The organism is Mycobacterium sp. NS-7484, from assembly GCF_001953975.1.
Lineage (GTDB): Bacteria > Actinomycetota > Actinomycetes > Mycobacteriales > Mycobacteriaceae > Mycobacterium.
The window spans coordinates 1-80,795 of record NZ_MBEJ01000106.1 but is presented as its reverse complement, the minus strand read 5'-3'; the positions used below and the strand labels follow the sequence as shown (position 1 = coordinate 80,795).

83 protein-coding genes are annotated in these 80,795 nt (G+C 67.0%); 47 read left to right on the top strand and 36 right to left on the bottom strand.

All coding sequences use genetic code 11. The annotated features are described in order from the left end of the window. The first annotated feature begins 457 nt into the window (after positions 1-457). Complete coding sequence (locus A5733_RS20000) at positions 458-1,723, top strand: ATP-binding protein (protein ID WP_076241383.1); 1,266 nt, start codon at positions 458-460, stop codon at positions 1,721-1,723. Positions 1,724-1,740: 17 nt separating this feature from the next. Here A5733_RS20000 and A5733_RS19995 read toward each other — a convergent pair whose 3' ends face one another. From A5733_RS19995 to A5733_RS19970, 6 genes are all read right to left on the bottom strand, one after another. Continuing rightward, positions 1,741-2,106 carry a carboxymuconolactone decarboxylase family protein gene (locus tag A5733_RS19995; RefSeq protein ID WP_067769282.1) on the bottom strand — a complete coding sequence of 122 codons (366 nt, stop codon included), beginning with the start codon at positions 2,104-2,106 and terminating at the stop codon, positions 1,741-1,743. Between the two features lie 193 nt (positions 2,107-2,299). After that, positions 2,300-3,112: a hypothetical protein gene (locus A5733_RS27210; RefSeq protein WP_142254102.1), complete on the bottom strand. Its 813-nt coding sequence runs from the start codon at positions 3,110-3,112 to the stop codon at positions 2,300-2,302. Further along, complete coding sequence (locus A5733_RS27760) at positions 3,109-5,355, bottom strand: EspA/EspE family type VII secretion system effector (protein ID WP_142254101.1); 2,247 nt, start codon at positions 5,353-5,355, stop codon at positions 3,109-3,111. Before A5733_RS27760 ends, A5733_RS27210 begins: the two co-directional genes overlap by 4 nt. Before the next feature lie 92 nt (positions 5,356-5,447). Next, positions 5,448-5,888: a hypothetical protein gene (locus A5733_RS19980; protein WP_233152739.1), complete on the bottom strand. Its 441-nt coding sequence runs from the start codon at positions 5,886-5,888 to the stop codon at positions 5,448-5,450. A 3-nt stretch (positions 5,889-5,891) separates the two neighbouring features. Then, positions 5,892-6,380, bottom strand: coding sequence for a hypothetical protein (locus A5733_RS19975; RefSeq protein ID WP_076241394.1), 489 nt, complete (start codon positions 6,378-6,380; stop codon positions 5,892-5,894). A gap of 55 nt (positions 6,381-6,435) precedes the next feature. Continuing rightward, positions 6,436-8,187, bottom strand: coding sequence for a hypothetical protein (locus A5733_RS19970; protein ID WP_076241381.1), 1,752 nt, complete (start codon positions 8,185-8,187; stop codon positions 6,436-6,438). 56 nt (positions 8,188-8,243) lie between these two features. On the opposite strand from A5733_RS19970, the gene A5733_RS19965 reads away from it, so the two are divergent. Genes A5733_RS19965 through A5733_RS19955 form a run of 3 tightly spaced genes read left to right on the top strand, consistent with a single transcriptional unit; the run spans position 8,244 to position 11,634 of the window. Beyond that, positions 8,244-9,185, top strand: a complete 942-nt coding sequence (locus A5733_RS19965; RefSeq protein ID WP_076241380.1) for a GDP-mannose 4,6-dehydratase — start codon at positions 8,244-8,246, stop codon at positions 9,183-9,185. A 39-nt stretch (positions 9,186-9,224) separates the two neighbouring features. Then, positions 9,225-11,006 (top strand): amidohydrolase family protein, encoded by a 1,782-nt coding sequence (locus tag A5733_RS19960; RefSeq protein WP_076241379.1) that lies wholly within the window; start codon positions 9,225-9,227, stop codon positions 11,004-11,006. 1 nt (position 11,007) lies between these two features. After that, positions 11,008-11,634, top strand: a complete 627-nt coding sequence (locus tag A5733_RS19955) for a TetR/AcrR family transcriptional regulator (RefSeq protein WP_067766109.1) — start codon at positions 11,008-11,010, stop codon at positions 11,632-11,634. Here the strand turns inward: A5733_RS19955 and A5733_RS19950 are convergent. From A5733_RS19950 to A5733_RS19925, 6 genes are all read right to left on the bottom strand, one after another. Further along, positions 11,587-12,876, bottom strand: coding sequence for a tetratricopeptide repeat protein (locus A5733_RS19950; protein ID WP_076241378.1), 1,290 nt, complete (start codon positions 12,874-12,876; stop codon positions 11,587-11,589). The two genes, A5733_RS19955 and A5733_RS19950, sit on opposite strands and share 48 nt — an antisense overlap. Beyond that, positions 12,869-13,219, bottom strand: a complete 351-nt coding sequence (locus A5733_RS19945; protein WP_067766079.1) for a DUF2304 domain-containing protein — start codon at positions 13,217-13,219, stop codon at positions 12,869-12,871. The genes A5733_RS19950 and A5733_RS19945 overlap by 8 nt, the downstream gene beginning before the upstream one ends. After that, on the bottom strand, positions 13,216-13,914 hold the full coding sequence (locus tag A5733_RS19940; protein ID WP_076241377.1) for a glycosyltransferase family 2 protein: 699 nt from the start codon (positions 13,912-13,914) through the stop codon (positions 13,216-13,218). Before A5733_RS19940 ends, A5733_RS19945 begins: the two co-directional genes overlap by 4 nt. 57 nt (positions 13,915-13,971) lie before the next feature. Then, positions 13,972-15,186, bottom strand: a complete 1,215-nt coding sequence (locus A5733_RS19935) for a hypothetical protein (protein ID WP_076241393.1) — start codon at positions 15,184-15,186, stop codon at positions 13,972-13,974. Between the two features lie 95 nt (positions 15,187-15,281). Next, complete coding sequence (locus A5733_RS19930) at positions 15,282-16,619, bottom strand: M1 family metallopeptidase (protein ID WP_076241376.1); 1,338 nt, start codon at positions 16,617-16,619, stop codon at positions 15,282-15,284. Next, positions 16,616-20,551, bottom strand: a complete 3,936-nt coding sequence (locus A5733_RS19925) for a Pls/PosA family non-ribosomal peptide synthetase (RefSeq protein ID WP_076241375.1) — start codon at positions 20,549-20,551, stop codon at positions 16,616-16,618. The genes A5733_RS19930 and A5733_RS19925 overlap by 4 nt, the downstream gene beginning before the upstream one ends. Positions 20,552-20,790: 239 nt before the next feature. Here A5733_RS19925 and A5733_RS19920 point away from each other — a divergent pair, with 239 nt between their 5' ends. The 5 genes from A5733_RS19920 (at position 20,791) to A5733_RS19900 (ending at position 25,593) form a co-directional block, all read left to right on the top strand. After that, the gene (locus A5733_RS19920) at positions 20,791-21,768 is read left to right on the top strand and encodes a TerC family protein (RefSeq protein WP_076241392.1); all 978 of its coding nucleotides are present in this window, start codon (positions 20,791-20,793) and stop codon (positions 21,766-21,768) included. Between the two features lie 64 nt (positions 21,769-21,832). Beyond that, entirely contained in the window at positions 21,833-22,243 is a 411-nt protein-coding gene (locus A5733_RS19915; RefSeq protein WP_198938887.1) for a hypothetical protein, read from the top strand. Between the two features lie 115 nt (positions 22,244-22,358). Continuing rightward, a complete protein-coding gene (locus A5733_RS19910; RefSeq protein WP_067766374.1) occupies positions 22,359-23,579 on the top strand; it encodes a PP2C family protein-serine/threonine phosphatase in 1,221 nt (406 codons plus the stop codon). Next, positions 23,576-25,153 carry a CHASE3 domain-containing protein gene (locus A5733_RS19905; protein WP_076241373.1) on the top strand — a complete coding sequence of 526 codons (1,578 nt, stop codon included), beginning with the start codon at positions 23,576-23,578 and terminating at the stop codon, positions 25,151-25,153. The genes A5733_RS19910 and A5733_RS19905 overlap by 4 nt, the downstream gene beginning before the upstream one ends. Then, positions 25,150-25,593, top strand: a complete 444-nt coding sequence (locus A5733_RS19900) for a response regulator (RefSeq protein WP_067766379.1) — start codon at positions 25,150-25,152, stop codon at positions 25,591-25,593. The genes A5733_RS19905 and A5733_RS19900 overlap by 4 nt, the downstream gene beginning before the upstream one ends. Here A5733_RS19900 and A5733_RS19895 read toward each other — a convergent pair. Both A5733_RS19895 and A5733_RS19890 read right to left on the bottom strand, forming a co-directional pair. After that, complete coding sequence (locus A5733_RS19895) at positions 25,566-26,009, bottom strand: ATP-binding protein (RefSeq protein WP_076241372.1); 444 nt, start codon at positions 26,007-26,009, stop codon at positions 25,566-25,568. The genes A5733_RS19900 and A5733_RS19895 overlap by 28 nt on opposite strands. 33 nt (positions 26,010-26,042) lie before the next feature. Continuing rightward, entirely contained in the window at positions 26,043-26,405 is a 363-nt protein-coding gene (locus tag A5733_RS19890; protein ID WP_067766526.1) for an STAS domain-containing protein, read from the bottom strand. A gap of 182 nt (positions 26,406-26,587) precedes the next feature. On the opposite strand from A5733_RS19890, the gene A5733_RS19885 reads away from it, so the two are divergent. After that, entirely contained in the window at positions 26,588-27,001 is a 414-nt protein-coding gene (locus tag A5733_RS19885) for a DUF6632 domain-containing protein (RefSeq protein ID WP_076241391.1), read from the top strand. Positions 27,002-27,004: 3 nt separating this feature from the next. On the opposite strand, the gene A5733_RS19880 is transcribed toward A5733_RS19885, so the two are convergent. The 3 genes from A5733_RS19880 to A5733_RS19870 all read right to left on the bottom strand — a co-directional run bounded on the left by A5733_RS19880 (position 27,005) and on the right by A5733_RS19870 (position 28,931). Continuing rightward, positions 27,005-27,982 (bottom strand): 2-hydroxyacid dehydrogenase, encoded by a 978-nt coding sequence (locus A5733_RS19880; protein ID WP_076241371.1) that lies wholly within the window; start codon positions 27,980-27,982, stop codon positions 27,005-27,007. A 43-nt stretch (positions 27,983-28,025) separates the two neighbouring features. Continuing rightward, positions 28,026-28,361 (bottom strand): 2-oxo-4-hydroxy-4-carboxy-5-ureidoimidazoline decarboxylase, encoded by a 336-nt coding sequence (locus tag A5733_RS19875; RefSeq protein WP_076241390.1) that lies wholly within the window; start codon positions 28,359-28,361, stop codon positions 28,026-28,028. An 81-nt stretch (positions 28,362-28,442) separates the two neighbouring features. After that, positions 28,443-28,931 (bottom strand): inorganic diphosphatase, encoded by a 489-nt coding sequence (locus A5733_RS19870; protein WP_067766388.1) that lies wholly within the window; start codon positions 28,929-28,931, stop codon positions 28,443-28,445. Between the two features lie 127 nt (positions 28,932-29,058). Between A5733_RS19870 and dacB the strand changes: the two genes are divergently transcribed. The 5 genes from dacB to A5733_RS19845 are packed head-to-tail and all read left to right on the top strand — an operon-like array spanning position 29,059 to position 35,323. Next, positions 29,059-30,441 (top strand): D-alanyl-D-alanine carboxypeptidase/D-alanyl-D-alanine-endopeptidase, encoded by a 1,383-nt coding sequence (dacB, locus tag A5733_RS19865; protein WP_076241370.1) that lies wholly within the window; start codon positions 29,059-29,061, stop codon positions 30,439-30,441. Then, positions 30,438-31,487: a zinc-dependent metalloprotease gene (locus A5733_RS19860; RefSeq protein WP_076241389.1), complete on the top strand. Its 1,050-nt coding sequence runs from the start codon at positions 30,438-30,440 to the stop codon at positions 31,485-31,487. The genes dacB and A5733_RS19860 overlap by 4 nt, the downstream gene beginning before the upstream one ends. Continuing rightward, positions 31,466-32,437, top strand: a complete 972-nt coding sequence (gene tilS, locus A5733_RS19855; protein ID WP_076241369.1) for a tRNA lysidine(34) synthetase TilS — start codon at positions 31,466-31,468, stop codon at positions 32,435-32,437. The genes A5733_RS19860 and tilS overlap by 22 nt, the downstream gene beginning before the upstream one ends. Positions 32,438-32,482: 45 nt before the next feature. Then, positions 32,483-33,061: a hypoxanthine phosphoribosyltransferase gene (hpt, locus tag A5733_RS19850; protein ID WP_076241368.1), complete on the top strand. Its 579-nt coding sequence runs from the start codon at positions 32,483-32,485 to the stop codon at positions 33,059-33,061. Positions 33,062-33,106: 45 nt separating this feature from the next. Beyond that, positions 33,107-35,323 carry a molybdopterin oxidoreductase family protein gene (locus A5733_RS19845; RefSeq protein ID WP_076241367.1) on the top strand — a complete coding sequence of 739 codons (2,217 nt, stop codon included), beginning with the start codon at positions 33,107-33,109 and terminating at the stop codon, positions 35,321-35,323. Positions 35,324-35,729: 406 nt separating this feature from the next. On the opposite strand, the gene A5733_RS19840 is transcribed toward A5733_RS19845, so the two are convergent. The 4 genes from A5733_RS19840 to A5733_RS19825 are packed head-to-tail and all read right to left on the bottom strand — an operon-like array spanning position 35,730 to position 39,578. Further along, positions 35,730-36,425: an SIMPL domain-containing protein gene (locus A5733_RS19840; protein WP_076241366.1), complete on the bottom strand. Its 696-nt coding sequence runs from the start codon at positions 36,423-36,425 to the stop codon at positions 35,730-35,732. Between the two features lie 20 nt (positions 36,426-36,445). Next, positions 36,446-37,456, bottom strand: a complete 1,011-nt coding sequence (locus A5733_RS19835; RefSeq protein ID WP_076241365.1) for a zinc-binding dehydrogenase — start codon at positions 37,454-37,456, stop codon at positions 36,446-36,448. Beyond that, a complete protein-coding gene (locus A5733_RS19830) occupies positions 37,456-38,640 on the bottom strand; it encodes an LLM class flavin-dependent oxidoreductase (RefSeq protein ID WP_067766412.1) in 1,185 nt (394 codons plus the stop codon). The genes A5733_RS19835 and A5733_RS19830 overlap by 1 nt, the downstream gene beginning before the upstream one ends. After that, entirely contained in the window at positions 38,637-39,578 is a 942-nt protein-coding gene (locus tag A5733_RS19825; protein ID WP_198938885.1) for an alpha/beta fold hydrolase, read from the bottom strand. Before A5733_RS19825 ends, A5733_RS19830 begins: the two co-directional genes overlap by 4 nt. Positions 39,579-39,711: 133 nt before the next feature. On the opposite strand from A5733_RS19825, the gene ftsH reads away from it, so the two are divergent. From ftsH to A5733_RS19740, 17 genes are all read left to right on the top strand, one after another. Further along, a complete protein-coding gene (gene ftsH, locus A5733_RS19820; protein WP_076241364.1) occupies positions 39,712-42,057 on the top strand; it encodes an ATP-dependent zinc metalloprotease FtsH in 2,346 nt (781 codons plus the stop codon). 20 nt (positions 42,058-42,077) lie between these two features. Further along, positions 42,078-42,695 carry a GTP cyclohydrolase I FolE gene (folE, locus tag A5733_RS19815; RefSeq protein ID WP_076241363.1) on the top strand — a complete coding sequence of 206 codons (618 nt, stop codon included), beginning with the start codon at positions 42,078-42,080 and terminating at the stop codon, positions 42,693-42,695. Further along, positions 42,692-43,525 (top strand): dihydropteroate synthase, encoded by an 834-nt coding sequence (gene folP, locus A5733_RS19810; RefSeq protein ID WP_198938884.1) that lies wholly within the window; start codon positions 42,692-42,694, stop codon positions 43,523-43,525. The genes folE and folP overlap by 4 nt, the downstream gene beginning before the upstream one ends. Further along, on the top strand, positions 43,518-43,919 hold the full coding sequence (gene folB / locus A5733_RS19805) for a dihydroneopterin aldolase (protein ID WP_076241361.1): 402 nt from the start codon (positions 43,518-43,520) through the stop codon (positions 43,917-43,919). Before folP ends, folB begins: the two co-directional genes overlap by 8 nt. Next, positions 43,916-44,452: a 2-amino-4-hydroxy-6-hydroxymethyldihydropteridine diphosphokinase gene (gene folK, locus A5733_RS19800; protein WP_076241360.1), complete on the top strand. Its 537-nt coding sequence runs from the start codon at positions 43,916-43,918 to the stop codon at positions 44,450-44,452. Before folB ends, folK begins: the two co-directional genes overlap by 4 nt. Continuing rightward, positions 44,452-44,928 carry a DUF3180 domain-containing protein gene (locus tag A5733_RS19795; RefSeq protein WP_067766427.1) on the top strand — a complete coding sequence of 159 codons (477 nt, stop codon included), beginning with the start codon at positions 44,452-44,454 and terminating at the stop codon, positions 44,926-44,928. The genes folK and A5733_RS19795 overlap by 1 nt, the downstream gene beginning before the upstream one ends. 77 nt (positions 44,929-45,005) lie before the next feature. Further along, positions 45,006-46,469 carry a DUF6779 domain-containing protein gene (locus A5733_RS19790; RefSeq protein WP_198938883.1) on the top strand — a complete coding sequence of 488 codons (1,464 nt, stop codon included), beginning with the start codon at positions 45,006-45,008 and terminating at the stop codon, positions 46,467-46,469. A gap of 79 nt (positions 46,470-46,548) precedes the next feature. Further along, positions 46,549-47,508 carry a Rossmann-like and DUF2520 domain-containing protein gene (locus A5733_RS19785; protein ID WP_076241358.1) on the top strand — a complete coding sequence of 320 codons (960 nt, stop codon included), beginning with the start codon at positions 46,549-46,551 and terminating at the stop codon, positions 47,506-47,508. Then, positions 47,505-48,446 (top strand): pantoate--beta-alanine ligase, encoded by a 942-nt coding sequence (panC, locus tag A5733_RS19780; RefSeq protein ID WP_076241357.1) that lies wholly within the window; start codon positions 47,505-47,507, stop codon positions 48,444-48,446. Before A5733_RS19785 ends, panC begins: the two co-directional genes overlap by 4 nt. Then, positions 48,446-48,862, top strand: a complete 417-nt coding sequence (gene panD / locus A5733_RS19775; protein WP_067766441.1) for an aspartate 1-decarboxylase — start codon at positions 48,446-48,448, stop codon at positions 48,860-48,862. The genes panC and panD overlap by 1 nt, the downstream gene beginning before the upstream one ends. Next, the gene (locus A5733_RS19770) at positions 48,862-49,677 is read left to right on the top strand and encodes a type III pantothenate kinase (protein WP_067766444.1); all 816 of its coding nucleotides are present in this window, start codon (positions 48,862-48,864) and stop codon (positions 49,675-49,677) included. The genes panD and A5733_RS19770 overlap by 1 nt, the downstream gene beginning before the upstream one ends. A gap of 156 nt (positions 49,678-49,833) precedes the next feature. Then, positions 49,834-51,357 (top strand): lysine--tRNA ligase, encoded by a 1,524-nt coding sequence (gene lysS, locus A5733_RS19765; RefSeq protein WP_067766447.1) that lies wholly within the window; start codon positions 49,834-49,836, stop codon positions 51,355-51,357. Between the two features lie 131 nt (positions 51,358-51,488). Then, complete coding sequence (lsr2, locus tag A5733_RS19760) at positions 51,489-51,830, top strand: histone-like nucleoid-structuring protein Lsr2 (RefSeq protein ID WP_003882525.1); 342 nt, start codon at positions 51,489-51,491, stop codon at positions 51,828-51,830. Between the two features lie 303 nt (positions 51,831-52,133). Continuing rightward, the gene (gene clpC1, locus A5733_RS19755) at positions 52,134-54,662 is read left to right on the top strand and encodes an ATP-dependent protease ATP-binding subunit ClpC (protein ID WP_076241356.1); all 2,529 of its coding nucleotides are present in this window, start codon (positions 52,134-52,136) and stop codon (positions 54,660-54,662) included. A gap of 223 nt (positions 54,663-54,885) precedes the next feature. After that, entirely contained in the window at positions 54,886-55,101 is a 216-nt protein-coding gene (locus A5733_RS19750; RefSeq protein ID WP_067766452.1) for a CbtB-domain containing protein, read from the top strand. Between the two features lie 22 nt (positions 55,102-55,123). Next, a complete protein-coding gene (locus A5733_RS19745; protein ID WP_076241355.1) occupies positions 55,124-55,885 on the top strand; it encodes a CbtA family protein in 762 nt (253 codons plus the stop codon). A 9-nt stretch (positions 55,886-55,894) separates the two neighbouring features. Continuing rightward, the gene (locus A5733_RS19740) at positions 55,895-56,443 is read left to right on the top strand and encodes a histidine phosphatase family protein (protein ID WP_076241354.1); all 549 of its coding nucleotides are present in this window, start codon (positions 55,895-55,897) and stop codon (positions 56,441-56,443) included. Here A5733_RS19740 and A5733_RS19735 read toward each other — a convergent pair. Both A5733_RS19735 and mhuD read right to left on the bottom strand, forming a co-directional pair. Continuing rightward, a complete protein-coding gene (locus A5733_RS19735; RefSeq protein ID WP_369806663.1) occupies positions 56,440-57,765 on the bottom strand; it encodes a serine hydrolase in 1,326 nt (441 codons plus the stop codon). The two genes, A5733_RS19740 and A5733_RS19735, sit on opposite strands and share 4 nt — an antisense overlap. Positions 57,766-57,778: 13 nt before the next feature. Then, positions 57,779-58,096: a mycobilin-forming heme oxygenase MhuD gene (gene mhuD / locus A5733_RS19730; RefSeq protein WP_067766461.1), complete on the bottom strand. Its 318-nt coding sequence runs from the start codon at positions 58,094-58,096 to the stop codon at positions 57,779-57,781. Between the two features lie 39 nt (positions 58,097-58,135). On the opposite strand from mhuD, the gene A5733_RS19725 reads away from it, so the two are divergent. Beyond that, positions 58,136-58,897, top strand: coding sequence for an alpha/beta fold hydrolase (locus A5733_RS19725; protein WP_076241353.1), 762 nt, complete (start codon positions 58,136-58,138; stop codon positions 58,895-58,897). Here A5733_RS19725 and A5733_RS19720 read toward each other — a convergent pair. Beyond that, the gene (locus A5733_RS19720; RefSeq protein ID WP_076241352.1) at positions 58,880-59,110 is read right to left on the bottom strand and encodes a hypothetical protein; all 231 of its coding nucleotides are present in this window, start codon (positions 59,108-59,110) and stop codon (positions 58,880-58,882) included. The two genes, A5733_RS19725 and A5733_RS19720, sit on opposite strands and share 18 nt — an antisense overlap. A gap of 71 nt (positions 59,111-59,181) precedes the next feature. Between A5733_RS19720 and A5733_RS19715 the strand changes: the two genes are divergently transcribed. Beyond that, on the top strand, positions 59,182-60,162 hold the full coding sequence (locus tag A5733_RS19715; protein WP_076241351.1) for a helix-turn-helix domain-containing protein: 981 nt from the start codon (positions 59,182-59,184) through the stop codon (positions 60,160-60,162). Here the strand turns inward: A5733_RS19715 and A5733_RS19710 are convergent. Both A5733_RS19710 and A5733_RS19705 read right to left on the bottom strand, forming a co-directional pair. Next, positions 60,111-61,514 carry an NAD(P)/FAD-dependent oxidoreductase gene (locus tag A5733_RS19710; RefSeq protein ID WP_076241350.1) on the bottom strand — a complete coding sequence of 468 codons (1,404 nt, stop codon included), beginning with the start codon at positions 61,512-61,514 and terminating at the stop codon, positions 60,111-60,113. The genes A5733_RS19715 and A5733_RS19710 overlap by 52 nt on opposite strands. Before the next feature lie 46 nt (positions 61,515-61,560). Further along, on the bottom strand, positions 61,561-62,496 hold the full coding sequence (locus tag A5733_RS19705) for an A/G-specific adenine glycosylase (protein ID WP_082957586.1): 936 nt from the start codon (positions 62,494-62,496) through the stop codon (positions 61,561-61,563). Between the two features lie 25 nt (positions 62,497-62,521). On the opposite strand from A5733_RS19705, the gene A5733_RS19700 reads away from it, so the two are divergent. After that, a complete protein-coding gene (locus A5733_RS19700) occupies positions 62,522-63,142 on the top strand; it encodes a carbonic anhydrase (protein WP_067766476.1) in 621 nt (206 codons plus the stop codon). Between the two features lie 56 nt (positions 63,143-63,198). Beyond that, the gene (locus A5733_RS19695) at positions 63,199-63,969 is read left to right on the top strand and encodes a hypothetical protein (RefSeq protein WP_197508198.1); all 771 of its coding nucleotides are present in this window, start codon (positions 63,199-63,201) and stop codon (positions 63,967-63,969) included. 2 nt (positions 63,970-63,971) lie between these two features. Here the strand turns inward: A5733_RS19695 and disA are convergent, their stop codons facing one another. From disA to A5733_RS19680, 3 genes are all read right to left on the bottom strand, one after another. After that, entirely contained in the window at positions 63,972-65,051 is a 1,080-nt protein-coding gene (disA, locus tag A5733_RS19690) for a DNA integrity scanning diadenylate cyclase DisA (protein WP_198938896.1), read from the bottom strand. Between the two features lie 60 nt (positions 65,052-65,111). Beyond that, positions 65,112-66,518: a DNA repair protein RadA gene (gene radA, locus A5733_RS19685; protein WP_076241387.1), complete on the bottom strand. Its 1,407-nt coding sequence runs from the start codon at positions 66,516-66,518 to the stop codon at positions 65,112-65,114. Between the two features lie 160 nt (positions 66,519-66,678). Beyond that, the gene (locus tag A5733_RS19680) at positions 66,679-67,266 is read right to left on the bottom strand and encodes a hypothetical protein (protein WP_067766485.1); all 588 of its coding nucleotides are present in this window, start codon (positions 67,264-67,266) and stop codon (positions 66,679-66,681) included. 319 nt (positions 67,267-67,585) lie between these two features. Here A5733_RS19680 and carD point away from each other — a divergent pair, with 319 nt between their 5' ends. From carD to rlmB, 5 genes are read left to right on the top strand one after another with little or no spacing between them, the layout of a single operon-like run. Continuing rightward, positions 67,586-68,074 (top strand): RNA polymerase-binding transcription factor CarD, encoded by a 489-nt coding sequence (carD, locus tag A5733_RS19675; protein ID WP_003921720.1) that lies wholly within the window; start codon positions 67,586-67,588, stop codon positions 68,072-68,074. A gap of 6 nt (positions 68,075-68,080) precedes the next feature. After that, a complete protein-coding gene (gene ispD, locus A5733_RS19670) occupies positions 68,081-68,749 on the top strand; it encodes a 2-C-methyl-D-erythritol 4-phosphate cytidylyltransferase (RefSeq protein ID WP_076241348.1) in 669 nt (222 codons plus the stop codon). 18 nt (positions 68,750-68,767) lie between these two features. Next, the gene (gene ispF / locus A5733_RS19665; RefSeq protein ID WP_067766491.1) at positions 68,768-69,244 is read left to right on the top strand and encodes a 2-C-methyl-D-erythritol 2,4-cyclodiphosphate synthase; all 477 of its coding nucleotides are present in this window, start codon (positions 68,768-68,770) and stop codon (positions 69,242-69,244) included. 19 nt (positions 69,245-69,263) lie between these two features. After that, on the top strand, positions 69,264-70,700 hold the full coding sequence (cysS, locus tag A5733_RS19660; protein ID WP_142254099.1) for a cysteine--tRNA ligase: 1,437 nt from the start codon (positions 69,264-69,266) through the stop codon (positions 70,698-70,700). After that, positions 70,701-71,642 (top strand): 23S rRNA (guanosine(2251)-2'-O)-methyltransferase RlmB, encoded by a 942-nt coding sequence (gene rlmB / locus A5733_RS19655; protein WP_067766496.1) that lies wholly within the window; start codon positions 70,701-70,703, stop codon positions 71,640-71,642. A 37-nt stretch (positions 71,643-71,679) separates the two neighbouring features. On the opposite strand, the gene A5733_RS19650 is transcribed toward rlmB, so the two are convergent. Genes A5733_RS19650 through mrf form a run of 4 tightly spaced genes read right to left on the bottom strand, consistent with a single transcriptional unit; the run spans position 71,680 to position 75,288 of the window. After that, positions 71,680-72,915, bottom strand: a complete 1,236-nt coding sequence (locus A5733_RS19650) for an SLC13 family permease (RefSeq protein ID WP_076241385.1) — start codon at positions 72,913-72,915, stop codon at positions 71,680-71,682. Further along, the gene (locus A5733_RS19645) at positions 72,912-73,832 is read right to left on the bottom strand and encodes an MBL fold metallo-hydrolase (protein WP_076241347.1); all 921 of its coding nucleotides are present in this window, start codon (positions 73,830-73,832) and stop codon (positions 72,912-72,914) included. The genes A5733_RS19650 and A5733_RS19645 overlap by 4 nt, the downstream gene beginning before the upstream one ends. A gap of 32 nt (positions 73,833-73,864) precedes the next feature. Further along, entirely contained in the window at positions 73,865-74,113 is a 249-nt protein-coding gene (locus A5733_RS19640; protein ID WP_076241346.1) for a type B 50S ribosomal protein L31, read from the bottom strand. After that, the gene (gene mrf / locus A5733_RS19635; protein ID WP_076241345.1) at positions 74,110-75,288 is read right to left on the bottom strand and encodes a ribosome hibernation factor-recruiting GTPase MRF; all 1,179 of its coding nucleotides are present in this window, start codon (positions 75,286-75,288) and stop codon (positions 74,110-74,112) included. The genes A5733_RS19640 and mrf overlap by 4 nt, the downstream gene beginning before the upstream one ends. A gap of 70 nt (positions 75,289-75,358) precedes the next feature. On the opposite strand from mrf, the gene rpmB reads away from it, so the two are divergent. The 4 genes from rpmB to rpsR are packed head-to-tail and all read left to right on the top strand — an operon-like array spanning position 75,359 to position 76,327. Further along, positions 75,359-75,595 (top strand): 50S ribosomal protein L28, encoded by a 237-nt coding sequence (gene rpmB, locus A5733_RS19630; RefSeq protein WP_036442426.1) that lies wholly within the window; start codon positions 75,359-75,361, stop codon positions 75,593-75,595. Beyond that, positions 75,595-75,759 carry a 50S ribosomal protein L33 gene (gene rpmG / locus A5733_RS19625; RefSeq protein WP_003882496.1) on the top strand — a complete coding sequence of 55 codons (165 nt, stop codon included), beginning with the start codon at positions 75,595-75,597 and terminating at the stop codon, positions 75,757-75,759. The genes rpmB and rpmG overlap by 1 nt, the downstream gene beginning before the upstream one ends. Next, positions 75,759-76,064, top strand: a complete 306-nt coding sequence (gene rpsN, locus A5733_RS19620; RefSeq protein WP_067766511.1) for a 30S ribosomal protein S14 — start codon at positions 75,759-75,761, stop codon at positions 76,062-76,064. Before rpmG ends, rpsN begins: the two co-directional genes overlap by 1 nt. Further along, positions 76,064-76,327 carry a 30S ribosomal protein S18 gene (gene rpsR / locus A5733_RS19615; RefSeq protein WP_067766514.1) on the top strand — a complete coding sequence of 88 codons (264 nt, stop codon included), beginning with the start codon at positions 76,064-76,066 and terminating at the stop codon, positions 76,325-76,327. Before rpsN ends, rpsR begins: the two co-directional genes overlap by 1 nt. 5 nt (positions 76,328-76,332) lie before the next feature. Here the strand turns inward: rpsR and A5733_RS19610 are convergent, their stop codons facing one another. Together A5733_RS19610 and bluB are read right to left on the bottom strand one after the other, a co-directional pair. Beyond that, the gene (locus tag A5733_RS19610; protein WP_076241344.1) at positions 76,333-77,094 is read right to left on the bottom strand and encodes a LamB/YcsF family protein; all 762 of its coding nucleotides are present in this window, start codon (positions 77,092-77,094) and stop codon (positions 76,333-76,335) included. A 9-nt stretch (positions 77,095-77,103) separates the two neighbouring features. Continuing rightward, complete coding sequence (bluB, locus tag A5733_RS19605) at positions 77,104-77,763, bottom strand: 5,6-dimethylbenzimidazole synthase (RefSeq protein ID WP_076241343.1); 660 nt, start codon at positions 77,761-77,763, stop codon at positions 77,104-77,106. A 116-nt stretch (positions 77,764-77,879) separates the two neighbouring features. Between bluB and aztD the strand changes: the two genes are divergently transcribed. Next, entirely contained in the window at positions 77,880-79,046 is a 1,167-nt protein-coding gene (gene aztD, locus A5733_RS19600; RefSeq protein ID WP_142254098.1) for a zinc metallochaperone AztD, read from the top strand. 104 nt (positions 79,047-79,150) lie between these two features. Here aztD and A5733_RS19595 read toward each other — a convergent pair whose 3' ends face one another. Beyond that, complete coding sequence (locus tag A5733_RS19595) at positions 79,151-80,281, bottom strand: GTP-binding protein (RefSeq protein WP_076241342.1); 1,131 nt, start codon at positions 80,279-80,281, stop codon at positions 79,151-79,153. A 57-nt stretch (positions 80,282-80,338) separates the two neighbouring features. Between A5733_RS19595 and A5733_RS19590 the strand changes: the two genes are divergently transcribed. Continuing rightward, a partial coding sequence (locus A5733_RS19590; protein WP_198938894.1) for a metal ABC transporter solute-binding protein, Zn/Mn family occupies positions 80,339-80,795 on the top strand: 457 nt, incomplete at its 3' end.

The window sequence follows — 80,795 nt, the reverse complement described above, 5'->3', positions numbered from 1 at the left end:
CAGACATGCCGGGAAGGGCAGGACCGGGGATAGTTCGCCGGTAGAGCCGTTATCGGTTGACCAGTAATGAATAGGTCAGGGGTTCGATTCCCCTGGGTGGCTCCACCTTGTTGTCGACCGACCCGTTGACTTTGAATCCACGCACACCGCTACTCGCACAACTGCGGCGTCAGCTCAAAGTCAACGCGAAGGTCTGGCTGTTGGGGCGTGGCAGCCGCGCCTTCTACTCTTAGGGAATTCCGCGTAGGCGCGGGCCTTCCCGGCTCCACAGCCGGCCGAAGATATTGTCGACACCGATACTCATCAGCTCGTCGTCGAAGCTGCCGTTCGGCTCGACCACATCTGCCGACAGTTGCAATCTTTGAGTACCAGGTAGCTACGTCGACGTATGCGATCTGTTAGATAGAAATGCTGCGATCTGTTATATAGAAAGCCTGTAATTTGTTAGATTCGCGGCGTGGCATATCTACAGAGGGTCGTTGACCAGGTACTTGATGACCTGTTCCCGTACACTGCCGCCATCGCTCTCCAGGGCGCCAAAGGAGTGGGCAAGACGGCGACCGCGGCCCAGCGCGCCACTTCCACGTTGAGTCTGGACGACGGTGCGCAGCGATCGGCACTCGCGGCTGACCTCGGGCTGGTCGATCGGCTGACTCCGCCGGTTCTCATCGACGAATGGCAGTTACTCCCACCGATATGGGACCGAGTCCGCCGTGGTGTCGATCAGTCGGCGGAGGGCGGACGGTTTCTGTTGACCGGATCGGCGCAGGTAGCCGCAGGCGCGAGGCTCCATTCCGGCGCTGGTCGCATCCTCAGTGTGATCATGCGGCCGATGTCCCTCGCCGAGCGCGGGCTGACCAGTCCGACGGTGTCACTGCGTGCGCTTCTGGGCGGCAGCGAGTCGCGCATTGAAGGACAGACCGACGTCGCCTTGCCCGACTACGCCGAAGAAGTCGTCCGCTCCGGTTTCCCGGGGATTCGGGATCTACCTCTGCGCGTCCGGCGTGCACAGCTCAACGGATACTTGAGCCGAATCGTCGAGCGCCAGCTCCCCGAGAACGGGATGGCGGTGCGGCAGCCAGCTGCGCTGCGGGCCTGGCTCGCCGCGTACGGGGCGGCGACGTCGACGGATGCGGCATACAGCGTAATCCTCGGCTCCGCGACGCCGGGCGAGTCTGACAAGCCTGCCAGGCAAACCGTCGCGCAATACCGTGAACATCTGCAACGGCTGTTCATCCTTGACCCGATCAGTCCATGGATACCGTCCTTTACGCCGCTCAAGCGGCTGACGAAGACCCCCAAACATCACCTTGTGGACCCAGCACTTGCGGCAGCATTGTTCGGCGTTGACGTCGATGCACTGCTCGGCGGCACCACAGCGCCGGGTCCGGCCGGCATGTGGCTCGGAGCGTTGTTCGAATCCCTTGTTGCTCAGTCGGTTCGGGTATATGCCGAAGCTGCCGAGGCGACGGTGGGTCACCTTCGCACTCAGAACGGCGACCACGAGATCGATCTGATCGTCGAAGGCCCCGGGATGAGAGTGATCGCGATCGAAGTCAAGTTGGCGGCAGGCGTCGACGACAAGGACGTACGCCATCTCAACTGGCTCAAGGGCCAGATCGGCGATCGGCTGGTGGAACGGATCGTGGTGAACACCGGACAGTTCGCGTACCGGCGTCCAGATGGCGTGGCGGTGATTCCGCTGGCGCTGCTCGGACCGTGAAGCGGTGCCAGTCTCGCCTAAGCCTTTCTCAGCGCTTCACGCGCCACATTGCGGGCGGTGTTCGCAGCAGGGAATCCCGCGTAGCCGCTGGCGTGGTAGATGACCTCGGCGATCTCGTCCTCGGTCAGGCCGTTTCGCAGGCCGATCTTGACGTGGGACTCGAATTCGTCGGTGGCCCGCAGCGCGATGAGGATGCCCATGGTGACCAGGCTGCGGTCACGGCGGCTCAGGCCCTCCCGGCTCCACAGCCGGCCGAAGACATTGTCGACACCGATGCCCATCAGCTCGTCACCGAAGCTGCCATTCGGCTCGACCACATCTGCCGACAGGTGCGGCACCATCTCTTGAAGGACTCGGAGACCTTGTTCACGTACGTCAGTCATGCCTGTCAGCTTGGCATTACGGCTGAATCAACTGTCGACCGACTGCGTCACAAGATATCCGAGCAACTTGTCGACGAAGGTCAGCGATCGTCAGTTCAGTCGATGTTGCTTAGAGCCTTCTCCATCGCACTGTCGCTCAGCTATCTGATTGCCCGCCCGCGGTATGGATCATTCATATGACCGTTGAGCGCCATTAGTCCGTCGGCCAACCGGGATCCGGAGCTCGGGTTGGAAAGTCGGAACGACTGTTCGCGTCGTTTATGAGGAATGCGCGTCGGGCTGGCGGATCGGGGGCATGGTCGATGCATGTGCCTATATCGGCCTTCATTCTCGGCCACTCTGGTTCATCTGCGCTCGCATTTGAAGCGGAAAGGAACCGTTTGATCTGCCAGGGTCCAAAAACATCATTTTTAGGACCGGCGTTTGGCCCGCTTTGTGCGCCAGGCGATGAAGCATCATCATCATATTCGTGCAGCGTAATACGCATCGCCAGAATGCCTCGAGTATCTACGTTCGGCCCCGCGCTCACGATGCTTGTGAATAGCCCGTCTCCTTCGCGTTCCGCCAATGAATAAATGTACCGACACACAGTTACATCGGCGCTGTTGGGTCCGGTCGCATCGATCGAAAGGATGCGGAACCGAACGTTCCCGAACATCGGCTGCGATCCGGTAGCGTGCTCTATATTCGGGCGACGATTACTCGTGCCGGCGTCGTCATTTTCAGTGGGTGTATTAGGGGGTACAGCGCGAATGAAGCCGGAATACGCGAACTCCATGCTTCCGGAATATTGAACTAAAAATCGTGATTCAAAATAAGCCCTTACTGGCACAGAAATTCCGTTGAGAAGATCGACTCCAGGGTTAGCGCTCCACTGGCTGCGGACATCGGCAAATATTCCCGACCAAGGTTCCTGTGCGTTGCCGTTCGGCTCTCCCGCGGAACATCCGCAGAGCGTGGCCCCAATCAGGGCGATGCTGAGTAATCGTCTCGGCATCTGCATCATTTCGGTACCGGGTTACCCGTAATGCCGGTGTATTGAGTAATCATCGGCCCGGTGGGGCTATTGCGGGATCCGCCGACGATCTCCTCCAGGTGCCTGTTCAGGTCTCGGCTGATTGTGCTGTGAGCCTCTTCGTAGTTCTTGATGATATCTTCCGATGGCGCAATCTGCTTGACCGTGGGACCGTCCGGGTGGTCTGGATCAACTGGTACGTCGACTAGCCATTCGGAGGGAACGCCGGTCGGCGGCGTTCCAGTGGCGAGAAGTGCATTGAGTGCAAATCGGGCGGGGTCGTCAGAGAACATGGGTTTTACGGTCGCCGGAGCGTAGCCGTCAGACGGCTGACTCCCGATAATGGTTTCCTCCATGGCTGTGCCGAAGATGTCCAGCGACGGTGCAAGAGCCGGCCCTATGCCGGGTACTAAGCCTCCGCCTCCGCTGATTGCCTTTACGGCTATTTCGTATGATGCTTTATTCTGATTATACAGTTCCTCGGCATTGAGGTGGAGCCGATTTACGGCTTCGGTGCTGCCCACGGACTCGAGGGCCTGTAGCGTTGCGCAATCTACCATGCGGTTATCGAATTCTGAGGCCTGTCCGTTCCGTGCTTCGCTCGCCCAGCTGTGACTCAACGTCAATAGTTTCTCCTTCACCGCGCCATCGAACTCGGTATAGGCGGCACTGTCAGTTGCAAGAACGGAAAATACGCCCTTTGCCGTAGGCAGCTCTCGGTTATCGGCATCGGGGAATCTGAATTGATCACCCTTTATCTGGTCCGACAAACCTGCGAGTTCGCTCACATATGGTGATAATCCGTGAGCGTAGCCCTGCACCAACTCTGGATTGAGTTGGCCCAAGGTCTTCCCATGTATATCCATGAGCTCGCTATGGCTACCGATGTAAGTTGAGTATATCTCCGCTGTCGAGGCGGCTATCGATGACTCCGCGCCGATATGGGACTCGTTCGTCCACTGGAAAAGGTAACGCGCCGACTTACCATTATCTTCCCAGTTCGTTGTATTGATATCTTTCAAAAAGTCGTTCGGATCCATTCCATTTCTGCCCACCAGATGGTCGTTGATGATTTGATGGTCATCATCGACTGCCTCGAATAACGACTGTGTAGTCGAGACGAGATCATGCGGCGTGTACATCGTGCCTGCTTTGTCCATAAGTTTATCGGTCGCGACTATAATCTGTCGGTCCAGTTCCGTTCCGGTTTGGAAACTTGGGTTTCCATCCTTAACGATGTCGGCGATTGCTCTAAGAGAGTCGCCGTGAGCTAGTTCGGGATTACGGTCGCTTTCGCTGGCGGTGGCAGAATCGGCATGGCGTAGGGCGTGTTGAACGCTGTCGGGCAGTTCGGAGGCTGCGCCCTTAGGGGGCTCTCCCGCTCCTCCGGAATAGCGCACGTCATCGTTGCTCATTAACTGCCACGAATCAGCGATAACATTCTTATGTTCGCCCAATCGCTGCTCTGCTTGTTTTAGTTCGCTCACGCTCATCCCCTTTTGGTGATCATGCATCTTCGTGAGGTAAGCGTCTTGGGTGGGCGTCAAGTCCTCCCCTGGCTTAATCGAGCTGAGAACTTTGTCCACTCGTTCGGCTTGGCCGCCTTCGATTCCAGTTCCATTCAGGGTTGCTTCGACATCCCGCTCAGCCTGTTCCTCGGGGCTCAGGGCATGTGCCTCCTCGCGGCCAAGAGCTTGAGTGTCCTCCTTCTTTTCACTGCCCGGTCCAAACTGCTGATCTTGGAGCTCATCGAACGCGTTCTTGAGTACGGTGACGCGGAAGCCGATCTTGAGCATGTCGCCGTGGGCTGTGTTGACAGCGGTGTTGACCTGTTTGACGCCTTCGTTCGCAATGGGGATCAAACTTTTCTCGCGGGCTTGGGCGCTGAGTGAACTGGGCAGCGAGTTGACCGCGCTGTCGACCCAGGACTTTGTGGCATCGAGTTTGTTGCGACCGTTGGCGACGACATTGGCGGCGTTGGTGACTTCGGTAGCCATCTTTTGGTCGAGATCGGCGAGCTTTTGGTACACCTCGGAGTGCTTCTTATTGGCGGCGGCATACGCCTGTGATGCGGTGCCCTGCCAGCGATCATCAGGTGCAGCCGACTCGACCATTCCCTTCAGCTTCAGCAGCTGCGAGCTGCCGTCATGCTGAGAGCCGTCGGTAGGAACGCCGACACCGAAGGTTTCTCGCGCTTTGTTCCACGTCGAATAGAAGCCATCCAGCGCGCTCACGGACACGTCCCCCTCGACACGATTCCGACAGTTAACCGTCAGTATCTCAGCACGTGGCACACCACGGTGTCAGGAATCGGGTGGGCCCACGATCAGCCACCCAGCGCGCGGATCTCGTCGGGGATGTCGCCCACCGTGTCTGGAGAGATGTAGGTCTTGACCCACGTCCCATCGGATTGCCGGTCAACATGGGCGGTGCCGATATCACTCGACAGCAACCACAACTGGTCGCTGGACGATAGCCAGGTGATGCCGACGCCGTGGCGGGTGCTGTACGCGGTGGTGTCATGGAAGACCTCAGCACCGGTTGCCGTGTCCTTGATCGCGACGACCCAGGTGTCGACACGGTTTTGTGACGGCCCGGAAGCGACCGACACCGAATACTGCCCGGAAGGGGAGTGCTTCGGATGGTCGGGCCGCGCGAAGCGATCGCCCTCGCGGTTCGACGCGTCACCGAAAACCCCGCAGCCGCTGAGGAAGCCGGCGATCAATAACGCGATGGCGAGTATCCGAATCATGGCGGTTCTCAACACCGGTCAATCGTCGACAGATCGCAGCACGAGCGTGTCCGAACCGCTGTCGAGGTATGCGGTCGATCGCCAGTCGTCGGTGCTCAGCGCGGTATCCATCGCGATGCTGGTGAGAAATGGTCCGGCGGGCACGTGAGCCCGCAGGCCCTCGTTGAGGTCAGGAACCTCGCCCGTCGACGTGGGTGCGAATTTCTGTCGGAGTGCGTCTGCGGTGGTCGGGCGAAGTTTGATGACAGCTTCGATCCAGTAGACCGAGGGCCCGGGCGCCGTCGCCCGATTGTCTGACTGCGCGCCGAGGGTCCCGCTCATCCAGGTCGCGTCGACAGGATTGCCGATCGCAGGGAACCGTTTCGTCAAGGGCTCCAAGTCGTGTCGGACCTCGGTGGGAGGTGCCGTGACAACGCCGGACGGCTGCGCATCATCGCGGCTCGGATTGCAGGCCGCCACAACGAAAGCCAGACACACGAGAATCGCGACCGCTGCACGTCGTGCCACCCTGGCCACCTCCCTGCCGTGATGATGTCATCAATTGCCCTTAGCGACTGGACGACTACCGAGGCGCCAGGAATCCCACCGGCCCAGGAGAGATGCACACCGACAGCGCGGCGGTGTTGGCGCCCACAGAGATCGATTGCCCAGCCCCCGGCAGCCGCACGAACACCCGGTTGAGCCCGGGCCGCACCGGCACTTTCACGTCGGGACCTTCGGCCAAGGCCATGGTTAGGGAGCCGTCGCTGTTGGCCAGGTAGTTGATCTCGGCGGTCCAATCGGCCGGCAGCAGTGGCCCGTCCAGCGCCATGACGACGGGTTCATCCGGTTGCACCAGGAAACCGCATTGCGGCGCGGGGCCCTCGACAATGGTGCGCACCCACGTCACCTTCGCGTCGACCAATGTCCCGGTCCGGTCGAACATCCGCAGATCGGTTGTTGCAGAGGCGAACTCAGGCCGAGGCGATGCCAGCGCGAACATGTGGCTGGCCAGATTCTCGGGATAGGCCACGCGTTGCAGGATCAAGGGATCGACTTCTTGGTCGAGCAGCGGTGCGGCCGGTGAGGTCGACGCCAGCGAGGCCCGGGCGTTGTTCAGATAAGAAGGCACCGGGCTGTCGCGCCACACCTTCGAGAATGTCCACGTCGAGTACAGGCTGCTGGCCACGAAAAGTACTGCCACGGACACCAGTACGACAGTCCGGCCCAACGACGCGGAAAACAACGAACTCCGGTTGGGCGCACAGAACCCCACTGCCGCCAACAACGCCAGCACCACCACCAGATCCGGCAGGTAGCGCAGTGTCTGCGCCAACTCCAGCGCGGTGAACCGGGAGGAGCGCATGAGATAGATCGGAATCTGGCAGGCCACGGCATATCCCAGGGCCACCACCAGCACCGGCCAGATGCGGGTCTTGCGCACCAACACCACGGCCACCGAAACAACGAGCACCGCCCAGCCCAACACCATCACCGACACCGGCGGCGTGGCCCAGGGGGAAGCGGGTGCCCAGCGCTGCCAGGACCAGGGCCCGCCGACAAGCCCAGGCACGATGCCGTGGGTAAAGGAGCGGCTCAACAGGTCCCACGTCATCGCCACGTCGAAGCTCCACCGCTTCTGATCGACGACGACGAGATATACCCCGATCCAGGCCACCAAAACTGCCAGGCACGAGACCCACAACTGCAACCCGCGGCGCCACACCTCGGCCACCGAGAACGTCCCCGTCACATACCCGAGCAACGCCACCACCGCGAACGCGACGAACGGGATCACCGCGGCCTTCTCGAAGAACAACAGTCCGCCCAGAAAAACGAGCACACCAACAACTGCGTGCCGAGACGCTCCGGTGCGCACCAGCAGCACGGCCTCACCACAGACCCAGGCCAGCGCGGCCAGCATCGGCAGGGAGTTCAGAGCCGCCGCCCACCAGGCAAACCCGGGCACCGCCAGCGGGGTGAACAAGGCAAAGGTCAGCGGCACGAGCAGCACCGGCCGCCAACCCAGGATCACCCACAGCGCCCGCAGCAGCGCCAGTGAGGCCAGCAGCTGCATCACCACCAGGCTCACCGCGGCCAGCACCCACGAGAACGGCGCCACCCGGGTGATCGCGCCGGACACCAGGAACGCGGCGGGCATGACGTGGCCGTCGTGATCGTCGAACAAGAAGGACGGGGATAGCAGATTCTGGGTGCCGGCGCGGCCGATCAGGATCAGATCGTCCCAGTAGAAGTAGCCGCCGAAAGCCACCACGGCCCGGACCACCAGATGCAGCGCGATCAGCGCGGCGGCAGCACGGGCGACCTTGTTCACTCTTGCCGACTGTACGGACACAGCGAGGCCATAGTTGCCGTCGGTATGGTGATCCGGTGCGAACACTGGTGACAGGAGCGGCAGGTTTCATCGGATCGACGCTGGTCGATCGGCTGCTGGCAGACGGGCACAGCGTTGTCGGCCTCGACGACCTGAGCTCGGGGCGGGCAGAGAACCTCAGCAGCGCCGAGAACAACAAAGCCTTCGAGTTCGTCAAGGCCGACATCGTCGACGCGGACCTGCTGAGCCTGTTCAAGGACACCCAGCCCGAGGTGATCTTTCACCTGGCCGCCCAGATCTCGGTGAAGCGCTCGGTGGATGACCCGCAGCTGGACTCGACGGTGAACGTGGTGGGTGTCGTGCGGTTGGCGGAGGCGGCGCGGCAGTCCGGGGTGCGCAAGGTGGTGCACACGTCCTCGGGTGGCTCGGTCTATGGCACACCGCCGTCGTATCCGACCGGCGAAGACACCCCGACGAACCCGTCCTCCCCGTATGCGGCGAGCAAGGTCGCCGGCGAGGTGTACTTCAACATGTTCCGCAACCTCTACAACCTGGATTGTTCGCACATCGCCCCGGCCAACGTCTACGGCCCGCGCCAAGATCCGCACGGCGAGGCCGGCGTGGTGGCGATCTTCGCCCAAGCCCTGCTGGCCGGGCGGCCGACGAAGATCTTCGGCGACGGCACCGACACCCGCGACTACGTGTACGTCGACGACGTCGTGGACGCCTTCGTCAAGGCGTCGGGCACCGCCGGCGGCGGTCAGCGGTTCAACGTCGGCACCGGGGTGGAGACGTCGACGCGCGAGATGCACACCGCGATCACCCTGGCCGTCGGCGTCCCCGACGACCCGGAGATGCACCCGCCGCGGCTCGGTGACCTGCGCCGGTCGTGCCTCGATGTGACCCGGGCCCGCGACGTGCTGGGCTGGCGGCCGCAGGTGGATCTGGCCGCGGGCATCCCGAAGACGGTGGAGTTCTTCCAGACCAATTCCCGCTAAAAGATTGTGAGTACTCACTTTCTGCTCTAGCGTTGCGTCATGTCTTACGACGTCATCGTTCGCAACGGCCTGTGGTTCGACGGCACCGGCGCCCGTCCGCAGGTCCGCACGCTCGGAATCCGCGACGGGGTGGTGGCCGCGGTGTCGGCCACCGCGCTGGATGAGACGGGATGTCCCGATGTGATCGACGCCGGCGGCAAGTGGGTGCTGCCCGGCTTCATCGACGTGCACACCCATTACGACGCCGAGGTGTTGCTCGACCCGGGCCTGCGGGAATCGGTGCGGCACGGCGTGACGACGGTGCTGTTGGGCATGTGCTCGCTCTCGACGGTGTACGCCGACACCGAGGACGCTGCCGACCTGTTCAGCCGCGTCGAGGCGGTCCCACGCGAGTTCGTGCTCGGCGCGCTGCAGAAGCGCAAGACCTGGACCGGCCCGGCCGAATACGTGAAAGCCATCGACGATTTGCCGCTGGGCCCGAATATCGCGTCGCTGCTGGGACATTCGGATCTGCGTGCCTCGGTTCTCGGTCTGGACCGGGCCACCACCCGCGGCGTCATCCCCACCGATGCCGAATTGGAAACCATGGCGGCCAAACTCGACGAGGCGCTGGAAGCGGGCATGCTCGGCATGTCGGGAATGGATGCCGCGATCGACAAGCTCGACGGTGATCGGTTCCGGTCCCGTGCGCTCCCATCCACATTCGCCACCTGGCGGGAACGCCGGCGTCTGATCAAGGTGCTGCGCAAGCGTGGCCGGATGTTGCAGAGCGCGCCGAATGTGGCCAAAGCTCAAGAGGCGCTGAACTTCTTCCTGGAGAGCAGCGGCCTGTTCGGCCGCCGCCGCGGCGTCAAGATGAGCCTGCTGGTCTCCGCCGACGCCAAGTCCTCACCAGGCGCGGTGCATGTCATCGGGCCGGGCACCCGGCTACTCAACCGGATCCTCGGCGCCAAGGTGCGGTTCCAGCACCTGCCGGTGCCGTTCGAATTGTATTCCGACGGAATCGATCTGCCGGTCTTCGAGGAGTTCGGGGCCGGCACGGCCGCGCTGCACCTCAAGGATCAACTCGAGCGCAACACGCTGCTCGCCGACCCGGAGTATCGTCGCCGGTTCCGCAGGTCGTTCGATCGGCGCAAGCTCGGTCCGACGTTGTGGCACCGCGACTTCCACGACGCCACCATCGTCGAATGCCCGGATGAAACCTTGATCGGCAAGAGCTTCGGGCAGATCGCCGATGAGCGGGGAATCCACCCACTCGACGCCTTCCTCGACGTGTTGGTCGACAACGGTGAACGCAACGTGCGCTGGACGACGATCGTGGCGAACGACCGGCCCAAGTACCTGGACAAGCTGGCCAAGGATCCGTCGGTGCACATGGGCTTCTCGGATGCCGGTGCGCACCTGCGCAACATGGCGTTCTACAACTACCCGCTGCGGTTGCTCAAGCGGGTTCGTGACGCGCAGTTGGCCGGACGTCCGTTCCTGACCACTGAGCACGCCGTACACCGGCTGACCGCCGAGGTGGCCGACTGGTTCGGGGTCCCGGCGGGCACCTTGCGCGAAGGGGACCGGGCCGATTTCGTGGTGGTCGATCCGGCCGGCCTCAATGGCGATGTCGACGCCTATCACGAGGAAACGGTCCCCTTCTACGGCGGCCTGAGCCGCATGGTGAACCGCAACGACGACGCCGTCGTCGCCACCGCCGTCAACGGCGCCGTGGTGTTCCGCAACGGTGAATTCCGTGACGGTTACGGCGAGTCGGTGAAGTCGGGACGTTACCTGCGGGCTGGTGCCGAGCACCTGGACCACGCTGCGGTCTGAGATGGCCAGAACCCAGCAGCAGCGCCGCGAGGAGACCATGGCGCGCCTGATCGACGCCGGCATCGACACCATCATCGAGGTCGGCTACGCCAAGGCTTCAGCGGCGGTGATCGCCAAGCGGGCCAAGGTTTCCGACGGCGCGCTGTTCCGGCATTTCCCGACGATGAGCGACTTCATGGCGGCCACCGCGCGGGAGGTGGCGCGCCGGCAACTGGAGTTGGGCAGCAAGCTGGGTGCGAATATCTCTGCCGATCAGCCGGCGCTTCCGGCGGTGCTGGCGATCCTGCGCGACATCGCGGGCAGTGAAACCAACACCGTGTGGCACGAACTGTTGATGGCGGCGCGTACCGATGAAAAGCTGCGCGGCCCACTGCAGGCGGTGCTTACCGAGTACATCCACAACATCTACGAAACCGCCAAGCACGGGCCCGGCATGGACCAGATCCCCGAGGATGTTTTCGCCGTCCTGCTGACCGTCGTGCTCAACACGTTCGACGGCGCCGCCATGGTGCGCCGCGTGCTGCCGATGCCGGAACTCGAGGACGCCCGGATCGCGATGTTGGCGCAGTTTGCTCAGTCGCTAACTTCCGGTCAGTTCGGCGGCGTCGCTACCGTCCCAGAACGGTGAGAGTCCCGTCCATGCCTGGGTATCGCTGAAAGACAACAAGTTCCGCGCCGCCTCGGTCAACGGATGGTCTTCGCCGACGATGGTCGTGCTGTCTTTGACCAGCCGTCGGGCCCGCTGACCGGCCGAACCGAATTCGTGTCCGGCCCACAGGCACCATGCGAGGTAGTAGCGCCACAGCAACGTCTGGTGTGCATCGTTACCTGCGCTCCGGGCGCACTGAGACAACGCTTTTTTCGCGGTCAGAACGCATTCGAAGAAATGCGCTTGCTCGGACTCTTCCTCGTCTGCGGCATCAGCCGCCCTGCTCTCGGCTTCGGCGTCGGGGCAGTGTGGGTCGTCGCTCTGCTCTTGGAACTCCAGGCTGTAGGCGATATCGCGGGTCGCCTCCAGCCGGTCTTGCCACTCCGTGCGTGCTGCGGCCCGCTTGTCCAGAGCCGACAGGGTCAATGGATCTGCATCGCCTCGTCCACGGGCGAGATCCTCTGCGAGAACCTCCCATTCCGAAATACGCTCCATCGTGTTGTCAGCTGATTCCGGGGTCCACAGTGCTCGGGTGTACCGGGCCGTCAACGTGGTGGGATCGTCGTGACCGAGCACTTTCTCCAGCACCGGGATCAGGTCGTCGAGGTCGGTGAGGGTCTTCGCGGTAACCCCCATCGCCTCACCGTGCCAGCTCACTTGCGCCAGTCGCGCCGCCAACGTTTCGGGATGGAGCTCACCGAGGAGGCGGACTCGGTGCTGGTGCACTACCAACGCCTCCATACTCGCACCGTACGGATCGCCGAGATCGCGACGGGCCAACGCCGCCCCGTATGCTGCGGCGAGCGTCAGCGGGTGGCGTGCGCCGAAGGCGCGAGTGTCGGCACCGCACAGGTGAACCCATCGCAGCAGGCGATCGGCCGGATCTGTTGCGCTATCGTCGATTGCGGCCAGGGTGTGCTGCGCCCACAAGGTATCGCGGTGCTCGGGACCGAGGACGCGCCTCATTGTCGGGAGCAGGTCACGGATGGCTTCAACGGCCCCCGCTTCGCCGAGCTCGTATCGCCAACTGACGACGAGCCACGCCACCGCGAGCGTGTCCGGATGATCGTTGCCGAGGGTGGTGCGTCGGGCTTCGTGAACCTCGATGGCATTGCGCAGTGCCCCGCGCAGATCGCCTGCGTTTTGGCGGGCGGCCGCAACAGCCAGCAGCGCGTTCAGCGACGCCGGGTCGTCAGTAGTGCCGGATGGCTCGTCATTCATCTTCTGAGGCGGCCGGCACCCGGACGTTCTGCAGTGCCACCGCTCGGGCCAGCCGGGCGTAGCGCAACTCGAGATCTTTGATGCGCAGGTAGGTCGATATCGTGACGAACACGAACGCGATGATGAGCATGTACTCCATCAGGTCCGTACCCCGGTCCACGCCAAGCCAATTGGCCACCACAGTGGTGTCGTCGGGACGCAGGATCGCATAGATGCCCGTCGCGACGAACAGTACGAAGCCGACCTTCACCCACGCCTTGGACCGGGCGCTGCGCCGTGACCCCAGCAGGTACGCCAACAGCACCAGCACTGCGATGATCAGCAGCGCCTGAATCCAGTTCATCGGGACAGCCTCCTGCGCAACAACCCGTCGAAGACGATGTTCACGCCGTTGAGCAACGGCTGGCCTTTGGATTTCGAGTAGTCGGTGTAGAGGATCTCGACGGGCTCCTCGACAACGCGCCAACGCTTTTCGTATGCCACCGCGATGAACTCCCCGGCGTGGCTCATCCCGTTCATGGTCAGATCGAGCTCGTCGGCGACCACCTTGTCGAACACCCGCAGACCGTTGTGCGCGTCGGTGAGCCCGAGCGCACGACTGCGCGGGCTGAGGAAGGCGGCGGTACGCAGGATGATCCGCTTCACCAGTGGCGTGTGCGTCACGGCGTGGGCGTCGCGGTCGGCGAAGCGGGTGCCCACCACGAGGTTCGCGCCCTCGGCGTCGAGACGGTCGATCATCCGCACCACGTCTTTGACCTGGTGCTGTCCGTCGGCGTCGAAGGTGGCGAACACCCGGGCCCCGGGACGGCTCCGCGCATATTCGATACCGGTCTGGATGGCAGCGCCCTGGCCCAGATTCACCGGATGCGGGACGACGTGTGCGCCGGCGCGTAGCGCCAGGCGGGCGGTGTCGTCACGACTGCCGTCGTCGACACAGACGACGTTAGGGAAAACCGAGCGCACGTCGGTGATGACGTCGCCGATGATGCTCGCCTCGTTGAAGGCGGGAATGATGACCCAAACGTCGTGAAAGCGCATGTCGATGGGCACCAAACTACACTGCGGTCCCATGTCGCGGCCGGAGCCGCTCCGCGATCACCCAGCAGCCCTCCGCGCCAGCGCGCCCAGGTGAACCACGATTCCCACCAGCGGTCCGCACAGCAGCGCGATGATGGTCCGTTCCTCCAGCCCCACCGGCAACAGCAGCAGCGCCACCGCGGCCACGGTCGCGATGATCCAGCCCGTCGCATACGCGCGGTGCAAAGCGGCCGCGACGGTGGCGGCGCCGGTCAGCGTCAGCATCGCGATGGCCACGGCAGCCCCGGTCAGCCAGGCCAGCAGCGCACCGCCGGCCTGGTAATCGTCGCCGAACCCGACGCGCAGCAACCACGGGCCGAGCAGTCCGGCCGCCACGATCCCGATGGCGCCGAGCGCGGCCACCACGGCGGCGGGCGCCACCAGCGCGCGCAGCCGTTTGTCACGCTGGTCGACGAAGTGGGCGATGAGGTTGCCTTGCATCGCGGTCAATGGGACCAGCAGTGGGGCGCGGGTCAGCGTGACGGCCAGGATCACCACGCCGCCGGTGGCGCCGAGTTCGCCCGAGGTGGCCTTGAGCAGCACCGGGAATCCCATCACCAGGATCGCGCTGGCGCCGGCGGCGGCGATGGAATGCCCGGCCCCGCGCAGGAAGGTGCCGGGGCTGCCGGCGGTGAGCAGGCCGGCCGCGAGCCGCGCGGCCGGTGCCGCGATCAGCATGATCAGCCAGGCCACGGCTCCGGCGACGGTGGCCCACAGAAACCCGGCCAGTCCCCAGCCCAACACGAAAGTGGCCGCCGCGACCGCCACCCGGATCCCGGCGTCGGTGACCATCAGGGCCCCGTACTCGGTCCACCGGTTCACCCCGGCGAGCATGCCGAGCAGTGTGGCGTGCAGGCAGAACCCGGCCAGCCCGACGCTGAGCAGCGCCACGCTCAACACCCGCGATTCGGCGAACACGTGCGAACTCCACAGCAGCGAGCTGGCCGCGATCACCACGGCGGCGACGACGCCGACGAGTGCGGCGATCCGCATCGGGTGAGTGGTGGGCTCGCCGCTGAGATCCCGGTGGCGGGCCCCGCGCACCTCACGGGTGGCCTCTTGCAACAGACCGTTGGCGGCGCCGGTCACCAGCCCGAAGGCGCCCCAGAACACGCTGAAGATCGAGAAGCCGGCCGGCTCCAAGTCCCGCGCGGCCAGGTACAGCACGGCGTACCCGCACACCGCGCTGATCGCGGTCGCCGCGCCGACGCGGGCGACGCTGCTGCGCGTGATGGGGCCTGTCGATGAGCCGCTTGCGCGAAGAGCATCGAAATCCGATGAGCCGCTTGCGCGAAGAGCATCGAAACCGGGGGTCCCGCCGCCGTCGGTCACAGCGCCGGCAGCTCTTTCGAATACAGCCAGGCCTGCCACAGTGGCTGCAAGGGCTCGTCGGTGTAGCCGGCGGCCAGCCCGGTGAAATCGTCGGTGAAGGCGGTGCTGTGCCGGTAGCGGGTGGTCCAATCTTGTAGCAGTGCAAAGAATTTCGCGTCGCCGATGCGGGTGCGCAGCACATGCAGGGTCAGCGCGCCACGTTTGTACACCCGGTCGTCGAACATGTCCTCGGGCCCCGGATCGGACAGCAGCAGATCCTGCGGTTGGTCCTGCAGCCGCGCGTGATAGTGCTGGGCCCATTGTGCCGCGCTGCGGCCCCCGCTGTGTTCGGACCACAGCCACTCCGCGTAGCAGGCGAAGCCCTCGTGCAGCCAGATGTCCCGCCAGCGCCGCGCGGTCACCGAATTGCCGAACCACTGGTGGGCCAGTTCGTGGGCGATCAACCGCTCGGCGCCGCGATGCCCATCGCAATGATTGGCCCCGAAGATCGAGATGCCCTGCGCCTCCAGCGGAATCTCCAGATCGTCGTCGGTCACCACCACGGTGTAACCGCTGGCCACCGGGTACGGGCCGAACAGCTTGATGAACAACTTCATCATCTGCGGCTGGCGTTCGAAATCGTGCTCGAAGTTGCGGCGCAGCCGGGGCGGCAGGACCGCATGCATCGGCACCGGTGATTTGGTCAGCCGCTGGTTCTCGTACATGCCGATCTGCAGCGTCATCAGATAGCTCGATGTCGGTTCGGGTTGCTCGTAGGTCCACACCGTGTGCCCGGCGCGGGCTTTGCGGGAGAGCAACTCGCCATTGGCCAGCGCGTAATACGGGCTGTCGGTGCTGATCTGGATGCGGTAGCTGGCCTTCGAGCTGGGGTGGTCGTCGCAGGGGAACCAGGAGGCGGCCCCGTTGGGCTGACCGGCCACCAGGGCCCCGTTCGACAGTTCCTCGAAACCGACGTCACCCCAATAGGTTTCGATGGGGCGCGGGTTTCCGTTGTAGCGGACGACGACGGTCATCGCGGCCCCGGCCGGCAACGCCGATCCCAGCGTGATCGACAGCTTGCCGCCGCTGGCCCGGTACTGGGCGGGCCGACGGCCGTTCACCGAAACCCGGGACACCGACAGCGCATCGGACAGGTCCAGGGTGAAGGTGCGCAGCGCGGCCAGGGTGACCGCCGTGATGGTCGCCGACCCGGCCAGCCGGTTGATCGCCACCTTGTACTCGAGCTCGAGCTCGTAGCGCGACACCCGGTACCCGAAATTGCCGTTGCGCGGCAGATACGGGTCGATCACGGGCGTGGACGTCACCTTCTTGGCAGCTTTCTTCGATCGGGTCACGCGGCGGGGTTTTCCGTCCGCTTGGCCTCGGCCGTTTTTGCGGTGCGTTTCTTGCCAAACATGTTCCACGGGGCGATCGGGTTGCCTTGCCAGCGGGTGGACGGCGGCACCTCGTCGCCACGCATGACCAGCGAGCCCGGCCCGACGGTGGACCCGGCGCCTAGCCGGGCCGCGGGCAGCGCCACGCAGTGGGGTCCCAACGTCGCACCCTCTTCGAGCACCACGCTGTCCAGCCGCATGATGCGGTCGTGGAACAGATGGGTCTGCACCACGCAGCCGCGGTTGACGGTGGCGCCGGCCTCGAGTGTCACCAGATCGGCTTCCGGCAGCCAGTAGGTTTCACACCACACGCCGCGGCCGATCGAGGCGCCCAGGCCACGCAGCCACAGGTTCATCACCGGTGTGCCGCTGGCCGCCCGGGCGAACCAGGGCGCGGCGACGGTTTCGACGAACGTGTCCGACACCTCGTTGCGCCAGACGAAGGACGACCACAGCGGACGCTCGACCGCGCGAATCCGGCCGAGGACCAACCATTTCGCGATCACCGCGATGATGCCGGCCACGGCCCCGGCAACCAACAGCACCAGGCCGCCGGTCAGCGCCGCCCACAGGAAACCGAACTGGAGCGTCACGGCCTGCAACACGCCCAGCACGGCGACACCGATGGCAAAGGTGATGATCACCGGGATCAGCCGGCAGGTCTCGACCGCCGAGCGCATGACCTTCAGCCGCAGTGACGGATGGAAAGTGCGCAGCGCATCGGCGGCGGTGGCGTTGCGGCGCAACCGAACCGGCGGGCTACCCAACCAGGACGAGCCGGCCTTCGCCTTGTGCGGGGTGGCCGAGAGCACCGCCACCAGGCCGTCGTCGGGCACCTTGCGGCCGGGTTGGGTGATGCCCGAGTTGCCGAGGAAGGCGCGCTTGCCGATGGTGGCCTTGGCGACGTGAATCCACCCGCCGCCCAGCTCATAGGACGCCACCATGGTGTCGTCGGCCAGGAAAGCCCCGTCCTGCACCTCGGTGAACTTCGGCGTGAACAGCGCCGTCGAGATCTCGGTGTCCCGACCGACTTTCGCGCCGAGCAGCCGCAACCACCACGGGGTGAACAGGCTGGCGTAGATCGGAAACAGGTAATGGCGGGCCGCGTCCATCAGGCGTTCGGTCATCCACAACTGCCAGCCCACGCGGCTGCGCACCGGGTGATAACCCTCGGACAGCTTGACCGACAGGATTCGTACCCCGATCACAGTGAGCACCGCGTAGACCAACATCGCGACCAGCGCGGCGGCCGGGGTCCAGGCCAGTGCGGGCAGCAGCGCGTCGCTCGGTGAGGCGGTGTCGTGCACGCCCCAGACGACCACCGCCAGGCCCGCGGCCAACGCGGCCAGCGGCAGACCGGCCAGCAACATCGAGGACACCCCGTACACCCCGACCCACAACGGCGCACGAGGCGGCCGGTGATCCGGCCAGGGGTGGCGGGCCTTACCGGATTTCACGGCCGGTGAGCCCTTCCAGAACTGGCCGTTCTTGACCTTGCCCACCACCGCCGAGCCCGGCGCGACATCGGCGTTCTTGCCGACGGTCGCTCCCGGAAGCAGCGTGGTGCGGGCGCCGATCGTGGCGTCGTTGCCGATCGACACCGGCCCGACGTGGAACACGTCGCCGTCGATCCAGTGCCCGCTCAGGTCCACCTCGGGTTCGACGGAGGCGCGATGGCCGATCTTGAGCATGCCGGTCACCGGCGGTGCAGAGTGCATGTCGACGCCCTTGCCCACGCTGTTGCCCAGGGCGCGGGCGTAGTAGACCATCCACGGTGCGCCGGCCAGGTTCTCCGCACCGCTGGCCTCGGCCAGTCGTTCGGCGATCCACACCCGAAGGTGCACCGCGCCACCGCGTCGGTACGTGCCGGGCTCAAGGCCACCCAGCAGCATCCGGGCGAACAACACCGCGATGCCCATCCGGCCCAGCGGCGTGACGAACAGTACGAACCCGGCCAGCACCCACCACCAGCTGAGCGGATGAGCCCATGACACCAGGCCCGTCACGGCGGCGATGTTGTTCAGCAACGCCAGCCAGACCACCCATTGCATGCCGGTGAGGGTGGCCAGCGGCAGTGACAACGCGACCTGCGCGGCCTGGGTCAGCACCGGGGTCGGTTTGACCCGCCGGGAAGTGATCTGCGGCGGCGGTTTGAGCTCGTCGAGGTAGCCGGCCAGGGAACCCAGTCGCGGGTGGTCGTAGAGATCGGCGACGGTCACCAGTGGATAGCGTTGGCGCAGCGCGGCCACCAGCTGTGCCGCGGCCAGCGAGCCGCCGCCCAGGGCGATGAAATCGGCCTCCGGCCCGTCGACCGGCGTGCCGAGGACATCCCGCCACAACCCGGCCAGCCAACCCGTCGTGCCGGTGAGTTCGGTGCCGTCGGGTTCGTCGTCGCCCGGCGGCGGCCATGGCAATGCATTGCGGTCGACCTTGCCGGAGGTGCGGGTCGGCAGCTCGTCGAGCAGCACGAGCCGCGGCACCAGGGCGGCGGGCAGTGACTCCGACAGCGCCGCGCGGGCCGCGGCCAGATCGAAGGACGGGTCCGTACTCGCGATGTAGCCGACCAGTAGCGGGGTGCCGCTGGCGGTCTTGCGCACCGCGGCCGCGCCGCCACTCACCCCGGGCAGGTTGACCAGGGCGGTGTCCACCTCACCCAGCTCGATGCGGCGGCCACCGACCTTGACCTGGTCGTCGGCGCGGCCCTGGAAGTAGAGGCCGTCGGCCTCCAGACGCACCAGGTCGCCGCTGCGGTAGGCGCGGCTCCAGCCCAGCGTCGGCATAGCCGCGTACTTCTCGGCGTCCTTGTCGGGATCGAGGTAGCGGGCCAGACCCACCCCGCCGATCACCAGTTCGCCCACCTCACCTAGTCCGACCGGAAGGCCCTCGGCGTTCACCACGGCCAGATCCCATCCCGCCAGCGGCAGGCCGATGCTGACCGGACCCTGTCCGTCCAGCTTCGCGGCGCAGGCCACCACGGTGGCCTCGGTGGGGCCGTAGGTGTTCCACACCTCGCGGCCGGCACCGTCTTCCCCGGATGCGAGCCGAGCCGCCAGTTCAGGTGGACAGGCCTCGCCGCCGAAGATCAACAGCCGCACCGCTTCCAGTGCCTCGGCGGGCCACAGGGCGGCCAGCGTCGGGACTGTGGAGACCACGGTGATGTCCCGGCTGACCAGCCACGGGCCCAGGTCCATCCCGCTGCGCACCAACGACCGTGGCGCCGGTACCAGGCAGGCGCCGTGCCGCCAGGCCAGCCACATCTCCTCGCACGACGCGTCGAACGCCACCGACAGACCGGCCAGGACCCGGTCGCCCGGACCAATCGGGTTGTCCGGCAAGAACAACTGCGCCTCGGCGTCGACGAATGCGGCCGCGCTGCGATGGGTGACGGCAACGCCTTTCGGGGTGCCCGTCGATCCGGACGTGAAGATGATCCAGGCGTCGTCGCGTCCCAGCGGCGCGGCGGCGCGCCACCCGCGCGAGGAGCCCGGCCCGCGGGTCAGGCCGGCTTCGGTGATCACCCCGACCACGTTGGCCTCGCCGAACACCAACGCGGCGCGCTCGTCGGGATCGTCGGCGTCCACCGGGACGTAGGCAGCGCCGCAGGCCAGCACCGACAGGATGGCCACGTAGAGCGCGTAACTGCCCGACGGCATCCGGACCCCGATCCGGTCACCCCGGCCGATCCCGCGGGCGGCCAGCCAGGCCACGCTGTCGTTGATGTCGGCGATCAGCTCCGAGTAGGTGAGCTGGACGGTGCCGTCGTCGAGAGCCGGTGCGTCCGGAAAACGGGCAGCGGTCTCGTGCAGGATGTCGATGAGCGTGCGGGGCGCGGGGGCCAGTGGGGATAGCGCGTACTGCGGCGGAATCTCGTAGTCACCGGCGGCTGCTGTCACGGGTACAAACCTACTAAGCCGCCGGCGGGTCGGCCCATTACCCGGCCGCGGGTCGGGGCGGCGTGCCGGTCCGATTTCGGTTGGCCGGTGATGTCAGGCAGACTGGTCGGCGGAGGGGAGTATTCCTTCGCTGCGATGTCGTCATCACGTCGGTCGTCAATTGATCGATCGGTGTCGCGGGCCGGTGCGTGTTTCCGGTGGAAGAGACCTCCGGCGCTTTGACGACCGGAGGATTCTCGATGCAGGTAACACAGCTGGAATGGATCATCACCCTCGCCGTGACGATCGCAGTTCTGCTGTTCGACGTCGTGGTGATCGGGCGACGCCCACACGAACCCACCACCCGCGAGACCGCCACCTATCTGTCGATCTACATCGGCATGGCGGTGGCGTTCGGCATCTGGGTGTGGGTGTTCCACGGCAACCAGTTCGGGCTCGAGTTCTTCGCCGGCTGGCTCACCGAATATTCACTCTCGGTGGACAACCTGTTCATCTTCTTGATCATCATGGCCAGCTTCAAGGTGCCGCGGATCTACCAGCAGCAGGCCCTGCTGGTCGGCATCATCCTGGCGTTGATCTTCCGCGGCATCTTCATCGCGCTGGGCGCGGTCGCCATCAACCAGTTCTCCTGGGTGTTCTACATCTTCGGCGCGTTCCTGGTGTACACCGCGATCAACCTGGTCCGCGATACCGACCATGACGACGACGGCGACAACGGCGTGGTGCGTTTCGCCCGCAAGCACCTGCGCACCACCGACCAGTGGGACGGCCTGAAGCTGTGGATCAAGGAAGGCGGCGCGAATGGCACGAAATTAATGACGCCGATGTTCCTGGTGATCGTGGCGCTGGGCACCACCGACCTGCTGTTCGCGCTGGACTCGATCCCGGCGATCTACGGGCTGACCCGGGAGCCCTACCTGGTGTTCACCGCCAACGTGTTCGCGCTCATGGGTCTGCGGCAGCTGTACTTCCTGCTCGGTGACCTGCTCAAGCGCCTGGTGTACCTGTCGCAGGGGCTGGCGTTCATCCTGGCCTTCATCGGCGTCAAACTCGTGCTGCACGCACTGCACGAGAACGAGCTGCCGTTCATCAACGGCGGCGAGCCGGTGCACGTGCCGGAGATCCCGACCCTGGCCAGCCTCGGGGTGATCGTGGTGACGCTGGCGATCACCACTGTCGCGAGCCTGTACAAGACCCGGGTGCGCGACGTCCGGTAGTCCTTTGAACTTCCGCTGAGCACAACCATGGGCCGACGCCCGGCGGTGGCCTAGCGTCGCCGGAGTGCGGATATTTGTGGTGGAAGCAGGGGACTGGACCGAGCTGACCGACGGCGGCCGGCCCACGACACGGATCTCGGCGCCCGATCTGGCCCAGGCGCGCCGGCTCTCGTCCGGCCTCAAATCGGAGGACGACGCCGTCTCGGTGATCTTGGACGTGTCCGTCGCGGTGGCCGCGGATTACCGCTCGGCCCGCTGCAGTCTCACGGTGGCGGGTTCGGACGACGGTTCAGCGCCCGGTGTGCGGTACGTCGGGACGATTGACGGGTTGACCGGGTTGATCGCCGACATCGAGGCGGCCGGCGTGGCCGACGGCGTCACACTGATCCCGACCGGCCCGGATCCCGATCCGCGGGGGCTCGGCGGCGACGTGTTGCGACGCCTGCGCCTGCGCTCTGCGGCCCGCGCGTCGTGATCTTGGATGGGCGGATTGAGAATTGACGTCTGCGCATAGGTATTCTCAATCACGTCGTCACTAAAGCAGAGGTCAGCGCGACCGGGGTGGCCTCAGTGAGTAAGGACGTGATCCCATGCGCGCGGAACAGCCGTACCCTTCTGCGACCCTCGCCGGCTTCGGCCCGCGAGCAGGCGGGCGCCGCTTGTCGTTGTTGTTGGTCGAGGACGACCGCGGCGACGCATTGTTGGTCGAAGAACAGATCGCCGATGTCGCCGACACCGCCGACATCGACCTGATGTGGGTGCAGTCCATGGCATCTGCCGAGCAGGCGATCGTCGAGTCCCGCCCGGACTGCGTACTGCTGGACCTGAATCTGCCTGACGCCGAGGGCATTGACGCCCTGCACCGGCTGGGCCGGCTCGACCCCACGGTTCCGATCATCGTGCTCACCGGTTTGAACGACGAGCACTTCGGTGTCTCGGCGGTCGCCTCGGGCGCACAGGACTACCTCGTCAAGGGCCGGGTCGATCCGGAGATGCTGCGCCGGGCCGTGGTGTATTCGATCGAACGCAAACGCGCCGAGCTCACGGCGGTGGACCTGCACGCCAGCCAGCTGCGTGAGCGCGAAAACGCCCGGCTTGAGCGGGGTCTGCTGCCCTCGGCGTTGCTCTTGGAGGATCCGGGTGTCGAGGTCGTCACCCAATCCCTGCCGAGCCGGCGAGATGCCTTGTTGGGCGGGGATTTCTACGACATCGTGCAGACGTCCGACGGGACCGTCCACGTGATGATGGGCGACGTGGCGGGCCACGGACCCGACGAGGCCGCACTCGGGGTGGCGCTGCGCATCGGTTGGCGGGCACTGACATTCGCCGGGCTTCGGGGTAACGCGCGGATGCGGCAACTGGACCGAGTTCTGACCACCGAACGCCCCGGACCCGGAATCTTCGCCACGCTGCTCAGCGTGGCGCTGGATCCCGAGACCGGGCAGTATGACGTCGTCCGCGCCGGCCATCCCGGTCTGTTGGTACACGCACCGGGCACGGTGGAATGGATCGAGCCCACGGCCGGTTCCGCGCTGGGCCTGGGTGCCAGCGAGTGGCCGGTCGACCGATTGGAACTGCCGAAAGGACACGGCCTGGTGTTGCTCACCGACGGATTGTTCGAGGGTCATGCCGGGCCCGGCGGCCGCCGTCTCGGTGAACAGGGCCTTCTCGAGCTGGCGAGAACACAGGCGGCCCGGCCCGGTCGTGAGTTCGTCGGTGCGCTGATCGCCGAAGTCGAATCCCGCGCCCGTCCGTACGGGGGCCTCAGTGACGACATCGCGATGATCAGAGTGGAACGCTCACTGCGATGAGACTGACGGTGCAAGGTTGGCAGAACCTACTCGTGTTCGCGATGTGCGTGATCGTGCTGGCCGGCGCGATCGCCGGGATCAGCCTGGTGAGCCGCACTGATGCGGTGTCCCGTGAACTGATCGACAACATCCAGCCCGCCCGGGTGGCCGCCTACCAGCTGCAGGCGGCGCTGCGGGATCAGGAGACGGCCGTGCGGGGCTACGCCATCGCCGCCGACCCCCGATTCCTCGACCCGTACGGCGATGGACAGCGGGCCGAATCCGAGGCCGCCGCCGAGATGCGGGGCTACCTGGCCGGCCACGATCATCTGTTGACCGATCTGGATGTGATCGAAAAGGCCGCTGCGGCCTGGCGGTCCACCTATGCCGAGCCGCTGATCGCCAGTGTCAGAGTGGGCGACCCCGCGATCGTGGACGCCAGTACCGCAGATCGCGGGAAGGCGGAATTCGACCGGCTGCGTGGGTTGTTCGACATTCAGAACGACAACCTGGGCAAGGCCAGGCAAGCCAGTGTCGATGAGATGAGCCATGTCCGGCAATGGCGGGACAAGGTCGTGATCGCCATGATCGTGGCCTTCTTCGCCGTGGCGATCCTGATGACCATCCTGGTGCACAGCGCGGTCACCGGGCCGCTGGCCGCGTTGGCCGCCTCGTGCCGCAGGATCACCGAGGGCCACTTCTCCGAGCGCATTGCGGTGAAGGGCCCCAAAGATATTCGTGCCATCGCCGCCGACGTCGAGGACATGCGGCAGCGGGTGGTCGAGGAACTCGAGGCCTCGCGGTCGGCGCAGGAGGCCCTGGATCAGCAAGCCGACGAATTGCGCCGCTCCAACGCCGAACTGGAGCAGTTCGCCTACGTGGCGTCGCACGATCTGCAGGAGCCGCTGCGCAAGGTCGCCTCGTTCTGCCAGCTGCTGGAGAAACGCTACGGCGACAAACTCGACGAGCGGGGCGCCGAGTACATCGGATTCGCCGTCGACGGTGCCAAGCGCATGCAGGTCCTCATCAACGACCTGCTGACGTTCTCCCGGGTGGGCCGGCTCAACGCCACACACACCGAGGTGAACCTCAACGACGCGCTCGACGTGGCGCTGAACAACCTGACCGCCGGGATCGAGGAGTCCGGCGCGCAAATCGAGCGACCCGCCGAGCCGCTACCCGAGATCGACGGCGACCCCACGCTGATGGCGATGCTGTGGCAGAACCTGATCGGCAACGCGGTGAAGTTCCGCCGCGACGGTGCGACGCCGCGGATCGTCATCGAATGCGCCGAAGGTACCGGTGAATTCGCCGATCAGTGGGTACTCAGTGTCTCGGACAACGGGATCGGCATCGCCGACGAGTTCGTGGACAAGGTTTTCGTGATTTTTCAGCGTCTGCACGGTCGAGATGCCTTCACCGGCACCGGCATCGGACTCGCGCTGTGTAAGAAGATCGTCGAGCACCACGGCGGGTCGATCTGGATCGACACGTCCTACACCGGCGGCACCCGGTTCATGTTCACCCTGCCCGTCACACCGACGACGGTGCCCAACGCTGTTCTGCAACCCCAGCTGGAAGGAAGCCCTGAATGACCTCATCGGAAAGCCGCGCCATCGACATCCTGTTGGTCGAGGATGACCCGGGTGACGAACTGATCACCCGGGAAGCGTTCGAACACAACAAGATCAAGAACAACCTGCATGTGGCGCGCGACGGTGAGGAAGGGCTCGACTTCCTGTATCGGCGGGGTGCTTTCGAAGATGCGCCGCGGCCGGACCTGATCCTGCTGGATCTCAACCTGCCCAAATACGACGGCCGCCAGCTGTTGGAGAAGATCAAGTCCGACGCCGACCTGTGCCACATCCCGATCGTGGTGCTCACCACGTCATCGGCCGAAGAGGACATCCTGCGTAGCTACAAGCTGCACGCGAATGCCTACGTCACCAAGCCTGTCGACCTGGACCAGTTCATGAGTGCGGTCCGCCAGATCGACGAGTTCTTCGTTCAGGTGGTGCGGCTTCCGCAGTTCTGACGGATGTGATCCCACTGCAGGCGCACCTTGGTGCCTGAGTGGTTCGAGTCGATCACAGCCCGGTCGGTGAGCGCGCGCATCAGCGGGATGCCGCGGCCCCGCGCCGGGTTCTTGTGGTCGGTCTCGGCGATCCGCCACTGACCCTCATCGGCGACGGTGACCGTCAGTACAGCTGTGTCCTCGTCATAGTCGGCCTCGACGTGCATCGCACCGGGCGCCGGGGCGTTGACGTAGGCGAACTCCGCGGCGTTGGCCAGGGCCTCGTTCACGGCCAGCACGACGTCGCTGGCCTTGGTCGGGTCGAGATCGAGGTGCGTGCTCAGCCAGCTGGAGAACTCACGGCGTATCAGCGCCGCGGTTTCTGCTGCGGCGGTGACGTTTTTCGTGAAGTGTGCTGTCTGGCCTGCGTCTGTCATGTCGACCTGCTGGCTACCCCGTTTTCGCCGGTCTTATGTCTTCAATGCGGCCAAAGCCTCGTCGAGCGTCGCGAAAAGATCTACGACTTCGGCGATTCCGACCAATTTGAGCGGGCGGCTGGTGGCCGGGCCGTCGGCGACGACGGCGAACCGCACAGCGTCGCCCAGTTCTTCCCGTGCGGCAACCAACACTCCCATCCCGGCCGATGCCAGGAATTCCACGGCACTCAAATCGACAACCACGGCCGACGGCGAGCTCTTGGCGGCAGCACCGATCGCCTCTTCGAGTTTGGGTGCGGTGAGCATGTCGACCGTGCCGGCCACTGCCACCACACTCACCTCTCCGACGCGGCTCTCTTCCACCGAGCAGCTTGCCGGGTCCGGTTGGCTATTCATCGTCACCTCCGACGTGATCCGTGCGCCTCTGGAGACGTCGACAAATACTAGCGGGGTGTCGCCCTTCTGCCACTGTGGGCCCAGACGAATCACCGACGGACCGCGCTCCACCTGCTCCATCAGCCCACGTGGTGACGGTCGGCAGTGCGATGCTGGAGGTTCCACTCCTAGGAGGCGGGGCCATGGCACCTTCACGCAGCTACCGGCTTCTCCAGATCGCGCTCGTCGTGTTCGGCGCGGTGATGATCCTGCTCTATCCGCTGGCCGTGGTGTGGCCGGCCGGGTGGGCCTGGCATCACGGCGCACCGTACGAGTCCGACTACTTCATGATGATCGTCGGGTTGTACGTGACGCTCGGGCTGTTTCTCTGGAACGCGGCGCGACGGCTTGCGGCCAACCTCAGCCTGATCTGGTTCACGGTCGCATCGAGCGTCGTGCATGCGGCCATCATGGCCGTGCAGTCCTTCGGCAGCGGCCACCACATGGGCCACCTGTTGGGCGACGTTCCGGCGCTGCTGCTGGCCGCCGTGGTGCTGTCGGTGCTGGTCCGGACCTCCGGCGTCGGCGCGCATGACTCGGCACGACCAGGTACGTGAAGCCTAGGTACGTGATGCCGCGGGCAACGGCACCGGCGTCACCAGTTCTCCGGATTCGAGGAACTTGTCCAGGTTGGCCAGGGTCAGTGCCTCCATGGCGGCCCGGGTCTCCACCGTCCCGCTCCCGACGTGGGGCAGCAACACCACGTTGTCCAGGCCCAGCAGCGCCTCGGGCACGTGGGGTTCGTCGGTGAACACGTCGAGCCCGGCGCCGGCCAGCCGGCCGTCGGTCAGTGCCTCGACGAGCGCCTGTTCGTCGACGATGCTGCCGCGGGCGATGTTGATCAGGTAGCCGTCGGGTCCCAGCGCGTCGAGCACCTTCCGGTCGACGAGGTGGCGTGTCCCGCTGCCGCCCGCCGCGGCGATGATCAGGACGTCGACCTGGCGCGCCAACTCGACGGCGGACGAAACATAGGGATAAGGGGAGTCGGTGACCACACGCCGGTTGTGATAACTGATCGGGCAGCCGAAGGCGACCAACCGGGTGGCGATCGCCTGGCCGATCCGACCCAGCCCGATGATGCCCACGCGCGAGCCCGAAACCTTGTGGGTCAGCGGATAATTACCGACCGCTGCCCAATGCCCGGCCCGTAGATACCGTTCGGCGGCCGGGAACTGTCGCATCGTGTCGATCAACAAACCCACGGCCGTGTCGGCCACGCAATCGCTCAGGACATCGGGGGTGTTGCTGACCATGACGTGGCGTGCGGCGGCAGCCTCGATGTCCGTCGTGTCGTATCCGACGCCGAAGTTCACCACCACGCCCAGGTTCGGCAGTGCGGACATCAGCCGTGCATCCACCCCGGTACGTCCCGACGTCACCACCGCCAGGACTGCCGCGCCGTGCTGTTGGAGGAAGGTTGCGCGCTCGGGCCCGTCGGGCAGGACCAGTGCGTCATAGCCCGTGCGCAGGGTCTCGGCGAGTGACGGTTTGAGCGGGCCCACCTGTAAGACGCGGTGGGCGTGATCGGGTGCAGGCACACATACTCCTCGGTCGGGATGTAGCCACCGTAAGCCTGCCGACTCACCAGTTGTCGAAGCCGCCCTCAGGTCCGAGCATGCGCTCCAGCCGCGCGCGGTTGATGCGGACCAGCTCGTGACGGACCACCGATGCCATGTTTGGTTCCAGCTCGGCGATATGCGGATATGCCTGCAACACGCGGTCGATGGAGGCCTCGCCCAAGCTGAAGAGCAGCGCATCGGCCCGCCGCAACAGTGCGTCGTGGTCGGCATAGGGTCGACCGCCGGCCAGATCGGTCGCCAGCACGACGCTGTAGCAGCACTCGTAGACGGCGTGCACCGCACGCCGCACCGGCAATGCGTTGTACGCCTCAAGTCCCACGCCCTGATGCATCAACACCTGGTCAAGCATGAAAGCCCCAGAGCACAGGGGAGTTACCCGGTGTTACAACCGGGCTAAATCAGGCTGGTTCAGCCGGGCTCAGTGCCCGGAGTTCTTGAAGCGCTCGACCGAACGCTGCAATTCGGCCTCGGCCTCTTCGCGGCCCACCCAGTCGGCCGTCTTGACGAACTTGCCCGGCTCGAGGTCCTTGTAGTGCACGAAGAAGTGCTTGATGGCGTCGAGCTCGAACTGCGGCACGTCGGCGAGATCCTGGATGTGATCCCAGCGCGGGTCACCGGCCGGCACGCACAGCAGCTTGTCGTCGCCGCCGGCCTCGTCGGTCATCTTGAACATCGCGACCGGGCGGGCCTCGACGGTGCAACCGGGGAACACCGACTCGGGCAGCAGCACCAGCGCATCCAGCGGATCGCCGTCCTCGCCGAGAGTGTCCTCGAAGAACCCGTAATCGGTCGGGTAGCCGAACGAGGTGTACAGGTAGCGGTCGAGCTTGACCCGGCCGGTCTCGTGGTCAACCTCGTACTTGTTGCGTGAACCCTTCGGGATCTCGATGACGACGTCGAACTTCACCGTCGCGGCTCCTTCGCATCTGCGGTCAGGCTTGGGTCGTCGGGCGACGACGCGGGTCAACCCTAATCGAGCGATAGTCTGGCCTAAACGGGTGGCTCGTTCCCACCACCGGCAGAGCAGGAGAAATATGCGGCCCACTCGGTGGCGGCAGTCCACCCATGTGGCGGTTGGCGTCGTGGTCCTGGTGTTGGTTGCGGCCGTCGTCGCGGTCGCCGCAGTGCTCACCGGCCACCAGTCCAGCAGTGCCGAGGCCGCCAAGCCCGCGCCCGCGCTCGTGACCGCCAGCCCGGGCGTCATTCCGGTGGACATGTCAGCGCCGATTCCGACCGCCGATGGGCTGGCCGCCGCGCTGGCACCGGCCCTGGCCAACCCCGATCTCGGCGCGCTGACCGGCCGGATCACCGACGCCGAGACCGGTGCCGAACTGTGGGAACAGAACTCCGGGGTGCCGATGCAGCCGGCCTCGGTCAACAAGGTGCTCACCACGGCCGCCGCACTGCTGGCGCTGGACCGCGATGCCCGGCTGACCACCACGGTCCTGGCCGTCGACTCGCAGCCCGGTCTGGTGGTGCTGAAGGGTGGCGGGGACACCACGCTCTCAGCGGCGCCGGAGGGCATCGACACCTGGTACAAGGGTGCCGCCCGGATCAGCGACCTGGCCGAGCAGGTCCGCAGCAGCGGGGTCACCGTCACCGCGGTCCGCGTGGACACCAGCGAGTACAGCGGTCCGGCGATGGCGCCGGGCTGGGACCCCGCCGACATCGACGGTGGCGACATCGCGCCGATGGAACCGGTGATGCTCGACGGCGGACGCACCCAGCCGACGACGGTCGAGTCCAGACGGTCCACCACACCGGCACTGGATGCGGGCCGGGCGCTGGCGGTGGCCCTGCGGGTGGACCCGTCGGCGGTGACCGTGCTGCCCAGCTCGGTTTCGGGTGGCCGGCAGATCGCCTCGGTGCAATCGGCGCCGCTGATCGAGCGGTTGCGCCAGATGATGAACGAATCCGACAACGTGATGGCCGAGTCCATCGCCCGCGAGGTGGCGGCGGTGCAGCACCGGCCGCAGAGCTTCGCCGGGGGCGTCGACGCGGTGCTGAACGAACTCGAGGGCATCGGTATCGACACGTCGGCGGTGAAGTTGGTGGATTCCAGCGGACTGTCGGTCGATGACCGGTTGACGGCGCGGATTCTCGACGAGGTGGTCAGCGTCGCGGCGGGCAACACCGAGCCGGCGGTGCGGCCACTGGTGGACCTGCTGCCGATCGCCGGCGGAAGCGGCACGCTGTCCAACCGCTACCTCGACACCGCCGCCGGGCGGGACGCCGCGGGTTGGCTGCGCGCCAAGACCGGCTCACTGACCGGGACCAACGCGTTGGCCGGCATCGTCACCGACGACAGCGGCCGGGTGCTCACCTTCGCCTTGATCTCCAACAATGCCGGGCCGACCGGGCGCACGGCGATCGATGCGTTGGCCGCGGTGCTCCGCTCCTGCGGGTGCGGCACATGAGCGAGCGCGCCACGATGACGGCGGGCCGCGCGGTCGACTGGGATTTCGCCGCGACGGTCGGGGCCAAGTTGGCCAAGGCGGCTCCGGCCTGCTCCGATTACACCCGCGACCAGGTGATCGAGCAGCTCTCGGAAAGTTCCAAGGCAGCCGAGTTGCCGGTGCGTGAGGTCACCGGGCTGATCGAGGGCGCCGAGGTGCCCGAGGCGCGCATCCTCGACCGTCCCGAGTGGATTCGGGCGGCGACCCGCTCCATGCGGGTGATGACGGGTGCGACCGAAGGTGACAAGCCGGGTGTCGTCACCGGTCGGGTGACCGGGGCGCAGACCGGTGCGGTGCTGGCGTTCATCTCCACCGGCATCCTCGGCCAATACGATCCGTTTGCCGCCGACGGCGGCGAGCTACTGCTGGTCTACCCCAACGTCATCGCCGTCGAACGTCAATTGCGGGTTGTCCCAACAGATTTCCGGCTCTGGGTGTGCCTGCACGAGGTCACCCACCGGGTGCAGTTCCGGGCCAACCCGTGGCTGACCGACCACATGTCGCAGTCACTGGCGGTGCTCACCCAGGACGCGGGCGACGACGTCTCGAACGTGCTCGGCCGGCTCGCGGAGTTCGTCCGCAACCAACGCGGCGGCGCAAACGCGGACCCGCGCTCATCCGGCGTGCTCGGTCTGATGCGTGCCGTGCAGGCCGAGCCGCAACGTCGCGCGCTGGATCAGCTGTTGGTGTTGGGCACCCTGCTCGAGGGCCACGCCGACCACGTGATGGATGCCGTCGGGCCTGCGGTGGTGCCCACCGTGTCGACCATTCGGCGCCGCTTCGACGAACGCCGGCAACGCAAGCAGCCGCCCGTGCAGCGACTGGTCCGGGCGCTGCTCGGGTTCGACGCCAAGATGAGTCAGTACACCCGCGGCAAGGCATTCGTCGACCACGTGGTGTCTGCGGTGGGCATGGCCCGGTTCAACACCGTGTGGTCGGGTCCGGAGACCTTGCCGCAACCCGACGAGATCGACGAGCCGCAACGATGGATCGACCGGGTGCTGTAGCCGCGCTGCGGCACGCGGTGAAGGCTGCAGACGCGAAGATCGACGGCTCCCGCTGGTGCGTGGCGCTGTCCGGGGGCCCGGACTCCCTGGCGCTGACGGCCGTGGCGGCCCAATTGCGGCCCACCACCGCGTTGATCGTCGATCATCGTTTGCAGGCGAATTCGGATACCGTGGCCGACACTGCCCGGCATCAGGCGCTGGAATTGGGTTGTGTTGGTGCGCAAGTGATTCCGGTTGACATCGGACGTGATGGTGGACCGGAGGCGGCCGCGCGCCGGGCTCGTTACGCGGCGCTGGAAGCAGCGCGCGACGGTGCGCCGGTGCTGCTCGGCCACACCCTCGACGACCAGGCCGAGACGGTGCTGCTGGGCTTGGGCCGCGGGTCGGGTCCCCGCTCGATCGCCGGTATGCGTCCGCACGACCCACCCTGGCACCGGCCGTTGCTGGGGGTGCGACGCGCGCTCACCCACGCCGCGTGCGATGAGCTGGGGCTGGTGCCGTGGCAGGATCCGCACAATGCCGAGCGCCGGTTCACCCGGTCACGGTTGCGGCACGAGGTCCTGCCCTTACTCGAGGACGTGCTCGGCGGGGGAGTGGCCGAGGCACTGGCCCGGACCGCCACCGCGTTACGCGAGGACACCGAGACGCTCGACGGGTTGGCTCGCGAGGCGCTGGCGGTGGCGCTGAGCGCCGACGGGTTGGACGCCGAAGGTTTGGACGTCGGCCGGCTGAGCGAGCTGCCCGACGCGCTGCGGCGCCGGGTGATCCGAGCGTGGTTGCTCGACGGTGGCGCCTGTGATCTGACCGACATCCAGATCCGCGGGGTGGACCGGCTGGTGACCGCATGGCGCGGGCAGGGCGGAGTGGCCGTCGGGTCGGGGCTGCGCAAACAGCGATTGTTCGCGGCGCGCCGCGGCGGCGCCCTGAGGTTGCACACCGAACCCGTCTAGCGCCCGCGTTGGTCAACCGCCCCCTTCACGTGGCACGCTGTCGGAGTGGCTGTCGACTCTGCCGAGCTCTATGCGGGAGACATCAAATCGGTGCTGTTGTCCGAGGAGCAGATCCGGGCCCGCACCGTCGAACTCGCCGAGGCGATCGCCGAGGAGTATCGCGACAACCTGGGCAACGACGACCTGCTGTTGGTCACCGTGCTCAAGGGCGCGGTCATGTTCGTCACCGACCTGGCCCGGACCATCCCGCTGCCGACCCAGCTGGAGTTCATGGCGGTCAGCTCCTACGGCTCGTCGACCTCGTCCTCCGGCGTCGTCCGGATCCTCAAAGATCTCGACCGCGACATCAATGACCGCGACGTGCTGATCGTCGAGGACATTATCGACTCGGGGCTGACGCTGTCCTGGTTGCTGCGCAACCTGGCCACCCGCCATCCGCGCTCGCTTCGGGTGTGCACGCTGCTGCGCAAACCCGAGGCCGTCAAGACCGAACTCGACGTCGCCTACGTGGGCTTCGACATCCCCAACGAATTCGTCGTCGGGTACGGCCTGGACTTCGCCGAGCGCTACCGCGACCTTCCCTATATCGGCACTCTCGAGCCAAAGGTGTACGAAACGCCGTAACCCGGAGGCTTACCAAAACGCCCTGACCGGCGCAGAATTCGGGGCATGAGCACAGCCCTGCGGATCTGCCCCTTCTGCGAGGCCACCTGTGGCCTGACGCTCACGACCTCTGACGGCCGGGTGACCGGCGCCCGCGGGGACCGCGACGACGTGTTCAGTGCGGGATTCATCTGCCCCAAAGGGGCCAGCTTCGGCGAACTCGACAACGATCCCGACCGGCTGACGCAGCCGTTGGTCCGGCGCGACGGGGTGCTGACCGAGGCCACCTGGGACGAGGCCTACGCGGTGGTCGCCGAGCGGCTCGGCGCGGTGATCGCTGAGAACGGCGGCGCATCGGTCGGGGTGTACCTCGGCAACCCCAACGCCCACACCATCGCCGGCAGCCTGTATGCGCCGCTGATCATCAAGGGCCTGGGCACCCGGCAGGCGTTCAGCGCCAGCACGCTCGACCAGATGCCCAAGCACGTCGCACTCGGTCTGATGTTCGGCAGCCCGGTCGCGTTCACCGTGCCCGACCTCGACCGCACCGATTACCTGGTGATCATCGGCGCGAATCCCTTGGTATCCAACGGCAGCCTGGCCACGGCCGCCGATTTTCCCGGCAAGCTGCGCGCCCTGCGCAAGCGCGGCGGCAAGCTCGTCGTCATCGACCCGGCCCGCACCCAGACGGCCAAGCTCGCCGACCGGCATCTCGCCCCACGGCCCGGCACCGATGCAGCGCTGCTGTTCGCGATCGTGCACGCGCTGTTCGACGAGGATCTCGTCGATCTCGGCCGGCTTGCCGAGCACGTCACCGGCCTCGAGGAGCTCCGCGCCCTGGCCGACGAGTTCTCGCCCGAGGCCGTGGAACAGGCCTGTGGGGTGCCCGCCGAGGAGATCCGCGAGTTGACCCGCGAACTCGCGGCCGCCCCGACCGCCGCGGTCTACGGCCGGATCGGTACCTCGACGGTCGAGTTCGGCACCATCAGCAGTTGGCTCGTCGACGTGATCAACGTCCTCACCGGCAATCTCGACCGGCCCGGCGGGGCGATGTTCCCGCTCGGCGCCGCCGCACCCGCACCGCGCCCGCCGAAACCGGGCCGCGGGTTCAAGACCGGGCGGTGGACCAGCCGGGTCTCCGGATACCTCGAGGCGCTGTCCGAGCTCCCCGCCGCCGCGCTGGCCGAAGAGATCGACACTGCCGGCGTGGGGCAGATCAAGGCGATGATCACCATCGCCGGCAACCCGGTTCTGTCCGCACCCGACGGCGACCGGCTCGACAAGGCTTTGGACAGTGTCGAATTCATGTTGAGCGTCGACCCGTACCTCAACGAGACCACCCGGCACGCCGACGTCATCCTGCCACCGCCCCCGCCATCGCGCAGCGCCCACTTCGACGTCGCGCTGAACAACCTCGCCGTCCGCAACAACGTGCGGTACACCCCGCCGGCGCTGCCCCTGGACGGGCGGCCCGGCGAACCGGAGATCTTGTCCCGGCTCGCGCTCATCCTCTACGGCGTCGGGTACGACGGCGATCCCGCGCTGGTCGACGCCCAGGTGATCGCCACGACGCTGGCCAAGGAGGTCGCCAACCCCGATTCACCGGTGGCAGGGCGCAATGTCGACGAGCTCACCGCGATGCTGTACGACGGGCCCGGCTATGAACGACGGCTGGACATGATGCTGCGGATCGGGCCCTACGGCGACGCGTTCGGTGCCAAGCCGGACGGACTCACCATGGCGCGACTCAAGGCCAGCCCGCACGGCATCGATCTGGGGCCGCTGCGCCCGCGCATCCCCGAGATCCTCCGGACCCCTAGTGGACGGATCGAACTCGCGCCGGAGCCGATCGCCGCCGACGTCGCACGGCTGCGTGACGCGCTCGGCCGCACGGCGGGCGGGTTCCTGCTGATCGGCCGGCGCCACCTGCGGTCCAACAACAGCTGGATGCACAACGTGCCTGCGCTTGCGGGCGGCTTGAACACCTGCACCCTGCAGATTCACCCCGACGACGCGGCTGAGTTGGGACTCACCGACATCGCCGTCGTCAAGGGGCCCGGCGGTGAGCTGCTGGCCCCGGTCGAGGTGACCGACGGCATGCGGCGCGGTGTGGTGTCACTTCCGCACGGCTGGGGCCACGACCGCGGCGGCACCGGGCAGTCGCTGGCGAGCTCCCGACCCGGGGTGAATGTCAACCAGCTCAACGACGGCACGCATCTGGACCCGCTCTCGGGCACCGCGGTGCTCAACGGTATCCCGGTCGACATCGCGCCGGCGGGTTGATGTCTCGGCGGCTGCACGTCGGCACGGCGGCGCGGAAAAAGGATGTCCGACCTGCCCGCCTATCCGCGACAATCGAGCGACAACCGCCTCCTGAGCACCACATGCACCGCCGGTCACATGCGGATTGATTACACGTGTCTCTGAGGTCTCGTCAGCCTCATATTTCACGAATTTCGGGTTGTCCAGCTATCAGCGACGGAGTCGCTGATAGCTGGACACTGGACTGCTGAGGCTCACGGGGCCAGCGGGGCCTGAGAGGCAAATGCGCCCAGCGACAACGTGTTTCGTGAGGTTGGAGATGCCACTGTGGCGATTGTCGCTGAGTTGTCGCTCGTAGTCGGGCACATCGGACACCCCTGCGAAACCGCCGACGGCACGACGTGCCGATGGCCACTCCCGCGGCGGCCTAGGTCAACTCCCAGATCACCGTCACCGAGAAGTTCACCGTCTGCTGACCGGGTTCCAGTGGCACCGCTTCCATCGCCGCGCGGGGCATCGGCGTCGGTCGTGGCGGGGTGGATCCATCGGACTGCTCGGAAATCGAGATCACCTTGCCCAGGTCCAGTCCGGACAGCTCGGCGTACTGCTCGGCGCGGTTCTTGGCGTCGTCGAAAGCCCGGGCCCGTGCGTCGCGCACCAGATCGGAATCGTCGGTGATCGAATAGTCGACAGAGTTGATCCGGGTCGCATCCCCACCGGTGCTCGCGATCAACGCCAGGGTGTCCGACGCCTTGGCGGTGTCGCGGATCTTGACCTTGATCGCATTGCTGGCCTGATAACCCGAGATCTTGCTGTCGGTGAACTGCGGCTGCACGCTGACCTGTGTGGTGCTGATGTCCTTGCGGTCGATGCCCGAGCTGACCAGGGCATCGATGACGGCCTGCTGACGCTGGCTGGACTGATTGAGCGCGCCCGACACATCCGGCGCGGTGAATTCCATTGCCACATCGGCGGTCAGGGTGTCCGGTACACCTTGCACCTGGCCGGACCCCACGACCGTCACCTGTCGAGGGTCGCCCCCGCTGCCGCCGGCCGGTTGGGCATCGCAGGCCGAAAGGCTGAGGACAATCAGGCCCGCCGCGGCGAGTGCACGCAATCGCATGACAGCACCCTACCGTCGGGTCATGGCGTGACCAGGACTTTGCAATGCCGGTCGGGCGAGGCGAGTTCGTCGAACATCGCGGCCACACCGTCGAGCCCCACGGTGCCGGTGATCATCGGCGCCACGTCGATCTCACCCTCGGCGATCGCGCGGAGCGAGGCCGCGAATTCGCCCGGGTCGTAGCCGAAGACGAATTGGATGTTGATCTGCTTGGTGATCGCGTAGAACGGATGCACAGTGTCGGGCTGCATGCACACGCCGGCCACCACCAGACGCGCACCGGCCGGAGCCCGGCGCAGGACGTCGTCGATGATGCCCGGTGCGCCCACCGCTTCGAACACCACGGCGGGCTTGCACTGATGAAACGGTGAATCCTCACCTGCGTCGAGCGTGACGTGGGCGCCCATCGTCGCGGCCAGTGCACGGCGGGCCGGGGAGAAGTCCGACGCCACAATGGTTTCCACACCACGCAGCCTGAGCGCGGCGATGATCGCGATGCCGACCGGACCGCAGCCGACGACAAGCGCGGTTTCGCCGGCTTCGATTCGCGAGGCGTTGACCGCATGCAAGCCGACGGCCATCGGCTCGGTGAGCGCGGCGTGCTCGGCGCTCAGCCCGTTGGGCACCGGCAGGAGCAGCGGCGCCGACAGCAGCATCTGCTCGGCGTAGCCGCCGACGGTCGTGTTGCTGTAGACGATCGGCGCGATCCCGCCCGCGGAGATCAGTACCGGCACCGAGGTGACCAGCGTCCCGGCGGCCGGCGCCTCGGTATCCGGCCCGGCATCGAGGATCTCGGCACTGAACTCATGGCCCATGTACACATCTCCGGAAAGGTCGATGTCCATGTCGGGCATGCCTTCGAGGTCCGCGCTCGCGTCCAGCATGTCGGCGCCGTGGCTGGCGAAATGCAGGTCGGACCCGCAGATGCCGCACGCCTTGACCTCTACGAGCACCTGGCCGGGGCCGGGCACCGGAGGTGGCACGTCGTCGCGGACGATCATCCGGCCGTCGCGAAGTACCGCCGCGCGCATCAGTTTTCGGCCTTCGAGGTCTCGGAGGTGTGTTCGGTGATGGCGTTGACGATGGCCTGCCCGGCCCGGCCCAGCAGCTGGTCCCGCATGCCCTTGGCCCAGTCGTGGGAGGCGCGGGGCGCGGTGAGCTGACCCTTGAAGTGCGGGATTACCTCACGGGCGAACAGTTCGTAGGAATGGAACGTCGCCGCCGGCGGCGCCCAGTCATGGCCCAGCATCAGGAACGTGCCGAACCCGCCGGAGCGGTCCAGCAGATCCTGGATGTAGCCGACTGCGTCGGCCGGCGTGCCGATACAGCAATTACCTTTGGCGGCATAGTTTTCCACGAACTCATAGGCGGAGCCGGCGGCCTCGGTCTTCTCCGACAGCGGTACGAAACCGGCCGCACCGAAATAGTTGGCGAAATCCTGCAGACCGTATGTGCAGTCCTCGATGGCCTGCTCACGGGTGTCGGCGAGATGGATGACACCCAGCACCCGCCAGTTCTGCCGGTCCGGCTCGGGCCGATCGGATTTGGCGGCCTGATCGCGCACGATGTCCCAGGTGGTCTCCAGTGCCGCATAGCCGCCGGGCACCGACATCGACAGTGAAAGCAGCGAGGTTCCCATGGCCCCGGCCAGTCGTGGACCAGACGGGGAAATCATTGCCGCGGTGGATATCTCGGGATACGGCCAGGTGTAGGGACGGATGTGCAGGGCCGCGTCGCGCAGGGTGAACCAGTCGGTCTGGCGGCTGATCCGTTCATCGGGGGCGGCGCGGAACAAGGCCAGGATGGCCTCCAGGGATTCCTGCATCATCGGCCGCTGGTCCACCGGGTCGATGCCCATCATGTAGGCGTCCGAGGGCAGCGCACCCGGACCGGTGCCGAACATCACCCGACCCCGGGTGAGATGGTCGAGCAGCACCCAGCGGTCGGCCACCATCAGCGGGTGGTGATACGGCAGCGACACCACGCCGGTGCCCAACCGGATGTGGCGGGTGCGCTCGGCCGCCGCGGCGATGAACACCTCGGGGCAGGCGATCAGTTCGTAACCGCCGGAGTGGTGTTCGCCGAACCAGGCCTCGTCGTAGCCGAGCCGGTCCAGCGCCTCGACCCGGTCCATGTCGTACTGCAGTGCGGTGGTGGGGGATTGGCCGACGGGGTGAAACGGCGTGATGAAGGCGCCGAAGTTCAGCGGTCTCACTTCAGCTCCAACCCGTCGAGGAACTCCAACAACACCGCGTTCACCTCGTCCGGGCGTTCCTGCTGCAACCAGTGCCCGGCGCCCTCGAGCAACACTTCGCGGTAATCACCGGTGACCACGTCACGCACACGGTCGCGCGGGGTGAAGCTCAGCACCGCATCGGCGCTGCCGGCCAGGAACAGCGTCGGCACCGTGATGGTCTGGGCCGCGGTGTTCTCGGCGTCGGGATCGGTCAGCTCCCAGTTGCGGTCGAAGTTGCGGTACCAGTTCAACGGCCCGGTGAAACCGTTCTCGGTGTAGGCCCGCGCGTAGTGCTCGAACTCGTCTTCGGTGATCCAGTCCGGCAGTGGCGGCAACGGCCGATCGGCCAGGCTCTCGATCGGTTCGGCAATGCCCTCCATCGCCAGCGAGCGACGCAGGGAGTGTCGCGGGTCAGCGCCCAGCGCGGCATCGGCAACGCCGGGTTCCTGGAAGTACAGGATGTAGAAGAAATTGTCACCGAAGATCTTGCGCCAGATCGCGACGGGCGGCGCCGGGGCGCGCGGGATCGGCGGCACGCTCAGCGCGGCCACCGCCGCGGTGCGCTCGGGGAAGAACAGCGGGAAGTTGGTGGCCACCGGGGAGCCCCAGTCATGGCCGACGAGCACCGCCTTCTCGGCACCGACATCATCGAGCAGGCCGGCGATGTCGGCGGTCAACTCCATGATGTTGTAGGCGTCGATGTCCTCGGGGCGCGAGGAGCCGCCGTAGCCGCGCTGGTCGGGCGCCAGGACGTGGTAGCCGGCCGCCGCCAGTGCCGGGATCTGATGACGCCATGAATAGGCGAGTTCGGGGAATCCGTGGGCGAGCACCACCACCGGGTTTCCGCGTTCACCCGCCTCGGTCACCCGCAATGTCACGCCGTTGGTGTCGACTAACCGTTCGGTAGGTGTGAGCACGATCTCACCCAAGCACAGCAGCGCGCCGTGGGCTAGATACCGTCGGGAACTGCCGAACGTTGGTCTAGCGGTAGCCTTGAATGTCTCAACTGCGCACGTTGGAAGGACCGGGCCGAACTCGGCCGAGTGATCGATGAACCGCAAAAATGTGATCCGCACGCTGACCGTGATCGCGGTCGTGCTGCTGCTGGGCTGGTCGTTCTTCTATTTCAGCGACGACACCCGCGGCTACAAACCCGTCGACACCTCGGTGGCGGTGGCTCAGATCAACGCTGACAACGTCAACAGCGCCCAGATCGACGACCGCGAGCAGCAACTGCGCCTCGACCTCAAGAGCGGTAAAGAAGAGACCGAGAACTCCGACAAGGTCATCACCAAGTACCCCACGGGTTATGCGGTCAAGCTCGTCGACCAGCTCGACGCCAAGAACGTCAAGTTCGGCACCACCGTGAACCAGGGCAGCTTCCTCGGTTCGATGCTGATCTACATGCTGCCGTTGTTGTTGCTGGTGGCGCTGTTCGTGATGTTCTCCCGCATGCAGGGCGGCGGCCGGATGGGCTTCGGCTTCGGCAAGAGCAAGGCCAAGCAGCTCGGCAAGGACATGCCCAAGACCACGTTCGCCGACGTCGCCGGCGTCGACGAGGCGGTCGAAGAGCTCTACGAGATCAAGGACTTCCTGCAGAACCCCAGCCGTTACCAGGCGCTGGGCGCGAAGATCCCCAAGGGCGTACTGCTGTACGGCCCGCCCGGAACCGGCAAGACCCTGCTGGCCCGCGCGGTTGCCGGCGAGGCCGGGGTGCCGTTCTTCACGATCTCTGGTTCGGACTTTGTCGAGATGTTCGTCGGCGTCGGCGCCTCCCGCGTACGTGACATGTTCGAGCAGGCCAAGGCCAACAGCCCGTGCATCATCTTCGTCGACGAGATCGACGCCGTCGGCCGCCAGCGCGGCGCCGGCATGGGCGGCGGTCACGACGAACGTGAGCAGACGCTCAACCAGCTGTTGGTCGAGATGGACGGCTTCGGTGACCGCCAGGGCGTCATCCTCATCGCGGCCACCAACCGGCCCGACATCCTGGACCCGGCCCTGCTGCGGCCCGGCCGCTTCGACCGGCAGATCCCGGTGTCCAACCCCGACCTGGCCGGCCGTCGCGCGGTGCTCAAGGTGCACTCGGCGGGCAAGCCCATCGCGCCCGACGCCGACCTGGACGGGCTGGCCAAGCGGACCGTCGGCATGTCCGGCGCGGACCTGGCCAACGTCATCAACGAGGCCGCGCTGCTCACCGCCCGCGAGAACGGCACCATCATCACGAGTGCGGCGCTGGAAGAAGCCGTCGACCGCGTGGTGGGTGGCCCGCGCCGCAAGAGCCGCATCATCAGCGAGCAGGAAAAGAAGATCACCGCCTACCACGAGGGCGGACACACCCTGGCCGCGTGGGCGATGCCGGACATCGAGCCGATCTACAAGGTGACCATCCTGGCCCGCGGCCGCACCGGCGGCCACGCCGTGGCGGTGCCCGAGGACGACAAGGGCCTGATGACCCGCTCCGAGATGATCGCCCGGCTGGTCTTCGCGATGGGTGGCCGCGCCGCCGAGGAGCTGGTGTTCCGCGAGCCCACCACCGGTGCGGTGTCCGACATCGAGCAGGCCACCAAGATCGCCCGCGCGATGGTCACCGAGTACGGCATGAGCTCCAAGCTGGGTGCGGTGCGTTACGGCACCGAGCACGGCGATCCGTTCCTGGGCCGCACCATGGGCACTCAGGCCGACTTCGGTCATGAGGTGGCCCGCGATATCGACGACGAGGTACGCAAGCTCATCGAGGCTGCGCACACCGAGGCGTGGGAGATCCTCACCGAGTACCGCGACGTGCTCGACACCCTGGCCGGCGAGCTGCTGGAGAAGGAGACGCTGCACCGCGCCGAGCTGGAGGCCATCTTCGGCGACGTCAAGAAGCGTCCCCGGCTGACCATGTTCGACGACTTCGGCGGCCGCGTGCCGTCAGACAAGCCGCCGATCAAGACCCCGGGCGAGATCGCCATCGAGCGCGGTGAGCCGTGGCCGCCGCCGGTGCCGGAGCCGGCGTTCAAGGCCGCCATCGCCGCGGCCAGCCGCGAGGCCAACGAAAAGGCCCAGGCCGCCGGTCAGACCAACGGTGTGCCGAGCAACGGCGCACCACCCAACGGCTCGACGCAGCCCGACTACGGCGCGCCGGCCGGCTGGCATGCGCCCGGCTGGCCTCCGCCGCCGCAACACCAGTCGCCGCAACAGCCGCAGCAGCCCGGATACCAGCCGCCCCCGCAGCAGCAGGGTTACTGGTACCCGCCGCCGCATCCGTCGGGATGGCAACAGCCCCAGCCGTACCCGTATCAGCCCTATCCTCATCCAGGTCAGCCCAACCCCAACGAGGAGGCCGGCCAGGACGGCGGTTCCGACCGGTCTGATCGGGCCGACCGGTCCAATCCAGGCACCCACGGCTGATCGGAAGAACGGAGGCTTCGATGTCGCAGTCGCTGCGCGAGCATCACAACAACACCGATACGGCCACGCGGGTGTTCGACCAACCGCGGGCCGAGGCGGCAGTGCGTGAGCTGCTGATCGCCATCGGTGAGAACCCCGACCGTCAGGGTCTGTTGGACACCCCGGCTCGGGTGGCGCGTGCGTACAAGGAACTGATGGCGGGCCTGTACACCGACCCGGATGCGGTGCTCAACACCACCTTCGACGAGGAACACGACGAGCTCGTGCTCGTCAAGGAGATCCCGATGTACTCCACCTGCGAGCACCATCTGGTGTCGTTCCACGGGGTGGCCCACGTCGGGTACATCCCCGGGGTGGACGGGCGGGTGACCGGCCTGTCGAAGATCGCCCGGCTGGTCGATCTGTACTCCAAGCGTCCGCAGGTGCAGGAGCGGCTGACCGCCCAGATCGCCGACGCCCTGATGCGCAAGCTCGATCCGCGCGGAGCCATCGTGGTGATCGAGGCCGAGCACCTCTGCATGGCCATGCGCGGGGTCCGTAAACCCGGCGCGGTCACCACCACCTCCGCGGTGCGCGGACAGTTCAAGACGGACAAGGCATCCCGGGCCGAGGCGCTGGAACTTATCCTGCGGAAGTGAAGCCCACCCCTGTGCAGGTCATGGGAGTTGTGAACGTCACCGACGATTCCTTCTCTGATGGCGGCAAATTCATCGACCGTGACCGTGCGGTCGAACACGGGTTGGCACTGGCCGCGGCCGGGGCGGCGATCATCGACGTGGGTGGCGAATCGACCCGCCCCGGTGCGGTGCGCATCGACCCGGCGGTGGAGGCCGCCCGCGTCGGGCCCGTCATAAAAGCCCTTGCCGCCCAAGGGATCACCGTCAGCATCGACACCATGCACGCCGCCGTGGCGAAAGTTGCGCTGGAGAACGGCGCACAGATCGTCAACGACGTCTCCGGCGGATTGGCCGATCCGAACATGGCCCCGCTGCTCGCCGAGGCGAAAGTTCCCTGGATCCTGATGCACTGGCGCTCGGTCGGCGCGGACCGGCCGCACCGCGCCCCGGCCTACGGCGATGTGGTCGCCGAGGTGCGCACCGAGCTGCTGTCCGCGGTCGACGCCGCAGTGGCCGCCGGGGTCGATCCGCAGCGGCTGATCATCGATCCGGGTCTGGGCTTCGCCAAGACCGCGCAACACAATTGGGCACTACTGCACGCCCTGCCGGAGTTCGTCGCCACCGGGATCCCGGTGTTGGTCGGTGCGTCACGTAAACGCTTTCTGGGCGCACTGCTGGCCGGCCCCGACGGTGCGCCGCGGCCGCCCGACGGCCGGGAGACTGCCACCGCCGTGATCTCGCTGCTGGCAGCCCAGCACGGGGCCTGGGGCGTTCGCGTGCATGACGTGGTGGCCTCCGTCGACGCTCTCGCCGTGCTGCACGCCTGGGAATCTGGAGGACGGATTGGCTGATCGAATTGAGTTGCGCGGCTTACGGGTTCGCGGCAACCATGGCGTCTTCGAGCATGAACGGCGTGACGGTCAGGAATTCGTCGTCGACGTCACCGCCTGGGTGGATCTGCGCCGGGCGGCCGAAACCGACGACCTTGCCGACACCCTCGACTACGGTGCCCTGGCCGAGCGCGCGGCCGACATCGTCGCGGGCCCGCCACGCAATCTCATCGAGACGGTTTCGGCCGAGATCGCCGACGCCCTCATGGTCGACGAACGGCTGCACGCGGTCGAGGTTGTGGTGCACAAGCCCAGTGCCCCCATTCCGCTAACGTTTGACGATGTCGCGGTGGTGGCCCGCCGGTCGCGCCGTGGACGTGAGGAGCAGAACAGAGACAGCGGAGGTGCCACGTGACCTCCACCGTCCTCTCGATCGGCTCCAACCTCGGTGACCGGCTGGCCCGCCTGCAATCGGTCCTCGATGCGCTCGGGCCCGCCGTGCGCGCGGTGTCGCCGGTGTTCGAGACCGACGCCTGGGGTGGTGTCGAGCAGAATCCGTTCCTCAACGCGGTGGTGATCGCGGACGCACCCGATCTCGACGCCCGGGGCTGGCTGCGGCGCGGCCAGGCCCTGGAACAGGCTGCCGACCGCGTCCGGGAACAGAAGTGGGGTCCGCGCACCCTCGACGTCGACCTGATCACCTGCCACGACGGCGACGTCGAGGTGTTCTCCCGGGACGAGGAGCTGACGTTGCCTCATCCGCTGGCGCATCTGCGCGCGTTCGTGCTCATCCCGTGGCTCGCTGTCGATCCTGACGCCACGTTGACCGTGGTCGGCCAGTCGTGTCGAGTGGCCTATCTGCTCGAGGAGATCGATCCGGTCGAGCGGGCCGGGGTCCGGCGCACGGATCTGGAACTGGTCGCCCGAACCGCACCCGTGGCCGACTGATGGGGCCGACCCGCAAACGTGATCTGGCCGGCACCACGGCGATCGTGGCGATCGTCGGCTATGTGCTGGTCGCAATTCTCTATCGGTGGTTTCCGCCGCTGACGGTGTGGACCGGTCTGTCGCTGCTGGCGGTCGCACTCATCGAGGCCGGTTGGGCGTTCTACGTGCGGGCCAAGATCAACGACGGCCAGATCGGGGTCGGCACCGGCCGGCTGCATCCGTTGGCGGTGGCCCGGTCGGTCGTCATCGCCAAGGCGTCGGCCTGGGTCGGGGCCATTGTCGCGGGTTGGTGGATCGGTGTCGTGGTCTACCTGCTGCCGCGCCGCGGCGAACTGCGGGTGGCCGGGGAAGACACCCCGGGTGCGGTGGTCGCCGCGATCAGTGCGCTGGCGCTCGCCGTTGCGGCGGTGTGGCTGCAGCATTGCTGCACGTCCCCCGGCGAGCCGCCCGACAACGGCGACACCGCCACCGAATAGCCGATTTCCTCAGGTCGATGGCCGAATCGCCGCAGCGGTCGCCCGGCTGAATGGCCGGTGACGGGTACAGTCGGCGCATGACCGTTCTGCCCCGCGGTGGTCGGCCACGGCGCGGCGGCCGAAGGCCGGGCTGGCTCCTCTTGACGGTATTGCTGGTGCTCGCCATTCTGGCCAGTTCCGCATTGGTCTTCACCGATCGAGTCGAGTTGCTGAAACTCGCCGTCATCCTGGCGCTGTGGGCTGCCGTGGTGGCGGCCTTCGTCTCTGTCATCTACCGCCGCCAGAGCGATCTGGACCAGGCCAAGGCGCGGGACCTGAAGTTCGTCTACGACCTGCAGCTGGACCGGGAGATCTCCGCGCGGCGAGAGTACGAGCTGACCGTCGAAACCCAACTGCGCCGGGAGCTGGCCTCCGAGCTGCGCGCCCAGGCCGCCGACGAGGTGGCCGCATTGCGCGCCGAACTCGCCGCGTTGCGGGCCAACCTGGAGATCTTGTTCGACACCGACCTGATGAACCGCCCGGCCATCGAGACCGACAAGAGCGCGGTACGCACCGCGGGCCGGGTCACCGCCAGCCGTCTGGACGTGCCACCGGTCGAGGTCACCGACATCCGTACGTCGCGGACCGAGGAAACCCCGATCATCGACGTTCCGGCCGAGCCGCATCCCCCGGAGAACGACTGGGCGACCTCCGGTGGTGCCCACCGGCTGCCGTCACGGCCGATGCCCGCGGGTGAACCGCCGCGCCGCCGTCGGCGCCAGCAGCAGGAGTCCGCACGCCAGCCGGAGCCGCCGCGCCGCGAGCCCCAGGCGGAGCCCGAACCTCGCGTCGAGCCCGAGCCCCAACCCCAGCCCCGTCCGGAGCCGCAACCGGCGGCACGTCGGCCCGCGGAGGCCACGTCGGCCTGGGCGCCGCCGCCCCCACCGCCGACCATGCCCCCGATGCAACCGTCACCGACGATCGAAGCCCCCGAACCGGAGCCCCAGCCCGGGCCCGTGCCGGCACCGGAACCGGCACCGGACGCGGCTTCCGAACCGGCCGCGACCGGTTGGCAACCCGCCCCCGCCGAGGGCCAGTGGATTCCCGCGGGCGCACCGGGCAGCAACTGGTCAGCCCCGGTGACCCCGCAGAACGGTGCGGCAACCGAGTACGTCGGCCGGCGTCGCGCCCCGGAGTCGACCCCGCAGACAGCCCCGGAACCCACAGCGGCACCGGCCCCGGAGCCCACGCCGGAACCCCCGGGGACCCCGGCCCCGGCGATGTCGGCAGCCCAGACGCCCGAGCCGCCTCGCGGTCGCCACTCCGCCCCGGCCGAGTCCGATCCAGCGCGGCCCGCAGCCGCTCAGCCGTCACCGGCCCTGGCCGCCGAACCGTCGGCGCCGCCCTCCCAGCCGCCGCGGCGGGCGTCGCGGCACCGCAGCGACGACGAGCCGGAGCCACAGAACGGCCACCACGCCGACGGACAGTCGGTCAGTGAGTTGCTGGCACGGTTCCAGTCGGCCCCGGCAGAAGGCGGCCGTCGCAGGCGTCGCGAACCGTGAGTTAGTCTCGTGGCGACCGTCCGGTACCCGCCACGCGGGACTGGAACGAGAACCTATTCATCCTGTGAGGTCGTCTGCGATGCAGCAGCTCCCGGCAGACGGGTGGTCTCCACCTGAGGGCCTGCGTCCGGCCAGGCTCAGCGTCGGCGTCATTTCCGCCGGCCGGGTCGGCACGGCGCTCGGCCATGCCTTGGAGCGGGTCGAACATGTCGTGGTGGCGTGCAGCGCGATCTCCGAGGCCTCGCGGCTGCGGGCGCAGCGCCGGCTGCCCGACACCGCGATCCTCCCGGTGGCCGAGGTGGCCCGGCGCGCCGAGCTGTTGCTGTTGGCCGTCCCCGACGCCGAGCTCGCCTCCCTGGTATCCGGCCTGGCTGCCACCGGTGCCGTCCGGCCCGGAACCATCGTGGTGCACACCTCCGGGGCGAACGGCGTCGCGGTGCTGGCGCCGTTGAGCGAGCAAGGATGCATACCGCTGGCCATCCACCCGGCGATGACGTTCACCGGTTCCGACGAGGACATCGCCCGGCTGCCCGACACCTGTTTCGGCATCACCGCCGCCGACGAGGTGGGGTATGCGATCGGGCAGTCGCTGGTGCTGGAGATCGGTGGGGAGCCGTTCCGGGTCCCCGAGGATGCCAGGACCCGCTATCACGCCGCGCTGGCGCATGCCAGCAACCACCTGGTCACCCTCGTGCTCGATGCCGTCGACACCCTGCGGGCCTCGCTGCGCGGTCAGGAACTGCTCGGCCAGGAACTCGTCGGCGATGCCCCCGGCGGGCTGCCCGAGCGGGCGGTGGGACCGCTGGCCCGGGCGGCGCTGGAGAATGCGCTGCAACGCGGTCAGGCCGCCCTGACCGGGCCGGTGGCCCGTGGTGACGCGGCCGCGGTGGCGGCGCATCTGCAGGCGCTGGCCGAACTGGATCCTCAACTGGCCCAGTCATATCGGGCCAATTCGCTGCGGACCGCTCAACGTGCCCACGCACCGCAGGACGTCCTGCAAGTTCTGACCGAATCGAGCCCGGAAACGAGTCAAGGATGACCCACAGCAATCCGCCCAAGTTCGTGGCCGGCGAGCTCAATGTCTACTCCGCGCCCGCCGACGTCTCGGCGGTCACGCGGGCGCTGCGCACCAGCGGCCGGCGGATCACGCTGGTACCGACGATGGGCGCGCTGCACGGCGGGCACCTGACCCTGATTCGTGCGGCCAAGCGGGTGCCCGGTGCGGTGGTGGTGGTGTCGATCTTCGTCAACCCACTGCAATTCGGCGCCGGTGAGGATCTCGATGCCTACCCCCGCACCCTTGACGACGACCTGGCCGCGTTGCGTGCCGAAGGCGTCGACATCGTGTTCACCCCAACCGCATCGGCCATGTATCCGGACGGCCCGCGCACCAGCGTACAGCCCGGCCCCGTCGGCGACGAGCTCGAAGGTGCCTCGCGCCCAGGACATTTCGCCGGCGTACTGACCGTCGTGCTCAAACTCCTGCAGATCGTCCGGCCGGATCGGGCGTTCTTCGGCGAGAAGGACTACCAGCAACTGGCGTTGATCCGGCAGATGGTCGCCGACCTGAACGTGGATGTGCAGATCGTCGGGGTGCCCATCGTGCGCGAGTCCGACGGGCTGGCGATGTCCTCACGCAACCAGTACCTCGACGCCGACGAACGCGAGCAGGCCGGTGCACTGTCAGCGGCCCTGCTGGCCGGAAAGTACGCCGCCGCCGGTGGTGCATTGGCCGCCATCGAGGCGGCCCGTGCCGTGCTGGACGAGGTTCCGGCCATCGACGTCGACTATCTCGAGGTGCGCGACGCGCTGCTGGGCCCGGCCCCGGCCGAAGGCCAGGCCCGGCTGTTGGTGGCCGCCCGGCTGGGCCGAACCCGGCTGTTGGACAACATCTCTGTCGACATCGGTGCCTCGGCCGGCATCGACGGACACCCCCGCGTCGGCGACGACAATCATGAACTGCCCTGGAGGAACTGATGCAGCGCACCATGCTGAAATCCAAGATTCACCGTGCCACCGTGACGCAGGCGGACCTGCACTACGTCGGCTCGGTGACCATCGACGCCGACCTGATGGAGGCCGCCGACCTGCTCGAAGGTGAGCAGGTCACGATCGTCGACATCGACAACGGCGCCCGCCTGGTGACCTATGCGATCACCGGTGAGCGGGGCACCGGGGTGATCGGGATCAACGGCGCGGCCGCGCATCTCATCCATCCCGGGGATCTGGTCATCCTGATCGCCTACGGCGTGATGGAGGACGCCGAGGCCCGTACCTACCGGCCGCGGATCGTCTTCGTGGACAACGACAACAAGCAGATCGACCTCGGCGAGCACAGTCACGATCCGGCCTACGTCCCCGAAGACGTGTCCGAACTGATGTCACCGCGCTGATGCTTCTCGCCATCGACGTCCGCAACACCCACACCATCGTCGGGTTGATCTCCGGGTCCGGAGATCACGCGAAAGTGGTGCAGCAGTGGCGGATTCGAACTGAATCCGAGGTGACCGCCGACGAGTTGGCGCTCACCATCGACGGCCTGATCGGTGATGCCGCGGACGAACTGACCGGCGCGACCGCCCTCTCCACGGTGCCCTCGGTGCTGCATGAGGTACGGCTGATGCTCGAGCAGTACTGGCCGTCGGTGCCGCACGTGCTCATCGAGCCCGGGGTGCGTACCGGCATCCCGCTGCTGGTCGACAACCCGAAGGAGGTCGGGGCCGATCGGATCGTGAATTGCCTTGCCGCCTTTCACAAATACGGCACCGCGGCGATCATCGTCGACTTCGGCTCGTCGATCTGTGTCGACGTGGTATCGGCCAAGGGCGAGTTCCTGGGCGGGGCCATCGCCCCCGGGGTGCAGGTGTCGTCTGACGCTGCTGCCGCCAGGTCCGCCGCGCTGCGCCGCGTCGAGCTGACCCGGCCGCGTTCGGTGATCGGCAAGAACACCGTGGAATGCATGCAGGCCGGTGCGGTGTTCGGATTCGCCGGACTGGTCGACGGGTTGGTCAACCGGATTCGCGAGGACGTCGACGGATTCTCCGGCGGCGACGTCGCGGTGGTGGCCACCGGGTACACCGCTCCGCTGGTGCTGCCGGACCTGCGCACGGTCGAGCACTACGACCGCAACCTCACCCTCGACGGGCTGCGCCTGGTGTTCGAACGCAACCGCGACAGCCAGCGCGGCCGGCTGAAGCCGGCCCGCTGAGGCGGCTCGCCGCCGGGGCGGCGGGTCGCGGTTGTGAGGTTGTACACAACGGCTGACCGTGCAGCCGTGCCCACCGGCCCGCGACCTCGCAGTCGAGTTCCTCCGGCCCGTCGGCGTGGCAGGACGCGTTCCGGTGTTCCTTTAAGCTGGCATTTTGTGAGCCCAGCCGATCGCGACGACGCGTCCCAGTCCCAGGCCGACCTTCCCGAGCAGTTCCGGATTCGTCAGGCCAAACGGGAGCGGCTGCTGGCAGAGGGCCGCGAGCCCTATCCGGTGACCGTTCCGCGGACCCACACGTTGGCCGAGCTGCGCGATGCCTATCCGGACCTGGTCGCCGACACCCAGACCGGCGACATCGTCGGCGTCTCCGGCCGGGTGGTGTTCGCGCGTAACTCGGGCAAATTGTGCTTCGCGACGCTGCAGGAGGGCGACGGCACGCAGCTGCAGGCGATGATCAGCCTGGCCCAGGTGGGGCAGGAGTCGCTGGATGCGTGGAAGGCCGACGTGGACCTGGGCGACATCGTGTTCGTCCACGGTGAAGTGATCAGCTCGAAGCGCGGCGAACTGTCGGTGCTGGCCGACTCGTGGCAGATGGCGGCCAAGGCGCTGCGGCCACTTCCGGTTGCTCACAAAGAAATGAGCGAAGAAGCCCGGGTGCGTCAACGCTATGTCGATCTCATCGTGCGTCCCGAGGCCCGCAGCATCGCGCGTCAGCGGGTGGCCGTGGTGCGTGCGGTCCGTTCGGCGCTGGAACGCCGGGGCTTCCTGGAAGTCGAGACGCCGATGCTGCAAACGCTGGCCGGCGGCGCGGCGGCTCGCCCGTTCATTACCCACTCCAATGCACTCGATGTCGATCTGTACCTGAGGATCGCGCCGGAACTGTTCCTCAAACGTTGCATCGTCGGCGGATTTGACCGCGTTTTCGAGTTGAATCGGAACTTTCGCAACGAAGGTGTCGATTCCACGCACTCACCGGAATTCTCGATGCTGGAGACATATCAGGCGTACGGTGACTACAACGATTCGGCGGTTGTCACGCGCGAACTTATTCAAGAGGTCGCCGATGAGGCGATCGGCACCCGTCAGGTGCCATTGCCTGATGGCACAATCTATGACCTCGACGGCCAATGGGACACATTGGAAATGTATCCCTCGTTGTCTGAGGCCCTTGGCGAGGAGATCACTCCCGAGACATCCGTTGAGCACTTGTGGCGTATTGCCGACAACCTGGAGCTCGAGATTGCACGCGACCGCGGCTACGGGCACGGAAAATTGGTCGAGGAACTCTGGGAACACACCGTGGGTGCGAAGTTGTGGGCGCCGACGTTCGTTCGCGACTTCCCGGTCGAGACCTCACCGTTAACCCGGGCCCACCGCAGCATTGCCGGGGTCACCGAGAAATGGGACCTCTACATACGACGTTTCGAACTCGCCACCGGATATTCCGAACTCGTCGATCCGGTAATCCAGCGGGAACGTTTCGAGGCCCAGGCCCGCGCTGCGGCCGCCGGTGATGATGAAGCAATGGTTCTCGACGACGATTTCCTTGCCGCATTGGAGTACGCGATGCCGCCCACCACCGGCACCGGAATGGGTATCGATCGGCTGTTGATGGCGTTGACGGGCTTGTCTATTCGGGAGACGGTTTTGTTCCCGATTGTTCGTCGTCACAGTAACTGACACTGCAACTGGACCGGTGTGATCGACACCCTGTTGGAAATGTGCGTGTTTTTGTGGCACATTGGGCCCCGGGTGCAGGATACTCAGGCTTAGTCACCAATGGCGTGTGCAGAAGGGTTCGGTGCGGGGTAATGGCAAAGAAAGTGACCGTCACGTTGGTCGACGATTTCGATGGTGAAGCCACCGCCGATGAGACGGTTGAATTCGGTCTCGACGGTGTCACCTATGAGATCGACCTTTCGTCCAAGAATGCCGCCAAGCTCCGCAATGACCTGAAGCAGTGGGTGGAGGCCGGCCGTCGCGTCGGTGGACGCCGGCGCGGGCGTGCTGCCGGGCCGGCCCGTGGCCGCGGTGCCATCGACCGTGAGCAGAGTGCCGCCATTCGTGAATGGGCGCGGCGCAACGGGCACAACGTGTCCACCCGCGGGCGCATCCCGGCAGACGTCATCGACGCTTTCCACGCCGCCACATAATCGACCGCAACTCAACCGATAGTTGCCAGCTCCGGACCGGTGAGAATTCCCGGTCCGGAGTTTTTCGCTAATGGCGAACCCGAAAGCCGTGGTTTCGGGAAACGATTCGCCGACCGGCGGCGTTGCTCATCTGCAGCACCGGTTGCGGGCGGGTCTCCTCGGGCGGAACAGACCGCCAACCTCCGCGCCCGGGGCGGCCGCCCACTAGAGTGGACGGCAGGTACTTCGTGCGGGCTCTGAGAGAACCGATATAACAAAGCCGTACGCGGGTATCGCTACGCGATGGAGAGCAGGTAACCACCGATGTTTGAGAGATTTACCGACCGTGCCCGCAGGGTCGTCGTCCTGGCGCAAGAAGAGGCCCGGATGCTCAACCACAACTACATCGGGACCGAGCACATCCTGTTGGGTCTTATTCACGAGGGCGAGGGCGTAGCCGCCAAGTCGCTGGAGTCGTTGGGCATCTCGCTGGAGGGCGTGCGCAGCCAGGTCGAGGAGATCATCGGCCAGGGGCAGCAGGCGCCGTCCGGCCACATCCCGTTCACGCCGCGCGCGAAGAAGGTCCTCGAGCTGAGCCTGCGCGAGGCGCTGCAGCTCGGCCACAACTACATCGGCACCGAGCACATTCTGCTCGGCCTGATCCGTGAGGGCGAGGGCGTCGCCGCGCAGGTCCTGGTCAAGCTCGGCGCCGAGCTGACCCGGGTGCGCCAGCAGGTCATCCAGCTGCTGAGCGGCTACCAGGGCAAGGAGGCGGCCGAGGCCGGCACCGGTGGCCGTGGTGGCGAGTCGGGCAACCCGTCGACGTCGCTGGTCCTCGACCAGTTCGGCCGCAACCTCACCGCTGCCGCCGCCGACGGCAAGCTCGATCCGGTCATCGGCCGTGAAAAGGAAATCGAGCGGGTCATGCAGGTGCTGAGCCGTCGCACCAAGAACAACCCGGTGCTGATCGGCGAGCCCGGCGTCGGCAAGACGGCCGTCGTCGAGGGTCTGGCGCAGGCGATCGTGCACGGCGAGGTCCCCGAGACGCTCAAGGACAAGCAGCTCTACACCCTGGACCTGGGGTCCCTGGTGGCCGGCAGCCGTTACCGCGGTGATTTCGAGGAGCGCCTGAAGAAGGTGCTCAAGGAGATCAACACCCGCGGCGACATCATCCTGTTCATCGACGAGCTGCACACCCTCGTGGGTGCCGGTGCGGCCGAGGGCGCGATCGACGCCGCGTCGATCCTCAAGCCCAAGTTGGCCCGCGGTGAGCTGCAGACCATCGGCGCCACCACCCTCGACGAGTACCGCAAGTACATCGAGAAGGACGCCGCGTTGGAGCGCCGGTTCCAGCCGGTGCAGGTCGGTGAGCCGACGGTCGAGCACACCATCGAGATCCTCAAGGGTCTGCGCGATCGCTACGAGGCCCACCACCGGGTCTCGATCACCGACGGCGCGCTGGTGGCCGCGGCCACCCTGGCCGACCGCTACATCAACGACCGGTTCCTGCCGGACAAGGCGATCGACCTGATCGACGAGGCCGGTGCCCGGATGCGCATCCGCCGGATGACTGCTCCGCCAGACCTGCGTGAGTTCGACGAGAAGATCGCCGACGCGCGCCGGGAGAAGGAGTCCGCGATCGACGCGCAGGACTTCGAGAAGGCCGCGAGCCTGCGCGATCGGGAGAAGCAGCTGGTCGCCCAGCGCGCCGAGCGGGAGAAGCAATGGCGTTCGGGCGATCTCGACGTGGTCGCCGAGGTCGACGACGAGCAGATCGCCGAGGTGCTGGGCAACTGGACCGGTATCCCGGTGTTCAAGCTGACCGAGGCCGAGACCACGCGCCTGCTGCGCATGGAAGAGGAGCTGCACAAGCGGATCATCGGCCAAGAGGATGCCGTCCGTGCAGTTTCAAAGGCCATCCGCCGCACCCGCGCCGGCCTGAAGGACCCGAAGCGTCCGTCCGGCTCGTTCATCTTCGCCGGCCCGTCCGGTGTCGGTAAGACCGAGCTGTCCAAGGCGCTGGCGAACTTCCTGTTCGGTGACGACGACGCGCTCATCCAGATCGACATGGGCGAGTTCCACGACCGCTTCACCGCGTCGCGGCTGTTCGGTGCCCCTCCGGGGTACGTCGGCTACGAAGAGGGCGGCCAGCTCACCGAGAAGGTGCGCCGCAAGCCGTTCTCGGTCGTGCTGTTCGACGAGATCGAGAAGGCCCACCAGGAGATCTACAACAGCCTGTTGCAGGTCCTGGAGGACGGACGTCTCACCGACGGTCAGGGCCGCACGGTCGACTTCAAGAACACGGTGCTGATCTTCACCTCCAACCTGGGCACGTCCGACATCTCCAAGGCGGTCGGGCTGGGCTTCAGCCAGGGCGGCGGGGAGAACAACTACGAGCGGATGAAGCAGAAGGTCAACGACGAGCTCAAGAAGCACTTCCGGCCTGAGTTCCTCAACCGCATCGACGACATCATCGTGTTCCACCAGCTGTCGCAGGACGAGATCATCAAGATGGTCGACCTGATGATCGGCCGCGTCGGCAACCAGCTGAAGGCCAAGGACATGGAGATGGAGCTGACCGACAAGGCCAAGGCTCTGCTGGCCAAGCGTGGCTTCGATCCGGTGCTGGGTGCCCGCCCGCTGCGGCGCACGATTCAGCGCGAGATCGAGGACCAGCTCTCGGAGAAGATCCTCTTCGAGGAGCTCGGCCCCGGTCAGCTGGTCACGGTCGATGTCGAAGGCTGGGACGGCGAAGGCGCCGGCGAGGATGCGAAGTTCACGTTCTCCGGTGCGCCCAAGGCGGCCAGCCCCGACGGTCCGGATCTGGCCAAGGCCGGAGCCACCGCGGAATAAGGTTCAACACGAAAGATGCCCTCGCCACAACGGCGGGGGCATTTTTCATACCTGTTTCATACCTGCCGACCGGAGATCTCCTGCGCGGGTCGTAGGATGCTGCTGTAATCGACAGGCATAGGAACCTGGTGGAACTCCAGGACGGCCGCGCCACTGTGAACAGTCAGACCCTGACCTGTCGCACACACGGACTGGGACGCGAATTCCCGGAAAGGACCCGTAGATGACTTCCGCAGAGGCACGTAAGAGCCACGCTGGCGCAATCGACCTGTCGGCCACGAAGGCGGTGCTCTGGCTGACGCTGACCGCGTTTGTGGCGCTGCTCGCGCTCTACTTCGTCGGCATGGACCAGGGCGCCACCTCGGTGCTGGGCAACAACACCTACGTGCACGAGTTCGTGCACGATGCTCGCCATCTGCTCGGTTTCCCCTGCCACTGATTCGCAGCGAGACACCGACACAATGGAAAAACACATCATCGGGCGCGGCGTACTGGCCGGCGCCCTCGCCGGCGTGCTCGCGTTCGTCTGGGCCAAGGTGTTCATCGAACCGGTGATCGGTCGGGCGATCGACTTCGAGAACGGGGTCGGTGCGGCACACGAAGCGGCCGGGCATTCCCACGGCGGCCATTCCCATGGCGAAGAGGGCGCCGAGTTGTTCAGCCGGGGCGTGCAGTCCAACATCGGCATGGGCCTGGGCGTCCTGATCTTCAGCGTGGCGATGGGCGCCCTGCTGGCCGTGGTGTTCTGCGTGGTGTACGGCCGGATCAACCTCTCGGCGCGGGCCCTGGCGGCCCTGACCGCGGGCGGCATGCTGGTCTCGTTGTGGATCGTCCCGGCGCTGAAGTACCCGCCGAACCCACCTGCGGTGAGCCTCGACGAGACCATCAAGCAGCGGACCCTGCTCTACGTGCTGTTGGTGGTGCTCTCCGCGGCGCTGTTCGTGGGCTCGGTCCTGTTGGTGCGACGGTTGATCCCCAAGCTGGGGGTCTGGAACGCCTCACTGATCGGGATGGCCGACTATGTGGTCTCGATGGCCGTGGTGTTCTTGATCCTGCCGACCATCGACGAGACCCCGCCGACGTTCCCCGCCGACGATCTCTATGAGTTCCGGCTGTATTCGCTGGGCACGCAGGTTGTCATCTGGGCGACGATCGGCCTGGTGTTCGGGGCCATGGTGTCCAAGCTGCTCGAGGGCAAGCGTCAGGAGCACCTGACCGCATGAGCCGCGAGCGTGAGTGAGGTCGTCCGGCTGTCGCTGGTGTCCCATGCCATGACGGACGCCACCGCAGCCGGACGATTCCCCACCGACGAGGCCCTCAATCAGTTGGGCCACCGGCAGGCGGACGCGGCCGTCGAACTCGGCGTCGTCGACACCGCGTACTGCGGGCCCGAGAAGAGGGTCCGCCAGACCGCCGAACTGCTCGGGCTGTCGGCCGTCGTCGAACCGCAATTGGCCGATCTGGACTTCGGCAGCTGGCGCGGGGCCGTCCTCGGAGGCGTCGAGCCGGCGGATCTGGCGATCTGGCTGACCGACCCGACCCAAGCCCCACACGGTGGCGAATCCGTCGTCGACCTCGTCGAGCGGGTACACGCCTGGATGGACAGTCTGACCGCGGTGCGGGGACGGTTGGTGGCGGTGACCCATCCCGCGGTGATCAGGGCCGCCATCCTCGTCGCCCTGGATGCCCCGCCGAAGTCGTTCTGGCGCATCGACATTGCGCCGCTGAGCCGCACCGTGATGCATTTCCGCGGGCATGCCTGGACCCTGCGGAGCAGCTAGCCGACGGGTGCCATGGCGAACGCCCGTTTGGCGATCGACAGCAGCCAGCCAGCTGCCGTCGGGCTGCGGAACTTCGGCCAGTTCAACTGGAAGCTGACCACCCAGGGTTGCCCGGTGTGGTCCACCGCGTACCAGCTGAAGGTCAGGTCGCCGGGCAGGTTGCCGCCCTTGGCGCCGATGTAGTTCCACTTCGCCGGGTCCAGGTCGATACCGGGCAGTGCCGACAGGATGTCCTTGACCGGTGCGGCCGGGCCGACGGCCGAGGCCTGCAACGCGGCGTGCACCCGGCAGATGTCGGCAGCACTGGCGAACCACTCCAGACCGTCATTGGACGCCGGCGTGTGGGTGCGGTTCGGATCCGGTTCGTAGGGGCGGTTGTTGGTCTGCTTCAGCAGCGCCACCCGGTCGGCGGGCGAAGCGGCCTTCCACTGATCCCGCAGATTCGGTTCGCCCCAGCCGACCGAGAACACCTCGTGCATGGTCGGAAACGGGGTCATGCTGGCCGGATCGTGATGACCGGCCGTCACCAGGGCACGCTCCACCGCGGCCGTGCCCACTCGCTCGATCAGTAGGTCGGTGGCCATGTTGTCGCTGGCCGAGATCATCTGTTGGGCGGCGGTGCGCACGGTGATCTGCGCGCCGGGCGGCAACTTGTCCAGACCGGCCGAGCCGAGCTTCTTACCTTCCCTGGTGATCGTCAGATGATCGTCCCACTGCAGCGTGCCCGCCTTGATGGCGTCCGAAACGGCAAGCAGCACATACAGTTTGAAGATCGAGGCCAGCGGCAGCGAGAGCTCGGTGTTGGTGCCGGCGACCTGCTCGCACTTGCCGCCCACCACCTTCGACACCCGATACGAGTAGCGGGCGCCGGACTTGGTCAGTTCGGTGTCGATGTCCGACCAGGTGTCGATCCTGGGCGGCACCAGCGTGATGTCGAAGCGGTCGACCAGGCCGACGTCGTTGGTCTTGAGATCGATGTCCTGGGCCACGTTGTAGGAGTTGAGGACGTGCAACGTCGCCTGGGCGGCGCCGATGTCCACCGATGTCACACGGAACGGTCGATCCCACCAGATCGAGTCCATCTTGGTGCCCACCAGGTCGACCTTCTCCGGTGCGGCCAGCGTGCGCACACCGATGGGGCCGATCGGCCAGTCGGAGTTGAGCATGTCCATGGTCTGCTTGGCCCGCAGACCGGGTGGGGTGATGGTGTCGATGTGCGCGCCGTAGGACACTTCCGCTGCCGGCGCGACCTTGTGCGAACAGCCACAAGCCACGGTTGCCGCAACCGCGACGACGGCCGTCAGGCCGACCGCGCGGCGCAGCACCTGGCCGCGGCTACGCCTTGGCAGCGGGCCCTGCAACGTCCAGCACAACCTCGAACTCCAGCAGCGATGCGCCGGTGGCGACCGGGTTGGCGTGCTCGCCCTTGTGCGCTTCGGCGGCGCGTCCCGTGGCCCAGGCCTGGAACGCCTCTTCGGTTTCCCACTGGGTCACCACGAAGTAACGCTCTTCGCCCTTGACCGGGCGCAACAGTTGGAAGCCGAGGAACCCGGGCTGGTTGTCGACGGAGTGTGCACGGTTGGCGAACCGCTTCTCCAGTTCCGGGCCTGCGTTGGGTGGTACTTCGATGGCGTTGATCTTCACGACAGGCATGCTGTTCAGGCTACCGGTACGGCCCGGCAAGATAACGGCATGGTCACAGATCTACTCACGTACCGAGGGGGCCACGGCGAGCCCATCGTCCTGGTGCACGGCCTGATGGGCCGCGGCAGCACCTGGTCACGCCAAGTGCCGTGGTTGACCGGGCTGGGTGCGGTCTACACCTACGACGCGCCGTGGCACCGGGGGCGTGACGTCGCCGATCCGTATCCGATCAGCACCGAACGGTTCGTGGCCGATCTCGGTGATGCCGTGGCCGCGTTGGGGCGACCGGCGGCGATGGTGGGCCATTCCATGGGCGCACTGCATTCCTGGTGCCTGGCCGCGGCCCGGCCGGAGTTGGTCAGCGCGGTGGTGGTCGAGGACATGGCCCCCGATTTCCGGGGTCGCACCACCGGGCCGTGGGAACCGTGGGTGCACGCGTTGCCGGTCGAATTCGGTTCTGAGCAAGAGGTTTACGACGAGTTCGGACCCGTGGCCGGGCGGTACTTCCTGGAGGCGTTCGACCGGACGCCCACGGGCTGGCGGCTGCACGGATACCCACAGTGGTGGCTGGATATCGCCGCCCAGTGGGGGACACGGGATTACTGGCAGCAGTGGCGTGGGGTGCGGGTCCCGGCCCTGCTGCTGGAGGCGGGCAATTCGGTGGCGCCGCCCGGGCAGATGCGTGAGATGGACGAGACCGGCCAGGCCACAACGTATCTGCACATCCCTGGGGCCGGTCATCTGATCCACGACGACGAGCCAGAGGTTTACCGCGAGGCCGTGACCGCCTTCCTATCGGTGCTCGCCTGACGCCCCTGCACTGGGCCAGCAGGGTTGGCGCTCGAAGCGGGTGCGTACGGCATCGAGGTCCTGGTCGGCACGGTAGGCCTCGTAGTCGGGCTGGCGGATGTCGAACACGTCGAGGCGGAATCGAAGGACGTTGTCACGGTGCGCGGCCCAGCTCACGACGGCGGCGACCGCGATCGGCGAGATCAGGATGAACAGGGCGAGTGCAACGGTCATGGCAGTAATCGTTGCAAGGGATATATCCGGCCAACAGTGGCAGTAGTGACACCTTGCGATAAAATGCTGCCATGCTGCGAAGTGTCTCCGCCCTGGTGCTCGATGGTCTGGCGATCTTCGAATTCGGGGTCATCTGCGAGGTTTTCGGGATTGACCGGTCAGCCGACGGGGTGCCGAACTTCGACTTCAAGGTGTGTGGTCCCGAGCCGGGAAAGCCACTGCGGACATCGGTCGGCGCCACGCTGACCCCCGAGCACGGCCTCGATGCACTCCAGGGCGCGGATCTCGTGGCGATCCCGGCCATCGGCGGCTCCGATTACCTGCCCGCGGCGCTGGACGCCGTGCGCGCGGCGGCGGATGCCGGCTCGATCATCCTGACCGTGTGCTCGGGGGCTTTCCTGGCCGGTGCGGCCGGACTACTCGACGGCCGCCCGTGCACGACGCACTGGATGCATGCCGATGCCTTGGCCCGCAAATATCCCACCGCCCGGGTAGATCGCAACGTGCTGTTCGTCGACGACGGCAACCTGATCACCAGCGCCGGCACCGCGGCCGGCATCGATGCCTGCCTGCACCTGGTCCGCCGGGAACTGGGCAGTGAGGTGACCAACAAGATCGCCCGCCGCATGGTCGTGCCACCGCAGCGCGACGGCGGTCAACGTCAGTTCATCGACCAGCCGATTCCGGTCCGATGTTCGGAAGGCTTTGCCCCGCAACTGGACTGGATCATGGACAACCTGGACAAGCCGCACACCGTGACGAGTCTGGCCCGGCGTTCGGCGATGTCCACCCGCACATTCGCCCGCCGGTTCGTCGAGGAGACCGGCACCACCCCGATGCAGTGGATCACCGATCAGCGGGTGCTGTACGCGCGCCGGCTGTTGGAAGAGACAGATCTCGACATCGACCGGATCGCCGGGCAGGCCGGATTCGGCACCGCAACCCTGCTGCGCCACCACTTCCGCCGCGTCATCGGCGTGACGCCATCGGACTACCGGCGTCAATTCGCCTGTGCCGCAGATGACCCGGGAGATGTCGAGGCCACCGCGTAGTCGGTGCGGCGACCGTCGCGGACCCGTCCGGCCCGCGCCGCGCGGTAGGCGATGGCGGGCCGGAACAGTCGCGTGGGAGCGTCGATCATCCCGGTCACCCGGGTCAGTGCGGTGGTGACCGCCGGGTCGTGCTCGGCGGCCGACATGACGCGACCGAGGTAGGCGTTGCTCAGCCGCATCGACCACGGACGCGGCCCGATCACCTCGGGTAAAGCCAGATCGGAGCCAACGGCGGTCTGCCACGCCACCCGCAGCGGGCGTGCCGCCGCGGTGAAGAATCGCCGCGCCAGGTTGTTGTCGGTGTGCTGCAGGCACTCGCGCAGGATGGTCGCCTCGATGGCCGCCAGCGTCATCCCCTGGCCGTAGATCGGGTTGAAACTGCAGATGGCGTCCCCGATCACGAGCAGGCCGTCGGGGAACCTGCGCATCTTGTCGTAGCGACGCCACCGGTTCGACGGCACCCGATAGTGCGCGACCTCGCCGAGGGGGTCAGCCGCGCGCACCGCTTCGAGTGCCTGCGGCGGCGCGAAACCTTCTCCAAAAGACTGCATTTCGGTGAAGTTGGCGGGCGGTTCCAGGCCGGCCATGGTGCCCTGGGTGAGCATCCAGATGTTGTTTTCGTAGCCGATCAGCGCCCAGGTCGTGGGGCGGCCCGGTTCCGGGAAGATCGCCACCAGGTGTTCGGGCAGGGCATCGGGGGACATGGTGAGCATTTGGCTGACATAGGCCAGCCGCACCACAAGCTCGTCTTCTCGGGGGCGGGAGTATCCGAGCTCGGCCAAGAAGGTGGGCGTGCGTGAGCCGCGACCGGTGGCATCCACCACCAGGTCGGCTGCCAGCTCGGTCGGTGAGCTGTTGTTGCGGTCCTGCACGACGACGCCGGTCACCCGGGCACCGCCGGGGCTGGCGGTCAGCCCGCGCACGTCGTGACCGGACAAGACCGAGATGTTGTCGATCGCTGCCAGCCGTCGGCGCACGCTCCATTCCAGAAAGGCCCGACTCGGGTAGTACTGCGTGGGCGCCGAGGGTGCAGTGCCTGATCGCAAAAACAGGTGGCCGCCAACCGAAATCCACAACTTCGACAGATCTCCGTCGTCCCACTTGCCGACCCCGCCGGCGACGAGCTCGTCGAGGAAACCGGGGAACAGCTCGTCCAGAATCGCCGAACTGCGTGCCAACAGTGCGTGGGCGTGCCGGCCCTGTGGCACGCCGCGCCGGTTCTGGGCGGTGTCCGGGATCTCGTCGCGTTCGACGATGGTGACCGTCTCGTAGTGCTCGGCCAGTACCCGTGCGGCCAGCGCACCCGCCATGCTCGCACCCAACACCACCGCATGCCCGCCCGATCGAGTCATGAAAGCAGTGTTCGCCCGGGTCCGACCGGCCGGATAGAGTACCGCCCTACCTCAGTTCGGGCGCGCAATCGGAGCGTCGCGTGCCCCTGCGGCCCGAATTCATGCCGACTTCATGTATTTCACCTTCGCCTGCCAGAGCGAACCGGCCATCGCCAGTTTGCTCGACGAGTCCGTCGACCAGCAGTGAATCCAGCGCCCGGTCCCGCTGTGCCGGATCGGACAACCACACCACGTCCAGCTGGCTTTTGACCACCGGAGTTGTGCTGGCCCGCAACACATCCAGCAGCTTGCCGCGGACCTGTCGATCCGTGCCGGCGTACCGCTGCACCCGCCGGGCGATGGTGGCCGCCGGGTAGCCGGCCGACCGCCAGCGGCAGCTGCTCAGCGGGCAGTTCCCGCACTGCGGGGAGCGGGACGTGCACACCACCGCGCCCAACTCCATCAGCGCGGCCGAGAACGTCGGCGCCGTCGCGTCCGGTGGTAGCAGTGCCGCCACGTCATCGAGGTCACGGGCACGTGCGGGGGCGTCGGCCTGGCCGTGCAGCACCCGCGTCACCACCCGGCGCACATTGGTGTCGACCACTGGAACACTTGCCCGGTAGGCGAAGCAGGCCACCGCCCGCGCGGTGTAGGCGCCGATGCCGGGCAGTGTCAGCAGGGTCTCGACGTCGGTGGGCACTTCGTCGCCGTACTCGTCGGCGATGACGACCGCGCACTCGTGCAGCCGCTTGGCCCGTCGCGGATATCCCAGTTTTCCCCAGGCCCGCAACACCTCGGCCGCCCCGGCTGCCGCAGTGGACGACGGTGTGGGCCACCGGTCGATCCAGGCCAGCCAGATCGGCTCGACCCGGGCCACCGGTGTTTGCTGCAGCATGAATTCGCTGACCAGGATCTGCCACGCGGTGACGCCCGGTCGACGCCACGGCAGGTCACGCTGAGCCTGCTCATACCACCGCAAGAGCTCCTCCGCGTCGATGCTCATCAGCGGCTCATGCAAAATGGTTGATATGCCCAACTCAAACCCAGTGTCCGCATGGAAAGCACTCAAGGACGGTAACGCCCGCTTCGTGGCAGGCGAACCGCAGCACCCAAGCCAGGACATCGCCCGTCGCGCCAGCCTGGCGAACGGGCAGAAGCCCACTGCCGTGGTGTTCGGCTGCGGCGACAGCCGCGTGGCCGCGGAGTTGCTGTTCGACCAGGGTCTCGGCGACATGTTCGTGGTGCGCACCGCAGGCCACGTGATCGACAACTCGGTGCTGGGTTCGATCGAATACGCGGTGTCGATCCTGAACGTGCCGCTGATTGTGGTGCTCGGCCACGACAGCTGCGGTGCGGTCCAGGCTGCCATCAACGCCCTCGACGAGGGCACGGTGCCCGGCGGTTACGTGCGCGACATCGTCGAGCGGGTGACCCCGTCGATCCTGATGGGACGGCATGCCGGTCTGAAGCGGGTCGACGAGTTCGAGGAGTACCACGTCAACGAGACGGTGTCGCAGTTGAAGCTGCGCTCGGCGGCAATCGCCGAGGGACTTGCCGCAGGCACGCAGGCCATCGTCGGTGCCACCTACCACCTGGCCGACGGGCGGGTGGAACTGCGCAGTCACCTCGGCGACATCGGCGAAGCCTGACGACACGCCGGGTCGCCTCGAACAACTGGGGATGACCTGGGCTTACCGTGAAAGCCGTGTTGGATCTGGAACCTCATGGGCCACTGCCCGCACAGATTTACTGGCGGCGCAGGGCGCTGGCTATCGGTATCGCGGTAGTCGTCGTGGGGATCGTCGCCGCGATCGTCGCGGTGATCATGACCAGTAACTCCGGTGCCGAGTCCAAGCCCGCCGACGAGCCGGCTGCCAGCGCGGCCCCGCCGACCCCGTTGCCGGGGGAGAACCCCGAGGTCAAGTCCCCGGTGGTGCCCCCGGCGCAGCACGCGCCGCCGCCGACGGCGACGCCGACCGCCGCGGTGACACCGCCCCCGCTGCTCAAGGAGGGGGACGACTGCCCGGATTCGACGCTTGCCGTCAAGGGCATCACCAGCCAGCCGGAGTACGTGGTCGGCGATCAGCCGAAGTTCACCATGGTGGTCACGAATATCGGCCTGGTGGCCTGCAAACGCGACGTGGGCGCCGCGGTGCTGGCCGCCTACGTCTACTCGCTGGACAACAACCGGTTGTGGTCGAACCTGGACTGCGCCCCGTCCAACGAGACCTTGGTGAAGACCTTCAATCCCGGTGAACAGGTGACCACGGAGGTCACCTGGACCGGGATGGGGTCGGCGCCGCAGTGCCCGATGCCTCGCCAGCCGATCGGACCGGGTACCTACAACCTGATCGTGCAGTTGGGCAATCTTCGATCGGCGCCGGTCCCGTTCATCCTGGCCCAGCCCAGCGCGCAGCAGCCCGGGCCGCCCGCCGGCGGCGCACCGGCGCCTGAGGTGCCCGCGCCGGGAAACTGACGTCAGGCCAGCCGGTCGGCGATGGTCGACTCGGCCAGCAGTGACAAGCCTTCGCGGATGTGCCGGGCCCACATGGAACCGATCCCGTCCACAGACTGCAGGTCATCGGCGCTGGCGGCCAACAGCCCCTGCAGTGAGCCGAACGACCGGACCAGCAGGTCGACGTGGGCGAACTGCAGTCGCGGGATGCCGGCCATCGCACGGTAGCCGCGGGAACTCATCGCCGAATCCTGCGCCTCCGCTGTCGATGGGTAACCGAAAACCCTTGCCAGCGTTGTGAAGTCGAGCAACTCACTGTCCGAGAGGGTGTCGAGCTCGTCGAGGGTGGCGTGCACCTGCGCGGCGGTCGGCGGGTCGGGAAGGGCGTGGTAGTCGCGCACGATCAGCTCGCGCGCGGCCTCGTTGTCCCCGAGAAGCTCGTCGAGCTGAAGTTTGAGCTGACGCCCATCGGTGCCGAGTTCGACGACATCGGCGTCGATCTCCAGGCTGATCCGGCGCACCATCTCCAGGCGCTGCACCACGGTCATGACGTCGCGCAGCGTCACGAAGTCCTCGATCTCGGCGGTGGAAAGCTGCTTGCTCACCTCGTCGAGCCGGCCCTTGTAGCGCTCCAGCGTGGCGATGGTCTGGTTGGCCCGCGACAGGATGGTGGCCGAATCGGGCACCACATGCCGCTCGCCGGCCACGTACACCGTCACGATGCTCATCGAATGGCTCACCGAGATCACCGGGTAACCGGTCTGGATGGCGCTGCGCTCGGCCGAGCGGTGCCGGGTACCGGATTCGTCGGTGGGGATCGACGGGTCCGGCACCAGTTGTACGTTGGCCCGCACGATCCGGCTGCCGTCGCTGGACAGCACCACCGCGCCGTCCATCTTCGACAACTCACGCAGCCGGGTGGGCGCGTAACGCACGTCGAGGGCGAACCCGCCGTCGCAGATGGCTTCCACACTGTCGTCGTAGCCCAGCACGATCAGGGCGCCCGTCTTGCCGCGCAGGATGCGTTCCAGGCCGTCGCGCAGCGGGGTACCGGGTGCCAGCCGCCCGAGGGTTTCTCGTAGCGTCGGCCGCGCCAGATGCACGACGGTGCGGCTGGTCCTGGCGCCGGAGTTCACGGCCATCTGCTCTCCTCGGGTCGGCCGCTATTGTCCGTGATCGGATTGATTGCTGGCAATCGCGATGTCTTTGAGTGCCCGTAATGCCGCCCCGATGTGATCGGCGGTGATGACGCGCATCCCGGTGGGCACGGTGGTCACCCCGGGCGGCACCACGGCAATGTTGAACCCCAGCCGGGCGGCCTCGGCCAGCCTGCGATCCATGCCGGTGACCCGGCGCAGGTCGCCGACGAGGCCGACCTCACCGATCGCCACTGCGTTCATCGGCAACGCGATGTCGAGATAGGCCGACGCGATGGCCACCGCCACGGCCAGATCCGAGGACGGATCGGTCAGCCTCATGCCGCCCACGGTGGACAGGTAGATGTCGCTGTTGCCGATCGGAAGGCCGCAACGGGTCTGCAGCACCGCGCCGATCATCGCCGCGCGGGCCGAATCGATGCCACTGACGACGCGCCGCGGCGGCCCTACGGGTGGGGCGACGAGCGCCTGCACCTCGCCGATCATCGGGCGCTTGCCGTCGAGCGTGACCGTGATCGCGGTGCCCGGCACCGCCGAGGGGCGCTGATCCAGGAACAGCCCGGACGGATCGCTGACGCACTCGATTCCGTTGTCGTGCATCTGAAAACAGCCGACCTCGTCTGCCGCGCCGAACCGGTTCTTGACCCCACGCACCATGCGCAGGCTCGACGCGTGATCCCCTTCGAAGTGCAGCACCACGTCGACGAGATGCTCTAAGGAGCGCGGCCCCGCGATGGCGCCGTCCTTGGTCACGTGGCCCACGAGGATCATCGCCACCGCCGGATCGCCGACGGCGGTCTTGGCATAGCCTGTCAGCGCCGTCGTCACCGCCCGCACCTGCGTCACCCCACCCGTCACGCCGTCGGCCTCGGTGGTGGACATGGTCTGCACCGAGTCGACGATCACCAGGCTGGGCTTGACCTCGTCGATGTGGCCGAGGGCGATCTGCAGGTCGGATTCGCCTGCCAGATAGACGTTGTCGTGTGTGCAGCCCGTGCGTTCGGCGCGCAGCCGGATTTGGCCGGCGGACTCCTCACCGGACAGGTACAGCGCGCGGCGACCGGTGTGCGCCCAGCGGTTGGCCACCTCGAGCAGCAGCGTCGACTTCCCAACGCCGGGCTCCCCGGCCAGCAGCGTCACCGAACCGGCCACCAGGCCGCCGCCGAGCACCCGGTCCAGTTCCGTCACGCCGGTGGCGTAATGCCGGGTGATGCCCGGGTCGATCGAGGTGATCGGCACCGCGGGTGAGGTCGGGGCCACCGAGCGGCGGGCCGCACCGCCCACAGACGAGAGAACGGCTACTTCGTCGACCGTTCCCCAGGTGCCGCAATTGGCGCACCGGCCGACCCATTTCGGCGTGGTGTGCTGGCATTCCGAGCAGCGGTACTGCGAACGTACTTTCGAAGCGGCCACGCCGTGACAGTAACGGCAACCGCCGACATCGACGGTCAGGCGCACCCGAGCAGCCACCTGGCAACCGACGGAAACGGCAGGTCAGTGCGAACGCAAAAACCCCGCCGGGTGGTCCCGACGGGGTCGCAGCCTCAGGGGTCAACCCTCAGCGATGAAGCGATCAGTGGTGGCCGCCCGTACCACCGGTCTCGGCAGCCTCTTCGGGGGACTCGCCGGCCTTGTTGCGGCGAGGCGCCTCGCCTGCCGAGATCGGCACGGCGACAGTGGTCTCACCGTTTTCGAACTTGAACGTGAAGTCGTACAGCAGCCCGTTGGTGATCGGCTTGGTCAGGGTGACCTTGGCGGTGGCGCCGTCGGCCGCCTCGGTCTTCTCCAGCGGCTTGAGCTGGCCGTCGGGCTCACCGACGACGAGGGTGCCGCCGGCCGGGATGGTCTGGTCGCCGGTCAGTGCCACGTCGCCGACGTTGGACTCGATCGAGATCAGCTTGTTGGGCTTTTCGGTGGAGCCGTTGGCCGCGACGAACAGCAGCTCGGCCTCGGAACCGGGCTCGACGTAATCCTTCTCCTGGGGTGCGCGCAGGTGCACGTTGCGCAGGGCGACCTCGCCCACCTGTGCGTTGACGCCGTTGACGGCGGGCTCCTGCGTCGCCGTCTGGGAGACCTGCCCGGCGCCGCAGCCGGTGAGAACGGCTGCGGTCAGGCCACATGCGGCCAGACCGATCGAGGCGCGCATTGCGAAGCGGTTCACTCAAGCCTCCTGAGCTGGGTCGGCGTACTTCGACTATGCACAGTAGTAGGTGGGTGTCGTCGGGGGAATGCGAGGGCTGGCAGAGGGCCGTCGACGGACCCGGTTCGGTGCCCTCCGGACCGTCGATCCACGGCTGCGGCAGGCGCACAACGGCTTTGCGCGGCGGCCCGTTTCGGGTGTCGGGCGGGCCCGGGCGTTGCACGCTTTCGTCACCATGTCAACCCCTGCTCTTCACCTGCGGTGCCCCTGACCTGCATAGTTGGTGCGCACGTGATCGCGGCCCGTGTTAGGATGGACTAGCGAAAGGGGCTCGAATCAGATGATTTTCAAGGTCGGAGACACCGTCGTCTATCCACACCACGGTGCTGCGTTGATCGAGGCGATCGAAACCCGGACTATCAAAGGCGAGCAGAAGGAATATCTCGTACTGAAGGTCGCTCAGGGGGATCTGACCGTTCGAGTGCCCGCAGAGAACGCCGAGTACGTCGGTGTCCGCGACGTCGTGGGCCAGGAAGGCCTCGACAAGGTTTTCCAGGTGTTGCGCGCGCCGCACACCGAAGAGCCGACCAACTGGTCGCGCCGCTACAAGGCCAATCTCGAGAAGTTGGCTTCCGGTGACGTGAACAAGGTTGCCGAGGTGGTCCGGGATCTGTGGCGTCGGGATCAGGAGCGCGGTCTTTCCGCGGGTGAGAAGCGAATGCTGGCCAAGGCTCGGCAGATCCTGGTCGGCGAACTCGCCTTGGCCGAGAACACCGATGACGCCAAGGCCGAGACCATCCTCGACGAGGTTCTGGCCGCCGCGTCCTGACGCGCCGTGGCAACAACTGTCGCGGTCGTCCCGGCCGCCGGCTCTGGTGAGCGGCTCGGCGCGGGCAGGCCGAAAGCATTCGTCAACCTGGGGCACAAACCCCTGCTGGAGCATGCTCTCGACGGGCTGCTCGGCTCCGGCGTGATCGACAGGGTCGTGGTCGCGGTGCCGCCCGCGCGTACCGATGAGGCCATGTTGGTCTTCGGTGCGCGGGCGCAGATCGTGGCCGGGGGAGCGGACCGTACCGAATCGGTGGGTCTGGCCCTCGGCGCCGCCGATGACGCCGATTTCGTATTGGTGCACGACGCCGCGCGGGCGCTGACCCCGCCGAGCCTGATCGCCCGGGTCGTCGCCGCGCTGACAGAAGGCCACGCCGCCGTCGTCCCCGGGCTTCCGCTGGCCGACACCATCAAGGCCGTCGACGCCAACGGGGCGGTCCTGGGCACACCCGAGCGGGCCGGGCTGCGGGCCGTGCAGACGCCACAGGGCTTCCGCGCCGACGTCTTGCGCCGCGCTTATCAGCGGGCCGGTGCCGGTGCAGTGACCGACGATGCCTCCCTTGTCGAACAGCTCGGCACTCCGGTGCAGATCGTCGAGGGCGACCCGTTGGCCTTCAAGATCACCACGCCCCTGGACCTGTTGCTGGCCGAGGCCGTGATGGCGCGCGGGGCATGACGATCGCATGCTGATTCCGTGTTGATTCCAAGGGTCGGGCTGGGTACCGACGTCCATCCGATCGAGCCCGGCCGGCCGTGTTGGCTGCTGTGTTTGGAATTCGACGGCGCCGACGGCTGCGCGGGGCATTCCGACGGCGACGTCGCCGCCCACGCGTTGTGCGACGCGCTGCTCAGTGCCGCGGGTCTCGGTGACCTCGGCGGGGTCTTCGGCACCGACCGGCCGGAATGGCGCGGGGTCACCGGCGCGGACATGCTGCGCCATGTGCGTCAGCTGGTGCAGCAGGCGGGTTTCCGGGTGGGCAACGCGACCGTGCAGGTGATCGGCAACCGGCCCAAGATCGGGCCGCGCCGCCTGGAGGCCCAGGAGCTGTTGTCCGAGCTGATCGGGGCGCCGGTATCCGTCTCGGCGACCACCACCGACGGGCTCGGTCTGACCGGTCGGGGCGAGGGTTTGGCCGCGATGGCCAGCGCTTTGGTGGTTCCTGTCGAATAGGCCGGTAAGCTGGCACGTCGTGACCGATCGCGCTCAAGCTGTCGGGTCGGCAACAGAGACCGGCCTGCGGCTGTACGACACCATGGCGGGTGCCGTACGAGATTTCGTACCGCTGCGGCCGGGGCACGCTTCGATCTACCTGTGCGGTGCCACCGTCCAGGGCCTGCCGCACATCGGCCACGTCCGTAGCGGGGTCGCGTTCGACGTGCTGCGCCGCTGGCTGACCGCCAATGGATACGACGTTGCCTTCATCCGCAACGTCACCGACATCGACGACAAGATCCTGAACAAGGCGGCCGACGCCGGCCGGCCATGGTGGGAATGGGCGGCCACCTACGAACGGGCGTTCAGCGCCGCGTATGACGCGCTGGGCGTGCTGCCGCCGTCTGCCGAGCCCCGGGCCACCGGTCACATCACCCAGATGATCGAGCTCATCGACCGGCTGATCGAGCGGGGCCATGCCTACGCCCGAGGCGGCGACGTGTACTTCGACGTGCTGAGCCTGTCGGAATACGGCGCGTTGTCCGGCCATCGCATCGACGATGTGCACCAGGGCGAGGGCGTGGCGACCGGCAAGCGCGATCAGCGCGATTTCACGTTGTGGAAGGGCGCCAAACCGGGTGAGCCGTCATGGCCGACGCCCTGGGGCCGCGGTCGTCCCGGCTGGCACACCGAGTGCGTGGCGATGTGCGAGGCCTACCTGGGTGCGGAGTTCGACATCCATGCCGGCGGTATGGACCTGGTGTTCCCGCACCACGAGAACGAGATCGCGCAGGCCCGCGCGGCAGGCGACGGCTTCGCCCGGTACTGGCTGCACAACGGCTGGGTCACCATGGGCGGCGAGAAGATGAGCAAGTCGCTGGGCAACGTGCTCTCGATTCCCGCTGTGCTGCAACGGGTTCGGGCTGCCGAGCTGCGTTACTACCTGGGAAGCGCCCATTATCGGTCCATGCTGGAGTTCTCCGAGACCGCACTGCAGGACGCGGTGAAGGCCTACAGCGGCATCGAGGACTTCCTGCATCGCGTCCGCAACCGCGTCGGGGCCGTCGCGGTCGGGGCGTGGACCCCCAAGTTCGCCGCCGCGCTCAACGACGATCTCGCGGTGCCGATGGCGCTGGCCGAGGTGCATGCCGCCCGCGCCGAGGGCAACCGGGCGCTGGATGCCGGCGATCACGAGGTCGCGATGGCGCGGGCCACGTCAATCCGGGCGATGATGGGCATCTTGGGCTGCGATCCGCTCGACGAGCGTTGGGAGTCCCGCGACGAGACCTCGGCCGCCCTGGCCGCGGTTGACGTGTTGGTCCAGTGGGCCCTGGCCGGTCGTATCGAGGCGCGCGCCAACCGGGACTGGGCTGCGGCCGACGCAATCCGCGACCGGCTCAAAGAGGCCGGGATCGAGGTCACCGACACCGCTGACGGCCCGCAGTGGGCGCTGGTGGACGGGAACGGAGCGTAGATGGCCGGGAATTCGCAGCGCCGTGGCGCAGTGCGCAAGCCAGGGACGAAGAAGGGGCCCACGGTCGGGTCCGGCGGCGTGCGTCGTCGTGGATTGGAAGGCCGTGGGGCGACGCCCCGGGCTGACCAGCGCCCACACCATCCCGCCGCCAAGAAGGCCGCGAAGGCGGCCCGTCAGGCGCAGGGGCGGCACCGCAAGACCGACGACACCGAGTTGGTGCTCGGCCGCAACCCCGTGGTGGAGTGCCTGCGGGCCAAGGTTCCGGCCACCGCGCTGTATGTGGCGCTGGGCACCGAGGCCGACGAGCGGCTCACCGAATCCGTTCAGATCGCTGCCGATCGCGGCATCTCGATCCTGGAAGTGCAGCGCCACGACCTGGACCGGATGAGCAACAACGCGTTGCACCAGGGGCTGGCCCTGCAGGTGCCGCCATACGACTACGCGCACCCCGACGATCTGGTGAAGGCGGCCCGAGATTCCGGGGAACCGGCGCTGTTGGTGGCGTTGGACAACATCTCCGATCCGCGCAACCTCGGCGCCATCGTGCGTTCGGTGGCGGCGTTCGGCGGGCACGGTGTGGTGATCCCGCAGCGGCGTTCGGCCTCGGTGACCGCGGTGGCCTGGCGTACCAGCGCCGGCGCGGCGGCCCGTACGCCAGTGGCGCGCGCGACGAATCTGACTCGGACACTGAAGAGTTGGGCCGATTCCGGGCTGCAGGTCGTGGGCCTGGATGCCGGCGGTGACACGTCGCTCGACGAACTCGACGGCGCCGGGCCGATGGTCGTGGTGGTGGGCTCGGAAGGCAAGGGGCTGTCACGGCTGGTGCGGGAGAACTGCGACGCGGTGGTGTCGATCCCGATGGCAGGGCCGACGGAGTCGCTGAACGCCTCGGTGGCCGCCGGTGTGGTGCTCGCCGAGATCGCCCGTCAACGTCGCGCCTGACTTCCATTCTGCGGTCAAGTGCGAGTGCGGTCAGCCCTCACCGCAGAATCAAACCGAGGCTGAGCCATAGCGCGAGCACACCGGCCAGCAGTGTCGCCGGCACGGTGACCAGCCCTACCCAGCTGAACTCCGTGGCTTTGGCGGGTAGGCCTTCTCGATGAACGACATTGCGCCACAAAAGATTCGACAATGACCCCACGTAGGTCAGGTTCGGCCCGACGTTCACACCGATCAGCACGGCGAGCACTGCGGCCGGGCCGGCGGCGGCGACCAACGGCAGCAACACCAGCACCGCAGGCAGGTTGTTGACCAGGTTCGCCAGTACCGCCGCGATGGCGGCCAGCGCGAGGAGTTCGGGGAACGAGTCGCCGACCGGAAGTACGCCGCGCATGACGTCGTCGAGCCCGTTGCGCACCACCGCGTCCACCACCACGCCCAGGCAAAGCACGAACGCCAGGAACGGCAGGTTGACGGCGCGGGTGATGCCTTGAATTGTGCTGCGGCGCTGGGCCAGACTGCGGACCCCGAGCACGACCGCCCCGGCCAGCGCCGCCCAGGCCGGCGACGTATCGAACACCGAGGTGACGACGAAACCCGCCAGCGTCAGCCCCAACACCACGAGGACGAACACCGGAACCTCGGCCGGCGGAGGCGCCACCTCGGCAGCCCGATCCGCCAACTCGCGACGGAAAAGCACACGCAGCAGCACGAATTCGACGGCGATGACGGCCACCCAGGGCAGTGCCATCACGGCGGTGAACTCCACGAAGGACAGCCCGGCCACGGCGAAGGCCAAGAGATTCGTCAGATTCGACACCGGAAACAGCAGCGACGCCGAGTTGGCCAGGTGTGCGCTGGCGTAGGCGTGTGGCCGCGGGGGCAACGCGAGGGCGCGGGCGGTGACCAGCACCACCGGCGTCAACAGCACCACGGTAGCGTCCAGACTCAGCACCGCCGTCGTCGTCGCCCCGATCAGGAACACCCGGGTCAGCAGCCGCCGGGCATCCCCGCGGCTGGCGCGGGCCATCACGGTGCCTGCGGCGTGGAACAGTCCTTCGTCGTCGCACAGGTGCGCCAGCACCAACACCGCCCCAAGGAAGCCGACAACCGGCAGCAGGCGGTTCGCCTCGGCGATAGCGTCGGAACCGGAGATCGCGCCGAACGCGATCAGCAGACCGGCAGCCGGCACCGCCGCGACCGCCTCGGGCCAGCCATTCGGGCGCGCCATCGCGAAGGCCAGCACCACGGCCAGCGCGATGAGCGCCAGGATCAGTGCCAGGGGTCGGCCCGATCCCACAGGGTCGGCAGGTGCAGGCGCACTCCGTCGACTTCGGCCAACCGGGTCAGTACCTGCATCGAGACATCCAGGTCGTCACCGGCATACGGCAAGGCGCGCAACGGTTTGTGCAGCGGGCGGAAGAAGTCGTCCCAGTGGATCAGCACGACCCGCCGCGCTCCCACCGCGCGAACCGTCTCGGCCCAGTAACTTTCGAAATACTGGTCGGACTGCAGCCCGAGTTGACCGATCCCGAGGTAGACCACCTCGGCACGCTGCCCGGCCAGTGCGCCGGGGACCGCGCCGGCACTGCCGACGATCAGGAGCCGGCGGTCGCTGGGCCGATGATGCACCAGTGTCGACCAGGCTTCCCCGCATCTGTAGGCCGCGACCTTGACCGGCGGCACGACGGGCTCGGTGATGATTCCGGGGAACCGGTCCGGTGGGCAGTGTTCGGACTCGAAGAGCGTCACGTCGTAGGGACCGAGAGACACGGCTTCCCCTGGGGCGGAGGTCTCGATCCGATCCGGAGGCAGACCGTGCCCGACGCCGACCTGCGCGGTCGAGGTGCCGCCCACCAGTCGGGCACCGGTCCGCTCGGCCACGACGGCCGAATCCATCGCATGGTCGAAGTGGCTGTGTACCGGCAGCACCGCCTCCAGCTTGTCGATGCCGAGCCGGGCCAGGCAGCCCTCGATGCGGGGAAGTGACGGCCTTAGCTTGCGTAAGACCACGGTCGGCAGCGCGGGCCGGGAGAAGAATCCGTCGGTCAGGACGGCCGAGGTGCCGTCGTCTACGAGCAGCGTGCTGACCCCGGCCCAGGTGACGCTGAGCGGGGACTGCGATGTGGCCGACGGCACGTCGAAATACCGCGCATAGGGGGCCAGGTCGGGTCTGCCGGGCTTGAGCCGCATGGCTTCACCCTAAAACCGGCCTGATCGGGGACCTAGCCGTAGCGTCGGCGGAACTTCTCCACCTGCCCGGCCGAGTCGATGTGCCGTGCCGACCCGGTCCAGAACGGATGGGAATCGCTGGTGACGTCGACGACGATCAGCGGGTAGGTCTGCATGCCGTCGGCGGTCGGCCACTCGATGGTGCGATCGCTGGTCGCCGTCGAGCGGGTCAGGAACTTGGTGCCCGTCGCGGCGTCCTGAAACACCACGGGGTGGTAGTCGGGGTGGATGTCGGATTTCACTGGGATTCGCCTTCTGTGTGAACGGATGTTGCGGCCTCGTCGACGGCGGGCTGACAGGGCTCTTCGTGCCAGTCACCGAACGGGTCGGGGTACGTGGCCCACTCGTGCGGTCGGGCCAGCTCGTCGTCGGTGAGCAGAGCGCCGCGCAGCGCCTCGATCACCTCGCCGGGTCGGGCGCCACAGACCAACACGGTCAACGAGACGTGGCGGTCACCGAATTGGTGATGCCAGTCGATCGCGGCGACGGCCAGACGTTCGGGGTCGGTGTAGGCGCGCTCGGAGTCGTCCATTGCCACCAACCACTTTCCGGCATTGCTGAAATGCATTCCGCCGCCCGCGGATTCGATCCACATGACATCGGACGGCCGGTTGGCCAGCCAGGCCCGGCCGCGGGTGCGCACGACGCCGTCGAGCAGGTGGTCTATCGCGTCGTGCAGTCGCGTGGGATGGAACGGCCGGCGCGCGGCGAACTCCACGATGATGACCTCATCGTCGGGCTCCAGCGGGGGTTCACCGGCGAGCAGCGGATCGTGCGGGGTGGTGGCGCGGCCCCGTGGGCTGTTCGGTTCCAGGTGGGCCAGGCCGAGCTCGACCCGGTCGGGGCCGACGGTGATGCGGGCGCGGGGAGCGAGCCGGCGCAACACCGCCAGGGTGGTGGCGTCCGGCTCGTTGAGCACCAGCATGTCGGCGAACTCGGCCTGCCCGACGACCACCTGGGCGACCGTGCGTCCGTCGGGCAGTTCCTCGTCGCCGACGGACTGCTGCAGCCAGACCGTCGCGTCGAGGCAGGCGATCACCGCGTCGATGGTGACGTCGCGGGCAGCGGGCCCGTCGATGTAGCCGGAGCCGACGTGGACCCGGATGGTGTTGATGGCCCAGCACACCGGTTCGGCTTCCAGCCAGGGCATCAACTGCACGACGATGCGGTCCACGTCATCGCGCCGGTGCAGGCGCCGCAGCAAGATCAGCAGGTCGTCGCGCACTGTGCAGGAGACGCAGCCGTGTGCCAGCTCGAGAGCGAGTTCGGATGTGCTGTTGCTGTCGGACACGGTGCGCAACACCACCTGGCCGTCGAACACGTGGCGCACCAAGACCGTGCCCGGCTTGCGGCTCAGCTGTGCTGCGACCTCGTCGGCGTCACCTTGTCCGGCGATCAGCACTACAGGGGTTCGCACTGCACCTCCCCGGATTTGTTGTTGAAAACGATTGTCATTATCGTGAGGGTACCCCATCCGAAGGAGGCCGATGTCTGCCCACTGCCAAGTCACCGGGCGCTCGCCCGGGTTCGGCAACACGGTGTCGCACTCGCACAAGCGCAGTCGCCGACGCTGGAACCCCAACATCCAGACCAAGACGTACTACCTGCCCACCGAAGGTCGTCGCATCCGACTTCGGGTCAGCGCCAAGGGAATCAAGGTGATCGACCGCGACGGCATCGAAGCGGTGGTTGCCCGGCTGCGTAGTGCGGGGGAGAAGATCTGATGGCAAGAACAGATATTCGGCCGATCGTGAAGCTGAAGTCCACGGCGGGAACCGGTTACACGTACGTCACCCGCAAGAACCGCCGCAACGACCCGGACCGGATCGTGCTGCGCAAGTACGACCCGGTGATCCGCCGCCACGTCGACTTCCGAGAGGAGCGCTGATGGCCAAGCGATCCAAGATCGTCAAGAACGAACAACGTCGAAAGCTCGTGGAGCGCTACGCCGAACGGCGGGCCGAGCTCAAAGAGGCCATCCGCAATCCGGCCAGCACCGGCGAGCAGAAAGCCGCGGCAGTCTCGGCGCTGCAACGCCTGCCGCGGGATTCCAGCCCAGTGCGGCTGCGCAACCGGGACGCGGTCGACGGCCGTCCGCGCGGCCATCTGCGCAAGTTCGGGCTGTCCCGGGTCCGGGTGCGCGAGCTGGCGCACCGCGGTGAACTGCCCGGCGTACGGAAGTCGAGTTGGTGATGGCGACGAGTTCCCGCAAGAACACCAAGAAGCGACCGCCGGCCACCGATCTCAAGAAGCCGAGGCGCAATCAGCTGAAGGCCCTCGGGGTGACCGAGGTCGACTACAAGGACGTCCACCTGCTGCGCACGTTCATCAGCGAGCGGGGCAAGATCCGGTCCCGGCGCATCACCGGTCTCACCCCGCAGCAGCAGCGCCAGGTCGCCACGGCGATCAAGAACGCCAGGGAGATGGCGCTGCTGCCGGTGGTCGGTCCGGCCTGAACTCGCTAGCTGAACGGCGTCAGCTGGATCCCCTCGGCCGCCAAGCGATCGCGCACGGCGGTGGCGATGTTCACCGCACCCGGTGAATCACCGTGCACACAAACCGATTCCACGGTGATGGGTACTGTCGATCCGTCGACCGCGACCACCTCGCCCGTCGTCACCATCGTGGCGACACGGTCGGCGATCGCCGCCGGATCGTGCAGCACGGCGCCGGGTTCGCGGCGGGACACCAGCGTGCCGTCGGGTTGGTAGGCGCGATCGGCGAAGGCCTCGGCCACCGTGCGCAGACCCAACTGTCGCGCCTCCTCGAAGAACACCGACCCGGACAGGCCCAGCACCGGCAGGCCGGCATCGACGGCATGGACCGCCGCCGCCACCGCGGCGGCCTGCACCCGGTGGCTGACGATCGTGTTGTACAGCGCGCCATGGGGTTTGACGTACGTCACCGCCGTCCCGGCGGCATACGCGATGGCTTGGAGCGCACCGATCTGATAGATGACGTCGGCGGTCAAGTCCTCTGGGGTGACGTCGATGAAGCGCCTGCCGAACCCGGCCAGATCCCGGTAACTGACCTGAGCACCGACCCGCACTCCGCGCTCGGCGGCCCCGCGGCAGGTACGCAGCAGCAGCGCCGGGTCGCCGGCGTGAAAGCCGCAGGCGACGTTGGCGCTGGTAACCAGGCGCAACATGGCCTCGTCGTCACCGAGCGTCCAGGCGCCGAAGCTCTCGCCCAGATCGGCATTGAGGTCGACGAATCCAGCCACCCGATCAGCCTAAGGCGCGGCTACTGACGGCCAGCTGTTCTCCGAGACGAATTCGGGTAGCGGTCGGCCGACGGTCCAGTGCTCGATCTCCAGCACCGGCCGGTCCGGGAACTCGGGCACCGGACCCAGGCACAGGATCGCCACCGGCTCGGCGTCGTCGGGCATGCCCATCAGCCGAGCCAGGGGCAGGGGTTCGAAAATCGACACCCACCCCATGCCGAGGCCCTCGGCGCGCGCGGCCAGCCACATGTTCTGGATCGCGCACGACACCGATGCCAGATCCATCTGGGGCAGCGTGCGGCGGCCGAAGATATGCCGGTCACGGTTCTCGCCGAGGGCGACGACGAACAGTTCGGCGCAGTCGAGGATGCCCTCGACCTTCAGGGCCAGGAACTCCTCGCCGCGGGAGCCCAGCGCATCGGCGGTGTGCACGCGTTCCTCGTCGACGAGCGCGTGGATCTTTCGGCGCAGCGCGTCGTCGGTGACCCGGATGAACCGCCAGGGCTGCATCAGGCCGACGCTCGGTGCGGCGTGCGCGGCCTGCAGAAGCCGGCCGAGGACCTCGGGTGCCACGGTGCTGCCCGGGACGAACCGGCGCATGTCGCGACGTTCGGCGATGGCCCGGTAGACGGCGCGACGCTCGTCGGGGCTGAAGGCGTGCTCGGACACGCATCGAGCTTAGGCGGGCCCTCGGATCCCGCCGACGCCGACCTTATTGAAAATGAATGTCATTAATGATAGGAGTTTGGAGCGCTGAACGGTTCGGTGCGAGGGAAGGAGAACATGTGCCGAAATCATTGAAGGTTCTCGTGCCCGCCGGGGCACTGACACTGGCGGCGGCGCTGGCCGGCTGCGGTGGCGGCGAACCGCAACGCGAGGCGCGCGAACCAATAGCCGATCCGCTGGTGGTCACCTACGACGGCGGGCTGTATGTACTGGACGGCAACAGCCTGCAGGTCAAGGCAGACCTCCCGGCGGATGGCTTCCTCCGGGTCAATCCGGCCGGCGACGATGCGCACGTGCTGGTGTCCGCCGACAACGGTTTCCGGCTGCTCGACGCCGCGGCGGGCGAGTTCACCGACACCACATTCATGGCCGACGAGCCGGGACACGTCGTCACACACGGCGAGCACACGGTGCTGTTCGACGAGGGGACGGGCGAGATCATCGCGCTCGACCCGCATGACATCGCAGGGTCTGCCCCGCGCATGAGGAATCTGAAGGCGCCGCAACCGCATCACGGTGTCGCGGTGGTGCTGGACGACGGAAGCTGGGTGCGCAGCGAGGGCGACGGCGACCGGCGCAGTGGTGCGGTGGCATTTGATGCCTCGGATCGGGAGATCGCCCGCAGTGGTGAATGTCCCGGTCTACACGGCGAAACCGTCGCGGGAGCGTCCACACTGGTATTCGGTTGTGAGAACGGGGTATTGGCCTACGCCGACGGCGCCTTCACCAAGATCACCGCCCCGGACCCTTACGGCCGGGTGGGAACCGTTCGCGGACACGAAGACTCACCGGTGGTGCTGGGTGACTACAAGGTCGATCCTGACGCCGAGCTGGAACGGCCCAACCGCTTCTCTCTGGCCGACACCGCGAGCAAGCAGTTGCGTCTGGTCGCCCTCCCGCAGTCGGTCAGCTACTCGTTCCGGTCGCTGGCCCGCGGGCCCCATGGCGAAGGCCTCATCCTGGGTACCGACGGCAATCTCCACGTCGTCGATCCGGTGTCCGGGCAGACCCTGAAGACGATCGCGGTGGTCGAACCGTGGACCGAACCCGAGGACTGGGAGCAGCCCCGTCCGAGCGTGTTCGCCCGCGGCCACGACGTGTACGTCACCGACCCCGCCACCAGGCAGATTCACGCGGTCGATGTCGAATCCGGCGAGAAAGGCACATCGGTGACGCTCGATCAGGCGCCCAATGAGCTCAGCGGAACCGTGGGCCACGAGCACTAGCCGGGCACACCAACGGTTCAGCCCCACATCGAGATTGCACTCAGGGACAGGAACGATGGCGATGTTGTCCCTGGCGACAATCTCGATGTGGGGCCGCAGGCCGCTCAGTGCGAGTGCGTGACGTTCCAGGCCGGTAGCGGATCGGGATAGCCCATCCATGCCGGCTCACCCTCGGCCAGTTCGGCATCCGTCAGCAGGGCGCTGCGCAGAAGTGCGTCGACGGCCTCCTGGTCGAGCTTGATCCCGATGAACACGATCTCCTGACCCGGCGTGATCTCGGTACCCGACCAATACTGGGCCGGCTCGATCACCAGGTTGGGGCCGGCCTGTGACCAGATCGCCGCGATCGACGGCCGGCTGGCGATCCAGCAGAAACCCTTGCTGCGCAACAGGCCTCGCACCTGTTCGAGCACTTCGGCAAGTCGCTGCGGATGAAACGGGCGATCGGCCCGAAACGTCGTCGAACAGATTCCGTACTCCTCGGTCTCGGGAGTGTGCCCCTCGGCGATCTCCTCGTCCCAGCCGGGCGCCTCGGCTGCGGCGAGTGGGTCGAACAAGCCCGTGTCGAGGACCTCGCCGAGATCGACCACGCCGTGTGCGGTGTGCAGCAGCCGTGCGCGCGGGTTGAGCTTGCGAACCACCGCCTCGACCGCGCCGAGCCGTTCGGCACTGACCAGATCGGTTTTGTTGAGCAGGATGACATCGGCGAACTCCACCTGGTCGACCAGCAGATCCGCCACGTTGCGGCCGTCTCCGGGGCCTGCGGTCATCTCGCGCTCGGCCAACGCGTCGCCGCGGACCACCTCGGTCAGGAACGTCGAGGCGTCCACCACGGTGACCAACGTGTCCAGCCGGGCCAGATCGCCGAGCCGGAAGCCGTCGCCGAACTCCCAGCTGAAGGTCGCCGCGACGGGCATGGGTTCGGAGATGCCGGTCGATTCGATCACCAGTTGGTCGAAGCGTCCCTGTCGAGCCAGCTCCCCGACCGCCTCCACGAGATCCTCGCGCAGCGTGCAGCAGATGCATCCGTTGGTGAGCTCGACCAGTTTCTCCTCGGTCCGGTCGAGGTGTCCTTGCCCGGCGATCAGTGCGGCGTCGATGTTGACCTCGCTCATGTCGTTGACGATCACGGCGACCCGTTTGCCCTCGCGGTTGGCCAGGATGTGGTTGAGCAGTGTGGTCTTGCCTGCCCCGAGGAAGCCGGACAGGACGGTGACGGGCAGCAGGTCGGACATCGCGCTCCTTATTGAAAATCATTATCAATAAGCTATCATCTGGATGTGCAACGCATAATGCAAACGGTTATCGTTATCGCCGTGCTTTCACGTCTGAACCTGCGCACTTCGGCCGCTGCCTTTCTGCTGGCCGCGCCGTTCACCCTCGTCGCCTGCGGCTCGGGTGAGACCACCGGTGCCCAATCGGCCGGAAACTGCCCGGCCACCCCGGTCAACGTCGTCGTCAGCGTCGACCAGTGGGGCGACATCGTGTCCCAACTCGCCGGGGACTGCGCGACGGTGACGACGGTGGTGGCCGGCTCGTCGGTTGATCCACACGACTTCGAGCCCGCGCCCGCGGACGCGGCGAAATTCCAGGGCGCGCAGTTGGTCGTCGTCAACGGCGGGCACTACGACGAGTGGGCTGCCAAGCTGGCTCAGAGCACTGCGCCGGATGCCGTCGTTGGGGGGGGGAGCCGCGGCGCGCCGCCCCCCCCCCACCCCCCCCCCCCCCCACCCCCTCACACGCCCGCCC

Bases quoted from the DNA above. Each gene is read 5' to 3' on its own strand.
- A5733_RS19955 (WP_067766109.1), top strand. From the start codon at position 11,008: ATGGCCAGAACCCAGCAGCAGCGCCGCGAGGAGACCATGGCGCGCCTG.
- A5733_RS19790 (WP_198938883.1), top strand. From the start codon at position 45,006: ATGACCGTTCTGCCCCGCGGTGGTCGGCCACGGCGCGGCGGCCGAAGG.
- A5733_RS19595 (WP_076241342.1), bottom strand. From the start codon at position 80,281: ATGTCCGACCTGCTGCCCGTCACCGTCCTGTCCGGCTTCCTCGGGGCA.
- A5733_RS19835 (WP_076241365.1), bottom strand. From the start codon at position 37,456: ATGCGCGCGGCGGTACTTCGCGACGGCCGGATGATCGTCCGCGACGAC.
- A5733_RS19920 (WP_076241392.1), top strand. From the start codon at position 20,791: ATGCAGGTAACACAGCTGGAATGGATCATCACCCTCGCCGTGACGATC.
- rpsN (WP_067766511.1), top strand. From the start codon at position 75,759: ATGGCCAAGCGATCCAAGATCGTCAAGAACGAACAACGTCGAAAGCTC.
- A5733_RS19960 (WP_076241379.1), top strand. From the start codon at position 9,225: ATGTCTTACGACGTCATCGTTCGCAACGGCCTGTGGTTCGACGGCACC.
- A5733_RS19885 (WP_076241391.1), top strand. From the start codon at position 26,588: ATGGCACCTTCACGCAGCTACCGGCTTCTCCAGATCGCGCTCGTCGTG.
- A5733_RS19770 (WP_067766444.1), top strand. From the start codon at position 48,862: ATGCTTCTCGCCATCGACGTCCGCAACACCCACACCATCGTCGGGTTG.
- panD (WP_067766441.1), top strand. From the start codon at position 48,446: ATGCAGCGCACCATGCTGAAATCCAAGATTCACCGTGCCACCGTGACG.
- dacB (WP_076241370.1), top strand. From the start codon at position 29,059: ATGCGGCCCACTCGGTGGCGGCAGTCCACCCATGTGGCGGTTGGCGTC.
- A5733_RS19845 (WP_076241367.1), top strand. From the start codon at position 33,107: ATGAGCACAGCCCTGCGGATCTGCCCCTTCTGCGAGGCCACCTGTGGC.
- carD (WP_003921720.1), top strand. From the start codon at position 67,586: ATGATTTTCAAGGTCGGAGACACCGTCGTCTATCCACACCACGGTGCT.
- A5733_RS19645 (WP_076241347.1), bottom strand. From the start codon at position 73,832: ATGCGGCTCAAGCCCGGCAGACCCGACCTGGCCCCCTATGCGCGGTAT.
- rpmG (WP_003882496.1), top strand. From the start codon at position 75,595: ATGGCAAGAACAGATATTCGGCCGATCGTGAAGCTGAAGTCCACGGCG.
- A5733_RS19900 (WP_067766379.1), top strand. From the start codon at position 25,150: ATGACCTCATCGGAAAGCCGCGCCATCGACATCCTGTTGGTCGAGGAT.
- A5733_RS19995 (WP_067769282.1), bottom strand. From the start codon at position 2,106: ATGACTGACGTACGTGAACAAGGTCTCCGAGTCCTTCAAGAGATGGTG.
- lsr2 (WP_003882525.1), top strand. From the start codon at position 51,489: ATGGCAAAGAAAGTGACCGTCACGTTGGTCGACGATTTCGATGGTGAA.
- A5733_RS19710 (WP_076241350.1), bottom strand. From the start codon at position 61,514: ATGACTCGATCGGGCGGGCATGCGGTGGTGTTGGGTGCGAGCATGGCG.
- A5733_RS19860 (WP_076241389.1), top strand. From the start codon at position 30,438: ATGAGCGAGCGCGCCACGATGACGGCGGGCCGCGCGGTCGACTGGGAT.
- A5733_RS19910 (WP_067766374.1), top strand. From the start codon at position 22,359: ATGCGCGCGGAACAGCCGTACCCTTCTGCGACCCTCGCCGGCTTCGGC.
- A5733_RS19895 (WP_076241372.1), bottom strand. From the start codon at position 26,009: ATGACAGACGCAGGCCAGACAGCACACTTCACGAAAAACGTCACCGCC.
- A5733_RS19705 (WP_082957586.1), bottom strand. From the start codon at position 62,496: ATGAGCATCGACGCGGAGGAGCTCTTGCGGTGGTATGAGCAGGCTCAG.
- rpmB (WP_036442426.1), top strand. From the start codon at position 75,359: ATGTCTGCCCACTGCCAAGTCACCGGGCGCTCGCCCGGGTTCGGCAAC.
- folE (WP_076241363.1), top strand. From the start codon at position 42,078: ATGTCGCAGTCGCTGCGCGAGCATCACAACAACACCGATACGGCCACG.
- clpC1 (WP_076241356.1), top strand. From the start codon at position 52,134: ATGTTTGAGAGATTTACCGACCGTGCCCGCAGGGTCGTCGTCCTGGCG.
- A5733_RS19715 (WP_076241351.1), top strand. From the start codon at position 59,182: ATGCTGCGAAGTGTCTCCGCCCTGGTGCTCGATGGTCTGGCGATCTTC.
- A5733_RS19785 (WP_076241358.1), top strand. From the start codon at position 46,549: ATGCAGCAGCTCCCGGCAGACGGGTGGTCTCCACCTGAGGGCCTGCGT.
- A5733_RS19840 (WP_076241366.1), bottom strand. From the start codon at position 36,425: ATGCGATTGCGTGCACTCGCCGCGGCGGGCCTGATTGTCCTCAGCCTT.
- A5733_RS19945 (WP_067766079.1), bottom strand. From the start codon at position 13,219: ATGAACTGGATTCAGGCGCTGCTGATCATCGCAGTGCTGGTGCTGTTG.
- A5733_RS19745 (WP_076241355.1), top strand. From the start codon at position 55,124: ATGGAAAAACACATCATCGGGCGCGGCGTACTGGCCGGCGCCCTCGCC.
- mhuD (WP_067766461.1), bottom strand. From the start codon at position 58,096: ATGCCTGTCGTGAAGATCAACGCCATCGAAGTACCACCCAACGCAGGC.
- A5733_RS27210 (WP_142254102.1), bottom strand. From the start codon at position 3,112: ATGATGCAGATGCCGAGACGATTACTCAGCATCGCCCTGATTGGGGCC.
- A5733_RS19950 (WP_076241378.1), bottom strand. From the start codon at position 12,876: ATGAATGACGAGCCATCCGGCACTACTGACGACCCGGCGTCGCTGAAC.
- A5733_RS19750 (WP_067766452.1), top strand. From the start codon at position 54,886: ATGACTTCCGCAGAGGCACGTAAGAGCCACGCTGGCGCAATCGACCTG.
- A5733_RS19725 (WP_076241353.1), top strand. From the start codon at position 58,136: ATGGTCACAGATCTACTCACGTACCGAGGGGGCCACGGCGAGCCCATC.
- rlmB (WP_067766496.1), top strand. From the start codon at position 70,701: ATGGCCGGGAATTCGCAGCGCCGTGGCGCAGTGCGCAAGCCAGGGACG.
- A5733_RS19890 (WP_067766526.1), bottom strand. From the start codon at position 26,405: ATGAATAGCCAACCGGACCCGGCAAGCTGCTCGGTGGAAGAGAGCCGC.
- A5733_RS19795 (WP_067766427.1), top strand. From the start codon at position 44,452: ATGGGGCCGACCCGCAAACGTGATCTGGCCGGCACCACGGCGATCGTG.
- A5733_RS19700 (WP_067766476.1), top strand. From the start codon at position 62,522: ATGCCCAACTCAAACCCAGTGTCCGCATGGAAAGCACTCAAGGACGGT.
- panC (WP_076241357.1), top strand. From the start codon at position 47,505: ATGACCCACAGCAATCCGCCCAAGTTCGTGGCCGGCGAGCTCAATGTC.
- A5733_RS19905 (WP_076241373.1), top strand. From the start codon at position 23,576: ATGAGACTGACGGTGCAAGGTTGGCAGAACCTACTCGTGTTCGCGATG.
- tilS (WP_076241369.1), top strand. From the start codon at position 31,466: ATGGATCGACCGGGTGCTGTAGCCGCGCTGCGGCACGCGGTGAAGGCT.
- A5733_RS19720 (WP_076241352.1), bottom strand. From the start codon at position 59,110: ATGACCGTTGCACTCGCCCTGTTCATCCTGATCTCGCCGATCGCGGTC.
- A5733_RS19940 (WP_076241377.1), bottom strand. From the start codon at position 13,914: ATGCGCTTTCACGACGTTTGGGTCATCATTCCCGCCTTCAACGAGGCG.
- ftsH (WP_076241364.1), top strand. From the start codon at position 39,712: ATGAACCGCAAAAATGTGATCCGCACGCTGACCGTGATCGCGGTCGTG.
- rpsR (WP_067766514.1), top strand. From the start codon at position 76,064: ATGGCGACGAGTTCCCGCAAGAACACCAAGAAGCGACCGCCGGCCACC.